Genomic DNA, 115,343 nt, shown 5'->3' on the forward strand with positions numbered 1-115,343 from the left:
GACTACGCCATATATCTTTTGCATAGTCTTCCGTTATTTCAGCGGTTTTTATCTTCTCATCTAACCACTTTCGGGCAACAGCTTGTAGCGTATGCTCCGTGGCATCTTTCAGAGCGTTAGTTTTTTCAGTGATGTGGGCTTGAGGGTCAATACCATTAGCAAGCAAAGACAGATATTCATCACGTAAAGCTCTTGCCTTTGCTAATGAGAGGTGAGGGTAGGTTCCCAAGCTCATCTTAGTGCGCTTCTTGGTCACTGGTACTGGATATCTGAGATACCAGTTCTTCTTCCCTCCTTTTGATGAAGGAGCGATTCGTAGCAGTAGCCCATCACCATCGAAGAGATTGATCTCTTTGTCTGCTGGCTTGGTGTTTTTGATTTCAGTGTCTGTGAGTTTTTTAGTCTGCCTTGCCATGTATTGGACCCTCAAATTATTGGACCCAACCGGTGGGTCCATATAAGGGTCCCATAATGCGTAGCTTCTAGCAATTCTCAGTAGACTTCGCTAGACATGAAAAAGGCCGCAACCCTTGCGAGGTGCGGCCTTGATAGTCTTTAGTAGACTTTGTTTTACTAAAAAGTGGTGGAGCTGGGGGGATTTGAACCCCCGTCCGAAATTACTACACCGTCGGCACTACATGCTTAGTCCAATCTTTACATTCGCCGGTCAGCTGCGGATGGACACGCCACTAACAAACTATCCTGATTGGGTTTAACGCTTCAGCCCCAGGCAAGGCATCCACGCGATCTCTTTTAGGTTTGACCTCTCTTGATCCCCGTCCTAAGAGCGGAGGCTAGGGAGAGAGGGCTCTGAGCAGGGTATTAAGCTGCTAAAGCGTAGTTTTCGTCGTTTGCGACTATTTTTTTGCGGCTTTTTACGAGGCCAACCGCCCCTCGGCATGCTCCTAGGGCTTCGCAAATCCCGTCGAATCCAGAATCAGCCCCAAGTAACTAATCGGCATTATATCAGAAGTCTGCGCCGTAACGCCAGTGGCTTAACGGTTTGCGTGCTTCATGATACGGGCTTTCGCCGTTTGCCATTCACGATCCTTGATGTTATCGCGCTTATCGTGTTCTTTCTTACCCTTGGCCACGCCAATCTTCAGCTTGACCCAGGCATTTTTCCAATACATTGACAGGGCGACAACGGTGTAGCCCTCGCGGTTGACGCGGCCGAGCAGTGAATCCAGTTCACGCTTGTTCAGCAACAGCTTGCGCGAACGGGTTGGATCGCATACCACATGCGACGACGCCACGTTCAGTGGCGTAATGGTGGCGCCAAACAGATAGGCTTCACCGTCGCGGAAGGTAATGTAACTGTCGCTGATGTTGGCCTTGCCTGCGCGCAGCGATTTAACTTCCCACCCTTGCAGGGACAGGCCAGCCTCGAATTCGTCTTCGATGAAGTATTCAAAGCGGGCACGCTTGTTTTGCGCAATGGTGGCTGAGCCGGGTTTGTATGCTTTTTTCTTTGTCATAGTGCGTTCATTATACTGGATGCGCCAGCGAAAGAAATCCTTTAGCGTTCAATGCCTGAGCAAATTTTCTCATTTTTGCCGGTGGCAGGGCGTAGCAGATTTTTTGTCTGAAGCCAGATAAATGTTATTATCTGTACGTTTTATGTTTCACAGGAAATGATATGCCCCAGATTAGTCGTTCTGCCTTGGTGCCTTTTAGCGCCCAGCAGATGTACCAGTTGGTTAACGATGTTCATTCTTATCCCGATTTCTTGCCTGGTTGTACCGGTAGCCGGGTGCTTGACGCTTCCGCTAACCAGATGACCGCAGCGGTTGACGTTGCCAAGGCGGGGATCAGCAAGACGTTTACCACGCGCAACACGCTGCAGGATAACCACAGCATTAATATGCAGCTGGTTGATGGTCCGTTCCGCAAACTGATGGGCGGTTGGCAGTTTACGCCGCTGAGCCCGGAGGCCTGCAAGGTTGAATTGCACCTGGACTTCGAATTCACCAATAAATTGATTGAGCTGGCGTTCGGCAAGGTATTCAAAGAGCTGGCTGGCAGCATGGTTCAGGCCTTCACGCAGCGTGCAAAAGAGGTCTACAGTGTCTGAGATACGCGTAGAGGTGGTGTATGCACTACCGGAACGGCAGTATCTGCAACAGGTTACGTTAGACGCCGGCAGCAGCGTTGAGCAGGCCATTGTGGCGTCCGGCCTGTTGGAATTACGTAAAGATATCGATTTGCACAGCAACAAGCTGGGAATTTACAGCCGGCCGGCAAAATTGGCCGATGTACTTAACGACGGCGACCGGGTTGAAATCTACCGGCCTTTGATTGCCGATCCCAAGGAACTGCGCCGGCAACGGGCAGAGAAAGCAAAAAAATAAGGCGCTCCAGGCGCCTTATTTCTTACCAAAACCCGCCAGATAGCGCATTAACCGCTGTTCCGAGTTGCAGCCTGTCACTGTCATGCAAGAGACGGCGCTTCTCGCATGGGCCGGAAAAGGATCGGACGGATTATTTGGTCAGCGCCGGCTTGTTCTGGATATCGGTCAGAACGCCTGCGCTGTCAAAGGTCAGCGTCAGCGTTTGCTGCGTAATCTTTTCATGGCCAGGCTGTTGGCGGAACACGTAGAACCAGGTCTGGGTCCCGAAAGGGTCTTGCAGCATCGGGGTTCCGAGAGTGTAAGCGACTTGCTGCTGGGTCATACCCTTGTGGATTTTTGCCACGTCCGTTGCCGTCAGGTAATTGCCCTGATTGATGTCGGGGCGGTAAACCACTTTTTCAAAAGTAGAACAGCCTGCGGTCAGCATCACAAGAGCCACAGCGGCAGCAGTCAGCATTTTACAGCGCATAGTAATCACATTCCTTTAGGGCATAGGATGCCGATGATAATAGACCTTGCAGCAGTTGGAAACCGGAAATCTACCGGTTACTCCTTCATCTTTCACGTTGTTGCATTGAAATCGTCCGGGTTGCAGCGCTAAAGTCAGACCGCAGGAATGCAAAAAAGTTGGGCTTTTTTATGCCGCAAGCAGCTCCTTGGCGTTGGCCAACGTATTTTTTGTTACCTCGCTGCCGCCAAGCAGTCGCGCCAACTCTTGCAGACGGGCGCGTTTGTCCAGCGGCGACATCTGCGTTTCGGTTTCCGTGCCGTCGGTTTGCTTGCTGACAAAGAAGTGTTGATGACCACAACCGGCCACCTGTGGCAGGTGAGTCACGCACATAACCTGGGTTGACTCGCCCAGTTGACGCAGCAAACGCCCGACGATGGCCGCCGTTGGGCCGCTGATTCCCACATCCACCTCATCGAAAATCAGCGCCGGGGTTTCCATTTTGCGCGCGGTAATCACCTGAATTGCCAGGGCGATGCGTGAAAGCTCGCCGCCGGAAGCAACTTTGGCCAGCGCCTGCATTGGTTGCCCCGGGTTGGTGGACACGCGGAACTCAACGCGGCTGGCGCCTTCGACCCCCAGATGTTCCGGTTCAAAGTGTACGTCAATGCAAAACTGGCCGTGCGGCATCGACAGCGCATGCATGCTTTCGGTAATCAGGTGAGTCAGTTCGTCGGCATACTGCTGACGCTTTTGATGCAGCTGTTGCGCCAACGCCAGCGCCTGCTGGTGATGTAGCGAAACGGCCTCGCTCAAATGCTGCTGATCGCTTTCCTGCTGTGAAAGCTGTTGCTGTTCATCCAGCAGTTGCTGATGCAACAACGGCAGTTCCTCCGGCGCGACATGGTGCTTGCGCGCCAGACTGATTTGCCGCGAAATGCGTTGTTCCAGCTCGTGCAGCCGATTGGGATCCAGATCCATCCGCTCAGCGTAATGACGCAGTTCATCGCTGGCCTCGCTGATCTGGATCGACGCCTCTTCCAGCATGTCGAGCAGGCTGGAAAGCCTGTCGTCCATGCCGATCAGCTCAACCAGCAGCTGTTTGGAACTGTATAACTGGCTGAGCATGTTGTGCTCGTCGTCATCGGCCAGTAATTGCAGCGCGTGCTGGCTGAGGGTCAAGAGTTGGCCGCTGTTCGCCAGACGTTTGTATTCTGCGTCGATCTGCTCAAATTCGCCGCTCTGCGGTGCGAACTCGTTGAGCTCTTTCAATTGGTATTGCAGCAGTTGCCGGCGCGCGTCACGTTCTATGGACTGTTGCTGATGATGCGCCAGCTCACGGCAGCTTTGGTGCCATTGCTGATAAGCATGACGCATGGCCAGCAGCAGCGTGGGTTCGCCGACGTAGGCATCAAGCAGGGATTTTTGGTGTTCGGGTTTTAGCAACAGTTGATGTGCATGCTGGCCGTGGATCTGGATAAGACGCTGGCCCAGTTCGCGCAGTTGCGACAGGGGCACCGAGATGCCGTTGATAAAGCCGCGCGAACGGCCGTCGGTACCGATAACCCGTCGCAGCAGGCATTCGTCGTTATTGTCTAGATGGTTCTGTTCTAGCCATTCACGGGCGGAGGGGGTATCCGCCAGCGAGAAGCGGGCGCACAGATCGGCGCGGGAGGCTCCCTGCCGCACGGCATTACCGTCGGCGCGACTGCCGAGGCACAGACCCAGTGCATCAATGGCAATTGACTTACCGGCACCGGTTTCACCGGTAATCGCCGTCATACCCGGTTGAAAGTCGATTTCCAACTCACGAACGATAGCAAAATTGTTGATGGTTAATTGCGCCAGCATGAGAACCTTCCTGTGCATAAACACATGACTGTAGTTCCATACAGTATAAACTGGTTTTATATACAGTAAAGTGGCTGGCGTAAATTTTAGAACAATTTTTTTGACCACCCGAGCTTGGTGCTTAAGGTATTGAAATAGCTGTAATCCTTTGGATGAATAAGATTCAGGTGATAATCACTGCGGCGTATCAGTACTTCTTCGCCTTCCTGAATCGGCAGTGCTATCTGGCTGTCGCAGCTGATTTCCAGATCGCTGCTGATATGGGAAAACTTCAGCCGAATGGTACTGTCGCCATTGATCACCAACGGGCGGGCAGACAAGGTGTGCGGGAACATCGGCACCAGGGCAATCGCTTCCAGCGAGGGCGTCAGAATCGGGCCGCCGGCAGACAGCGAATAGGCCGTCGAACCGGTCGGCGTGGCGATGATCAGGCCGTCGGAGCGCTGTGAAAAGGCAAAACTATCGTCGATATATACTTCAAATTCAATCATATGCGCGACTTTTCCGGGGTGCAGTACCACCTCGTTGATCGCCGTGCTGATGCGGCATTGCTGGTGTTGACGATGAACGATGGTTTCCAGCAGGAAACGCTTTTCGTCGATGTATTCGCCTTCCAGCACGTCAGCCAGCTGTTGCAGCGCATTGTCGGGATCCAGATCGGTCAGGAAGCCCAGATTGCCGCGATTGACGCCAATCACCTTGATGTCGTAACGCGCCAGCACGCGCGCCGCGCCGAGCATGTTGCCGTCGCCGCCTACCACCACTGCCAGATCGGCCTGCTGGCCAATCTCCGCCAGGCTGCCGGTCACCGCGTCTTTCAGGCCCAAATCCTTGGCGATCTGCTGTTCGATCAGCACCGAGTAACCACGGGCGACCAACCAGTGAAACAGCATTTCGTGGGTGGCCAACGCCGAGGGGTGACGCGGGTGGCCAACAATGCCAATACATGCGAATTTTTTATTCATTGTTGTGATTTTCCTCACCGGAGCCAGATTATGCCCCACATTGTGACCGGTTGACTTGAAACCCCGATTTTGATCCCCATAATAAGCCAAGTTGCGAGATTAATGCTAAAACGCGGAGATATTCATGAGTAGTAAAGAACACAAGACGCCAAACGAGCAAGTCTCGGAAGAAATGGAAAACGTTCAGCACGAAGAACAGCAGCCGGAAGCAGCGGAAGGTGTCGATCTGCGTGATCAACGCATTGCCGAGCTGGAAGCTCAACTGGCAGAAGCTCAGCAACGCGAGCGCGATAGCCTGCTGCGCGCCAAGGCCGAGATGGAAAACGTTCGTCGCCGCACCGAACTGGATATCGAAAAAGCGCACAAGTTCGCGTTGGAGAAGTTTTCCGCCGATCTGTTACCGGTGATCGATAACCTGGAGCGCGCGCTGGAACTGGCCGATCGCAATAACCCGGAACTGGCTGCAATGATCGAAGGCATCGAACTGACGCTGAAGTCGTTGCAGGACGCAGTACGTAAATACGGCATTGAAATCGTTGGCGATGTCGACGTGCCGTTCAACCCGGACGTGCACCAGGCGATGAGCCTGATGGAATCAGACCAACACCAGCCAAACCACGTAATGATGGTGATGCAGAAAGGCTACACGCTGAACGGCCGTTTGCTACGCCCGGCGATGGTGGCGGTATCAAAAGCCAAAGCCTGACGGTTTCTGATGAAACAAGGCACCTGCGGGTGCCTTTTTTGCGTCTGGATTAGGCCGGTTCTACACTGTCGGGCAACTGCGGCGTCCAATCGATCGGCGTCAATCCCTGCTGTTCCAGCAATTGGTTGGTCTGCGAGAAATGATGGCAGCCAAGGAAACCACGGTGGGCGGAAAGCGGCGACGGGTGCGGGGCTTTCAGTACGTGGTGACGCTGACGATCGATAAAGTTGCCTTTCTTCTGCGCGTGCGATCCCCATAGTAAAAAGATGACGCCTTGGCGATTTTCGTTCAGCGCAGCGATCACTTTATCGGTGAAGGTTTCCCAACCCAGCCTGGCGTGGGAGTGCGCCTGACCGGCCTCGACGGTGAGTACGGTATTGAGCAGCAGCACGCCTTGCTCCGCCCAGCTTTGCAGACAGCCGTGACTCGGGCGCTCAAAACCGGCAATGTCGCTGGACAACTCTTTGTAGATGTTCACCAGCGAAGGCGGCACCGCGACGCCGGGGCGCACCGAAAACGCCAGACCATGTGCCTGATTCGGGCCATGGTAGGGATCCTGGCCGAGGATGACGACTTTGACATCCGCCAGTTCGGTAAAGCGAAACGCATTGAAAACGTCTTTTTGCGGCGGGTAGACGATCTTGCCGGCCTGACGCTCTGCGGCAACAAAGGCGAGCGTTTCAATAAAATAGGGTTGCTCTTTTTCCTTTCCGATGACGTCATGCCAGGTGAGGGAGGTGGTCATTAACGCTCTCCTTTGTTTTTGTTAGCAATTAATTAGCTATAGCTTACCGTTTACGCCCCGCGAGTGAAACCGCTCTTTCTTGCCCCAAACGCGGCGTTGTCGCAGTGGCTTTCAATTTTTTTTGAATATTTACAAAACTAATTGTGTTTGGCCAAAGGGAGAATATTGATATAAAACAAAAATTTGCCGATGTCGCGATGCAGGGCGTCCGGTGAGAATTGATTTTAATCAAGGAATTGCCGCCGTCGGGCTGGTATACAGAATGATATGGCAACGGGTTTTTACCTATTGGGTGGGACCCGGTTTGGGTTTTATTCATAATAATTTTTCGCCCTTGTACGGAGGCAACAATATGATCACCGGTATTCAAATCACCAAAGCCAGCAATCAGGCGCTGGTTAACTCTTTCTGGCTGCTGGATGACGAAAAGTCAGAAGCGCGTTGCGTTTGCGCCAAAGCCGATTATGCGGAAGATCAAATCGTCCCGGTAACCGAACTGGGGCAGATCGAATACCGCGAAATCCCGATGGAACTGCAACCTACCGTGCGCGTAGAGGGCGGCCAGCATCTGAATGTTAACGTGCTGAGCCGTGAAACGCTGGAAGATGCGGTGCAAAACCCGGAAAAATACCCGCAATTGACTATTCGCGTTTCTGGCTATGCGGTGCGCTTCAACTCGTTAACCCCAGAGCAACAGCGTGACGTTATTACCCGCACCTTCACCGAAAGCCTGTAACTGGCCCTGACGTTGACGGCATTCGTTCGTTGATACGCCACTTGCCGCAGGCATAAAAAAACCGCCGTTGCTATGGCGGTTTTTTATTGCTGCGAGTTATTGATTACTTGCCGCTGTCTTCAGGCTTCGCTTTGGCCTGACGACGCTTGCCAACGTTTTTGGCGTCGCGGTGGCGCACCTTCACTTTGGCTTTTTCTTTGTTCTTTTCTTTGCTCTCAGCGCGCTTGGCCAGCACCTTCTTGGACGGTTTACCGTTGCTCTTTTCGCTTGGCGGCTTGGTGCTTGGACGCAGCTCATCAATCACCCGCGCTTTCAGCGGTTCATTGAGATAACGCCCCACCTTGCCCAGCAGCAGATGATCGTGCGCTTCCACCAGTGAAATGGCGGTGCCCTTGCGACCGGCACGTCCGGTACGACCAATGCGATGCAGATAGGTATCGGCGGTACGCGGCATGTCAAAGTTGAACACGTGGGTGATATCGAGAATATCCAGACCGCGTGCCGCAACGTCGGTGGCCACCAGCACGTTGACACGGCCGTCCATCATGCGTTTTACCGCTTCGTTGCGCTTGGCCTGGACCATTTCTCCTTCGAGATAGCAGGTGTTGATGCCAGCCTCACGCAGCCAGGTAGCCAGTTCATGTACCCGTTCACGCTTGCGCACGAAGATCACCGACTTTTGCACATCCGGCTGTTGCAGTAGATGAACCAGCAGCGCGGTTTTATGCTTGACGTCGTCGGCACGGTAGTACCATTGCAAAATCTTTTTGCGTTCGCGGCGGGAAGGATCGGCTTCTACTTCCACCGGCTCTTTCAAAATGCGCTCGGCAAATTCGCGGATGGCTTCGCCTTCCAGCGTGGCGGAAAACAGCAGCGTCTGGTTACGCCAGCGGGTTTCAGCCGAAATGGTTTCGATATCCTGCGCGAAGCCCATGTCCAGCATGCGGTCGGCTTCGTCGAGGATCAGCGTTTCTACCGCGCGGCAGTCAAAGTTTTCTTCTTTAATGTATTGCAGCAGGCGGCCGGTGGTCGCGACCACCACGTCCTGATTTTCGCTGAACACTTCCGCGTGGTTCATATACGCCACGCCGCCGGTAATGGTGGCGATGTCCAACGAGGTATGAGCAGCCAGTTCACGCGCCTGATCGGCGACCTGCATTGCCAGTTCACGCGTTGGGGTCAGGATCAGCACGCGCGGTGGGCCGGATTTTTTACGTGGAAAATCCAGCAGGTGCTGCAATACCGGCAGCAGGAATGCGGCGGTCTTACCGGTGCCGGTTGGCGCCGAACCCAATACGTCACGCCCGTCCATGGCCGGCGGAATGGCTGCGGCCTGAATGGCGGTTGGGCGGTCGTAGCCTTTATCGCGCAGGGCGCTAATCAGGCGTTCATCGAGATCGAGTTCGGAAAAATTGGTTGCTGTCATGGTCTACCTCTACTTGGGGCGCCGATTATAGACGGGTTGGCCGCCGGGTTCACCCTTTTTAAGGAAAGCATCTCTTTTACCCACTAGCAGATTGCCTTATGCTACGCCAGTTTTCTAGCCGGATGGTCAATGTGAGCAGTCAATCAAAAGCCGATTTCAAACCGCGACGCGGTGGTTTTACCTTCAAGCAATTCTTCGTTGGTCACGATCGCTGTGCGATGAAAGTCGGCACCGACGGCGTGCTGCTTGGTGCCTGGGCGCCGCTGGCGCAGACCGGCCGGGTGCTGGATATCGGCTGCGGCAGTGGGTTGATCGCCTTGATGCTGGCGCAGCGCTCGCCGGCTGAGATACATATTGATGCGGTGGAACTGGATACCGCTGCCGCCGAACAGGCGCAGGAAAACGTTCTGCTATCGCCGTGGCCGCAACGTATCAGGGTTCATGCGCAGAATATCGAGGATTTCGCCCAGCGTTACGCCGGGCGCTATGCGCTGATCGTCAGCAATCCGCCATACTTTGAGCCGTCGGTGGCCTGCCGCGATCGGGCGCGAGACACCGCACGCTATACCGAGACCTTGCCCCATGACCGGCTACTGGATTGCGCGCAGCGCTTGCTGGGCGACAACGGCCAACTGTGCGTGGTGCTGCCGTATGCCATCGGCGAGGCGTTCACCGCCGATGCACAGCGGCGCGGCTGGCATATGGCGCAGCGGGTGAACGTCAGCGATCGGCCGCAGACGCCGCGCCACCGTATGCTGCTGTCGTTGACGCGTGAACCGCAGCGCCGTGTGGAATACGATCTGGCGATCAAGCAGGCCGACGGCAGCTACAGCGACGCATTCCGCGCGCTGATTGCCGACTTTTATCTGTTCTATTAATTAACCGGGACGCCGCTGGCGCCCCGATTCGTAGATCAGGGTTGCAGGATCGTCGGGCGCGAGTCTGGCAGCAGATCCGGATAGTCCAGCGTATAATGCAGGCCACGGCTTTCCTTGCGCGCCATGGCGCTGCGCACGATCAGCTCCGCCACCTGAACCAGATTGCGCAGTTCCAGCAGGTTGTTGGAGATGCGAAAGTTGGCGTAATACTCATCGATTTCCTGTTGCAGGGTATTGATGCGGCGCAAGGCGCGCTCCAGGCGTTTGGTGGTGCGCACGATGCCGACATAATCCCACATGAACAACCGCAGCTCGTGCCAGTTGTGCTGAATCACCACGCGTTCGTCGGAGTCATCGACGCGGCTTTCATCCCAATGGGGAAGCTGCCTGGCCAGCGTAATGAACGGCAGGCGGGTAATGATGTCTTCCGCCGCCGACCAGCCGTAAACCAGACATTCCAGTAAAGAGTTCGATGCCATGCGGTTGGCGCCGTGCAGGCCGGTGTAGCTGACTTCGCCAATGGCATACAGGCCGTCCAGATCGGTGCGGCCATGTTGGTCGACCATCACTCCGCCACAGGTGTAGTGAGCGGCTGGAACGATCGGGATCGGCTGTTTTGTCAGATCAAAGCCCAACGTCAGCAATTTTTCATGGATCATCGGGAAATGCTGGGTGATGAATTCTGCCGGTTTATGGCTGATATCCAGATACATACAGTCGGCGCCGAGGCGCTTCATTTCATGATCGATGGCGCGTGCCACGATGTCGCGAGGCGCCAGCTCACCTCGTGGATCGAAGTCCGGCATGAAACGGCTGCCGTCCGGGCGCTTCAGATAGGCGCCTTCACCGCGCAGCGCTTCGGTCAGCAGAAAATTACGCGCTTGCGGGTGGAACAGGCAGGTGGGATGAAACTGGTTAAACTCCAGGTTCGCCACCCGACAGCCGGCGCGCCATGCCATGGCGATACCATCGCCGGAGGAGATATCCGGATTGGTAGTGTATTGGTAAACCTTGGCGGCGCCGCCGGTAGCCAGTACCACGGTTTTGGCGCGATAGGTTTCCACCTGCTCGCGCTCACGGTTCCAGACATACGCCCCGACGACGCGACGGGTACCCGGCAGGCCAATCTTGTTCGAGGTGATCAGGTCAACCGCGTTGCGGCGCTCCATCACGCAAATATTCGGGTGGGCGCTTGCTTTCCCTACCAGGGTAGTCTCTACTTCCTTACCGGTGGCATCGGCAGCGTGCAGGATGCGGCGATGGCTGTGACCGCCTTCGCGCGTCAGGTGATAACGTTCTTCACCCTGTGCGTTGGTTTCGGTATCGAACAGTACACCCTGGTCGATCAGCCACTGTACGCAGTGGCGAGCGTTGCCGGCGATAAATTCAACCGCGTCTTTGTCACACAATCCGGCACCGGCAATCAGCGTGTCATCAACGTGTGAGGCAATACTGTCCGTTTCATCAAATACCGCGGCGATCCCACCCTGGGCATAAAAGGTGGCGCCTTCGTTGAGTGGGCCTTTGCTCAGCACGGTAACCTTGCAATGCTGCGCCAGTCGCAGGGCCAGTGACAGGCCCGCCGCGCCGCTGCCGACGATCAGTACATCACTGACATGTTCATATGATGGTTGCATAACGTATGATGTGTGCAGAAGAAGAGTGAAAATCATGTTAGCCTACTTGTCCGGGCAAAAGCCACGGATAGGGCGACATCTACAGAAAAAACAATGGCGGTATGGAACTTCAGGTTTCATATGAACTCCAAGCGAGTGCTTGCTCAGGAAAATAACGTATGGCTGGCAGTACAATTTCACGCGTGGAGACAGATTTGGGGAGAATTTACCTCGGATGAGCGAGCAGTTAACGGATCAGGTGCTGGTTGAACGGGTCCAAAAGGGTGACCAGAAATCGTTTAACTTACTGGTAGTACGTTACCAGCATAAAGTTGCGAGTCTCGTTTCCCGCTATGTGCCGCAGGGCGATGTGCCGGATGTGGTGCAGGAATCGTTTATTAAAGCCTATCGCGCGCTGGAATCATTCCGCGGCGACAGCGCCTTTTACACCTGGTTATATCGAATCGCTGTCAATACAGCAAAAAATTATCTGGTTGCTCAGGGGCGGCGTCCACCGGCAAGTGATGTGGATGCCAACGATGCGGAAAACTTTGAAAGTGCAGGCGCACTAAAAGAAATTTCGAACCCTGAGAACTTAATGTTGTCTGAAGAGTTGAGACAGATAGTTTTCCGTACCATTGAGTCACTCCCGGAGGATCTTCGCATGGCGATTACCCTGCGTGAGCTGGATGGTCTAAGCTACGAAGAGATAGCAGCCATCATGGATTGCCCGGTCGGAACCGTACGTTCGCGTATTTTCCGCGCCCGGGAGGCTATCGATAATAAAGTTCAACCGCTGATTCAGCGTTAGCGATGGCGGGCACAGGAAGGGTACTTAGGCATGCAGAAAGAAAAGCTTTCCGCTCTGATGGATGGTGAATCACTCGACAACGAACTGCTCAGTTCGTTATCCAAAGATCGTGTGCTTCAGCAAAGCTGGCAGAGCTATCACCTGATACGTGATACGTTACGTGGTGATGTCGGACAAGTCATTCATCTCGACATCGCCGAACGCGTTGCTGCTGCATTGGAGAAAGAACCCGCGCGTCTGGTTCCTTCAGCAGTGCCTGAATCTCAGCCGCAACCACATACCTGGCAAAAAATGCCGTTCTGGCATAAGGTGCGTCCATGGGCAACCCAGTTGACCCAGGTGGGCGTTGCGGCCTGTGTGTCGCTGGCGGTGATCGTCGGCGTACAGCATTACAATCAACCTGCGGCAACCGAGCAGGGTAGCGCGGAAGCGCCGGTGTTCAACACCTTGCCAATCATGGGGCAGCCGTCACCGGTGAGCCTGGGCGTGCCGGCCGACAGTTTTTCTACCGGCAGCGGCCAACAGCAGCAGGTGCAGGAACAGCGCAAACGTATCAACGCCATGTTGCAAGACTATGAACTGCAACGCCGTTTACATTCGGATCAGTTACAACTTGAACACGGTAACCCGCAGCAAGCGGCAGTTCAGGTTCCAGGAACCCAGTCTTTAGGAATGCAACAGCAGTAATGAAGCAACTTTGGTTCTCCGTTTGTCTATTGACGGGTAGCCTGCTCTATTCAAACATCGCCCCGGCGCAGACCGCGTCCGGGGCGTTGTTACAACAAATGAGCAGCGCCAGCCGTTCACTCAATTATGAACTCGCCTATATCAGCATCAGTAAACAGGGGATTGAATCGCTACGCTATCGTCATGCGGTGATCGATCAACAACCCCTGGGTCAACTGTTGCACATGGACGGCCCGCGTCGCGAAGTGTTACAGCGCGGCGATGGCATCAGCTATTTCGAACCCGGGTTGGAGCCCTTCACGTTAACCGGCGACCATATTGTCGACGCGTTACCGGCCCTGGTGTATGCCGACTTTGACCGTCTGGCGAAATACTACGACTTTATCTCCGTCGGCCGTACGCGCATTTCCGATCGCCCGTGTGAGGTGATTCGCGTGGTGGCGCGTGACGGTTCGCGTTACAGCTATATCGTATGGATGGACGTAGATACCAAGCTGCCGCTCCGGGTCGATTTGCTCGATCGCGATGGCGAAACGCTGGAACAGTTTCGCGTCATTTCGTTCGTGGTTGGCGCCGAAGTGCAGAACATCATGCAGGGCCTGCTGAAGGTCAACCTGCCGCCTTTGCTGTCGCTGCCTGCGGCCGAAAAGGTCAATCTAAGCTGGAACACCGGCTGGCTGCCGGCTGGGGTGAGCGAAGTGGCGCGCAATCGTCGCAAGTTGCCAAACGTATCGGTACCGGTAGAATCACGTTTGTACAGCGACGGACTGTTCAGCTTCTCGGTTAATGTCAGCCCGAGTGGCGCCGGCGCTGGCCAACAGTTTTATCGGCAAGGGCGGCGTACCATACAAAGTATCGTGCGTAACGGTCACGAGATCATCATCGTCGGTGAATTGCCGCCATCTACGGCCAAGCGTATTGCTGACAGCATCACCTTCAAGGTAGCAGCACAATGATGAAAGAATGGGCCACGGTAGTGTCGTGGCAACAGGGCGTGGCACTATTGCGTTGTGAACCCAAAGCCGGCTGCGGCAGTTGTCATGCCCGTTCGGGCTGCGGCGCGCGGGCGCTGAATGAACTGGTGCCGGAAACCGAGCACCAGCTGCGGGTACACACCGATCAGCCATTGGAGCCGGGACAGCGCATTGAAGTCGGTATCGCCGAAGGCAGTCTGCTGCGCTCGGCAATGCTGGTATATCTCACGCCGTTGATCGGCATGATGCTGGGGGGCGGCTTATTGCAGCTATGGCTGGGCAGCGACGCTGCGGCGGCGATCGGCGCCTTGGTTGGCGGTATGGGCGCTTTCTTGCTGGCGCGCAGGTTGGCGCGGCGGCTGGGCGAGCAAGATGCCTATCAGCCGATCGTACTGCAAATCGGCTTGCCACCGACGGCACTGCGCCTGCAGGCCGATAACCCCCTTCCTCACTAGAACGCTTGCTGCGTCACCGCCGGATTACGGTAGGCGGGGATGCGGTTGGCAATCATATGCTCCAGCAGCGCGATGAAGAGATCGGCGCTCAGCAGCGAAAAATAACACAACGTCACCAGCGTCTGACCTTGGTCGTTCAGCAGATGGATCTTTCCTTGCTCAGAATCGGTCACCTGCGAATGTATCTGCTCAATGGCGATATTGCCCTGCGGCGTTGACAGGGTCTTGGCGCTCAAATGCAGCGTTTGGCCTTGCAGTCGCTGCAAATCGCCGCGTAGCAGCAAACTCAGCCAGCGTGCTTTGCAATTCTGGTAGCGGAAATCGATGACCTCACCTTGATACAAGGCGTTCAGTGACATTGCGCCGCGTAGCTGAATTTGCTGATTAATGATGGTATCTCGCAACGTCCAGGCATGAGATACATTGCTGAATACCGTGCACCATGGCTGATCGGCCGCGGTGCGAAAGGCCATCGCTTCGCATAATCCACCGCATAGCCCGCCGAGTAACGGTATGCCACGGAAACGATAGATATCGGTGATTTTCTCAAACGGGATAAAGCGCTCTTTATGATTATGATTATTGACCACCCGAACGCCATGTTCATATAGCCGGTAGCTGAACGCAGGCCGCAGGAAATGCCGCAGCGCCAGTAGGATACAGCCGAGTAAAATCGTCGCTGCGCCGGTTTGCAATAGGGTCAATACGCCGCTTTCTTCCATGTTGCTCATCAGCGGTAACAACAACAGAGCACCGCCGGTGGTTAACAGCAGCGCTGCCGCCGCCAGAATGCCCCAGTTGACCTTTGAAAAATCGTGCCGGCTCAGCATTTGCCCTTTATCGATCATTACGCACCTTCCAATCAACCTACAGAGATATGCTGATGAACTCCGCTGGGCATGCCGAGGTAGAGCCCTGTTTAATATTTGTTACGGAGTTCTGCCTCCTTTCTATAGGAGGCGGGGCAGGGGCGTATATGGGTTTTTTCCTAAAGCGGGAGAGACACTTATCGCGCTGCGTTAGCCAATGGCAACAGCACCGAGGTGTTAGCAATGCGCGGTATTTGTAACAAAATTGCCGGGATAAAGTGGGACGGCGCCGCGGTGTTTTGCCGCGTGGTCATTCTTTGCGTAAAGAACCGACATTAAAATAATTCAGCTCTGAGAATTGCCTGATAGCAAGGGATTTGACCTGGTTGTGAGGTGTTTTCAATTCTACGGCAAACGCTTGGGGAAAACTCAAGCAGTTTCCGTGCTGCGAAGTAGTACAGAATAATCGACAAACTGCGGAGAGGGAGCTGGATAAATATATTTTAATCCTCATTGGCTGGCAGACTCGGCAGCCGATCGCCATGGATTTGAATAAATCTAATGCCGGCATATGAATAAGATATAAAGAATTATAATAGGCGCCAATATTAACCTGCGCGGAGGGGAGCTTGAGACCATGCTCCCTAGTCAGTAAGGCGACAATTAACGTCAGGGCGAAGAAGATGTAAAAATAGAGTTCGTATCCCAGAGGCCACGAGACTAAAAGCGCACCTCAGCCATATAATAAGGTGCGATATTATTGGGATCCAACGGGAGCAACGGATAGGACTTCAGCACATTGGTTAGGGAAAACTCTGGCCCCAGTCAGGTTCCGGAAGCGCGGTTATAGCCAATCGCCATGCTCAACAGTGAAAACACCATAAAATAAACAGGATAAGCCCTAAAGACGCGTTTGATGGTGAAATCTACCATGGGATAAGGCAGTAATCTTTTGGTGAATTAGGCAATAATAAAGCCACTGATGATAAAAAGCATCTCTACGCTGAACGTGGCATTTAGCGTAAGATAATCCATAAACGCACCTCTGTTAATAACGCCAGAAAGAGAACTGTTATAGCCGAATGCTATAATCAGCGCTGCAACACCCCATAATAGCCGTATGCGCTCAATATTATTGTTGCTCATTATAGGCTTTAGCTAATAATAAAAATAATGCTCTGGCGATCGACGCAGGTGTTTATATTGTTGTTTTAAAATTTGGTTAAAATGAATTGTCGATTTGGCGTGTTTTGTAAGCCTGATTCAGATCCACTGGGTTTTTTTAATGGTTTTTACCAATATGTCCATCATTAATGCCAGACTGGCGTCAGCATTACCAATGGGAACCGTGCGTAAGGCGTATATCATATTGGCAGTAAAACATAAAAAGTAGGGTTTTTTAATGCACAATAATCGACAGGGACTTCCGTTGCCGGCCTCCTTTCGCACGGCGCTCTTACAGTGTAAGATGCGTCACATTCTATGTGGGTAGTTTGGGTTTCGTATCCATCGCTGCGTCCACCGATCAAATACTTAAGCGCTTAATTAGAGAAAACATTAATTAAATGAAGCACATAAGAAACTTTTCTATTATTGCCCACATTGACCACGGTAAGTCGACGCTGTCCGACCGTATTATCCAGATTTGCGGCGGCCTGACCGAGCGTGAAATGGCCGCGCAGGTTCTGGACTCTATGGATCTGGAACGTGAACGTGGTATCACCATCAAGGCGCAAAGCGTGACGCTGGATTACAAGGCGCTGGATGGTCAAACCTATCAGCTTAACTTTATCGATACTCCCGGTCACGTTGACTTCTCCTATGAAGTCTCCCGCTCGCTGGCGGCCTGCGAAGGCGCGCTGCTGGTGGTAGATGCCGGCCAGGGCGTAGAAGCGCAGACGCTGGCCAACTGCTATACCGCGATCGAAATGGATCTGGAAGTGGTGCCGGTGCTGAACAAAATTGACCTGCCGGCGGCCGATCCGGATCGTGCAGCGCAGGAAATCGAAGATATCGTCGGCATCGATGCCACCGACGCGGTGCGCTGCTCGGCCAAGACCGGCGTTGGCGTGCCGGAAGTCCTGGAGCGTCTGGTGCGTGATATTCCGCCGCCGGAAGGCGATCCGGAAGCGCCATTGCAGGCGCTGATCATCGACTCCTGGTTTGATAACTATCTGGGCGTGGTGTCACTGGTGCGTATCAAGAACGGCACCATGCGCAAAGGCGACAAGATCAAGGTGATGAGCACCGGGCAGGTGTACAACGCCGATCGTCTGGGGATCTTCACGCCGAAGCGCGTCGACCGCGATGTGCTGAACTGCGGCGAAGTGGGTTGGCTGGTGTGTGCCATCAAGGACATACTCGGCGCGCCGGTCGGCGATACCCTGACGCTGTCCCGCCAGCCGGCGGACAAGCCGCTGCCGGGCTTCAAAAAAGTGAAGCCGCAGGTTTACGCCGGCCTGTTCCCGATAAGCTCCGACGACTACGAAGCCTTCCGCGATGCGCTGGGCAAGCTGAGCCTGAACGATGCCTCGCTGTTCTACGAACCGGAAAGCTCCACCGCGCTGGGCTTCGGCTTCCGCTGTGGTTTCCTGGGCTTGCTGCACATGGAGATCATTCAGGAACGTCTGGAGCGCGAATACGATCTGGATCTGATCACCACCGCTCCGACGGTGGTCTATCAGGTGGAAACCACCGGCGGTGAAACGGTGTACGTCGACAGCCCATCCAAGCTGCCGCCGTTGAACAACATTGCCGAACTGCGTGAACCGATCGCCGAATGTCATATGCTGATGCCACAAGAATACCTCGGCAACGTCATCACGCTGTGTGTGGAAAAACGCGGTGTGCAGACCAACATGGTCTATCACGGCAACCAGGTGGCGCTGACCTACGAAATTCCAATGGCGGAAGTGGTGCTCGACTTCTTCGACCGTCTGAAGTCGACGTCACGTGGCTATGCGTCACTGGATTATAACTTCAAACGCTTCCAGGCCTCCGACATGGTGCGGGTCGACGTATTGATCAACGGCGAGCGTGTGGATGCACTGGCGCTGATCACTCACCGTGACAACTCGCAGTATCGCGGGCGTGACCTGGTGGAAAAAATGAAAGAGCTGATCCCGCGTCAGCAATTCGACATTGCGATTCAGGCGGCGATCGGCACGCACATTATTGCGCGTTCAACGGTCAAACAGCTGCGCAAGAACGTATTGGCGAAGTGCTACGGCGGTGACGTCAGCCGTAAGAAAAAGCTGTTGCAGAAACAGAAAGACGGTAAGAAACGTATGAAGCAGGTGGGTAACGTCGAGTTGCCGCAGGAAGCGTTCCTGGCCATTCTGCACGTTGGCAAAGACGGTAAGTAAGAGCGAAAGCTCACGTAACTAGGGAGTTTGCATGGCGAATATGTTTGCCCTGATCCTGGCAGTTGCTACGCTGGTGACCGGGATCATCTGGTGCTTTGAGCGCTTTAAATGGGCTCCGGCACGCCGGGCGAAAATCGCAGCGGTCAACGCGCAGACCGCAGGCGCGGTGGACGAAAAAACGCTGGCGAAAGTGGCCAAGCAACCGGGCTGGGTTGAAACCGGGGCATCGGTGTTCCCGGTGTTGCTGGTGGTGTTCGTGGTGCGTTCGTTTATCTACGAGCCGTTCCAGATCCCATCAGGGTCGATGATGCCGACGCTGTTGATCGGCGATTTTATTCTGGTGGAGAAATATGCCTACGGCATTAAAGATCCGATTACCCAGACTACGCTGATTGAAACCGGTCATCCGAAGCGTGGCGATATTGCGGTATTCAAATATCCGCTCGATCCGAAGCTGGACTATATCAAGCGTGTGGTCGGCTTGCCGGGCGATCGCGTGTCATACGATCCGGTGAACAAACGCGTGACGGTACAGCCGGTGTGCAATACCGATCGACCGTGTGACAAAGCGCTGGCAGTGACCTATAACGACGCACAGCCAAGCGACTTCGTGCAGATGTTCAGCCGTAGCGGCGCCGGCGAAGCCAGCAATGGTTTCTACAATATCCCGCTGAGCGACAACGTGCCGCAGGGCGGTATCCGTCTGCGCGAGCGTAATGAAACGCTGGGCAACGTCACTCATTCGGTGCTGACCGTTCCTGGCACCCAGGATCAGGTGGGTGCGTACTATCAGCAGCCAGGCCAGCAATTGGCTGAATGGGTAGTGCCGGCCGGCCATTACTTCATGATGGGCGATAACCGTGATAACAGCGCTGACAGCCGTTACTGGGGATTCGTGCCGGAGAAGAACCTGGTGGGCAAAGCCACGGCTATCTGGATGAGTTTTGAAAAACAGGAAGGTGAGTGGCCGACCGGCGTACGTTTGAGCCGTATTGGCGGAATTCATTAATCTTGCGCGTATAAACGCAGCATAATAATTTCTTCCGTTGTAGAATACCTTTCTGAGCGATAAAAGTTGGCTCCCTGTTGGGAGCCACTGCAAACGAAACAGCTTTGGATCGGCTCTCGACGAAGCAGGCCTGTTCCGTGTGCTGCAAAGTTTTTGACGCATTCTTGATCTATTGGTAACTCATGAACCCCATCGTAATAAACAGGCTGCAGCGGAAGCTGGGCTACACTTTTCAACAGCAGGAGCTCTTGCTGCAAGCGTTGACTCACCGCAGCGCCAGCAGTAAACACAATGAACGTCTTGAGTTTCTGGGTGACTCTATCCTGAGTTTCGTCATCGCCAATGCGCTTTATCACCGCTTCCCGCGCGTTGATGAAGGCGACATGAGCCGCATGCGCGCCACGCTGGTGCGCGGAAACACGCTGGCGGAAATGGCGCGTGAGTTCGATCTGGGCGAATGCCTGCGCCTTGGGCCGGGAGAACTGAAAAGTGGTGGTTTCCGCCGCGAGTCGATTCTGGCGGATACGGTGGAAGCATTGATTGGCGGCGTGTTCCTGGACAGTGATATCCAGACCGTTGAACGACTGATTCTGGACTGGTATCGCAGCCGACTGGACGAAATCAGCCCCGGTGATAAGCAGAAAGACCCAAAAACCCGTTTGCAGGAGTTTTTACAAGGTCGACATCTGCCGTTGCCTTCTTATCTGGTGGTGCAGGTTCGCGGTGAAGCGCACGATCAGGAATTTACCATCCACTGCCAGGTGAGCGGTTTGAGCGAGCCCGTTGTGGGCACTGGCTCGAGTCGCCGTAAAGCCGAGCAGGCGGCAGCGGAACAAGCGCTGAAAAAGCTGGAGCTTGAATGAGCGAAGAAACACAATACTGCGGATTTATCGCGATCGTTGGTCGTCCAAACGTGGGCAAATCCACGTTGTTGAACCAACTGCTGGGGCAAAAGGTCTCCATTACTTCGCGTAAGCCGCAAACCACGCGCCACCGCATCATGGGTATTCACACCGAAGGGCCTTATCAGGCGATTTACGTCGATACTCCCGGGCTGCATATCGAAGAAAAACGCGCCATCAACCGTTTGATGAACCGCGCCGCCAGCAGTTCGATCGGTGACGTTGAGCTGGTTATCTTCGTGGTTGAAGGCACCAACTGGACCGCCGACGACGAAATGGTGGTCAATAAGCTGCGCAGCCTGAAATGCCCGGTACTGTTGGCTATCAACAAGGTCGACAACGTGGCTGACAAAGGCAAGCTGCTGCCGCATATCGCTTTCTTGAGCCAGCAGATGAACTTCCTCGACGTGGTGCCAATTTCTGCCGAGAAAGGCATGAACGTGGACACCATCGCCGGCATCGTGCGCAAACTGTTGCCGGAAGCGGAGCATCACTTCCCGGAAGATTACATCACCGATCGTTCCCAGCGCTTTATGGCGTCGGAGATCATTCGCGAAAAGCTGATGCGTTTCCTCGGTGAAGAACTGCCGTATTCGGTCACGGTCGAAATCGAACAGTTCGTCGCCAACGATCGCGGTGGCTATGATGTCCATGGCCTGATCCTGGTTGAACGCGAAGGCCAGAAGAAAATGGTCATCGGCAATAAAGGCTCGAAGATCAAAACCATCGGCATCGAAGCCCGCCAGGATATGGAACAGATGTTTGAAGCCAAAGTGCATCTGGAACTGTGGGTGAAGGTAAAATCCGGCTGGGCGGACGACGAACGTGCGCTGCGTAGCCTGGGCTATGTCGACGATCTGAAGTAACTTCCGATGGAAGGCTGGCAGCGCGCTTTCGTCCTGCATGGGCGGCCGTACAGTGAAACCAGCCTGATGCTGGATCTGTTCACCGAAGGCCACGGACGGGTGCGCTTGCTGGCAAAAGGCGCGCGCAGCCGCCGTTCCAATCTAAAGGGGTGCCTGCAACCCTTTACTCCTCTGTTAGTCCGCTGGGGCGGGCGTGGCGACATCAAGACGCTGCGCAATGCCGAAGCGGTTTCCCTTGGCTTACCGCTCAGCGGCATGATGCTCTACAGCGGCCTGTACGTGAACGAACTGCTGTCGCGGGTTCTGGAACAGGAAGCCGACTATTCGCTGCTGTTTTTCGACTATCTGCAATGTTTGCAGGCGTTGGCGGCCGCCGAACGTTCACCGGAACAGGCCTTGCGCCAGTTCGAGCTGGCCCTGCTGCACCACCTGGGTTACGGCGTCGACTTCCTGCACTGTGCTGGCAGCGGTGAGCCGGTTGACGACGGTATGACCTACCGCTATCGCGAAGAAAAGGGCTTTATTGCCAGTCTGGTGGTGGACCATTACAGCTTTACCGGGCGTGAACTGCGCGCGCTGGCCGAGCGCCAGTTTCCCGACGCCGATACTCTGCGTGCCGCCAAGCGCTTCACCCGTATGGCATTAAAACCCTATCTGGGCGGCAAACCGCTTAAAAGCCGCGAACTGTTTCGTCAATTTGTGCGCAAGCAGCCCGATACGCCGGTCGACGACGCGTAATCCGCTTTCTGCTTTTGCGCTTTTCCTGCTGCGTGTAAACTGCTGACACTGAAATCGTAATCTAGAGGTTGTCATGGCTGATTTGCTGCTCGGCGTTAATATCGATCATATTGCCACCCTGCGTAACGCGCGCGGAACCCAGTACCCCGATCCGGTGCAGGCGGCGTTTAGCGCCGAACAGGCCGGCGCGGACGGCATTACCGTTCACCTGCGCGAAGACCGTCGTCATATTACCGATCGTGACGTACGTATTCTGCGCCAGACCATCCAGACCCGTATGAACCTGGAAATGGCGGTGACCGATGAAATGCTGGATATCGCCTGCGAACTACGGCCACATTTTTGCTGCCTGGTGCCGGAAAAGCGCGAAGAAGTGACCACCGAAGGCGGGCTGGACGTGGCGGGGCAGTTGGACAAAATGACGCTGGCGGTTGAGCGTTTGACCCAGGCCGGCATTCAGGTTTCGCTGTTTATCGACCCGGACCACCGGCAGATTGATGCTGCGGTGGCGGTAGGCGCGCCGTATATCGAAATTCATACCGGTGCCTATGCACAGGCGCAGGGCGAGCTGGCGGTGCAGGCCGAACTGAAGCGCATCGCTCAGGCGGCGCACTACGCGGCGCAAAAAGGCCTGAAGGTCAACGCCGGGCACGGTTTGACCTACCATAACGTGCAGCCGATCGCAGCGCTGCCGGAAATGCATGAGTTGAATATCGGCCATGCGATTATCGGCCAGGCGGTGATCGGCGGCCTGTCTGCCGCGGTCAGCGACATGAAGCTGCTGATGCGGGAAGCGCGTCGCTAATGGCAGTGCTGGGCCTAGGTACCGACATTGTCGAGATGGCGCGCATCGAAGCGGTGGTGGAGCGCAGCGGCGATCGTTTGGCACGGCGGGTGTTGAGCGATGCGGAATGGGCGGTGTATCAGCAGCATCAGCAGCCGGTGCGCTTTCTGGCCAAACGCTTTGCGGTCAAAGAGGCAGCCGCCAAGGCGTTTGGTACCGGCATTCGCAACGGCCTGGCCTTCAATCAGTTTGAAGTGTTCAATGATGGCCTGGGCAAGCCAAATATCCGCCTGCACGCGCGCGCAGCCGAGCTGGCGCAGGAGATGGGAGTGAGCTCAATTCACGTCTCGCTGGCTGACGAACGGCGCTATGCCTGTGCGACGGTGATTATCGAAGGTTGACTTCAGACGGGCGCGGCGAGCGGCGCCCGGTTACCGGCAAGCTTACAGCCGGTCCGCGTGGTGCAAAACCACAAACTTGTCCCACAGCTGTTCCTGACTTTCCAACCGGCCGGGATCGATAATGATGGTGTTATCGATCGGGCACACCTGCTGGCAGGTCGGCGTCTCGTAATGTCCAACGCATTCGGTGCAGCGATCGGCGTCTATCTGGTAGATATCCTCGCCCATCGAGATCGCCTGATTCGGGCACTCTGGTTCACACATGTCACAGTTGATACATTTGTGTGTGATTAACAGGGCCATAAACTATCTCTCATCATTTTTAAGGGTATTTAAGCGGAGCGCGAATTATACGCCTCATACCAGTTTTTTCATTAACTGTTCGCTGTGTTTTATCCGATCGCGTGCGTGGTCTAAATCATGCTGGATCAGCGCCATGAACAGCAGGTCGGTGAGCGCGTACTGCGCGGTACTGGACGAGATTGCGGCGCTGCGGGTATTGGGCTCTTCCGCAATGGTATACAGGCAGTGATCGGCGCGCTGTTGCAGGCCGTTGGGGGAAAAGCAGGTCAGAGCCAGTACCTGCGCACCGGCGATACGGGCTTCTTCGGCGGCCAGGTTGATTTCACGCCGTTCGCCGCTGAACGAAATGGCCACCAGTAAATCCTGTTTGTCCAGCGCCTGCACCGCCGCCAGCTGGACGTGCATATCCGATTCGGCAACTGCCATCACGCCAAGCTTGAGTAGTTTGAAGGAAAAGTCTTTCGCCACCAGCCCGGATGCGCCAATGCCCATCAGTATTACCCTGCGTGCCGCGCGCAGCATACTTAACGCCTGGTGCAGCCGTTCTTCGCTGTTGATATCCAGCGTGGCGCGCAGGGCCGCGTGCTTTTCCACCAGTAATTTTTCACCGACGGTTTTGAGCGCGTCGCTGCTGAGTATCTGGTTATGTACCGTGACTACCGGGGCGCTTTGCGGCTGGGCGAGGGTTTCACTTAGCGCCAGTTTCAACGCCGGGAAGCCTTTATAGCCCATTTTCTGGGCAAACTTGACTACGCTGGACTGGCTGACGCCAGCCACTTTAGCCAGCGTTTGCGAGCTGAGATGACGCGCCTGCTCGGCGTTGTGCAGCAGGAAATCGGCCAGCTTGCGATCGTTCTGCGCCAGTGCAGGATACATTTGGCGAATGCGAAGAAGGGTGCTCATTATTTATTCCTTGATGTCAGTCGGCATTCTGCCACGTTGAGCATGAAAACGCGCAGCGAAAATTTTTTGTGAGCTCCCCGTTAAAATAGCAAATAGTGCTCGCTTTGTTGAATAAAATATTCAAGTATTGGATCAACATTGTGAATTAAAAATTCAAAGGTGATGAAATGAACCTGGGCGCATTGGTATCTGAAACCCGTAACCCGGCAACGCTGCGGCTGGACGAAATGTCCACGCTGGAGATGGTGACCTGTTTTAATCATGAAGATCGCAAAGTGCCTTTGGCGATCGAACCGGTATTGCCACAGATCGCGCAGGCGGTGGATCTGACTGCGACGGCATTGCAGGCCGGCGGTCGGCTGATCTATCTCGGCGCCGGCACCAGCGGTCGCCTGGGGGTGCTGGATGCATCGGAATGCCCGCCGACCTTTGGCGTACCGCACGGCGTGGTGGTCGGACTGATCGCTGGCGGGCCGGGCGCGCTACTGAAGGCGGTGGAAGGGGCGGAAGACGACGCCGATCTGGGTGAGCGCGATCTGCGCGATCTGCAACTGACCGCGACCGATATGGTGATTGGGCTGGCGGCATCTGGCCGTACGCCGTACGTGATAGGCGCCTTGCGCTATGCGCGCCAGTTGGGATGCCCGACGGCGGCAATTTCCTGCAACCCGGATTCGCCGATTGCCCAAGAGGCACAGGTGGCGATTTCACCGGTGGTCGGCCCGGAAGCCCTGACCGGTTCGACCCGCATGAAGTCCGGCACGGCGCAAAAACTGGTGCTGAACATGATCTCCACCGGGGCGATGGTCAAGCTGGGCAAGGTGTATCAGAACCTGATGGTCGATGTTAAGGCGACCAACGTCAAATTGGTCGATCGCGCCTGTCGCATTGTGACCGAGGCTACCGGCGCCGACCGTAGCCAGGCGGAGGCGGCTTTGGCGCAAACCGGCTTTGAGGTCAAACCGGCGATCCTGATGATACTGGCCGAGGTCAGCGCTGACGAAGCGCAGCGGCGTTTGCAACGGCACCACGGCTTCTTGCGTGCGGCACTGGCGGGTTAATCCACTTTCGAGGCAGGCGATGGACAAGACAACGGCTCTGGCGACACAAATTCTGGCGGGCATCGGCGGCGAAGGCAATATTCTCAAGCTGGAAAACTGCATGACTCGGGTACGGGTAGAAGTCAGCGACGAGCAACGTCTCGATCTGGCGCTGCTGAAAAAGCTGGACGGGGTAAAAGGCTATATCAAGCAGGGCGATCAACATCAGTTTATCGTCGGGCCGGGCGCGGCGGCCAAAGTGGTGGACGCCATGCAGGCGCTGCTTGGCAGTGCGCCACCGGCGTCGGCGGCGGATGACATCTCACGTAACAAGGCCGTCGCCAAGGCCAGGTATGCCGCGCCGATGAGCGACGCGTTAAAGAAACTGGCCGACGTGTTTATTCCGCTGATACCGGCGTTTATCGCTTCGGGGCTGATAACCGGCATTATCAATATCTTGAAACGCCCGGATATCGCCGGCGACATTGCGTTGAGCTATCCGAATATGCTGGGGCTGTTGGCTGTCTTTGGCAGCGCGGTTTTCGCCATTATGAATATTCTGGTCGGGGTCAACGCGGCGCGGGTGTTTGGCGGTTCACAGGCTATGGGCGGCGTAATGGCCGGCATCCTCTCCAGCCCGCAGCTGGCGCAGATCACCCTGTTTGGCGAAGCACTGCAGCCGGGGCGTGGCGGGGTGATCGCGGTGCTGCTGGTGGTGGCCTTTATGTGCTGGGTGGAAAAAAGGCTGCGTAAACTGTTGCCGGAATCGCTTGAACTGATCCTCAATCCCTTATTCACCACCTTGATTACCGCATCGCTGGCGATAGTGCTGCTTCAGCCGCTCGGCGGTTATATTTCCGATGCCATCGCCCACGGTGCCAATCTGGCGATCGACAAGGGCGGTCTGCTGGTGGGGGCGGTGCTGTCGGGCGTTTTTCTGCCGCTGGTACTGTCAGGACTGCATCAGGGGCTGGTGCCGATCCACGTTGAGCTGGTGCAGGCGCACGGCGCCAACCCACTGTTGCCGATTCTGGCGATGGCCGGGGTTGGCCAGGTGGGGGCGGCGCTGGCGGTGCTGCTGAAAACCCGTAACGAACGTTTAAAGAAGGTGATTAAGGGGGCCCTGCCGGTTGGCGTGCTGGGCATTGGCGAGCCGCTGATCTTTGGCGTAACGCTGCCGCTCGGTAAGCCGTTTATTGCCGCCTGTCTCGGCGGTGCGGTGGGCGGAGCACTGATCAGCTATTGGAAAGTGGCGACGGTGATCACCTTTGGCATTTCAGGGCTGCCTTTGGCGTTGACCATCGTATCAGGTAAGGTGATGTTGTATCTGACAGGTATGCTGATTACGATTATAGCGGGCTTCATTTTTACCTGGCTTATGGGTTTCAACGATCCTGAGGAGTAGCGCTTGAGTAACAAAGCACGCCAACAGGCTGAGGAAGGCCGCCGCGTTGTGTTCTTCGATTTGGACGGTACGCTGCATCAGGAAGATATGTTTGGCAGTTTCTTGCGCTTTTTATTACGGCGTTTGCCACTGAACTTATTGCTGGTGGTGCCGTTGTTGCCGGTGGTCGGCATCAGTATGCTGGTTGCCGGTCGTGCTGCGCGCTGGCCGATGAGCGTGCTGTTGTGGTCGATTACCTTCGGTCGCTCGGAGGCCAGGCTGAAGGCGCTGGAATTGCAGTTTGTTAACTATTTCCGCCAAAAAGTCACCGCCTTCCCGGTGGTACAGCTGCGCCTGCGCCAATATCTGGATGAGCATGATGCCGAAGTGTGGCTGATTACCGGCTCGCCAGAACGCCTGGTGGAGCAGGTCTATCAGGATTCGCCTTTTCTGCCGCGGGTACGTCTGGTGGGCAGCCGTATTGCGCCTCGCTATGGCGGCTGGATATTGGCAATGCGCTGTTTGGGGGTGCAAAAGGTGATGCAGCTTGAGCAACGCATTGGCGCACCGCTGAAATTATACAGTGGTTACAGCGACAGCAAACAGGATAACCCGTTGCTGTTTTTCTGCGAGCATCGCTGGCGAGTCAGCAAAGAGGGTGAGCTGCAGCAACTGGAGTGATACATCGGGTGAGCTGGGGCTGATGCCGTTCGGGTAAACCTGAGCGGCATTTTTTTGCCTGCTGTGGCATAGGGGGAACGGCCAACGCCGTGGTGCCTGGTTTGCCCGACAGTCAATGCGCCGCATGGCTGCGTTCAGCCGCTGGCGACAAAAGAGGAGTCGAGCTGTCCTACTGTGTATAATGCCCGCCGCAACGCGCACGAGGACTTATATGATGACTGAATACAACGACGACTACTGGATGCGACAGGCGCTGACGCTGGCCCTGCGTGCGCAGGAAGAGGGTGAAGTGCCGGTGGGTGCGCTGCTGGTGCTCGACAACCAGGTTATTGGCGAAGGCTGGAATCGGCCGATTGGCCGACACGATCCGACCGCGCATGCGGAAATCATGGCGTTACGACAGGGCGGTGCGGTGTTGCAGAACTATCGGCTGTTGAACGCCACGCTGTATGTCACGCTGGAGCCATGTGTGATGTGTGCCGGAGCGATGGTGCACGGCCGTATTCGCCGTCTGGTGTACGGCGCATCGGACGAAAAGACCGGGGCAGCCGGATCGCTGGTGGATATTTTGCGCCATCCGGGCATGAACCATCAGGTAGACATTACCGCCGGGGTGCTGGCCGAGGAGTGTGCCGCTACGTTGAGCAACTTCTTTCGCCAGCGCCGCGAGCAGCAAAAAGCGCTGAAGCTGGCGCAGCGGGCGGCAAAACCGCACGATTAATCGAGATTGAGCGCCAAATCGGGCGCTACGGCAGGGTAGCCGCGGCCGAGAGCCACCTGAGCCTGCGCCGTTTGCGCCGCCTTCTTTTCTTTTTCCTGCAAATAGCCCACCAGGCTGACCTGATAGCGACGGATGTTTTCCACGTAGTTATACGCTTCGCGACCACGGGCGTAGCCATAGGTCAGCTGCGGGTAATAGCGCTTCTGGCTGAGCATTGGCAAACGCTGTTTGACGTCAACCCAGCTGTCCGGGTTGCCCTTTTGCATTTTCGTCAGTTTACGTGCATCAAGCATGTGCCCCCAGCCCATATTGTATGCTGCCAGGGCAAACCACACGCGTTCGTCTTCCGGCACCGTGTCCGGCATTTTGTCCATCAGGCGCTGCAGGTACAAGGCTCCGCCCTGAATGCTTTCTTCCGGATCGAGACGGTCATTGACCCCCAGCCCCTCGGCGGTGGCGCGGGTTAACATCATCAGGCCGCGCACGCCGGTCGGCGACGTCGCCAGCGGGTTCCAATGGGATTCCTGATAGGCAATGGCGGCCAGCAGTTTCCAGTCGATGATATTGGCATACTTTTCAAACAGCGGTTGAAAGGTCGGCAACACTGAGTCGATGGCCGACAGGAAGGTTTTGGTATCGACGTAATCGAAGCTGCCGACGTGACCAAGGTATTTTTCTTCCAGGCGCGCCAGGGTGCCGTCCTCCACCATTTGGCTGTAAAAATCGAGCAGAGCGGCGTACAGGCTGTCATCGTTGCTGCGTTTCAGATACCAGGTGACCGGCTCTTCGTCGGTAGCGTCAAAGGCCACCGCCAACTGCGGGTGAATGCGTTGCAGCAGCGCGATGGTCACCGAGTCGCCGAGGGTATAGTCCAGTTTGCCGTCGGCCACCCGTTCCAGCAGCTCTTTGGAGGTCAGATCGCTGGAGGATTGCCAGCCGAGATCGGGGAATTTGCCGTTCTTGAGCTGTTTCAGCGTGCTGACGTGGGCAGAGCCCGAGGCCACCGCCAGCGTACCTTTGAGGTCGGCGAAGTTTTTCGGCCGTGGGCTACCGAGGCGATACACCAATTGCTGGGAAACCGAGTAGTACGCCGGAGCGGTGCGGGCGCGGCTGAGGCGCTCCTGATTGTAGATCAGGCCGGCGGCGAGGATATCTGCGTTGTCATCATCCAGATCGTCGAACAGGTCATTGATGTTTTGATGCGGCAAAACCACCAGTTTCACCCCCAGATAGTTGGCAAAGCGCTTTGCCAGCTCGTAATCGAGGCCGCTCGGCCCCTGCGGGGTGGTGAAATAGGTTAGTGGCGAATTCAGGGTGCTGACGCGTAATTCGCCGCGGGACCTTATCTCTGCGAGTTGTCCATCCTGGCCGCTACGCCAAGGAATGTTCGGCCAGAGGGCAAGCGCCAGAAGCAGAGTGACGGTACCGACAAGAATGTAATTTATTTTTATTCGTTTCAAATAGTTGTCTCTCGGCGATGCATGTCTGCCGCAGGCCGGAAAGGGTTTTTTGGTATGGTTAAATCAACAGTGTCGGGGCATTTTGCGTAACAAAACGCCAGCGTGCAACTTTATTGGCATGTTATGACAATTCGACGGTGAGAGTACGATTTATCAATTATCGCCACGCAAACGGTTTCGTCGGCGGCGTGGATTCTCTATAATAGCGCGCGTTTTCCCCTGTTGCGCCCAATGAAGCACTGGAGTCAGTTGCTTCGAAGACGAGAGAACTTTGATTATGGAAATACTGCGTGGTTCGCCCGCTTTGTCGGCTTTTCGTGTTACCAAACTGCTGTCCCGCTGCCAGGACGCACAACTTCCGGTCAGTGATATCTATGCCGAGTACGTCCACTTTGCCGATGTTAGCGCACCGCTAAGTGCCGAAGAACATAGCAAGCTCACGCGTTTGCTCAAGTACGGTCCTTCTCTCGCCGAACACGCTCCGCAGGGTCGCCTGCTGTTGGTGACGCCGCGTCCGGGCACCATTTCTCCCTGGTCATCCAAAGCCACCGACATCGCCCATAACTGCGGTTTGTCGCAGGTTGAACGCCTGGAGCGCGGCCTGGCGTTTTACGTCACGGCGCCGACGCTGGACGAGGCACAATGGCAGCAACTGGCAGCGTTGCTGCACGATCGCATGATGGAAACCGTATTCAGCGATCTGCAACAGGCGGAAAAGCTGTTTGCTCACCACCAGCCGGCGCCGTATCAGGCGGTGGACATGCTGGGTGAAGGGCGCAGTGCCCTGGAAAAGGCGAACGTCAAACTGGGCCTGGCGCTGGCGCAGGACGAAATTGACTATCTGTTGAATGCCTTTACCGGTTTGGGGCGCAACCCGACGGATATCGAACTGTATATGTTTGCGCAGGCCAACTCTGAGCACTGCCGCCACAAGATTTTCAACGCCGACTGGATCATTGATGGCGAACAGCAACCTAAATCGCTGTTCAAGATGATCAAAAACACCTTTGAACATACGCCGGACTACGTACTGTCAGCGTATAAAGACAACGCCGCGGTAATGGAAGGCTCGCAGGTCGGGCGCTTCTTCGCGGCGCCGGAAAACGGTCGCTATGATTATCATCAGGAAGATACGCATATCCTGATGAAGGTAGAAACCCATAACCACCCAACGGCGATTTCCCCATGGCCCGGCGCGGCCACCGGTTCCGGCGGCGAAATCCGCGACGAAGGCGCCACCGGTCGAGGCGCCAAACCGAAGGCCGGACTGGTGGGCTTCTCGGTGTCCAACCTGCGTATTCCCGGCTTTGAACAGCCGTGGGAACAGGATTTCGGCAAGCCGGAGCGCATCGTTAGCGCATTGGATATCATGACCGAAGGACCACTGGGCGGGGCGGCATTCAATAACGAATTCGGCCGTCCGGCGCTGCTCGGTTACTTCCGTACCTATGAAGAGCAGGTCAATAGCCACAACGGCCTCGAACTGCGCGGCTATCACAAGCCGATCATGCTGGCGGGCGGTATCGGCAACATTCGCGCCGATCACGTACAGAAAGGCGAAATTACCGTTGGCGCCAAGCTGGTGGTTCTGGGAGGTCCGGCGATGAATATCGGTCTGGGCGGCGGCGCGGCGTCCTCGATGGATTCCGGCCAATCCGACGCCGATCTGGACTTTGCCTCGGTACAGCGCGACAACCCGGAAATGGAGCGTCGTTGCCAAGAGGTGATCGACCGTTGCTGGCAACTGGGCGCCGACAACCCGATTCTGTTTATCCACGACGTGGGCGCCGGTGGTCTGTCCAACGCCATGCCGGAACTGGTGAGCGACGGTGGCCGCGGTGGCCGTTTCGAACTGCGTGACATCCTCAACGATGAGCCGGGCATGAGCCCGCTGGAAGTATGGTGTAACGAATCGCAGGAACGCTATGTCATGGCGATTGCGCCAGCGCAGATGGCGCAGTTTGACGAGATTTGCCGCCGCGAGCGCGCGCCGTACGCGGTGATCGGTGAAGCAACCGAAGAACGCCACCTGACGTTGAACGATCGTCATTTTGATAACCAGCCGATCGATATGCCGCTGGACGTGCTGCTCGGCAAAACGCCGAAAATGACCCGTGACGTCACGCGTCTGCAGGCCAGGGGCGAGCCGGTGCTGCGCGACGGTATCAGCGTGGCCGACGCGGTGAAACGCGTACTGCATTTGCCGGCCGTCGCAGAGAAAACCTTCCTGATCACCATTGGCGACCGGACCGTGACCGGTATGGTGGCGCGCGATCAGATGGTAGGCCCATGGCAGATCCCGGTGGCAGATTGCGCGGTGACCACCGCCAGCCTCGACAGCTACTATGGTGAAGCGATGTCCCTCGGCGAACGTGCGCCGGTGGCGCTGCTGGACTTTGCCGCTTCGGGCCGTCTGGCGGTGGGCGAAGCGCTGACCAACCTGGCGGCGACGGACATTGGATCGCTCAAGCGCGTGAAGCTTTCTGCCAACTGGATGGCCGCAGCCGGCCACCCAGGGGAAGATGCCGGCCTGTATGAGGCGGTGAAAGCGGTGGGCGAGGAACTGTGTCCGGCGCTGGGCATCACTATTCCGGTGGGGAAAGATTCGATGTCGATGAAAACCCGCTGGCAGGAAGGCAATGAGCAACGCGAGATGACCTCTCCGCTGTCGCTGGTAATTACCGCCTTTGCCCGGGTAGAAGACGTTCGCCATACCGTGACGCCACAGCTGCGTACCGATCAGGGTGACACCGAGCTGTTGCTGATCGACCTCGGAAACGGCCACAACGCGCTGGGGGCAACCGCGCTGGCGCAGGTTTACCGCCAGTTGGGCGACCAACCGGCGGACGTGCGCAGCGCTGAACAACTGGGCGGTTTCTTCAATGCGATGCAACAGCTGGTGGCAGATCGTGAGCTGCTCGCTTACCACGACCGTTCCGACGGCGGTTTGCTGATCACGCTGGCGGAAATGGCCTTTGCCGGTCACTGCGGCGTGGAGGTGGATATTCAGGCGTTGGGTGAGGATGCGCTGGCGGCGTTGTTCAATGAAGAACTGGGGGCGGTGATTCAGGTCAGCGCCGAACGCCGCGCTGCGGTGCAACAGATTTTTGCCCGGCATGGCCTGAGCAACAATGTGCATCATATCGGCCGGGTACAGGCTGGCGATCGCTTTGTCATAACCCAGGGCGACAAACCGGTTTACAGCGAAAGCCGCAGCACGTTGCGCACCTGGTGGGCGGAAACCACCTGGCAAATGCAACGCCTGCGCGATAACCCCGACTGTGCCGATCAGGAACATCAGGCCAAACAGGATGAGCGCGACCCGGGGCTGAACGTCAAGCTGACATTTGCGCCACAAGAGGACATTGCAGCACCTTATATTGCCAAGGGCGTGCGGCCGAAAGTCGCGGTGCTGCGTGAGCAGGGCGTCAACTCCCACGTTGAAATGGCGGCGGCGTTCCACCGCGCCGGTTTTGACGCCATCGACGTGCATATGAGCGATCTGCTGGCTGGGCGTCGCGATCTGCAGGACTTCCATACGCTGGTGGCCTGTGGCGGTTTCTCATACGGTGACGTGCTGGGTGCAGGCGAAGGCTGGGCGAAGTCGATTCTGTTCAACCCGCGCGTACGTGACGAGTTCGAAGCCTTCTTCCACCGTCCGCAGACCCTGGCGCTGGGCGTGTGTAACGGCTGTCAGATGATGTCCAACCTGCGTGAGCTGATCCCCGGTGCAGAACAGTGGCCGCGCTTCGTGCGCAACCTGTCTGATCGCTTCGAAGCGCGCTTTAGCCTGGTGGAAGTGGCGGCCAGTCCGTCGCTGTTTATGCAGGGCATGACCGGTTCGCGGATGCCGATTGCGGTATCGCATGGCGAAGGGCATGTCGAAGTCCGTGATGCGGCGCATCTGGCTGCGTTGGAAAGTCAGGGGCTGGTGGCATTGCGCTTCGTGAACAATGCCGGCCAGGTCACTGAAGCCTACCCGGCCAACCCGAACGGATCGCCAAACGGCATTACTGCCGTGACCAGCGCCAGCGGACGAGCGACGGTAATGATGCCACACCCGGAGCGGGTGTTCCGTACCGTCAGCAACTCCTGGCACCCGGACGAGTGGGGCGAAGACAGCCCGTGGATGCGTATGTTCCGCAACGCGCGCCAGCAACTGGGTTAAATGCCGCAGGGGCCGTTCCCGGCCCCTGTTGCCCGATACCCTGGCCACTGGGTGCCAGGGTATCGGCTACCCCGGAAAAGTTTGCAACCAGACCCCAGACCCCAGACCCCAGATACAGTTTCCCGCTCCTGAGCCCCCGGCGCCACGAGACGCCCCCCTCGGCGTGTTTAACGATGCGGCAACGCACCGGCCAGTAAACTCGCCTGTCGCATTTAATCTGCTGATTTTCGGCGTAGTTGCAGGTTGTCGGCAATTTGCGACAAACTCCATTAAGAATGTCTCTAAAAGGTGACATCTAAGCTATTGATTTTTAAGGTAGGTAAATAAATTGACTTAGGTTGTCGTGTTTTGGCGACAGCATGGTGAATTTCCGCACAGCGCTGCCAGGCGGAAATACCACTATAGAAAATGTAATTTATTAATAAACTGCTTTAAATCAGTATGATATAAAAATAATTGAAAAGTTGGCACGCATAATGCATGATACTTGTCAGTTGCTCATTCAACTTTTTATGATGGCCGGTAAATAAACCGAATCCATGCCTCATAAGCCTCCGAATGATGCCAAAGAAATGGTGCCTATCGTCCAACCAAACCGATAACAGACGCGCAAGCGGCTTTATCAAGCATCGGGCGACACGTGGAGTGAGGCACCGCCTGTATCCAACTGTGATGAAACGTTCATCAATATCGGATACATCTGGATGCTATTCGTCCCATTCGATGCCAGCCTGCGGGCTACATCACCCTGGGGACGAGGCTTAAGGGCATCCACATATTCCTTGCGATGGGGCAGTCCTGCCCCAGCGTCAATCCGCCAGTTTTCTTCGTCAATCCGTTTGTTTGCCGTCCTGCAATCCTTCTCCTTGCTGATTTACCTGCGTGAAAGCAGCGTGGCACGTTGCCTGGCGCTGTAAAGCAGTTTGCAGCGCGTATGCAGGATTATCCGCCTACAGGCTTTTTTCTTGCCGACGACTCGGTTAGCATCAGGGCAGACAAGGGACAATGAGATGATTTCGTTGAAAAGATGGCGTTTATTCCCCCGCTCGCTGCGCCAATTGGTGCTGATGGCGTTTCTGTTGGTGTTACTGCCATTGCTGGTATTGGCATATCAAGCCTATCAAAGTCTGAATCATCTCAGTTCGCAGGCGGCCGATATCAACCGCACCACCCTGGTGGATGCCCGCCGCAGTGAGGCGATGACCAGCGTGGCGCTGGAAATGGAGCGCAGCTATCGTCAGTATTGCGTGCTGGTTGACCCGACGCTGGAACGCCTGTATCAAAATCAGCGCAAACAATATTCACAAATGCTTGATGCCCATGCCCCGATCCTGCCGGATGAGCGCTATTATCAAACGTTGCGCGATCTGCTAACGCAGCTGGCGACCATCAAATGCCAAAGCAGCGGCCCCGATAAGGAAACGTCGACCCTGCTGGAGTCGTTTTCGCGCTCCAATGCCGAAATGGTACAGGCGACGCGCGCGGTGGTGTTCTCGCGCGGTCAGCAACTGCAGCAGGCGATTGCCGAGCGCGGGCAGTTTTTTGGCTGGCAGGCTCTGTTGCTGTTTCTGGTCAGCGTGCTGCTGGTGGTGCTGTTTACCCGCATGATTATCGGGCCGGTGAAGGCGGTGGAGCAGATGATTAACCGCCTGGGCGAAGGACGTGCGCTGGGTTCGGCGGCATCGTTCAAAGGGCCGCGCGAACTGCGCTCGTTGGCACAGCGGATCATCTGGCTGAGCGAGCGCCTGGCATGGCTGGAATCGCAGCGTCATGAGTTTCTGCGCCATATTTCCCATGAACTGAAAACGCCATTGGCCAGCATGCGTGAAGGCACCGAATTATTGGCGGACGAAGTGGCGGGGCCGTTGACCTCCGACCAAAAAGAAGTGGTGACCATCCTCGATCACAGCAGCCGTCATTTGCAGCAGCTGATCGAGCAATTGCTCGACTACAATCGTAAGCTGGCGGATGGGCCGGCAGAGCATGAAAACGTCGAACTGAGCGAGATGATCGAGATGGTGGTTGCGGCACATAGCCTGCCGGCTCGAGCCAAGATGATCCGAACCGACATTCAGCTTGATGCCGAAATTTGCTGGGCAGAGCCTACGCTATTAATGCGCGTGCTGGATAATCTCTATTCCAATGCGGTGCACTACGGCAAGGAATCCGGTAACATTTGGATTCGTAGCCGCCAAATTGGGCAACGGGTGCAGATTGATGTCGCCAATACCGGCACGCCAATCCCCGAAACGGAACAAACCATGATTTTCGAGCCTTTTTTCCAGGGCAGTCAGCAACGGAAAGGGGCGGTAAAAGGAAGCGGGCTCGGCCTGAGCATCGCACAAGATTGTATCCGCCGGATGCGCGGTGAATTGCAGTTGGTCAACGTCGATGACGCTGATGTCTGCTTCCGAATTGAATTGCCATTAACCGCCGAGAATGAATAAATAATGTACATATGGCCACAACGCGCTCGTCTGACCAAGATCGAACGTTCCACGCGTGCTAGTGCGCGCGCACCGCTCGGCAAGCGTCCACTCTCTTTTCTGGGCACGCTTCTTTTTGCCCCGTTTTTGTTAGCCGGCTGTGCCGATCGCGCCGTCAGCAGCGGTCTTGAGCCGCAGCAGCAGGAAGCGATTCCTGATAGCAAGGTTGTCGATTACCGTATCGCGCCGTGCGATACCCTGTGGCAACTCAACGAAAAGGATGCGTTGGACAACTCCCTGTATTGGCTGCGTGCCATGGACTGCGCCGACCGGATCGGTTCTACCCAGGCGCGCACGCTGGCAAAAACCATTCCTGGTACCGCATGGGATGGCATGTTCAAGCAAAGCATCCTGTTGGGCAGCGCCGAACCGACGTCGGCGGAGCGCCGGCAGATGATCGATCGTCTGAACCACTACCGGCTGGCTTTCCCAAGTACGCTGCGGCCGCTGCTGCAACTGTGGCGTCAACAGCAGGTGCTGCAAATTGCGCTGTTCGATGAGCGTGCCCGCTATCAACATCTGCAAGAGTCAACCGACAGCCAGATTGATACGCTGCGCCAAAGCCAGGCTCGGCTGCAAAGCCAGTTGCAGGATACCTCACGCAAATTGGAAAACCTGACGGATATCGAGCGTCAACTTTCTTCCCGCAAGCAAATGCAGGGTGAGATCCCCGATAATGCCGCCAGCCAGGCCAAGCCGAGTGCGGCAGCCAAACCTGCCGAGCCGGCAAAGAGCGCCGAGCCGGAAGGCACAACGGAAAAGGGCACCGCGCTGCCGGTTGAACCGGAAGACACTTACGCGCCGCCATCTGCCAATAAGGAGCCTAACGCGCAATGACAGCCCGCAAACCGGCCAATTTGTTATTGGTTGACGACGATCCCAGCCTGCTGAAGCTGCTGGGGATGCGCCTCACCAGTGAAGGTTTTCATGTCACAACGGCTGAAAGCGGTCAGGAAGCGCTGCGCCTATTAGCGCGTGAAAAAATCGATATGGTCATCAGCGACCTGCGTATGGATGAAATGGACGGTATGGCACTGTTTGCCGAAATCCAGAAGCATCAGCCAGGCATGCCGGTGATCATCCTTACCGCCCATGGTTCTATCCCTGACGCCGTCGCGGCAACCCAGCAGGGGGTGTTCAGTTTCCTGACCAAACCGGTCGATCGTGATGCGCTGTATAAAGCCATCGACGACGCACTGTCGCTGTCGATACCGGCAGGCGACGATAGCTGGCGTGAAGCCATCGTCACCCGTAGCCCAATCATGCTCCGTTTGTTGGAGCAGGCGAAAATGGTGGCGCAGTCAGATGTCAGCGTGTTGATCAATGGCCAGAGCGGCACCGGCAAGGAAGTGCTGGCACAGGCGATTCACGGCGCCAGTCCGCGCGCCAAGAAAGCCTTTATCGCCATCAACTGCGGCGCGCTGCCGGAACAGCTGCTGGAATCGGAGCTGTTTGGTCATGCCAAAGGGGCATTTACCGGCGCGGTCAGCAGCAGAGAAGGGCTATTCCAGGCGGCGGCCGGCGGCACGCTGTTCCTCGACGAAATTGGCGATATGCCATTGTCACTTCAGGTTAAACTGCTGCGGGTGTTGCAGGAGCGCAAGGTGCGGCCGCTGGGCAGCAACCGCGACCTGGATATCGACGTACGTATTATTTCCGCCACCCATCGTGATTTACAGAAAGCGATGGCGAAGAATGAATTTCGTGAAGATTTGTACTACCGTCTGAACGTAGTGAACCTGAAAATTCCGGCGTTGAACGAACGTGCCGAGGATATCCCGCTGCTGGCCAACCACCTGCTGAGAGAGTCGGCCAAACGGCACAAGCCGTTCGTGCGCAGTTTCTCTACCGATGCGATGAAACGCCTGATGACCGCCAGTTGGCCGGGCAATGTACGGCAACTGGTCAACGTGATTGAACAGTGTGTGGCATTAACCTCGGCGCCGGTGATCAGCGAAGCGTTGGTGGAACAGGCGCTGGAAGGCGAGAACACCGCGTTGCCGACCTTTGTCGAGGCGCGCAACCAGTTTGAATTGCATTACCTGCGCAAGCTACTGCAAATTACCAAGGGCAACGTGACTCAGGCTGCACGCATGGCTGGCCGCAATCGCACCGAGTTTTATAAATTGTTATCGCGTCATGAACTTGATGCCAACGATTTTAAAGAATGATGTTTTTTCCTGAACGTGCTTCGGCAGGTTCGCAACACATGACCTGGAAACAGACCATAGAAATATGAGCAGATCACTTTCCATTGCGTTAGCCCAGCTGAATTTGCTGGTGGGCGATATTGAAGGCAACAGCGAGCGCATGTTGCAAATCGTGCAGGAACAGCAGAAGGCGGGAGCCGATCTGGTTATGTTCACCGAACTGGCGCTGTCCGGTTATCCTCCGGAAGACCTGCTGTATCGTGACGATTTCTATCAGCGCTGCGACCGGCAGCTCAACCGCCTGCAACAGGCGTCAGGCGAGGTCGCGATCCTGGTCGGTCATCCATGGCGGGAAGGCGACAGGTTATACAATGCGTTGTCGCTGTTTGCCGAAGGCGAGCTGCGGGCGCGCTACTTCAAGCAGCAGTTGCCGAACTATGGCGTGTTTGACGAAAAACGCTATTTCCACGCCGGGCAGGAAAGCTGCGTGGTGGAGCTGAAAGGCTACCGTCTTGGCCTGCTGATTTGTGAAGACCTGTGGTTCCCCGAGCCGATTGACGCGGCGAAAGCCGCCGGCGCAGAAATTGTTCTGTCGATTAACGCCTCGCCGTATAACCGGGAGAAGCCGTATATCCGCAAGACGCTGATGGCTGGCCACTGCCGGCGCACCAATTTGCCGCTGGTATACCTGAACCAGATCGGTGGGCAGGACGAATTGATTTTCGACGGTTGTTCAAAGGTGTTTGATGCCGCAGGCAATATGACCCACCGCCTGGCAGCGTTTGCCGAACAGGTGACGTTGTTGCAGTTCAACGAGCGTGAAGTGGTGCCAATGACCGCGCCTGCCGCCGAATTGCCGCAGCTGGCGCAAATCTACGAAGCGCTGGTGCTGGCGGTGCGCGACTATGTAAACAAGAACGGTTTCAAAGGCGCGGTACTGGGCCTGTCGGGGGGCATCGATTCGGCGTTGACGCTGGCGATTGCGGTGGATGCGCTGGGTAAGGAAAAAGTGCAGGCGTTGATGATGCCGTTCCGTTATACCGCCGATATCAGCATTGCCGACGCCAAAGAAGAAGCCGAGATACTTGGCGTCGAGTTTGACGTTGTTTCCATCGAGCCGATGTTTGACGCCTTTATGGGGCAATTGGCGCCGATGTTTGCCGGCACCGAACGCGATACCACCGAAGAAAACCTCCAGGCGCGCTGCCGCGGCGTGGTGCTGATGGCATTGTCGAACAAGCGGCGCAGCATCGTGCTGACCACCGGCAACAAGAGCGAAATGGCGGTGGGTTACGCCACGCTGTACGGCGATATGGCCGGCGGCTTTGATGTGTTGAAAGATGTACCGAAAACCCTGGTGTTCAAGCTGTCGGAATACCGCAATACCGTGTCGTACGTGATCCCGCAGCGGGTGATCGATCGTCCGCCGTCCGCCGAACTGGCGCCGGATCAGGTCGATCAGGACAGCCTGCCGCCTTATGATATTTTAGATGCCATTCTGGAAGGGTACGTCGAACGCGATATGTCGGTGGCCGATCTGGTCGCCGCCGGTTTCGATGAGGCGATCGTGCGTAAAGTGATCCGCCTGGTGGATATCAACGAATACAAGCGTCGTCAGGCCGCCGTCGGGCCGCGCATCACTGCCCGCAACTTCGGCAAGGATCGTCGCTACCCGATCACATCCGGCTTTGGCCGCAAAAATTGGTAATTGAAGCGCCTATTCAATAGGCGTCATTGTCGCCGTCAGTTTGGGCGCGGACAGCGCGCAGGGCCGCAGCGTACAGGCAGTACGTGAGTCGTCCGAGCACTGCCCTGGCGCAAAATGACCAGAAAATAGCCTAGTGGATAGGCGCGAGGAAACTAGATGAAAAAGATCGACGCTATTATCAAGCCGTTCAAACTGGATGACGTGCGTGAAGCGCTGGCTGAAGTCGGCATTACCGGCATGACCGTGACCGAAGTTAAAGGCTTTGGCCGGCAGAAGGGGCATACCGAACTGTATCGCGGTGCGGAATACATGGTCGATTTCCTGCCCAAGGTGAAAATCGAGATCGTGGTGGCCGACGATATCGTTGATACCTGCGTTGAAACCATCATGCAAACTGCCCAGACTGGCAAAATTGGTGACGGCAAGATCTTCGTGTTTGACGTGGCGCGCGTGGTGCGTATCCGCACCGGTGAGCAGGACGAAGAAGCTATTTAAGCCATCGCTTCCGGCATAAAAAAACGGGCGACGCTGGCCCGTTTTTTTATTGTGTCGCGCCAGGGCGCGGCAGTTACAGCACCTTATGCGGGCCGAAGCATTCATAATGAATGCGCTCGACGTTAACACCCATAGCCAGTAACTGCTGCGCGACAAATTGCATAAACGCCACCGGGCCGCAGAAGTAATAATGCATCAAGGGGTTATCCAGCGAAGCGCGAACGGTGCCGAGATCCATCAGCCCGCGTGATTGGTAATCACGGCCTTCAACGTCGTTCTCGCTCGGTTGGCGATACCACACATGGCGGCTCAGGTTTGGCATGCGTGTTGCAATGTCGGCAACCTCGTCAGCAAAAGCGTGGACGCGGCCGTTTTCTGCAGCGTGCAGCCAATGCACCTCAGCCTGGTGCTGATTGTTGTACAGTGCGTTAAGCATGCCAAGCATCGGCGTTTGGCCAACGCCGCCGGAAATCAGCGCCACCGGCGTCGACGGCGAGATATCGAGGAAAAAGTCGCCGTGTGGCGGTGCGATCTCAATCACGTCGCCTTCTTTTGCCTGCTGATGCAGGTAGTTGGACACGATGCCGTGCTCTTCACGTTTTACCGCGATGCGATAAAATTCGCCGTTCGGGGCGGCAGTCAGTGAATACTGGCGGATCTCCTGGTGTTCAATGCTGTGGTGGTTGATATACACCGCCAGGTACTGGCCTGGCTTGAAATCAACCACGCGGCCACCGTCGACCGGCGCCAGAATAAAGCTGCTGATTGCCTCGCTCTGCGGCTGCTTTTTCACGATGCGGAAAGCGCGGCGATCGCGCCAGCCGCCGTCTCCGGTAGCACTTTCCTGATAAATCTGGCCTTCACGCTGGATAAATACGTTGGCCAATACGCCGTAAGCCTTGCCCCATGCGTCCAGCACTTCCTGCCCCGGGCTGAACATTTCGTCCAGCGTTGCCAACAGATGCGTACCGACAATCTGGTACTGCTCCGGCTGAATATTGAAACTGGCGTGTTTTTGCGCAATACGCTCGACCGCAGGCAGCAGCGCCGCCAGGTTTTCAATATTACTGGCGTAGGCGCAAATGGCATCAAACAGCGCCTGGCGCTGATCGCCGTTACGCTGGTTGCTCATATTGAAGATATCCTTCAGCTCAGGATTATGAGCGAACATGCGATCGTAGAAATGCGCAGTCAGCTTTGGCCCGGTGGCGGCAAGCAGGGGGATGGTGGACTTTACGGTGGCGATGGTTTGGCTATCCAGCATGGTGGCACTCCTTTGTGCAATGTTCCGATCTTATATAATGATGCATTTTAAATGCATCTTATAAGGTTGCGTCCGTCTTGTAAATACCCACTTTTTTGTTAAGTGTTTGTTAATCGCCGATCCGCTTCACAGAACATGAAAAAAGCCCATTGGCAACATGAGGAAATGTCCGTTGAATAACGCACGTGTTTGATGGATCAAAGCCTTGTCGCAGCTAAAGCCAATCGTTTGCGTAAAAACCTCTGTCAAGACCTATCTTCGACGGGTGAAAACAGTTTACACTGTTGCCCAGAACCCAAACGGGTAGTTATTTGGTGATTTTTTAGTTAGCGGGATTCAAGTCAGGAGAAGCCGGATGTTAAAGCGTGAAATGAACATTGCCGATTACGATGCCGAACTGTGGCGCGCAATGGAGCAAGAAGTGGTGCGTCAGGAAGAGCACATCGAGCTGATTGCCTCTGAGAACTACACCAGCCCGCGTGTCATGCAGGCTCAGGGTTCCCAGTTGACCAACAAATACGCTGAAGGCTACCCGGGCAAGCGTTACTACGGCGGTTGCGAATACGTCGATATCGTTGAGCAACTGGCTATCGATCGCGCCAAAGAGCTGTTCGGCGCGGATTATGCCAACGTTCAGCCACACTCCGGCTCTCAGGCCAACTTTGCTGTCTACACCGCGCTGTTGCAGCCGGGAGACACCATTCTGGGCATGAACCTGGCGCACGGCGGCCACCTGACCCACGGCTCTCCGGTCAACCTGTCCGGCAAACTGTATAACGTGGTGCCTTACGGCATCGACGAAAAAGGCCAAATCGACTATGACGATCTGGCAAGGCAGGCACAGACGCACAAACCGAAGATGATCATCGGCGGTTTCTCAGCCTATTCTGGCGTGGTCGACTGGGCCAAAATGCGTGAAATTGCCGACAGCATCGGCGCGTACCTGTTCGTTGACATGGCGCACGTGGCCGGTCTGATCGCCGCTGGCGTCTACCCGAACCCGGTGCCGCACGCGCATATCGTTACCACCACCACCCACAAGACGCTGGCCGGCCCGCGTGGCGGCCTGATCCTGGCAAAAGGCGGCGACGAAGACCTGTACAAGAAACTGAACTCCGCGGTGTTCCCTGGTGGGCAGGGCGGCCCGCTGATGCACGTGATCGCCGGCAAGGCCGTCGCGCTGAAAGAAGCCATGGAGCCAGAGTTCAAGGTTTACCAGCAGCAAGTGGCCAACAACGCCAAGGCGATGGTAGAAGTGTTCCTGGATCGCGGCTACAAAGTGGTTTCTGGCGGCACTCACAACCATCTGTTCCTGCTGGATCTGGTAGAGAAAAACCTGACCGGTAAAGAAGCGGATGCAGCCCTCGGTCGTGCCAACATTACCGTTAACAAAAACAGCGTGCCAAACGATCCGAAGAGCCCGTTCGTGACCTCCGGTATTCGTATCGGTACGCCGGCGGTAACCCGTCGCGGCTTCAAGGAAGCGGAAGTTCGCGAGCTGGCCGGTTGGATGTGCGACGTGTTGGACAATATCAACGACGAAGCCACCATCGAACGCACCAAACAGAAAGTACTGGATATTTGCGCTCGCCTGCCGGTTTACGCCTAAGTCCGATTGGTATCAATAAAACCCGCTGCGGCGGGTTTTTTTACGCCGATAACCGGCAAAGTGTGAACTGCTCTACACTATGGTTCGGTGGATATGAATCATGATTGCTAGCTGATGTGAGCTCTGTCAAAGTATTGCCCACACACCGGAGGGAACATGGTTCTGCAATCAACGCGTTGGCTGTCTCTCAGCTATTTCACCTATTTCTTTTCTTATGGCATTTTCCTCCCGTTCTGGGGCGTTTGGTTAAAAGGCGAAGGGCTGGAAGCCGATACCATCGGCATGTTGCTGGGAGCCGGGCTGGTGGCGCGTTTTCTCGGCAGTTTACTGATCGCCCCACGGGTTAAAGATCCTTCGAATCTGGTTACTGCATTACGCATTCTGGCGTTGTTGACGCTGGCCTTTGCCGTTGGCTTCTGTTTTGGCAATGGCTGGGGTTGGCTAATGCTGGTGATTGCCGGCTTTAACCTGTTTTTTTCGCCGCTGGTGCCGCTGACTGACGCATTAGCCGCCACCTGGCAAAAACAGATCTCCATGGACTATGGGCGCGTGCGCCTATGGGGCTCGCTGGCGTTTGTCATTGGTTCGGCGCTCACCGGGCAACTGGTGTCGGTCTGGGGCCACAATGCCATCCTGTTCAGCCTGATTTTCAGCCTGATGGCGATGCTGCTTGGCATGTTGCTCAAACCCAGTGTCATGCCGCAAGGCGAGGCTCGCGCGCATGATGTGTCCAACCGCTCATGGCGTGAATTACTCAGCGAAGGGCCGGTCTGGCGTTTTTTGCTGTGCGTCACCCTGTTACAGGGTGCCCATGCCGGTTATTACAGTTTTGCCTCCATATACTGGCAGGAAGCCGGTTATTCGGCTTCTGCCATCGGCTACTTCTGGTCGTTGGGGGTGGTGGCGGAGGTGATTATTTTTGCCAGCAGCAATGTTTTGTTTCGCCGTTGGAACGCCCGCAATCTGCTGTTGCTGTCAGCCTGCTGCGGCATATTGCGCTGGGGGTTGATGGCCTCGACCACCGAGCTGAGCTGGCTGCTGCTGGTACAGGTCTTGCACTGTGGCACCTTTACCGTCTGCCACCTGGCGGCGATGCGCTTCATTGCCGCGCGCCAGGGAGCGGAGGTGATCCGGCTGCAAGCGGTTTATTCCGCGTTGGCGATGGGCGGTGGTATTGCCGTAATGACGGTGATTGCCGGTTTCCTGTTCGAACATCTGCAAGCCGGCGTGTTCTGGGTGATGGCAGCGATAGTGGTGCCGGCGTTGTTTGTCCGCCCGCCGGCCGCCGCGGTCAGCCATTCGCTAAGGTGATTCCAGCAGCGCGCGGATAGTTTTACGTTGTCCGCGCTCCAGCGGTAATACGGTGTGGATCAGCGGTGGCTGTGCCGCGTGTGGCGGGGTGGCGTAGGGGGTTATGACCAGCGCCACGCCCTGCGGCGCGCCGGAATCGTGAAATTCGCTGAGCGACAGATACTTGATATTTAACGGCAGTAGTGTCAACTCCCGGATCTGGTACTCCAGCTCTTCTTCCAGTTGCGGATCGTCCAGCGTCAGCAGCAACACCTGTTTCTCCTGCAATGCGTTGCCTTGCATCAGCCATGCGCCGAAGCTAATGGCTATCAGGCCGGCTTCCTCGCGCGAAAAATGAATGTCGTATTCCTGCTCGAGCGGTGCCATCGCCTCCAGCGTAGTGCGCATCAGGCGTGGGTATTTACGCATCACCTCTTCCAGCAGCATATTGTCGATGCCGATAGCAAACTGACAGCGTTCGACGGCAGGCGCCAGATGGGCAAACAGATGGGTGATCAGATCTTTTTTGCTGCTGAAGCTCATGCCGGAAATCTGCTGAAAGCGCTCCACCATCTGCTCAATGGCAGTCATCAGGCGTAAATCTTCTGCGGAATCGCTGCTTTCGTAACTGTGGTTCTTCAACATGGTAAACAGCAGCACCAGAAAATCCTGCTCGCTGTCATTCGGTGGAGCGGCAGACAGCGCCATCAGCGTCTGTGATAATACGCTTGCGGCCTGACATTCTGCTTTCTGATGCAGCCAGGCGCGTTGGCGATCGTTGAACTGCGGGTGGCGCTGACAGGCGCTTTCCCATAAGCAGTAGCAAAGATAATGCTGCAAGAATTGCCGGTCGCGGGCGTCGAGTTCACGGGCAAGCCACTGGGTGCAGTCATCAATGCCGCGCAGTAAACGTGCGAGCAGTTGGGCATCGGCTCCCAGCGCCTGCAGCAACCGCGGGCTGAATGCGCTATCGACAAACTGCGGACAGCAACGAAGCGCACGCCGCAACCAGTGAATCAGGCACAGGCGCTTATTCAGCGTGCTTCCCATAATCTGGTAGCCATCGTCGGGATTGCCAGCGATGTCCAAATGGTGGAAACGCTGGATTTCGCTGGCGACCTCGGCTATATCTTGCCGGGTAATGGGGAGCTCGACGCCGTTGATTTGGCTGATGGTCTCCAGTTGTACCGTGGGCAGCGGTGCGTACAGCATCAAGAGCAGTTGGCAGCGCCGTTGTTGACCGGAGAGCTCAGGCACAGGAGAGGTGTCCAGGCTCATATCACCTTCTAGCAGGTAACGTTGAAATTATGCCTAAGCATAGCAAAAGGCATTACCGTGACACGGACAGTGCGCCTGCTTTTACTTCGGCTTACAACTTTCGTCACAGTTATTATGCCGTTGAGCGGAGATTTCGCTCCAGGTTATGTTACTTTATAACAATAATGAGTGTCGCTTAATGCTAAAACTACGAAATCTGCTGGCCGGTTTGACGGTGCTGTACAGCGTGGCAGCCACCGCCCATCCGCACAGCTTTATAGATATGACCACCACCTTTATTGCCAAGGATCGTCAATTGGTCGGTTTGAGAATGGTGTGGGTTATGGATGAGATCACCTCGGCAGATCTGCTGTACGACGCGGGCAATGCCAAAAGCGATTCGGAGATCTGGAAGAAGCTGGCGGCGGAAGTGATGGCCAACGTGCTCGGGCAGCATTATTTCACCGACATCTATCGTGACGGCAAGCCGGTAAAATACGTGAATTTGCCAACGGAATATCACCTTTCGCGCCGTGGCCACAATGCGGTGCTGGAGTTTGTACTGCCGTTGGCGCACGCGCAGCCGCTGGCGGGCAAGCCGTTTGACATCGCCACCTACGATCCGACCTTCTTTGTTGATATGAGTTATAAAAATCAATCTGCTATTCATCTGTCGCCGGATATGGCGCAGCAATGCCAGTTCAAACTGATGACACCGAAGCCGGATGCGTCGCTGCAGGCGTATGCGCTGTCGCTCGATAAAAATGACTCTCCCGGAGAAGACATGCAGCTCGGTCAGCAGTTCGCACAACGGATTATTCTGCAATGTCAATGAATCTCGGCAGCGCCGCTGGCCGCCGGCGTCACTGGGCCTTCAGCCTGTGGCCGTTACTGTTGTTTACCGTCTTGTTTGCGCTCGGCGCGCGGCTGGTGTGGCATTATTGGCCGCAAATCCAGCTGCAAAGCGTGGTGTGGCAAAAAGCACTCAATCAGCACATGGCTGGTCTGTTACAGCAGGTTGATGCCGCGCCGCAGCAGGCCGGCATGGCGCTGGTACTGTTCAGCCTCGGTTACGGCGTGCTGCACGCCCTTGGCCCCGGTCATGGCAAAGTGGTGATCGCTACCTATCTGGCGACGCACCCGGCGCGACTGAAAAGCAGCCTGCGGTTAACCTTTGCCGCTTCGCTGGTACAGGGGCTGGTGGCGATTGGCCTGGTCACGCTGATGCTGGGAGTGCTGGCGTTGTCGTCACGCCAGTTGCACCAAAGCAGTTTCTGGCTGGAACAGGGCAGCTATCTGCTGGTAGTGCTGCTTGGCGTCCTGTTGAGCTGGCGCGCGCTGCGGCGTCTGTTCACCGCGATCCGCGCGTTGCGCCCAGCGCCGGCGATGCGTATTCGCGCGGTGCAGCCGTTGCCCGCCGATCACGTGCATAGCGCCGAATGCGGTTGCGGCCATCGTCATTTGCCAACCGACCGTGAATTGCAGGCCGGCGGCGGCTGGCGTACCCAGTTGGCGATCGTGCTGGCGATGGGCATGCGGCCATGCTCCGGCGCGATATTGGTGCTGCTGTTTGCCAAAGTGATCGGGGTATTTTTCTGGGGCGTGGTTTCCGCGCTGGCGATGGCGCTGGGCACCTCGATAACCATTTCGCTGCTGGCGCTGCTGGTACATTACAGTCGTCGTCTGGCGGTGCGCATCAGCGGCACTCGCACGCCGGCCGCCTGGAGCGCGGTGGCCTGGGGAACCCTGGCACTGGCCGGTGGAGTGATTCTGCTGTTTGCCGGCATCCTGTTGTACACCAGCGCGGTGCCGGAATTCGGCAGCGGCGTGCGGCCCTTCTCCCGCTAACGGGCATAAAAAAAGCGCTGCAACAGCAGCGCTTCAATAGTCAAGCAGCTTCGGACGTGATAAGCCCACCGGCGTTTTTAACGCTTCAGCGCTTCGCTCAGTTCTTCACGCATGCTGGACAGCATGGCCTTCACTACGCGCGGATTGCCTGCAACAACGTTGCCGGAGCTGAAGTGGTTATGGCCGCCAACGAAGTCGGTGACCAAACCGCCGGATTCACGCACCAGCAGTTCGCCGGCGGCAAAGTCCCACGGCTTCAGGCCGATTTCGAAGAAACCGTCAACGCGGCCGGCGGCCACGTAAGCCAGATCCAGTGCGGCAGAGCCGGTACGACGGAAATCCGCACACTGGGTAAACAGTTTGCCGACGACGTTGATGTAAGGGGTCGCATGTTGCTTGAGCTTGAACGGGAAACCGGTCGCCAGGATAGTGCCATTAAGGTCTTTGGCATTGGTGCCACGCAGGCGGAAACCGTTGAGCTGAGCTCCCTGGCCGCGAGTCGCGGTGAACAGTTCGTTGCGCATTGGATCGTAAACTACCGCCACTTCGGTGCGGCCTTTGATGCGCACGGCAATGGAAACGGAGAAATGCGGGAAACGTTTGATGAAGTTTGAAGTGCCATCCAGTGGATCGATCACCCATTGTACATCCTGATCTTCGCCGACCAGCTCACCGCGTTCTTCGCTGATGATAGTGTGTTGCGGATAAGACTTGCGAATAACGTCAATGATCAGATGCTCTGCATCGCGATCGACGTTGGTGACGAAATCGTTAGTCCCTTTCTGGCTCGCTTCAACGGCGTCCGGGGTCTCGTAGTTTTTGGCAATCAGGTTACCGGCCTTGCGCGCAGCGCGCACGGCGATAGTCAGCATCGGATGCATGGGTATCTTCCAACTAGGATGTTAAAGAACAGGAAACGGCGCGAAGTATAGCAGGTGTTCGGCAAAATACCTAATGTCCTTCATCCTGTGTTAAGATGCTACGATTTTCCGCTACGCTCAGAGTTTGTATGCTGCACAATATTCGCATTGTTCTGGTAGAAACCTCTCATACCGGCAACATGGGCTCGACCGCCCGGGCCATGAAAACCATGGGCCTGACCAACCTTTATCTGGTCAATCCGCTGGTAAAACCCGATTCGCAAGCCATTGCGCTGGCCGCCGGCGCCAGTGACGTCATCGGTAACGCCACCATCGTCGATACCTTTGATGAAGCCATTGCCGGCTGCAGTCTGGTGGTTGGCACCAGCGCGCGTTCGCGCACGCTACCCTGGCCGATGCTTGAACCGCGTGAATGCGGCGTGCGTGCGGTTCAGGAAGGCGAGCAGGCGCCGGTGGCTCTGGTCTTCGGCCGCGAGCGCGTGGGCCTGACCAACGACGAACTGCAAAAATGTCATTATCACGTTGCCATCCCGGCCAACCCGGATTACAGCTCGCTGAACCTGGCGATGGCGGTCCAGATCCTGGCGTATGACGTGCGCGTGGCATATCTCGAACGTCAGCAGGCAGACGCGCCGCCGACGCCGCAAGAAGCACCTTATCCTCTGGTCGACGACCTTGAACGTTTCTATCAGCATCTGGAACAGACGCTGTCGACCACCGGGTTTATCCGCCCAACGCATCCAGGGCAGGTGATGAGCCGCCTGCGCCGCCTGTTTACCCGTGCGCGCCCGGAAGCGCAGGAGCTGAATATACTGCGCGGCATGCTGACGTCGATCGATAAGCAGATTAAGTAGCAGGGTTATTATTACGACGCTGCCGACAGGCAATACGGCAATAGCATTATGAATCCGTGAGATATAACATGCATCCAAGATGCATTTGTTATAAATCGGTACAAATAATGCTAATACTTGAGTGAATTACTCGGTTAAATAGTTGACTGATTTACTCGGGAATGTCAGACTTTCGGCCATGTTTCACCAACAGGTAACCATTTAGCTATGAGACTGACATCCAAAGGCCGTTATGCCGTAACCGCTATGCTCGACGTGGCATTGCATTCTCAGGAAGGGCCCGTTCCTCTGGCGGATATTTCAGAACGTCAGGGTATTTCGCTCTCTTATCTGGAACAATTGTTCTCGCGTCTGCGCAAGAATGGCCTGGTGGCCAGCGTGCGTGGTCCGGGCGGCGGTTATCTGCTGGGTAAAGACGCGGCTGAAATCGCCGTTGGCGCGGTGATTACTGCCGTCGATGAATCGGTAGATGCAACCCGTTGTCAGGGCAAGGAAGGCTGTCAGGGCGGCGATCGCTGTCTGACACATACCCTGTGGCGCGATCTGAGCGAGCGCATCAGCGGGTTCTTGAACAATATTACGCTGGCCGAACTGGTGAACAACCAGGAAGTGCTGGATGTAGCAGACCGTCAGAATAACGATACACGCCGCACGGCCAACGGTCGTCTGCAAGAAACCATTAACGTTAATCTGCGCGCATAAGCAGCTGGCGATACGTATTTTTGTTTTTGGAAGTGATGTACGGAGCACAAGAGCAATGAAATTACCGATTTATCTGGATTACTCAGCAACTACGCCGGTCGATCCGCGCGTTGCCGAGAAAATGATGCAGTTTTTGACCCTGGACGGCACTTTCGGTAACCCGGCTTCCCGTTCCCACCGTTTCGGGTGGCAGGCGGAAGAAGCTGTAGATATCGCCCGTAACCAAATTGCTGAACTGGTTGGCGCCGACCCGCGCGAAATCGTGTTCACTTCAGGGGCGACCGAATCCGACAACCTGGCGATTAAAGGCGCGGCCAACTTCTATCAAAAGAAAGGCAAGCACGTCATCACCAGCAAAACCGAACATAAAGCCGTGCTGGACACCTGTCGCCAGCTGGAGCGCGAAGGGTTTGAAGTCACCTACCTGGCACCTCAGAGCAACGGCATCATCGATCTGAAAGAGCTTGAAGCCGCCATGCGCGACGACACCATTCTGGTGTCCATCATGCACGTGAACAACGAAATCGGCGTGGTACAGGATATCGCCACTATCGGCGAAATGTGCCGTGCACGCGGTATCATCTACCACGTTGATGCCACCCAGAGCGTGGGCAAACTGCCTATCGATCTGAGCCAGCTGAAAGTTGATCTGATGTCCTTCTCCGGTCACAAAATCTACGGGCCGAAAGGCATTGGTGCGCTGTATGTGCGCCGTAAGCCACGTATCCGTATCGAAGCGCAAATCCATGGTGGCGGTCACGAGCGCGGCATGCGTTCCGGTACGCTGCCAGTGCACCAGATCGTCGGCATGGGCGAAGCCTACCGCATCGCCAAAGAAGAAATGGACAGCGAAATGGCGCGTCTGCGCGTATTGCGCGACCGTCTGTGGAACGGCGTGAAGGATATGGAAGAAGTCTATCTGAATGGTTCGCTGGAGCAGGGTGCACCTAACATCCTGAACGTCAGCTTCAACTATGTTGAAGGCGAATCGCTGATCATGGCATTGAAAGACCTGGCCGTTTCCTCCGGCTCCGCCTGTACCTCTGCCAGCCTGGAACCCTCCTATGTGCTGCGTGCGTTGGGCATGAGCGATGAATTGGCGCACAGCTCGATCCGCTTCTCTCTGGGGCGTTTTACCACCGAAGAAGAGATCGACTACACCATTGAGCTCGTTCGCAAGTCTATCGGCCGTTTGCGCGATCTTTCCCCACTGTGGGAAATGTTCAAGCAGGGCGTGGACATCAACAGCATCGAATGGTCACACCATTAATTCATTGGATTCAGGAGCAAAGTCATGGCTTACAGCGAAAAAGTAATCGATCACTACGAAAACCCGCGTAACGTGGGATCCTTTGACAACGAAGATCCTAGCGTTGGCAGCGGCATGGTGGGTGCACCGGCCTGTGGTGACGTAATGAAACTGCAAATCAAGGTTAACGACGCCGGCATTATTGAAGACGCGCGCTTCAAAACCTACGGTTGTGGATCCGCCATCGCGTCCAGCTCGCTGGTCACCGAATGGATGAAGGGCAAGTCCCTGGAGCAGGCCGAGTCGATCAAAAATACCCAGATTGCCGAAGAGCTGGAGTTGCCACCGGTCAAAATCCACTGCTCGATCCTGGCTGAAGACGCCATCAAAGCAGCGATTGCCGACTATAAGAGCAAGCACGGCGCCAAGTGATTATCTTTGAGTTATCTATCCGTTGAACCTCGGGCCGTGGCCAAACCGGCGGCGGCCTGAAGAAAGGCGGGTAATTGAGTGTGAGGTTGTTATGTCGATTACTATGAGCGACAGCGCTGCGCAACGCGTCCAGGCATTTTTGGATCACCGCGGTAAAGGTCTCGGCCTGCGCCTTGGGGTGCGTACCTCTGGTTGTTCCGGGATGGCGTACGTGCTGGAATTTGTTGACGAAACCAATGACGACGACGTCATTTTCGAAGACAAAGGCGTTAAGGTGATCATTGACGGCAAAAGCCTGGTCTACCTTGACGGCACCGAGCTTGACTTCGTTAAGGAAGGCTTGAACGAAGGCTTCAAGTTCAACAACCCGAATGTCTCAAACGAGTGCGGCTGCGGCGAAAGTTTCAACGTCTGACAGTCCATCGTGTTCCTCCGCTACTCACTTGCGGTTTGATGAGATGCTCCCCCGCTTGCGTTGCGGGGGAACCTAAACCATCACGATAACGCCCAGAGCACGCTATGGATTACTTTACTTTATTCGGGCTGCCAGTTCGCTATCCCGTGGACGGCAGCCTGCTTGCATCCCGCTATCAGGATCTGCAACGCCAATTCCATCCTGACCGTTTTGCCAGCCAGCCAGAGCGTGAACGCCTGATGGCGTTGCAGCAGGCGGCGACCATCAATGAAGCCTACCAAACGCTGAAGCACCCGTTAAAACGCGCGGAGTATATGCTATCTTTGCACGGTTTTGACTTGGGCAACGAGCAGAATACCCTGCGCGACACCGCTTTCCTGATGGAACAGCTGGAGCTGCGTGAAGAGCTCGATGCGATAGAACGCAAGGCGGACGAAAACGCACTGGCGGCGTTTGCCGGACGACTGAACGTCGCTAACCAGCAGCGCAGCGCGCAGATGGTACAGCAGTTGGATGCTCAACGGTGGACCGACGCCGCCGATACGGTACGCAAACTGCGTTTCTTGGACAAACTCCAGCAACAGGTTGAACAACTCGAAGAAAAACTGCTGGGTTTTGAGTAATTCTTTTCATTTTGGAAGCTCAATATGGCCTTATTACAAATCAGTGAGCCCGGCCTCAGCGCCGCGCCACACCAGCGGCGCCTGGCTGCCGGCATCGATCTGGGCACCACCAACTCGCTGGTTGCCACGGTGCGCAGCGGGCAGGCGGAAACGCTGCCCGATGCCGACAACCGCCATCTGTTGCCTTCCGTGGTGCATTACGCTGCCGCTGGCCACAGCGTAGGCTGGGCGGCGCGCGCCCAGGCGGCGCAGGATCCGGCCAACACCATCAGTTCGGTCAAACGCATGATGGGCCGCTCTCTGGCCGACGTGCAGCAGCGTTACCCGAACCTGCCGTACCAGTTCCAGGCCAGCGACAATGGCCTGCCGATGATGATCACCGCAGGCGGTTTGCTCAACCCGGTTGGCGTCTCTGCCGATATCCTCAAGGCGCTTGGCGCGCGCGCGCAGCAGGCGCTTGACGGCGAGCTGGACGGCGTGGTGATCACCGTTCCCGCCTATTTCGACGACGCACAGCGCCAGGGTACCAAAGACGCCGCGCGTCTGGCCGGGCTGCACGTGCTGCGTCTGTTGAACGAACCGACGGCGGCAGCGATTGCCTACGGCCTGGACTCCGGGCAGGAAGGGGTGATCGCGGTTTACGATCTGGGCGGCGGTACTTTTGATATTTCCATTCTACGCCTGAGTCGCGGGGTGTTCGAAGTGTTGGCCACCGGCGGTGACTCCGCGCTCGGCGGCGATGATTTCGACCACCTGCTGGCCGACTGGCTGCGCGAGCAGGCCGGCGTTGCCGATCGCAGTGACCACGGTGTGCAGCGTCAATTGCTGGATGCCGCCATCAACGCCAAGATTGCCCTCAGCGAGGCCGATTCGGTGTCCGTCGAGGTAGCCGGGTGGCGCGGTGAGGTGAGTCGTCAGCAGTTCGAAGCGCTGATCGCCACGTTGGTGAAGCGCACGCTGATGGCCTGCCGTCGGGCATTGAAAGACGCTGGCGTAACGGCCGATCAGGTACTGGAAGTGGTGATGGTGGGTGGCTCGACCCGCGTGCCGCTGGTACGCGAACAGGTAGGCACCTTCTTCGGCCGTACGCCGCTGACTTCGATCGACCCGGATAAAGTGGTGGCGATCGGCGCGGCGATTCAGGCAGATATTCTGGTCGGCAACAAGCCGGACAGCGAAATGCTGCTGCTGGACGTGATCCCACTGTCGCTGGGGCTGGAAACCATGGGCGGTCTGGTAGAGAAGGTGATCCCGCGCAACACCACCATTCCGGTGGCGCGAGCGCAGGAGTTCACCACCTTTAAAGACGGCCAGAGCGCAATGATGATCCATGTGCTGCAAGGCGAACGCGAACTGGTGCAGGACTGTCGCTCGCTGGCTCGCTTTACGCTGCGTGGCCTGCCGCCATTACCGGCCGGTGGTGCGCATATCCGCGTCACTTTCCAGGTGGATGCCGACGGGCTGCTGAGCGTCACCGCGATGGAAAAATCCACCGGCGTCGAGGCATCGATTCAGGTCAAGCCGTCCTACGGGCTGTCAGACGCCGAAATTGCCGGCATGATCAAGGACTCGATGACCCATGCGCACAGTGATGTCAGCGCGCGCATGCTGGCTGAACAACGGGTTGAAGCGTCAAGGGTGCTGGAAAGCCTGCAAGGCGCGTTGGCGACCGATGCGGCGCTGCTTGGCGCGGAAGAACGCCAGGCAATCGACAGCGCCGTGGCGGCTTTGCAACAGGCGGTGCAGGGCACCGATCCCGCTGCTATCGAAGCGGCAATCAAGACATTAGATGCAACTACGCAAGATTTTGCCGCGCGCCGCATGGATGCTTCCATTCGCCGGGCGCTGGCTGGCCATTCTGTGGATGAGGTTTAACCATGCCTAAAATTGTTTTCCTGCCCCATCAAGATTTATGCCCGGAGGGGGCAGTGTTGGAAGCCCGTGCAGGGGAGTCGATCCTTGACGTCGCGCTGCGCAACGGCATCGATATCGAGCACGCCTGCGAGAAATCCTGTGCCTGCACCACCTGCCACTGCATCGTGCGTGAAGGGTTCGATTCGCTGGAAGAAAGCAGCGAGCTGGAAGACGACATGCTGGACAAAGCCTGGGGGCTGGAGCCGGAAAGCCGTCTAAGCTGTCAGGCGCTGGTTGCCGATGAGGATCTGGTGGTCGAAATGCCGCGTTATACCGTCAACCATGCACGCGAACATTGATACCCGTTGTCTTTCAGGCATTGGCGTCATTGGCCACCGCTTGAAATCCAGAGGATAGCGTTGAGTAAGAGGAAGGAAATAATGGCTCTGAAGTGGACCGATAGCCGGGAAATCGGCGAAGCCCTGTATGATGCATATCCGGACACCGATCCGAAAACCGTGCGCTTTACCGACCTGCACCAGTGGATTTGCGATCTCGAAGAGTTCGACGACGATCCGCAGGCTTCCAACGAAAAAATACTGGAAGCGATTCTGCTGGTCTGGTTAGATGAAGCAGACTAGCGACTAATAGCGTAACGGGCTGCCATGGGCGGCCCGTTTATTTTGTATCCGACCGATAAGAATGCATATACCGTAAATAATTCGAGTGACAGGAAGGCGGCAAGGGAAGGAATCCCGAATTACTTACATCGGTAAGTGATTCGGGTGACTGAGCGCCGCCAACACCCCCTCATTTGAAGTATGACGGATATAAAGCATATACGGAGTAGGCGATGACGACTGAAACTATGCACATTATCCTGTCCCATGCCCCCGCTGACGCACGCTGGGGAGAAAAGGCGCTGCTGAGTACCAATGGCGAAGGCATGACCATCCATCTGAGCGGCGCAGCTGAACTGAACGCCATCCAGCGCGCAGCGCGTAAAATTGATGGCCAGGGCGTGAAGCGCGTCAAACTGGCCGGCGAGGGCTGGGGGCTGGAGCAAAGCTGGGCGTTCTGGCAAGGATTCCGCGCTCCGAAAGGTCAGCGCAGCGTAGAGTGGGCGGAACTGACGCCGGCCGATCGCAACGAACTGGATCTGCGGCTGAAAATCATCGACTGGGTACGCGACACTATCAACATGCCGGCAGAAAATCTGGGGCCGGAGCAATTGGCGACTCGTGCCGTCGATCTGCTGTGCGACGTCGGCTGCGATGCCGTCAGCTATCGCATCACCAAAGGCGAAGATCTGCGTGAGCAGAACTATAGCGGTATTCACACCGTCGGCCGCGGTTCCGAACGTCCGCCGGTGCTGTTGGCGCTGGACTACAACCCGACCGGCAATCCGGATGCACCGGTATTCGCCTGTCTGGTAGGCAAGGGCATCACCTTTGATACTGGCGGTTACAGCCTGAAGCAAAGCGCGTTTATGGATTCGATGAAATCCGATATGGGCGGCGCCGCCACGGTGGCCGGCGCGCTGGCGCTGGCGGTGGCGCGCGGGCTTGATAAGCGGGTGAAACTGTATCTGTGCTGTGCCGACAATATGGTGAGCGGTAATGCCTTCAAACTGGGCGATATCATTCATTATCGCAATGGCAAAACCGTTGAAGTGATGAATACCGATGCCGAAGGGCGTCTGGTGCTGGCTGACGGCCTGATCGATGCTTCGCAACAGAATCCGACGCTGATCGTCGATTGCGCGACGCTGACCGGTGCGGCGAAGACCGCGCTGGGCAATGACTACCATGCGCTGTTCAGCTTTGACGACGCGTTGGCGCAAGAACTGCTGACCAGCGCCGAGGCCGAACACGAGCCGTTCTGGCGTCTGCCGCTGGCCGAATTCCACCGCAGCCAGTTGCCGTCGAACTTCGCCGAACTGAACAACGTGGCCGGCGCGGCGTATAGCGCCGGTGCCAGCACTGCCGCGGCCTTCCTGTCGCACTTCGTCAAACAGTATCAACAGGGCTGGCTGCACATTGACTGTTCTGCCACCTATCGTAAAGGTGCGGTGGATCAGTGGTCGGCCGGTGCTACCGGGCTGGGCGTGCGCACCGTCGCCAACCTGTTGTTGAGTAAAGCCAAATAACGTTGGTTCAGAATCAATACGTCAAGGGTTCAGCATGCTGAGCCCTTTATCATTGGAGTAGACAATGAGTTCCCATCATCACGATGCCATTGCCGGCGAAAACGAACTCGAGCGCCTGCTGAAACTGGCGGTAAGCGAACCGGCGCACCGGCCGTCCTTTTTCCGCGAACTGCTGGATTCGACGGTCTATATACTTGGTGACAGCGAGCAGGTGCAGCAGGAAGGCGAGATTGCCTTGAATGCCGACACGCCGGTGAATATCCAGCATTGGGAAAAGCAGGATGGCAGCAGTATTGTGCCGTTCTTCTCTTCGCTTGCCACGCTGCAAAAGGCGGTAGAAGGCCAGCAGCCGTTTATCGCCATGCCGGCGCGCGTGCTGTTCGAAATTACCCAGGGGGCCGAGCTGTTCCTGAATCCGAAGGCGGAGTACGGCAAAGAGTTCTACCCGGAAGAAGTGGCGACGCTGTTGGCAACCGGTGGCGTGGTCAAACCGGTGGAACACTATGTCGATAAAGACGGCCAGATCCTGCTTGGACAACCGGACGACTATCCGGCGGCGATGGTGGATGCGTTAACCACGTTGTTCAGCCAACGTAAACCGGTGCGACGGGCGTTTCTGGCGTTGATGCACGACCGCGCCGTCGATGAAAAACCCAATCTGCTGGTGGGGCTGGAGGTTGATGGCGAACCTGCGGCGATTGAGGCATTGATCCAGGAGGCTGGCAGCGTCGCCAGCGAAACCCTGTCGGAAGATGAACCGGTGGATTTTTGCCTGGTGTCGGAGCAGGAGCGCGGCGTCAGCCATTATCTGATGACTCACACTCAGCCGTTCTATCAGCGGCGCTGGGGGAGCTGGCTGCGTAATATCATCCCTTCTACCGATAAGACACCATAGTCGTGCCTTATCGCCGTCGACGGTGTCAGAGCTGCCGTGCGGCGAGAATGCGAGGGTTTCTTGCGCAATAGGTCATATTTTTTTAATAAAATGTTGATTTTCCCGTAGGCAAGCGTTAACAGCGCACATATAATCTGCGCCACTTGAGAAAGCCGGCACGCTATATTTTAGTCCGGCTTATATTGGAAGTTAGACAGAGGCCATCATGACCGTAGAACGTACCTTTTCCATCGTTAAACCAAACTCCGTAGCAAACAACGACATCGGCGCTATCTACGCGCGTTTCGAGCGTGCGGGCTTCAAGATCATCGCCGCAAAAATGCTGAAACTGACTCGCGAGCAAGCTGAAGGCTTCTACGCTGAGCACAAAGGCCGCCCATTCTTTGACGGACTGGTGGAGTTTATGACTTCTGGTCCAATCATGGTTCAGGTTCTGGAAGCGGAAAACGCCATCCAGCGCAACCGTGACATCATGGGTGCAACCAACCCAGACAACGCACTGGCCGGTACTCTGCGTGCCGACTACGCTGACAGCTTCACCGCCAACGCGGTGCACGGTTCTGATTCTGCAGAATCTGCTGCGCGTGAAATCGCTTATTTCTTCAACGAAAGCGAAATCTGCGCTCGCTAATCCCGGTGGTCTTTCACGCAGCCGCAGCTTGGCCAGCGCGTGAAAATATTGGGTATTATGCGTTCAGGTTTGCATGGCGCAGGCACGCATTCACCGGCTGAAACAATAAAAATGCCCTGATTGCCTTCCAGCCATGGAAACCCGCTACTAAAATTTGTACAATGCCGCGCCCCTGATGAGACGACTTGTCAGGGGCGCGCTTTTACCCTGTGCTTCTCGCCGCCGCTTCGTTGGCCGCCGCGCGAAACCCTGTAGGCACCGTGCCTTCAGCCGGAATTTTAGCGGGCCGAAAGCACAACTTACTTTCCATTCTTTAGCGCCATAACGTGTAATAACGAGGCCAGAGATCATTATGTTAGAACCCATCACGTCCGAGCACATCGTGTCTGAAAATAATTCGCTGACTACTCAATCCGTTAAAACGGATCACCCGGCTACGGCCAAAATTAACCTGCTGGATTTGAACCGTCAGCAATTACGCGAGTTTTTTGCCGAACTGGGTGAGAAACCGTTCCGCGCCGATCAGGTGATGAAGTGGATGTACCACTATTGCTGCGACGATTTTGAGCAGATGACCGATATCAACAAGGTCCTGCGCAACAAGTTGCAGAGCATTGCCGAAATTCGCGCGCCGGAAGTAGCCGAAGAGCAGCGTTCAGCCGATGGCACCATCAAATGGGCGATCAAGGTGGGCGATCAGCAGGTCGAAACCGTGTATATCCCGGAAGCCGACCGCGCTACCCTGTGCGTATCCTCGCAGGTAGGCTGCGCGCTGGAATGCAAATTCTGTTCGACGGCGCAGCAGGGCTTCAACCGCAACCTGCGGGTGTCTGAAATCATCGGTCAGGTCTGGCGTGCGGCAAAAATCATTGGCGCACAGAAGGTGACCGGCCAGCGCCCGATCACCAACGTGGTGATGATGGGCATGGGCGAGCCTCTGCTCAATCTGAACAACGTAGTGCCGGCGATGGAAATCATGCTGGACGACTTCGGTTTCGGTCTGTCGAAGCGTCGCGTCACGCTGTCTACCTCCGGCGTGGTGCCGGCGCTGGACAAGCTGGGCGACATGATCGACGTCGCGCTGGCTATTTCGCTGCACGCGCCGAACGACACCATCCGTGACGAGATAGTGCCGATCAACCGCAAGTATAACATCGAAACCTTCCTGTCCTCGGTGCGCCGCTATCTGGAAAAGTCCAACGCCAATCAGGGGCGGGTGACGGTAGAATATGTCATGCTTGATCATATCAACGACAGCACCGATGACGCGCACCAGCTGGCGGAAGTGCTGAAGGACACGCCGTGCAAGATCAACCTGATCCCATGGAACCCGTTCCCGGGGGCGCCATACGGCCGCAGCTCCAACAGCCGCGTCGATCGTTTTTCCAAAGTGTTGATGGAATACGGCTTTACGACTATTGTTCGTAAAACCCGTGGCGATGATATCGATGCCGCCTGCGGGCAGTTGGCGGGAGAAGTGATCGACCGTACCAAGCGTACCCTGAAAAAGAAAATGGCCGGGGAACCTATCAACGTACGGGCGGTCTGAACCCCATAGGGTGATTTCCGTTAACTAACAGCCTGTTATGTGAGCGTCATTTCCTCAGACCGTCGGCTAACGCCGGATAAGGACATACCGTTGAGCATGAAGCTAACCGCGTGGGGATTATTGCTGGCAGCAGGGCTGTTGGCTGGCTGTGCCGGGTCGGCGCCGGAAAAGGGTGCGGCAACGGCAGCGGGGCAGACGCGTTTGCAACTGGGGCTCGCCTATCTGCAGCAGGGCGATTTGGACGCCGCGCAGCAGAATCTGCAAAAAGCGGCCAATGCAGCACCGCAGGATTACCGCACGCAGTTGGCCATGGCGTTGTATGAACAACGTGTGGGCGACAACGGCGCCGCCGAGCAGCGCTATCAGCGGGCGCTGCAGCTGGCGCCCGGCAACGGTAGCGTGTTGAATAATTACGGTGCGTTTCTTTGCAGTTTAGGGCAGTATGTACCAGCACAACAGCGGTTTAGCGCAGCAGCGTTGGCACCTGACTACGGCCAGGTTGCCGACAGTCTGGAAAACGCCGGTTACTGTTTCCTGAAAGCGGGTCAGAACGATGAAGCACGCAGGTTGTTAACGCGTGCGCTGAAGGCCGATCCGGATAAGGGCACGCCGCTGTTGGTTGAGGCAGAAAAGCAATTTGGAGCAGGGAAACGTGCGCAGTCGCAGCTTTTGTTAGATGTTTATCAGCACGTTCTGCCGGCCAGTGCCGACAGTTTATGGTTACAGATTCGTTTCGCCGCGTTAGCCGGCCGTCAGGATAGCGTCCAACGCTATGGCAGGCAGCTAGCGCGAAGTTTTCCACAATCCAAACAGCACCAGCAGTTCTTAGCTAATGAATACTGAAGCCTCCCAAGATAAAACCGTATCCATGACGACAGGCGAGCGCCTGCGTCAAGCCCGCGAACAACTCGGGCTGAGCCAGCAGGCGGTGGCAGAACGCCTGTGTCTCAAAATGTCTACCGTGCGCGATATCGAAGAAGACAACCTTGCGGCCGATCTGGCTTCGACCTTCGCCCGTGGTTATATTCGCTCCTACGCCAAGCTGGTGCATTTGCCAGAGGATGAGCTGCTGCCGATACTGGCCAAGCAGGCGCCAATCAAGGCGGCCAAAGTGGCGCCGATGCAAAGTTTCTCGCTGGGCAAGCGTCGTAAAAAGCGCGATGGCTGGTTGATGAGCTTTACCTGGCTGATTCTGTTTGTGGTGATCGGCCTGACCGGTGCCTGGTGGTGGCAAAACCACAAGGCGCAGCAGGACGAAATCGCCACCATGGCCGATCAGTCCTCTGCCCAGCTGTCTCAAAACAATGAAGGCCAATCGGTACCGTTGAGCGACAATAATGCCGATAGCGGCAGCGTGCCGGCGGACGGCAATTCCGTTCCGCTGGCGATCGATCCCGCTCCGGCGGTGCCAGCAACGCCAACGGCGCCAGCGGCAACCGGTACCGATAGCGCGCAGCAACCGGCGGTGGTTTCCCCAAGCCAGGCGAGTATTCCTGATGCGGCGCCGGCAGCCAACGCACCGGCGGCTAACGCACCGTTGCCAACCGCAGATGCCGGCGTGGCGGCACCAGCAGCCGATCCTAACGCGCTGGTCATGGACTTTTCTGCCGATTGCTGGCTGCAAGTGACCGACGCCAGTGGCAAAACGCTGTTCAGCGGCACGCAAAAAAGCGGTGGCAAGCTGAACCTGACCGGCACAGCGCCTTACAAACTGACCATTGGCGCGCCGGCCGCAGTACAGATTCAATATCAAGGTAAACCGGTCGATCTAAGCCGGTTTGTTAAGTCAAACCGTGTTGCTCGTCTGACCGTTGCCGCGCAGTAATTGCGCGGCTGACGTCTTTGCGCATGAGCAGCAATGGAGAGTAAGTGATGCATAACCAAGCACCCATAACCCGTCGCAAATCTACACGCATTTACGTCGGCAAGGTGCCAATTGGCGATGGCGCACCGATTGCCGTGCAATCGATGACCAACACCCGTACCACCGACGTAGAAGCCACGGTTAATCAGATCAGGGCGCTGGAACGCGTCGGCGTTGATATCGTGCGAGTTTCCGTCCCTACCATGGATGCCGCCGAGGCGTTCAAGCTGATTAAGCAGCAGGTCAATGTACCGCTGGTTGCCGATATCCATTTTGATTACCGCATCGCCTTGCAGGTCGCCGAATACGGCGTTGACTGTCTGCGCATCAACCCTGGCAATATCGGCAACGAATCGCGAATCCGATCGGTAGTGGATTGCGCGCGTGATAAAAATATCCCGATCCGCATTGGCGTCAACGGCGGTTCGCTGGAAAAAGACCTGCAAGAGAAATACGGTGAGCCGACGCCGGAAGCATTGCTCGAATCGGCAATGCGCCACGTGGATATCCTCGACCGGCTGAACTTTGACCAGTTCAAGGTGAGCGTCAAGGCCTCCGACGTGTTTCTGGCGGTACAATCCTACCGTTTGCTGGCATCGCGTATCGACCAGCCGCTGCACCTCGGCATTACCGAAGCCGGCGGCGCGCGTAGCGGATCGGTCAAGTCGGCGATCGGCCTCGGTCTGCTGCTGTCGGAAGGCATCGGCGATACGTTGCGCATTTCGTTGGCGGCGGATCCGGTCGAAGAAGTGAAGGTCGGCTTCGATATTCTGAAGTCGCTGCGCATTCGCGCTCGCGGTATCAACTTTATTGCCTGCCCGACCTGCTCACGTCAGGAATTTGACGTGATCGGTACGGTGAACGCATTGGAACAGCGGCTCGAAGACATCATCACCCCGATGGACGTGTCCATTATCGGCTGCGTGGTGAATGGCCCGGGTGAAGCGCTGGTTTCGACCATGGGCGTTACCGGCGGCCATAAGAAAAGCGGCTTCTATGAAGACGGCGTGCGCCAGAAAGAGCGCTTTGATAACGAACAGATGATCGACCAGCTGGAGGCGAAGATTCGCGCCAAGGCGGCGATGATGGATCAAGGCAATCGCATCAGCGTCAATCTGCTGGAAAAATAAGCATTATAGGTAGGGCGGGCCTGCTTGGCCCGCTCACTCATGAACCCGGGGGCGCTTCCACGTTGAACAGCGTAGGGTAAAGTCCCTATAATCGGGTTCATTTTTATATAAAACGGATAGAGAACTCACGTGGCAAAGAACATTCAAGCCATTCGCGGCATGAACGACTACCTGCCGGAAGATACGGCATTATGGCAGCGTATTGAAGGCACCCTGAAACAGGTGCTGGGCAGCTACGGTTACAGCGAAATCCGGTTGCCGATTGTAGAGCAGACCCCGTTATTCAAACGCGCGATCGGTGAAGTTACCGACGTCGTGGAAAAAGAGATGTATACCTTCGATGACCGCAACGGCGAAAGCCTGACGCTGCGCCCGGAAGGCACCGCGGGCTGCGTGCGCGCCGGCATCGAACACGGTCTGCTGTACAATCAGGAACAGCGTCTGTGGTACATCGGCCCGATGTTCCGTTACGAGCGCCCGCAAAAGGGCCGCTATCGCCAGTTCCATCAGTTGGGGGCCGAGGTGTTCGGCCTGCAGGGCCCGGACGTCGACGCCGAGCTGATCCTGCTTACCGCCCGCTGGTGGAAAGCGCTGGGTATCGCCGAGCACGTCAAGCTTGAACTGAACTCCATCGGTTCGCTGGAGGCGCGTGCCAACTACCGTGATGCGCTGGTGGCGTTTCTCGAACAGCACGTCGAGCTGCTGGACGACGATTGCAAGCGCCGCATGTACAGCAATCCGCTACGGGTGCTGGATTCGAAGAATCCGCAGGTGCAGGCGTTGTTGAACGACGCACCGCGCCTGTCCGAATACCTGGATACCGATTCCAAAGCCCACTTTGACGGCCTGTGTGAACTTTTAACGCTGGCGGGTATCCCATATACCATCAATGAGCGACTGGTGCGCGGCCTGGATTATTACAATCGCACGGTGTTTGAGTGGGTCACTTCCAGCCTGGGTGCGCAGGGTACCGTCTGTGCCGGCGGTCGTTACGACGGCCTGGTGGAACAGCTGGGCGGCCGCGCTACGCCAGCGGTGGGCTTTGCGATGGGCCTGGAGCGTCTGGTACTGCTGGTGCAGGCGGTTAACCCGGACTTCAAGGCTCCGGCGACCATTGATATTTACGTGATTTCTTCTGGTGCCGGCACGCAGAGCGCGGCGATGCGCCTGGCTGAAGAGGTGCGCGACGCCGCGCCACAGCTGAAATTGATGACTAACTACGGCGGCGGCAACTTTAAAAAGCAGATCACCCGGGCGGACAAGTGGGGCGCGCGCGTCGCCTTGATCCTGGGCGAAAACGAAGTCGCAGCGCAGCAGGTGGTGGTGAAGGACCTGCGCAGTGGTGAACAAGAAACGCTGGCGCAAAGCGAACTCGCGGCGCGTCTGGCTTTGATGTTAGGTTAAGGAGAAGGACACCGTGGAAGTCTATACCACTGAAAACGAACAGGTCGACGCCGTACGTCGCTTCTTTGCTGAAAACGGCAAAGCGCTGGCGGTGGGCGTGGTGCTCGGTATTGGTGCCCTGGTTGGCTGGCGTGTCTGGCAAAGCAACCAAAACTCCAACATGATGGCTGCGTCGCAAAGCTACCAGCAGACAAGCGAAGCGCTTGCCGCCGGCAAGGCCGCTGACGTCGCCGCTGCGGAGAAGTTTATCCAGGCCAATGGCAATAATTACGGCGTGATGGCCGCGCTGGAGCTGGCGAAGCATTATGTTGGGCAAAACGACGTAGCGAAAGCGGAGCAACAGCTGATATTGGCGCAGGGGCAGGCAAAAGATGACAATCTGCTGTCGGTGATCAACCTGCGTCTGGCACGCGTTCAGCTGCAGGAAAAAAAGCTGGATGAAGCGCTGAAAACCCTGGACGGCGTGAAAGGCGATGGCTGGGCGGCGTTACAGGCGGATCTGCGCGGTGACGTTCTGCTGGCGAAAGGCGATGCCAAAGGCGCACGCGAAGCCTACAGCAAAGGTATTGAATCCAACGCTTCTCAGACGCTACAGCTGCTGCTGCGTATGAAGCTGAATAACTTGTCCAGCTAAGGGGATTTCCCATGCAATTGCGTAAAACACTCTTGGTCGGGCTGGTTTCTGTCGCCTTGCTGAGTGGCTGTTCGCTGTTTAGCAGCGAAGAAGACGTGGTCACCATGTCACCGCTGCCAAAAGTTGAAAACCAGTTCACGCCGAACAGCGCGTGGAGCACCTCCGTCGGCGACGGCGTTGGTGACTATTACTCCCACCTGCGTCCGGCCTATCAGGACAACACGGTGTATGCCGCCGATCGTCACGGCATCGTGAAAGCGATGGACGCCGACAGCGGCAACGAAAAGTGGAAGGTCGATCTGTCCGAAAAGACCGGCTTCCTGTCACGTAACCGTTCGGCGCTGCTGTCCGGCGGTCTGACCGTGACCGGCGACAAAGTGTACGTTGGTAGTGAAAAAGCGCAGGTTTACGCGCTGAATACCGCCGACGGTACCGTTGCCTGGCAGACCAAAGTGGCTGGCGAAGCAATTTCCCGCCCGGTGGTCAGCGACGGTATGGTGCTGGTGCATACCAGTAACGGCCAGTTGCAGGCATTGAACGAGGCTGACGGCGCGGTAAAATGGACCGTGAACCTGGATATGCCGGCGCTGTCGCTGCGCGGTGAGTCTGCGCCTGCGACCGCATTTGGCGCTGCCATTGTCGGCGGTGACAACGGCCGCGTCAGCGCGGTGCTGATGCAGCAAGGCCAGCTGATTTGGCAACAGCGTATTTCCCAGCCGAGCGGCGCGACGGAAATCGATCGTCTGAACGACGTCGACACCACCCCAGTGATTGTTGACGGTGTTATCTACGCGTTGGGTTACAATGGCAACCTGACGGCGCTGGATCTGCGTTCCGGCCAAATCATGTGGAAGCGTGAACTGGGCTCGGTGAATGATTTCATTGTCGATGCGGGTCGCATTTATCTGGTTGATCAAAATGACCGCGTCGTGGCATTGAGCACCGAAGGCGGCGTGACCGTCTGGACGCAAAGCGAACTGCTGCACCGCAACCTGACGCCACCGGTGATGTATAATGGCTATCTGGTGGTCGGCGATTCCGAAGGTTATCTGCATTGGGTGAACACCACCGATGGCCGCTTCGTCGCCCAGCAGGAAGTGGACAGCTCCGGTTTCCTGTCTGCACCGCTTGTGGCCGGCGACAAACTGCTGATCCAGGCGAAGGGCGGCAAGGTTTACGCCTTCACCCGCTAACGCCGCTCGTCGCGACCCTACTTGTACCCGAACGCTTTCGGGTTGGGGAAAACGGCTCCTGACTGTTCAGGGGCCGTTTCGTATTTTTATAAGCTGCGCTGTCGGTGTCTATCCGCTGTGTGGTAACGCATTGATAATTAAGTAATGAGGCTTCAACAATGATACCTGTCGTCGCGCTGGTCGGGCGCCCGAATGTGGGTAAATCCACCTTGTTCAACCGTTTAACACATACGCGCGATGCGCTGGTGGCGGATTTCCCCGGGCTAACGCGAGACCGCAAGTATGGTCGTGCTGAAGTTGAGGGTAATGAATTTATCATCATCGATACCGGCGGTATCGACGGTACCGAAGACGGCGTCGAAACCCGTATGGCCGGGCAGTCGCTGCTGGCGATCGAAGAAGCCGACATCGTGCTGTTCATGGTGGATGCACGCGCCGGGCTGATGCCGGCGGATCAGGGCATTGCGCAGCACCTGCGCAGCCGTCGCAAGGCCACATTCCTGGTTGCCAACAAAACCGATGGTATGGATCCGGATCTGGCAACCGCAGATTTCTTCTCGCTGGGTCTGGGTGACGTGCACCCGATCGCCGCTTCCCATGGCCGCGGCGTAGCTCAGTTGATCGAACACGTGCTGGTGCCATTCCTGCCTGAAAAAGAGCAGGAAGTCGAACTGACCGAAGAAGAAGCAAATGCCGCTTACTGGGCGGAACAGGAAGGCGAACTGACGGACGAACAGCTGGCTGAAGAGCCTGAAGACGATTTCAATCCGCAGGATCTGCCGATCAAACTGGCTATCGTCGGGCGCCCGAACGTTGGCAAATCGACGCTGACCAACCGCATTCTTGGTGAAGAACGCGTGGTGGTGTATGACATGCCGGGTACCACCCGCGACAGCATTTACATCCCGATGGTACGCGATGAGCGCGAATACGTGCTGATTGACACCGCCGGGGTGCGCAAGCGCGGCAAGGTAACGGAAACCGTAGAAAAATTCTCGGTCATCAAAACGTTGCAGGCGATTGAAGACGCCAACGTGGTGCTGCTGGTGGTTGACGCGCGCGAAGGCATTTCGGATCAGGATCTCTCGCTGCTTGGCTTTATCCTCAATAGTGGGCGCTCACTGGTGATTGCGGTCAACAAATGGGACGGCATGAGCGAGGAAGACCGCGACCACGTGAAAGAGATGCTCGATCTGCGCCTTGGCTTCGTCGATTTTGCCCGCGTGCACTTCATTTCGGCACTGCACGGCAGCGGCGTCGGTAACCTGTTCGAATCGGTACAGGAAGCCTATGAGTGCGCGACCCGTCGCGTCAATACCTCGATGCTGACCAAGATCATGAACATGGCGGCGGAAGATCACCAGCCGCCGTTGGTACGCGGCCGTCGCGTCAAGCTGAAGTACGCCCATGCGGGTGGCTATAACCCGCCAATCGTGGTGATCCACGGCAACCAGGTGGCCGACCTGTCCGACTCCTACAAACGCTATTTGATGAACTACTTCCGTCGTTCATTGAACGTGATGGGCACGCCGATCCGCATTCAGTTCAAAGAGGGTGAGAATCCGTTTGCCGGCAAGCGTAACACCCTTACGCCGAACCAGATGCGCAAGCGTAAACGCTTGCTGAGCCATCTGAAGAAAGGCAAAAAATAAGCGGCAGTTGGCCAGATAACAGGGCGCGGTACACACCGCGCCCTTTTTAATTACGACAAAATCGTTTTATTATCCGAGTATTATTGCGTCAGTTTGAAGGAACACCATGTCCTGGGAAACCTGGAGTTTTGCGTTTAACGTCACCGTACCCAATTTATTGATGATGTTGCTGGGCGTTTTGCTACGTCAGTGGCGCCTGATGGACGATCGCCTGATTGACGGCGCCAGCAAGCTGGTATTTAACCTGGCGCTGCCGTGCCTGCTGTTCTTCAGTATCGCAACCAATCATCCGCAAATTCTGGCCAATCTGTCGTTGGTGTTGTACGGCGCGATCGGCACCGTTGCCACCTTCCTGCTGTTGGAGATTGCCGCCATCTGGCTGGTGAAGGAGCCACGCGAGCGTGGCGTGTTCGTGCAGGGCGGTTTTCGCGCCAATACCGCGATTGTCGGACTGGCCTATGCGATGACCGCCTACGGAGACGAAGGGATTGCGCTTGGATCGCTGTATCTTACGGTGACGGTGATCCTGTTCAACGTGCTGTCGGTGGTGACCCTGACGCGCAGTTTGCAAGGTGGGCCAGACAAGAAAATCAGTCATTTCGCCCTGCTGCGCGGCATCGTCACCAACCCGTTGATTATCGGTCTGCTGTGCGGCCTGGCCTATGCGCAAACCGGCCTTGGCATTCCCCATGTGATTACCCAGACTGGCAGTTACATCTCCGGGCTGTCGTTGCCGCTGGCATTGCTGTGCACCGGCGCCAGCCTCGATCTGCGCGCCATGTTCCGTTCTTCCAACGTTGCGGCGCTGGCGTCATCGGCCAAACTGTTTGTCGTGCCGATGCTGATGACCTTCGGCGGCTGGTTGTGCGGTTTCCAGGGCGCGGCGCTGGGGATCATCTTTCTGTTTTCCGCCACCCCGACCGCATCCGGCAGTTATGTCATGACGCGCGCCATGGGTGGCAACGCCACGCTGGCGGCGAACATCATTGCCATTACCACCGTCGGCTCCTTCTTCACCACCGCGCTTGGGATCTATTTTTTACGCTCATGGGGCGTGATTTAATCGGGAGAGCACCATGGAAGCATACTGTCCACAATGCAGTCAGCCAATGAGTTGGGTGAATGGTCACTTTCATTGCGATGCCTGCAACAGCGATTATCAGCGGCTGGCCAGTTGTCCGGATTGCGGTCAGCCGCTACAAACCCTGCAGGCGTGTGGCGCGGTGGATTACTTCTGCCAGCACGGCCACGGGTTGATATCCAAACAGCGGGTGCGGTTCAGCTATATCCCGCAGGTCTGAAGCCACCGCCGTGTTGCCTGCCCGGAGCGCGTTCACCGATCCACCTGACCGGTCTTCCACAGATCGATCAGCGCCTGTGGTGCGCTGCCTTCCGGGATCAGCAGCACGATTTCGCTGCTGCTATTCTGGCTGTAGTAATTGATTTGCAGACGAAAATAGCGTTGGTCGCCACAGCCGGGCGAGTCTGGCTGGCCGGCTTCCTGCGCATAGGGCAGCGTCTGCTTGAGCAGTTGATCCAGACGCTGGCGCTGCGCCGGCGGAATATCTGCCAGCGCGATGCGCCGCGGCCCCGCCAGCTTCGGAATGAAGGCGAAACCGCCTTCGCGCGCCAGCTCAATGACGCTGTCCTGATCGAGGGTCGGCAGCGGTCGCATCATTCCACCCCGACCTGTTGCCAGGCCTGTCGTATCTTATCCGCAACCTGCTGACTGAAGCGTTGCCGGGCGTGTTTGACGGTGATGGCGGCAAAGGTGGCAAAGTCGGCATTTTGCGGCAGCGTCTTATCACACAATGTGTCGTACCAGATAACGCCAGCCTGTTCCCAGGAATGGCCACCCAGCGCGGTCGCCGCCAGGTAGAACGCGCGGTTGGGAATGCCGGAATTCAGGTGAACGCCGCCGTTATCCTCTTTGGTTTGAATGTAGTCGCGCATGCTGGCTGGCTGGGGATCCTTGCCGAGCAATGGATCGTCATAGGCGCTGCCGGGCGCTGACATCGATCGCAGGCCTTTGCCGTTGATGCCCTTGGCCAGCAGCCCTTCGCCGATCAGCCAGTCGGCCCGATCGGCGGTCTGTTGCAGCCGGAACTGCTTGACCATGGCGCCGAACACGTCGGACAGGGATTCATTTAACGCTCCCGCCTGTTGGAAATAGATTAACCCGGCTTCGCTTTCGGTGATGCCGTGCGCCAACTCATGGGCAACCACGTCAATGGCGATGGTGAAACGGTTAAAGATCTCGCCGTCGCCGTCACCAAATACCATCTGCTGGCCATTCCAGAAGGCATTCTGATATTCATTACCGTAATGTACGCTGCCCGTCAGCACCATGCCCTGGTTATCCAGCGAGTTGCGCTTGAAGGCCTGCCAGAAGAAATCATAGGTTACCCCCAGATAATCGTAGGCCTCATCCACTGCCACGTCGTGGTTGGATGGCTGCCCCTCTTTGCGCACCGCTTTACCGGGTAGCTGGCTGCCGTTCTGGGCATCATAAATGTCACGAATCACTTCGCCACCGGTGGCGGTCTTAGCGCTGGGGGCGCGCAGCGGCATATTGCCGAGCAGGCTCTGTACGTGATGCAGGGTATGCAGCGCGCAGTCACGCTGCGGGGGACTGCCATGCTCTACGATGCGTTTCAGGATATACGGCGGAATAACCGTGCGAGCAGATCGGGTAAACGGCATAGTGGCTCTCCTTGGGCAAAACTACCCTCATGCATAGAGACTCTCGTTTCAAGTGTAGCTTACTGGTCATAAAGTCGATGATTGTGGGTGCTTACTGCCGGCGTTACCCTGTGTGAACTCAGCCGTTTGACCGACTCGCGCACCGCCAACCGGCCGTGCAGCAACAGATTGCACGGCGGCGCGTCCGGCCGCAGCATGCGCCGTTGCAGTAGTTGAATCGCCTCGCTGCCCAACTCGTCGCGCGGTACGTGCACCGAGGTTAACGGCACGTCATGAATTTCGGCCAGGTTAAAACCGTCGGTGCTCATCACGGATACATCCCCCGGCACGCTGAAACGCAATTTTTGCAAGGCGTTGACGGCACCAACCGCCATATAATCGCCGCCGGCCAGAATGGCGGTTGGTAACTGACTGCGGTCGCTGAGCCGCGAGATAAAGGTAGTGAGCGCCTGCTCCGCTTCTTCGCTGCCAAAGCCGGAGGTAGCGATCAGATGACGTTGGTCGTCGAACGGCAGATGATGTCGTGCATAGGCTTGGCGGATGCCGGCCAGACGCAGCTCCATGGTATGACGACGCAGGCACTGCATATTGAGGATCTGGCCATGGCCCTGCTGGAACAGATAATTGGCAGAGAATTCGCCGATCAGCTGATGATCGGGGGAAACGCTGTCGAGCCGCATGGTACGGTCGGTACAGTTGATCAATACGCAGGGCTTGTGCAGATCGGCGGCCAGCGAATGGATATGCTCATCGTCGATGCCGATAAGCAGCGCCGCCTGGGTATGGCCATCGCTCATTTTTTCCAGAAACAGTGCGCCGTCACTGTGGTTTTCTTCCAGCCCGCAGTAGCGAATGCGCACTTCATGCTCAGTTAGCGCCGCGATAATTCCCTGAATGACCTTGTAATAAAAAATGTCGGTGCGCACGTCGAACGCGCGCTGTGGTGCAAACACCATCACGTTGTTGAGCATCAGCCGCCCACTGGAAATGCCTTGCAGTATGCCGTTGCGTTGTGCGCAGGCCAGAACCTGCTCGCGCGCTGCCGCGCTGGTGTTGGCTTTTCCTGCCAGTACCCGTGACACCGTACTGATTGAAAGTCCGGTTTGACGGGCAATTTCCTGTACTTTCAATTTTCCGTTCATTTTGTGATCTCGTTCAAATCTCGTTATGAAAAAGTTTTCACAGCGTTGGATTGCTGCTGTCAGTAGGTTAATTAAGTCCGGCGGCGTATTTTTTCCACTGTATGGGAATTTTTGCAAAAAACCACGTTTCTCTCTGCCTAGTCGCTCGCTAGTCTGTTTTGGTACACCAATTTAACTGAGTTATCAGTCCAATTGGCAGGAAAAGTTAACAATAACACAGGCTTTATTCCCAGGATTGTTGTAGCAGCGCGGCGGGCGTCACAGCGACTGTTAATCCCTCCGAAAAACAAATGTACCCACTATAAGGCGCTTGTTTTCACGGCAATCGCCACGGAGCAGAGAGATGAGTGTTGAAATTAACCACAACGTCGCGCATAGCGCACGACGCAAATTCAAAGCATTGCGCTGGTGGATGCTGGCGCTGTTCCTGCTGGGCGTTACGGTAAACTACATTACCCGTAATTCGCTTGGCATTTTGGCACCAGAGCTGAAAACCAGTCTGAACATGACCACCGAGCAGTATTCCTGGGTGGTGGCGTCGTTCCAATTGGCCTATACGGTGTTCCAGCCGATCTGCGGCTGGCTGATTGACGTGATTGGGCTGAAGATGGGCTTCCTGATTTGCGCCAGCGTCTGGGCGGTGGTGTGCATGTTGCACGCTGGCGCTGGCAGTTGGTTGCAACTGGCAATCCTGCGCTTCTTCATGGGCAGCGCCGAAGCCGCCGCTACCCCGGCCAATGCCAAGGCGATTTCCGAATGGTTCCCAAAAAAGGAACGTCCGATTGCCGCCGGTTGGGCTGGGGTCGGCTTTTCCATTGGCGCCATGCTGGCACCGCCAATCATCGTTATTGCCCACGTTTCGTTTGGCTGGCAGGGGGCATTCCTGTTTTCCGGCATCCTGGCGATGGCCTGGGTGGTGCTGTGGTGGCTGTTCTATCATGAGCCGCAGCGGCACCCGAACCTGAGCCAGCAGGAACTGGCGCTGATCCGCGAAGACAATGAGCCGGAGCTGCCCAAGCTGCCATTCTTTAAATCCCTCGCCATCCTGTGCAAAAACAAGAAGTTTTACGGCATTGCCATTCCAGCGTTTCTGGCTGAACCGGCCTGGGCGGTATTCAGCTTCTGGGTTCCGCTGTATCTGGCGACCGAACGAGGCATGGATCTCAAGCAGATCGCGATGTTCGCCTGGCTGCCGTTCCTGGCGGCAGACATCGGCAGCGTGGCCAGCGGTTATCTCACCACCCTGTATCGTAAATGGTTTGGCTGCACGCGCGTTAACTCGGTAGTGGCCAGTTCGGTTACCGGAGCCTTCATGATGTTGTCGCTGGCGTTTGTGGCGATCACCAAAGATCCCTATCTGGCGATCCTGCTGATTTCGATCGGCGGTTTCGGCCATCAGGTGATCTCCTGCATGTTGAGCGCGCTGGTAGTGGAATCGTTCGACAAAAACCAGATGGCGACGGTCAACGGCATGCGCGGTTCCAGCGCCTGGATCGCCAGCTTCCTGTTCACGCTGTTGATTGGTGCGGTGTCCGACACCGTAGGCTTTAGCCCGCTGTTTGTGGCGATGGGCTTTTTTGATCTGATCGGCGCGGTGTTCCTGGTGGCGTTGATCGCCGAACGCGGTAAGAAAAAAACTCTTAATCAGTAATACGGATGCTTATGAAAACGTTAAAAAACTGGGTACTGGCAGGACAATACGCTGACCGCATCGAACTGCGGGTGGATGAACGTCATCTGTTTTGCCTGTACGTACTGGAGAATGGCCTGTTCCGGGTATTGGTGAAACGTAACGGTGAACTGGCGCTCGACCGTACCTGGAGCATCGCGCCGGAAAACGACGTGCCGTGGCAGGGGCGCGATCGGCAGAGCGTGGAAGGCTTTAGCCTGCCGGGTTATCAATTGCAGCAGCAGGACGATCGGCTGACGCTGTCGACCGGTTCGCTGCGCGTGACCGTGCATCAACCGCTGTGGCTGGAATGGGAGTATTGCGATGCCGCAGGGCAATGGCAGCCGTTGGCGGCGGATCGCCCAACCAGCGCCTATATGCTCAATCCACAGGGTGACGGCGTGGCGCACTATCAGCGGCGTTTGACCGGCGACCGTTATTATGGACTGGGTGAAAAGGCCGGCGATCTGGAACGCAGCGGCCGCCGTTTCGAAATGCGCAATCTCGATGCCATGGGCTATAACGCCGCCAGTACCGATCCGCTGTATAAGCACATTCCGTTTACCATTACCCGGCGGCAAGAGGTCAGCTTTGGCCTGTTTTACGACAATCTGAGCAGTTGCTGGCTGGATCTGGGCAATGAGATCGATAACTATCACCTGGCCTACCGCCGCTATCAGGCCGAAGCGGGGGATCTGGATTATTACCTGTTCCTCGGGCCGCAGGTGTTGGACGTCACCAAGGCATTTGTGCGGCTGACCGGCAAGACGCTGTTCGGGCCCAAATGGAGCCTGGGTTACAGCGGCTCGACCATGCATTACACCGATGCGCCGGATGCGCAAGTGCAACTGCAACAGTTTATTCAGCTGTGCCAACAGCATGATATTGCATGCGATTCGTTCCAGCTCTCCTCCGGCTATACCTCGATTGGCAATAAACGTTATGTTTTTAACTGGAACTACGACAAGGTGCCGCAGCCGCAACAGCTGAGCCAGGCGTTTCACCACGCCGGTCTGAAGCTGGCGGCCAATATCAAGCCGTGTCTGTTGCAGGACCATCCGCAGTATGCGGCGGTGGCGGAGCAGGGGCTGTTCATTCGCGACTCGCAAAGCGATGCGCCGGAGCGTTCGAGTTTTTGGGACGACGAAGGATCGCACCTTGATTTCACCAACCCGGCGACGGTGCGCTGGTGGCAGCAGGGCGTGACGCAGCAACTGCTGGAAATGGGCATTGACTCGACCTGGAACGACAACAACGAGTATGAAGTATGGGATGGCGAGGCGCGCTGCCATGGCTTTGGCCGGCCGATTGCCATCAAGCATATCCGGCCGGTGATGCCGTTGCTGATGATGCGCGCGTCAATGGAAGCCCAGCAGCAGTTTGCGCCAGGGATGCGGCCGTATCTGATTTCCCGCTCCGGTTGTGCCGGTATGCAGCGCTACGTGCAGACCTGGAGCGGCGACAATCGCACCAACTGGCAGACTCTGCGTTATAACACCCGGATGGGGCTGGGCATGAGCCTGTCGGGTTTGTACAACGTCGGTCATGACGTCGGCGGCTTCTCCGGCGACAAGCCGGACGCCGAGCTGTTTGTGCGTTGGGTACAAAACGGCGTAATGCATCCGCGCTTTACCATTCATTCGTGGAATGATGACGCCACGGTAAACGAACCGTGGATGTACCCGGCGGTGACACCGATGATCCGCGACGCCATTAACCTGCGTTACCGCCTGATGCCTTATTTTTACACCCTGCTATGGCAGGCCAGCGTCGATGATGAACCGATGCTGCGGCCGACGTTTCTCGATCATGAACACGATGCGCATACCTGGCGCGAAACCGACGACTTCCTGATCGGCCGGGATCTGCTGGTGGCCAGCGTGGTAGAGCCGGGGCAGCGGCAACGCACGGTGTATCTGCCAGACAACGGCGAAGGCTGGTACTGCTACTACAGCGGCCAATGGTACGGCGGCGGGCAGAGTATCGTGCTGGAAGCGCCGCTGGAGCGCCTGCCGTTGCTGGCGCGCGCCGGGAGCGCCATTCCGCTGTCGCAGCGTCTGGCGCACGTGGACGTGGCGGCCGACGATCGGCGTGAACTGAAGCTGTTCCCGCTGATGCGTGGCGAATGTTCGGGTCTGCTGTTTGAAGACGACGGTGTGAGCGATGCATGGCAGCAGGGTAACGCGCTGTGGCTGCGTTGGCAGATGCACTGCACTACTAGCCGTATCGATCTTGCCATCAGCACCGAGGGGCGTTTCCGGCCGGCATGGCAGCAACTGGCGGTGACGTTGCCGGCAGGCGAACAGCGCCAACTGTGGATCAACGGCGAGCCGGCAGCGGTATTCAAGCTGAGGTGAGGGCAGAGGGCGCGCCAGGCGCCCAAACAGACTAGTCGGCCGCGCGTTTTTTGCGCGGCTTTTTCGCTTTGGTGACGGTTTTCACTTCGCTTTCGATCCAGCCGTCCTGCAAACGGGTTTTCAGCATTTCGCCGACCTGCGTCTGTTGGGTGGTTTTCAGCACCTCGCCGCGCGGGGTTTGCGTCACGCTGTAGCCGCGTGCCAGCGTCGCCAGTGGGCTGACCGCTTCCAGCTGGCTGCAGGCGACGCCAAAACGCTGACGATAGGCATTGAGCTGGCGTTCCAGCGCCTGCTGCAGGCGGTATTCCTGCTGCTGCACCCGCTGCTGATAACGATGGATGCGGCCCAGCGGCTGCGTTTGCGCCAGCCGTTGCTGGGCGCGTTCGCTGCGGCGCGACGAGAGTCGCAGCTGATGTTGCATGCCATCTTCCAACCGGCGTTGCAGTTTCAGCAGCAGCGTTTGCTGCCGCGCCAGGCGCAGATGCGGATGCTGCTGCTGCAAACGGTGGTTGATACGGCTAAACTGCTGCTGACGCTGTGCCAGATAGTAATCCATCGCCATTTCCAGCCGCTGCTGCTGTGATTGCAACTGACGCAACAGCTCCAGCTGATTGCGGCTGACCAGCTCCGCCGCTGCTGAGGGAGTCGGGGCGCGCAGGTCGGCAACAAAATCGGCGATGGTGACGTCGGTTTCATGGCCGACGGCGCTGACAATCGGAATGCGGCTGGCGAAAATTGCCCGCGCCACCCGTTCATCGTTAAAGCTCCACAGATCTTCCAGTGAACCGCCGCCACGGCCGACGATCAACACGTCACATTCGTCGCGGCGGTTGGCGGTTTCTATCGCACGCACGATGTTCAACGGCGCTTCCGCTCCCTGTACCGGGGTCGGGTAGATGACAATCGGCAAAGACGGATCGCGCCGCTGTAATACCTGCAGAATATCGTGCAGTGCGGCGCCGCTGGAGGAGGTGATCACCCCGACGCGGCGTGCCGGGCTTGGCAACGGCTGTTTGAACTGCTGATCGAACAGCCCTTCGGCAGACAAACGCTGTTTAAGCTGATCGAACTGCTGTTGCAGCAGACCATCACCGGCCGGCTGCATGCTTTCGGCTATCAGCTGGTAATCGCCGCGCGGTTCATACAGCGTGATGCTGGCGCGAACCAATACCTGCTGGCCGTTCTGTGGGCGAAAGGTGGTGCGGCGATTGGCGTTACGGAACATCGCGCAGCGAACCTGAGCGCGATCGTCCTTCAAGGTAAAATACCAGTGGCCGGAAGCCGGTTGGGAGAGGTTCGAGATCTCGGCCGAGAGCCAAATATGCCCCATTTCCATTTCCAGCAGTTGTCGAACCGTCTGGTTCAGGCGGCTTACGGTAAAAATGGACGGAGAGGTAGGTAGTGACATGTGACCCAGATCAAATTCCAAAACAACCACTTAATTGGTCGATACTACATGCCTCAAACAGGTAATCAAGAGTTTTTGTAAGAAAGTGCTGGAGGCAACCGATTACGCTCTGTATAATGCCGCGGCAATATTTTATCTTTTCCGCATCCACCCTGGTGAGATATTGCCCATGCTACGTATCGCTAAAGAAGCTCTGACGTTTGACGACGTTCTCCTGGTTCCAGCCCACTCCACGGTTCTGCCTAACACTGCAGAATTAGGCACTCAGCTGACCAAAACTATCCGCCTGAATATCCCTATGCTGTCCGCAGCGATGGATACCGTCACCGAATCCGGCCTGGCCATCGCGCTGGCGCAGGAAGGCGGCCTCGGCTTCATTCACAAAAACATGTCCATTGAGCGTCAGGCTGAAGAAGTCAGCCGCGTGAAGAAACATGAAAGCGGCGTAGTCACCGACCCGCAGACCGTTACCCCATCCACCACGCTGCAAGAAGTCAAAGAGCTGACTGCTCGTAACGGCTTTGCCGGCTATCCGGTAGTCACTGAAGACAACGAACTGGTCGGCATCATTACCGGCCGCGACGTTCGCTTCGTGACCGACCTCAACCAGCCGGTCACCGCCGTGATGACGCCGAAAGACCGTCTGGTAACGGTCAAGGAAGGCGAAGCGCGTGAAGTCGTGCTGCAAAAAATGCACGAAAAACGCGTTGAGAAAGCGCTGGTGGTGGATGACAGTTTCCATCTGCTCGGCATGATCACCGTCAAGGATTTCCAAAAGGCAGAGCGCAAGCCCAACGCCTGTAAAGACGAACACGGCCGTCTGCGCGTAGGCGCTGCGGTCGGCGCCGGTGCCGGCAATGAAGCGCGTATCGATGCGCTGGTGGCCGCAGGCGTTGATGTGTTGCTGATCGACTCCTCCCATGGCCATTCCGAAGGCGTGTTACAGCGTATTCGTGAAACCCGCGCCAAATACCCGGATCTGCAAATCGTCGGCGGCAACGTGGCGACCGCAGCCGGCGCCAAAGCGCTGGTGGAAGCCGGCGTCAGCGCGGTGAAAGTGGGTATTGGCCCTGGCTCAATCTGTACTACCCGTATCGTCACCGGCGTGGGCGTACCGCAGATCACCGCAATTTCTGACGCGGTAGAAGCGCTGGAAGGCACCGGTATCCCGGTTATCGCCGATGGCGGTATCCGTTTCTCTGGCGATATCGCCAAGGCCATCGCCGCGGGTGCTTCCTGCGTCATGGTGGGTTCGATGCTGGCCGGTACCGAAGAATCGCCGGGCGAAATCGAACTGTATCAGGGGCGTTCGTTCAAGTCCTATCGCGGCATGGGCTCGCTGGGTGCGATGTCCAAAGGCTCTTCGGATCGTTACTTCCAGACCGACAACGCGGCGGACAAACTGGTGCCGGAAGGCATCGAAGGCCGCGTGGCCTACAAGGGCATGCTGAAAGCCATCGTACACCAGCAAATGGGCGGCCTGCGCTCCTGCATGGGGTTGACCGGCTGCGCCACCATCGACGAACTGCGTACCAAAGCGGAGTTCGTGCGCATCAGCGGTGCCGGTATTCAGGAAAGCCATGTGCATGACGTGACCATTACCAAAGAGTCACCAAACTACCGTATGGGTTGATTTCAGAGGCTGGCCCGGCATCACGCCGGGCCTCGCCGACGGGGATCGCCCTGACGATTTAGATTTTCTCCTTTTTCTCTGTTGCTGGAATTCGCCTCACATGACACAAAATATCCATAAGCATCGCATTCTTATTCTGGACTTCGGTTCGCAGTACACCCAATTGGTGGCTCGCCGCGTACGTGAAATCGGCGTTTACTGTGAGCTGTGGGCCTGGGACGTGACGGAAGAGCAGATCCGCGAATTCAATCCAAGCGGCATCATTCTGTCCGGTGGCCCGGAAAGCACCACCGAGCTCAACAGCCCGCGCGCACCAGAATACGTGTTCACCGCCGGTGTACCGGTGCTGGGCGTGTGCTACGGCATGCAAACCATGGCGATGCAGCTGGGCGGCCACGTGCAAGGCTCCAGCGAGCGCGAGTTCGGTTATGCGCAGGTGGAAGTGACCACCCAGAGCGCCCTGATCCGTGATATCGAAGATGCCGTTAGCGCCAGCGGCAAGCCGCTGCTGGACGTATGGATGAGCCACGGCGACAAAGTGACTGCCATTCCGGCCGATTTTGTTACCGTTGCCAGCACCGACACCTGTCCGTTCGCCATTATGGCCAACGAAGAAAAACGTTTCTACGGCGTGCAGTTCCACCCGGAAGTGACGCACACCCGTCAGGGCCAGCGCATGCTGGAGCGCTTCGTGCTGGACATCTGTGGTTGTGAAGCGTTGTGGACGCCGGCCACCATCATCGAAGACGCGGTAGAGCGCATCCGTGAGCAGGTAGGCGAAGATCATGTGATCCTCGGCCTGTCCGGCGGCGTAGACTCCTCGGTGACCGCGATGCTGCTGCACCGCGCCATCGGCAAGCGCCTGACCTGCGTGTTCGTTGATAACGGCCTGCTGCGCCTGAACGAAGCCGATCAGGTACTGGAAATGTTCGGCGATCATTTTGGTCTGAACATCGTGCATGTTCCTGCCGAAGAGCGCTTCCTGAGCGCGCTGGCCGGCGTGGATGAGCCGGAAGCCAAGCGCAAGATCATTGGCCGGGTATTCGTCGAAGTGTTCGACGAAGAAGCCTGCAAGCAGAGCGAAGTCAAATGGCTGGCGCAAGGCACCATTTACCCGGATGTGATCGAATCCGCCGCCTCAGCCACCGGCAAGGCGCACGTGATCAAATCGCACCACAACGTGGGTGGCCTGCCGAAAGAGATGAAGCTGGGCCTGGTCGAGCCGCTGAAAGAGCTGTTCAAGGACGAAGTGCGCAAGATCGGCCTGGAACTGGGCCTGCCGTACGACATGCTGTATCGTCACCCATTCCCGGGGCCGGGTCTGGGCGTGCGCGTGCTGGGCGAAGTGAAGAAAGAGTACTGCGACCTGCTGCGCCGTGCCGACGCGATCTTCATCGAAGAGCTGCACAAAGCCGATCTGTACAACAAGGTCAGCCAGGCGTTCACCGTGTTCCTGCCGGTGCGTTCCGTTGGCGTGATGGGCGACGGCCGCAAATATGACTGGGTGGTGTCGCTGCGTGCGGTAGAAACCATCGACTTTATGACCGCGCATTGGGCACACCTGCCGTACGAGTTCCTCGGCCGCGTTTCCAACCGCATCATCAACGAAGTCGACGGCATTTCTCGCGTGGTGTACGACATCAGCGGCAAACCACCGGCGACCATCGAGTGGGAGTAGGGTTTCTCCCAATCTTTTGTTCTGATTAAATAAAATAATGCCATTAATGATGTGATTACGTTATTAATGGCATTTTTCATGGTGCATGAAGATTTTTGCCTAGCCTAAGTAATCCAATACCATAATTTGAAGCCCTTTCAACAGTATGTCCGTGGGTACGTTGAACCGGGAGGCCCTGAAGATTTCGCCTCAGGCGCGCCAGAAGGCGCTATGCCAACTCGATAATGGCATGGGTTTAGACTGATGCCGTGGAAACCGCTGCTCGAGCAGCGGCTGGGACAGCGGCTTTCCGCGTCGGTGCACGGCGGGTGGACGATTGGGAGACGGTGAAGGATCACGATCGCTTAACCGTCAAACTGCCCCCATTTGTTGAAAACCGGTTAATCTCTGCCCTCGACAATATATCTCGATCCCAAAACGGCTCATCCCCCAAATTGGCGAGCAAAAAATCAATAAATGCGCGGATTTTCGCAGGTATCTGTTTAGATGAAGGAAAAACTGCATACATGCCTATGGGAGGGCGCATATGCTCACGCAGTACAATTTCGAGTTCGCCTCTGCGGATCGCGTCATGAGCGATGAATGTCGGCAACATGGCTACGCCTAGACCGGCGATAGCAGCTTCGCGAATAGCATCACCGTTGGAGAAACAGAGCTGTGACTTCATTATTGGTGCGCGATCGTTAGAGAAGCTCCAATAGCGACTTTCCTCGACATTGCTGTAACGGATACCGGGCATTGCCGCCAAATCATCTACCTGATTCGGGCGACCGTAGCGTTCGAGCAACGATGGGCTTGCGCAACATACGTGGCGAACGGTGGTAATTCGTCGCGCAATCAAGGAGGAGTCCCGCAAGTTAGCGATTCTGATCGCAAGGTCAAAGCCATCGCGAATGATGTCAGTCATCTTATCGTCTGTATCGAATTCCAGTGACAGTCTTGGATTAGCCGTAACAAACCGATCAATTACCCGGATAAGGCAGTGCGCTGTAAGCGAGACAGGAGCAGAAATCCGTAACCGTCCCTGCAAGTCCGTATGCTTTTCGCTAACGGCATTTTCCGCATCATTCAGCTCGGCAAGTATGCGCCTGGCTTGTTCATAGAACTCCTGTCCTGCATCTGTCAGGTGGATCTGCCGGGTGCTTCGATTCATGAGCGGAGATCCAAGCCGCGTCTCCAGATCGCGTACGCGACGGCTGATCGCAGATTTGGCCAGGGTGAGGCGTCTTGAAGCGGCAGCAAAACCCCCTGCCTCTACGACAGCAACATACGTTTTCAATTCCTCGAAGCGATCGGTCATTGCACTTCAATCCTCTGCTATCCCAAGCATGCCTTTTCGTTGACTATTTAATTGATTAATGCCAAACGGGGAACCATGTCAATGGTTACTGCACCGAAATTGAGAGCAAATAGCGAATGCTCTCAAATGGCGGGACTGAGAAACATACCTGTTCGCTGTAATTGTCTGCTGGGCTCTGCGCCACACCTATATCGATGCCTAATTGAGAACAATGAATTCTCCAGAATTGGGATTGTCGCAATCGAAATATCGCCTGAGAATAAAATCTAACACTCTCATGAAACGTTGCCTGGGGGCACGCAATAATGACAAGCACTACGATGGCATCACAGCAAGCTGCGCTGGCCACTTTGCTCGCTAGGGCGGGGGCGCTCGCGTACTTTATCTGGGCTCTTCTCCACTTCCAGGCGGCGTGGTTGGTATACAAGCTGGGGCTATCCATGCCGCCAGGCATGGCAAGCGGGCGTGTTCAGCAGGACGCTTGGAATCTGCTCTGCTTCGCGACGATAGCAAGCGTCGCTACCGTCTTCAACTGGCGCAACGATGTTCGCGCCTGGTGGACCAATCTCGTTGTTGTGAGCGCAACAGATATTGGTTTTATCGCCTTTGTTCTGGTGCCGGGTTATATGCCCTGGTGGCCAGGAGCACTTGGCCCGATATTTTGGATAGTAGGGGTGCTGTTTTCCACCGTCGCAGTCTTGGTCAATCGCCGTAAGAATACGCGCTTCGATACGACAGGTTAGGTAGTTCAAATTCAGCAGCGCCAGGGGCGCGGCGGTTGTTGATTAGGCCACATTGGCCGGAGCATCGCCAATCGACGCCAAAGGAGGCGGGTGTGTCAATTGCGCTCATAGCAGGCCAGGCCAAGACGTGATGGTGATTGGTATGCGAGCCATTCTGTCAGGCGCGTCGGGCGTCGACCTTTTAAGCAATTACTGAAATCGTGTTTGGTGGATTTCAGCCAGGGGCCGTAGTCGTTGAATCCAACGAAACGTCCTATCCGTCGGCTGGTCGCGACCACGGCCAGTCAAAATTTGTCTGCAACGAGAAAGAGAGAGAGCTAATGGCCAGCGAACCTATTCGTGATCCCAATTCTGACCACCTACTGACCCCGGAAAATTGCGCGTTCCTTCTGATCGACTATCAGCCAGTCCAGGTCAGCTCGATCCGTTCGATGCCGCAGGAAGAGTTGGTCTTCAATATCGTCCACAGTGTCAAGGCGGCGCTCAACTACAATGTGCCGATCGTCCATACGGCTGTGAACATTGCTACCGGCAAGAACAAGCCGCCTATCCAGCCCTTGATGGACCTGCTGCCAAAGACTCCGGTGATTGACCGTACTTCGATCAACGCCTGGGAAGACCGGGACTTTAAGAAAGCTGTCGAAGCGACCGGTCGCAAGAAGCTGATCATGACCGCGCTCTGGACGGAAGTATGCCTTACCTTCCCTGCGCTCGACGCTCTGAAGGAGGGGTACGAGGTTTATGTTGTCGCGGACGCCGTCGGCGGCACCTCGACGACCGCCCATGAAATGGGCCTTCGCCGCGTTGAGCAGGCCGGCGCCAAGATGATCAGCAGGACGATGCTCTGGTGCGAGCTACAGCGCGACTGGAACCGTGAGAAGACGGTTCCGGGATTCATGGACGTGTTCGAGAACTGGGACGGTTTTAATCCGGAGAAAAATTCCAAGAACTGAACCTCGCTCTAGCGGCTGGAAGTCGGAGTCTCGCCTTTTGAGGGGCTCGCAACTTCTCCCGGCCTAATCCTACCCCCTGGCTCGGGTGCTGCAACTCAAATTTACAGCATCCGGGCCAGTTTCTGGCTTCGATATTGACCACGTTCGCGTGTCGGCGGTGTCGTTAGCGTCTCACTAGACCAGTGAAGTAGGCCAGACGGTTCAACGTAATCGTCGTTGCCTATGCTTATCACTGGGATCTTTTCGGCTGCGAGCATCGATATTTTATCGCTGCGACATGGCCGATATATCAATGCCAATATGCCTTGCCACGAGGTCTCGCGCTCAACGATGCTACCCTTTAGCGGGCACGGCGTTGAGGTGAATGGCATCGGATACCAATATGCAAGCAGACAAATCGACTCTGATCGATAGTCCTTATACCCCGTTTCCTGGCGAGCGCCCGGTTGTTCATACACTGCTTGTACAGGATTTTAATTTTCATAACTTTCTCAAAAGAGACCATAAGCTATCCCGAATCAGGGGAGTAGATTCATCCCTGGATCTGATTACAGGCCTCGGATATGGACCACTTTCACCCCGTTAGCTACAAAAAACGTGCATGACGTTGGGGAAAACTACCCCGTGCCTGCTGCTGAAGCGCGACTTCAGCAAGGTGTTTTCACCCTTTGCAATCGGCACGGCCAGGCTGCCGAAGCTGCAAAACTTACGTGCTCAGGTTGAAGGACAAGGGGTTGCATAATGAACTCCGTAATTTGGCAGCGGAAAATAAAAAATGCGACATCATCCTGTATTTTTCCGGCTGGTTGCTCAATTACGTTATTTCACTCTGTGATTAAGAGAATACTCAAATGTGAACCATATCTCAAAAAATACGTTAATCTATTTAGCACATTAATAACCAGTCGGATCGTTTGCTTTTACCGCGCTAGGTGACCAGGGATTAAAAATTCCGGTTTGTCAGGTGCGTTAAACCACTGGGAATATTGCTAGTTAGTCGCCAGCCAGCACAGTGGATAGATGACCTATACAAGACCTTTGTCACAATGCTCACGGAAATAAAAAAACATAATTAATAAATATAAAAACGTAATAGATCCCCTGATGTAATCTGTGTCAGAAAGTATTCCGCATTCACAAAATAGGCAGGAGATGTGATTAAAATGAGTGGAAACATAATGCAAAGTCGGCATGATGAGTACCATAAACTAACGCGTGGCGAACGCATTGGTTATGGCATGGGTGACTTTGCCCAAAACCTGGTTTTTGGCACCATCGGCGGTTTTCTTGCTCTTCACATGCTGACTGTAAATACCATCAGCACCGCCGCTGCCGGTTTTATATTTCTTTTTGTCAGAATCATCAATGTCTTTTGGGATCCCATGGTGGGGACTTTTGTTGACAAAAGGATTTCAGCCGCCGGAAAGTATCGTCCTTGGCTGTTAAGAGCAGGAATCCCACTCGTTATTCTTTCTGCCTTGCTTTTTGCTCCTATTCCTGAAGTCAGAGGCTCGGTTCCTTTTGCCTTTATCGTGTATCTGGCACTGGATTTGGTTTATTCGGTTGTGAATATTCCTTATGGTTCGCTTAATGCGTCATTAACCAGAGATCCTGAATCTATTGATAAACTGACCAGCACGCGAATGATGTTGGCCAATAGTGCCAATCTTCTGGTCTATACGCTATTTCCAATGTTTGTACAAATGGCTGCGCCAAAAGATCGGAGCCTCAAAGATACCGGATTTTTTGGGCTTGAACTCAATCTGGGTAATTATACCGATCCATCAGCGAGTTATGCCTGGTTTGGCGTTTACTCGGTTTATATGATTATCGGGGCCGTGGCACTTTTACTCTGCTATAAATTAACAAAAGAACGCGTGGTCGCGACAGTAGAACAATCTGCCAACGTAAAAGCGACAGATTTGTTCCTTGAACTCAAAAATAATCGACCGCTTGTCGTTCTTGGACTTTTTTTCATGCTGGCTTTTACCTTCATGTTTTTCATGAACACGGTTAATGGCTTTTTCAATCAGTACGTGGTCGGCCATTCAGAATGGATGGGTGCCGTTGGCCTGGTTGCCTCAATTCCAGGTATCGTATTCCCCGTTTTCTGGCCACGACTCAAGAAAGTATTTGGTAAAAAAGGTTTCTTCCATCTTTTCCTTGGCATGTTTATTGTGGGTGAGTTTTTGACGTACATTTGGTCACTTGATGGAATGCATGATGAGCTCTGGCTGGCTTATATCGCGACATTTATTAAGCAATGGGGCTTAACGTCGGCTACCGGCTTTATGTGGGCACTGGTGCCAGAAGTGATTGCCTATGGTGAATTAACATCAGGCAAGCGCAATGCCGCAATAATCAATGCCATTATGGGACTGTTTTTCAAGATTGGTTTTACCATTGGTGGTGCCGTGCCACTTTGGCTGCTGGCCGCGTATGGCTTTAACGAAACCGGTGTACAGCAACATGCAAATGCTATTGCCGGCATAAATATGACAGCCATTTGGATCCCGATAGTTTTAGCCTTTGTGTCGATGATCGTCATTCAGTTATATCCAATCACCGATAAAAACATCACGGATATCAACCGTCGTCTTGATGAGATTCGTATATAGTTATAAATTATTTTTTTGATAAATACGCAAAAAGAAATTAATTAAAAAAGGTAAACGCCATGTCCCTTATTCAAAACCCTATACTGCCTGGCTTCAACGCCGATCCAAGTATTATCCGTGTAGAGGATACTTACTATATCGCAAACTCGACATTTGAGTGGTTCCCTGGTGTCCGTTTACATGAGTCAAAAGACCTGGAGCACTGGAATCTTCTTCCCGCTCCATTGTCGACAACCGCTCTTTTAGATATGAAGGGCAACCCTTCGTCAGGGGGGATTTGGGCCCCGGCGCTCTCTTATGCCGATGGTAAATTCTGGTTGGTTTATACGGATGTGAAAATCACCGAAGGTGCCTTTAAAGACATGACAAACTACCTGACCACCGCAACGGATATTCGCGGTCCATGGAGCGATCCCATCAAACTTAATGGCGTCGGTTTTGATGCTTCACTGTTTCATGACGATGATGGCCGTAAATATTTGGTCCAGCAAACCTGGGACCATCGCGAGTACCATCACCCGTTTAATGGCATTACGTTAACCGAGTTTGATCCAAAGACGCTGAAGTTGAAACCAGAAACAGCGCGTACCATTTATCGCGGTACTGCCGTTGCACTGGTTGAGGGGCCCCATCTCTACAAACTGAACGGGTATTACTATCTTTTTGCCGCTCAGGGGGGAACGGTATTTACCCACCAGGAGGTGGTTGCTCGTTCCCAAACCCTGGATGCCAACAGCTTTGAAACAGCGCCAGGGGAGGTTTTCCTGACTAACGTAGATACCCCAGACAGCTACATCCAAAAACAGGGGCATGGCAGCTTGGTTTCAACCCCCGAAGGGGAATGGTATTACGCCTCACTCTGCGCTCGTCCCTGGAATCATGCTGGTGAGTCTGTCTACGATCCTCGTGGTTGGTCAACCCTTGGCAGAGAAACGTCTATTCAGAAAGTTTTTTGGGATGAAGACGGCTGGCCACGCATTGTGGGAGGCCACGGCGGAAAAACCTTTGTCGAAGGGCCAAAGGGCGCTGTTTATACCCAAAGTGCAAAAGATCATAGTCAGCAAGATGAGTTTACAACTGCGACACTCGATCTTAACTGGAATACGCTTCGTGTCCCGTTCAGCGAAAAAATGGGAACAACTGGCGATGGAAAATTGATGTTAATTGGTCAAGGTTCTTTAGCGAATACGCACGACCTCTCGCTTATTGCCCGGCGCTGGCAAGCCTTTTATTTTAATGCTCAAGTCAAAGTGAAGTTCAATCCATTTAATTACCAACAAATGGCGGGCTTGACGAATTATTATAACGATCGTCACTGGAGCTTTGTTTTCATTACCTGGAATGAAATTAATGGTTCGGTCATCGAAGTAGGCGAGAATAATCGAGGGAAATACACCTCATACCTGAAGGATAAAGCAATCAATATCCCGGAAGGCACCGAGTATGTCTGGTTTCGCACCAAGGTTAGAAAGCAAAGCTATTCTTATGAGTACAGTTTTGACGGAATGAGCTTCACTGAAATTCCTGTCCAATTGGATGCCGCAATTCTCTCAGACGATTACGTACTACAAAGTTATGGTGGGTTCTTCACCGGGGCATTCGTTGGCCTTGCGGTAGTCGACTACTCTGGTTATGCAGCCAGCGCAGAGTTTTATAATTTCGATTATCAGGAACTGGGTGACACGTTAATGGCCAATGACACCTATAGCTGGGAAGCCGGTGAATCACGATTTAATTAAAGACTAAAGCGTGAACTCAGGTAATAGCTGCAACGCCCGGCCATCAAAATAAGGAAGGGGGTTGCTACCGTTCGGCGCTCATGGGCTGCCTAAAGGCGAGGGGGCGCCTGAAACCTGCTGCGGAAAGCCGATGGCTACCCCGCCAGGCGCACCGGGCGCAAACTCCACTGCTTGGGCAGGCTGCGGGCGAGACGCGCCAGCCTGTGATATTGATTATGCCATACCCACGGAATTATCTGACGAACGCCTTGCTGACGCGTGAATTGGCAGAATAGAGCATTCACCATTATCAATACTCATATTTCATTACTCTGACTATGGAGATACGCATCACGCCAATCATTTAACTGTACCTCTGCGAAATAAAAATAAAATCAGCTTGTTTTGGTGGCGTTATTGCTATTTACACCAGAACTGGATGGTTATTTTTTCTGAGAAAATAATTAATTTGAGATAGCCATGAAAACTGTAAAAAAAATTCATTTAGCTATGGCGGTTATCACCGCGCTGAGCCCTATTTCCGTACTGGCTCAAGAATTCACTCAGGAACAGATTGACGCCATCGTCGCTAAAGCGGTTGATAAAGCATTGGCCGAACGGCAGGCGAAAATCACCGCCGCCGCCGATAAAAAGGTCGATGTGATTACCGACCCGCAAACTACTGCGGGTTCGCCGGATTTAGCGATTCCATTTGGCCTCAAGTTCAGCGGCTACGCCCGTTATGGCGCTCACATCCAGACCGGCGACCAGAAATATGTCGGCGTCGACGGTTCCTATAACGGCGCCTCGGCGATCGGTCGTCTGGGTAATGAAAGCAACGGCGGCGAATTCCAGCTCAGCAAGGCCTTCAAAAGCAGCCAAGGGGCCATCTGGGATCTTAACGTCATGTTTGATCACTGGAGCGACGAAGTGAACCTGAAAAAGGCTTACGTCGGCGTTACCAATGTCCTCGAATCGAACCCGAATGCCTATATCTGGGCAGGGCGAGACTTCCACCAACGTCCGCAACAGGGCATCAACGACTACTTCTGGATGAACCACGACGGCCAGGGAGCCGGGGTGAAGAATTTTGATATTGGTGGCGTACTGTTTGACGTGGCGACGGTGTCGCAGGTGAAATCCTGTAGCCCGGAAGTGATGGCTGACGAAACCAACCCATCACGCATCACCTGTACCGGCAGCTCCGACACCGGCGACAACGGCCACTACGCGCTGACCACCAAAACCCACGGCATCAAGGCCGGGCCGATCGACGTCGAAGTGTATGCCAACTACGGCTTTGACTCGAAAGCGGTGGATAGTGACGAGCGACTCGATGCCTGGCAGGGCGGGCTGGTATTAAGTCACACCAACGACAGCGGGGTGAACAAGATCATTCTGCGCTACTCCGACAATTCGGATAACAGCGTCTACAACAAAACCGACGACCTGACCACGGTTTACGCCAGCTTTGAGGGCAGTCATAAATTCACCCGGCAGGCGCAGGTAGAATATCTGCTGGCCTTCCACGACTATGATAACGGCAGGGACAACGCCGATAACCGTAAAAACTACGGTGCCATAGTGCGGCCGATGTACTTTTGGAACGACGTGCACTCCACCTGGCTGGAAGCGGGCTACCAGCGGGTGGACTACGATCGGGGTGGGGATAACAAGGGCTGGAAGCTGACGCTGTCGCAAAATATTTCCATAGGTATGGGGCCAGAATTCCGCCCGATGCTACGCTTCTATGCCACCGGTGGCCAGGTGGATAACCGGCATACTGCCAAGATAGACGGCACCAGCGACCAGCGGCTGGATTCGCTGAATATCGGTGGCATGTTTGAGGCCTGGTTCTAAGTTGGCTTGGTAATTCCTCACTTTCTCCTAATGGGGGAGTGAGGCTTTTACATCGAAGCAACGCTCACCCTTTGCCCTTACTTGCTGCCAAAAGGATTGAGGGATCCCTAGAGAAATGAAAGCGAACCTCCGTAGCAAGACAGCCTGGCCCCTGTATGACGAATCAGCATTGCGGATGAAAATATGTCCTCGGCGGATATCCACATTATCTATCGTTGATACCTCGCTGAATAACGCAGATTTTCTCCCATGCGTATCGCGTGCTTACCCCAGATATCTTTGGAAACGGCAGTGGCTTAACATCCTGGAACCGGGCAACGGCGGTTGATTGGTAATGGGAAACGCCTGTCGAGGTTAAACCGGGGCATAGTATCCCGATGCTGAACGCTCAACGTTGGTAGCAATAATCAAGCCCGCGTCATTGCGGGCTTTTTTAGATGACCGTAGCCGCATCGCGGGAGCGGTCAGGGGGTTCCGCTGACCAGCACCGGTTGCACGCTGGGTTGTGATATCACGCCAAATCGCTCGATGACCTCGGCCAGTTCAACATGACCGGTGCAGGCGCCGTTACCGCGTGGTATTTCACCACTTTCCAGCGCCGTCGCGTAGATAACCGCAGGGTCGGCTTCAATGCGGCTTCTCAGCGCGGCGAGCTTCGGCCAGCGCGTTTTATTGGCCACTTGATGAATATCGAGCCAGCGGGCGACGCCGATCAGCAGACCGTCGGCCAGGGTGGGGTGGTCGGTTAGCAGGAAAGGCGTATCGCCGATCATCTCCTCGAACCGGTCGTGACGCTTGATGACATACTCGCTGCCCCATGCCTGCAACGCTTGCTGCATCGTCGGGTTTGGTGTCTGCATTTCCATCGCCACCCACAGTGGAGTGAATGCACCGGTAAAGCCGGTATTGATAAACGCCATGAGCTGATGCATGCGGTCGGCGTTGTGTGACAATGGATCAAAGCTGATTTTGCGGGCTGTGTCCCGTGCTTCCAGCCATGCCGCGATCGCCATGGTTTCGGTGAGCACCTCGCCCCGGTCGGTGATCAGCACCGGCGTTTCGACCCGTGGATTGAGCCGTTGATAGGAGGGTTCACGCATCTCGCCGAGCATGTCGACGCGACAAAGCCGGTAGGGGCGCCCTAACCATTCGAGAGCAGCAACCAGCCCCATGGAGCTTCCTGCCGGGAAGCCGTATAACAAAATAGGTTCCATACTTTGGGTTCTCCAGGATTTATGTTGAAGTCACTGTGCAGCGATGTGTACTGTAACAGTCGATATCAGTAAGTAAATTACGCACTTTTTTGTTACCACGAGAGCGCTATGAAAAACCTGATTTCCCGTTGCCCAATCGAAGAAGTGATGCAGATCCTCAGTGGCCGCTGGCCGACCTTACTGATCTACTATCTGCAGGATGGAACAAAACGCTTTAACCAATTGCGTCGGGATAATCCGACGATTTCACATAAAATGCTGACGCTTGAACTGCGCAAGCTGGAGGAGGCGGGAATTGTCCGCCGCACCGAGTTCGACGGTTATCCGCTGCGCGTCGAATATGATCTGACGCCTGCGGGAGAACGGCTGATACCGCTGATCGATGCGCTAGGTGCGTGGTGGGAGAAAACAGACGGCAATGAGGAAGGCGTGGCCGAGTTCGGTGCGACCCACTAGCGCCAGCATGGTCGATGCGCGTTTCTGAGCGCCATCCATGGCGCGCCAAGGGTGCCCGCGCTGGTCTTTGCCGCTAGCGGCCAGCCGACGCTCGTGAGCAAAGCGTCAATTTTTTGCCGGGTCGGCCGCTAATCAGCGGCGTTTTGCCGCGTAACCATGAAGAGGAAACATCGCGGGTTGGAGCGGGAGCCATCAACCACCTGCCGTGGGCGGTACATAAAGCATCCATTAACCTGTCCAGCTTCACACTGACTCTTCCCGCCAGCTTTATCCGAATATCGACACTCGCTAGCTCGCTAATGGTGCAACCCCGTTGCCCACTGCGACAGCAACGCATACAGAGCCGTAGGTTCCAACGGTTTGCGTAATACCAGATAGCCTTCCTGCTCGGCCTGTAGCAGAATGGGAGAATTGAACTCGCCGCTGACCATGGCACCGCTGACGTTCGGCAGGCGTTCAAACAGCGCTTGCAGAATATCGAAACCGCTTTCGCCGGAACGGAGCCGTTGATCGCACAGTACGGCAAACGGCGCGAAGCCTTCGTCGATAATCGCAAATGCCTCCTCTGCGGAGACGGCGCAGCGTACCGTAATACCCCAGGTGCTCATCAAGCTCGACCAGGCGGACGTCACCAGCGGATCATCGTCCACCACCAGGCAGTTGCCAGACAATGACGCATAGCGCGTCGGCGAGGGCAGGTTAGCGTAGTTGCCGGCACTGTCCGCCAGCATGTCTTCGCCGCTGTACAGGGCAAAGCGCATCCAGAAACGCGATCCTTTGCCTTCGACGGAGCGCATACCGTATTCGACCTTCATCAATTTGGCACAGCGTGCCACTACTGCCAGCCCCAAGCCATGGCCAGCGCTATCGATTTTCCACGCCAGTTCGGGGCGGTAATAGGGGGAAAAAATCTTACCTTTTTCTTCGTCAGCGATGCCGACACCGGTATCCCACACTTCGATCAAACACTGCTCTCCACGCGGTCGGATGGCGATCAGCACACCGCCGTGCTGCGTGTAACGCAGGGCATTCTGTATCAGATTAATCAGCGATTGCCTGATGAGCATGTGATCCCCCATCACGGCGATACGCCGCTTGGGCCGCCAGGTGCGCAACGACAATGACCGGCTGTTTGCTTCTTCGCGGAACAGGGTAATCACTGAATCAAGCAGCGATCCGATGTCCACCCGAATAGCGGCGGTGCTGAGATTGCCGGCCTCGATCTTGCTGAGATCGAGTAAGGAATTGAACATCAGGTGCACGGAACGCACGCTTTGCTGCAAATCCAACAGCTGTGGGGTAAGTGTGTCATCGCGATTTTTATGAATGATGGCTTCAATCAAGAATCCCATGGCATGCACCGGCTGGCGTAAATCATGGCTGGCAGTGGTGAGAAACTGGTTCTTATCCAGCAACGCCTGCTCCGCTTGCTCCTTGGCCTGGCGAAACTGTTCCGCCAGACGCGAACTTTTTTCTTCAAGGTGGGCTTGCTGAATAAAGAAGGCGTGCGAGGTCAAAGCGTGGCGGTAAATGGCGAAACCATAAAGCAGATTCAGCATCAGCACGATGGGCATAATATCGTCCAACCGCCAGACAATGCCCAGATTCAATACCCCCCAGGAGGCAAAGAAAAAACGCGTAAAGGTGCTTATGACCGGTGTCAGGTGGGTTGCATTGGCTGCGACGATAGCCGCAATACTGATATTTAATAACAGAAAAAAGTCGAAGCTGTTTTTTTCTGGAGTGATTAAATATAAGGATGAAATACCCACACCATGTGCGAAGGCCAGCTTGTTGATGCGCGGCAGCCAACGGTTTATTACGACGCTGGCATTATCGTCCTCGGATTCATGGCGATAGCGGCGATGCCATAATCGGATGGCCACTGCGCAAAAAATATATATAACTATCCAGGTGATAATTGGCGTAAGTTCCTTGCCCATTAAATAAAGCCAAATGGCGAAAGGAATACCCACAAAGGGCACGGCGGTAAAGCTAAAGACCAGGCGCATAAAGGTATTGTTCAATAAGCGGATTTGTGCGCGTGCGGAAATCCCATCCTGTTGTAAAGATTGACGTAATGTCATTGTGATGGCCCTTGCCGGCCATGCAATAGCGTAATGGCTTCGACGCGGCTATTGACGCCGATCTTTTTCAGAATATTGCTAATGTGTTCCTTGACCGTGGGTTCGGAAATAGCAAGCTGTAACGCTATCTTTTTATTGGGGAAGCCACGCATCATCATGGTTAATACTTCCAGCTGCCGTGAGGTTAAATTAAACTGTTGCAGTGGGTTTTTGCTATTGTCGGCAACGGTGGCATTATCTTCCGGGAACCATGTCCGGTTTTCCAGTAGTGCGAAAACGGCTTGGGAAAATAATTCAGGTGGCTGATTTTTCAGCACAAATCCGTGCCCGCCGGCATGACGTACCTTTTGACCTATTTCGTTGTTTTCATCGCCACTGACCACCAGGAAACGAATTTTTGGATAGAGCTGCTTTATTTCTTTTAATAATTTTAATGCCGTTCCATCGGATAACCAGAAATCGATGACCATTAAGCGTGGAGCGCCGTTTTCCAGAATGTGGCGATAACAGCTTTCCTCGCTTGTTACCACGTAGGCACGCTTAAAACGACAATGCGTATTCAGGAAGTTGGCAATGCCGCTTGCCACCAAAGGATGGTCATCAATGACCAGCGCATAATCCTGCCCCAAGGGTATCTCCTTTCGCTTAAATGTATCAGATTGGTCTGGTAAGTTTTTATTATCACTGCTCCCTACTTTAGGAGGGTTTTTTCGGTTAGGAAAGCGAAATATATTATTCAGGGATTTTGATAAGGTAAAACATAAAACCATACAGAATTTGGATCTGTTTGGTTACAAAGGACAATTTATGAGAAAACCACTTATCGCTATAAGCATTACACTACTGGTAGCCGGTTGTTCAACCTTGAAAACCGATCAGGCAATACCGCTGTTGCAGGCGGAAACGGCTAAAATGCTCGGCCTGGGTTCATCGGATGAAATTACCGTGACCAATGTTAACGGCGCCCAGCCGGATGCCCTGGGGGGGCAAAAACTGTCTTACCGCGCCACCACCGAAAAAGGGCGGATTTTTGACTGCTCGTCGCTGATGATGCCGGGTATTTTAGGCTCGGCGCCGACGCTAAGCACGCCAAGCTGCACCCCGGTCGTCACGCATAAATAACCCTCTGTGGGCGCGGGTTGAGGGGCAGAGCCTCCACACGTTTGGCATCGAGACATTAGCGCTGGGGGGCATTAGCTAATTTCTTGATAAATCGCCGTCGGTGCTCGCGACTACGTATCCTCTTATGCATTACGTTTTTCATATAAATAATAACTTTGATGGCATCAAGATAATTGTGCCGGAGATAGAACATGAAAGATCGGCTATCGCATAATTTAGCGGTAAACAAACCGCTTTCCAAAATTTACCTCACACTATTCTCAGCGCCATTGATATTGCTGGCATCGGCCGATATTGCTCGTGCCGATGATGTTATTTTTGATGGCGAATCCCGTATTACCCAACCCTTGAGCTACGCTGGCACGGCTTATGTCGGGCGTAATCAAAGCGCAAACCTGTTGATCGATAATGGTGAGATTAATGCCTATAACATCAATATCGGTAGCCGCCATGATGGCCAGATTTATCAAAGTCAGGTCACCGTCAGAGGGCCGAACGCGGTATTAAGCGCCATCAACGATCAATATATTCTGCGCGGCAGCCTAGATCTGGGCCTGGGAACATTACGGGTCGAGCAGGGAGCGCTGGCCAGCGCCAAAGAAATCATCGTCGGTACCACCGGTGGATATGACAGCCAGCTTATCGTTACAGGCGCCGGCTCCAGAGTGGTCAGTGACCGGCTCGGTCTCGGTTTTGGTCAGGGCGCGCGTTCCACGCTGCTGATTGAAGACGGCGGCGTGGTCACCACCGCGGGCGCTGCGCGTATCGACAGCGGCTTTATCCCGGACGAAGCTGACAAGCTTAATCCCAAAGCCACGGTGACCAGCAATAACTCGCTGTGGAATATCACGCAAACGCTCACCGCCAATGGCGATCTGGACGTGCTGAACGGCGGTGCGGTCAATGTCGGCAGTGCGCAGATTGCCGGTGTTTCCGGCTCGAACAAAACCGCCGAGCTGTACATTGCCGGTGACGGCTCCCATTTTAGCAGTGCCAACAGCGTTAACGTCGGCGACTATGGCAATGGCGTGCTGTCGGTGGTGGATGGCGGCACATTTTCCGCCGGCGCCAACGAATTGCGCCTGGGTGATACCGGCTCCGGTTCGAACCGAGGCGCGCTGATCGTCGGCAGTCGTGGCAATATGGATACCGGCACCGGCCTGACCGAACCGACGCTCGGTGTGGCGGGGGCCGCTGGCAGCGTCGATGCTCAGACGGTGATCAATCTGCGCGGCGGATTGTTCGGCAGTTACGTGTATTTTAACCACACGGACGAAAACTACGACTTCGGCAATAAAATGGTCGGTGAAGGTGAGGTTATCAATACCGCCGGGCGAACGACGCTGAGTGGCGATCTGACCCAGCTCCAGGCCAACGTGACCGCCCGTGGCGGTAAAATCATTATTGCCAGCGATATCAACACCCAGCCGGAAGACAATCAGTTCGATGTTCAAACGCTGAGTGCCGAGAACGGCGGTACGCTGATCCTCAACGCCACGGCTGGCTCTGAGGTTAACGATGGGCTGGGGTACAGCAGTGCGGCATCGATAAAATCCGGCGGTACGCTGGGCGGTAACGGCACGCTTGGCCAGACCGAAATTCAGTCGGGCGGCCATATTTCTCCCGGCGACGGCAATATCGCTACCCTGACGCTGAAGCGCTATCTGAATTTCCTGGGGGAATCGTTCTACGATGTTGATATTGCCGGTGATGGTAGCAGTGACCAACTGCGGGTGGTGGGCAAAACCACCATCAGCGAGCAGGCCAGGGTACAGGTCAACGCACTGGATCCGCAAACCAGCTACCAGACTGGCCAACGTTACCGCATCTTAACCTCAGAGGGGGGGATCGACGGTCGTTTTGCCGAGGCGATTTCAAAATCTGCATTCTTGGACGTCGCACTCGATCAGAGTGCTAACGCTGTCGATCTGACCATCGCGCAAAAAGGCGGTGAAGGCGGCAATCCGGGCGAAGGCGGCAATCCGGGTGAAGGCGGCAATCCGGGCGAAGGCGGCAATCCGGGCGAAGGCGGTAATCCGGGCGGAGGTGGTAATCCGGGCGAAGGCGGTAATCCGGGCGAAGGCGGTAATCCGGGCGAAGGCGGCAATCCGGGTGAAGGCGGCAATCCGGGTGAAGGCGGCAATCCGGGCGGAGGCGGTAAACCCGGTATTTTCCAAACGGTGGCGCAAACCAGCAACCAATGGAATACCGCTGGCGCGTTGTCGACCTTGACGCAGCAGGGCCCGTCACTGGCGCTGTATAATGGTTTGCTGTTATTGAATACGCAGCAAGCGCGTGAGGCGTTCAATCAACTGTCAGGCGAGATCTATCCCTCCGTTCAGTCTAACCTGATCGCTGGCAGCACCCAGTTGTTCAATGTGCTGAACCAGCGCATGCTTCAGGCATTTGAGGGGGATGCCTTACCTGTTCCCCCGTTGGCGATGACGCTGGTGCAGCCAGCCAGGGCTGACAATAACGGCGTTTGGGGGCAGGCGTTTGGCTCCTGGGCCAGGAACAGCAGTAACGGCAACGTAGGTAAACTGGAGGGCAATACCAGCGGTTTCCTGCTGGGGGCCGATCGTAAACTGGCCGATCACAGTATCCGCATTGGTGGATATATGGGCTACAGCCGTGGCAATTATGATGTCGATAGCCGCAGTGCCAAGTCCGACAGTGACAATTATCACCTTGGCCTGTATGCGGCAGGGCAGCAACAGGCCTTCTCGCTGCGCGGTGCGCTCGGTTACACCTGGCACCGGCTCGAAGGCGAACGCAACGTTAACTTCGGCAGTTTCTCGGATCGGCTGAGCTCGGATTATGACGCGGATTCACTGCTGGCGTTTACTGAAGCAGCCTATCGTTTTGGCCTGCCGGACGCCAATCTTGAGCCGTTTGTCAATCTGAGTTATATCCGCCTGCATACCGATAATTTCCAGGAAAAAGGCGGCGCCGCCGCGCTGAGCGTCAACAATGAAACGATGAATACCTTCTATTCAACGTTGGGTCTGCGCGCCATGACCGAGTTGCCGAAAAACGTCAGTCTTTACGGCTCCTTGGGTTGGCAGCATGCCTACGGCGATAAAAATAGCGCATCACGTATGGCATTTGCCGGTAGTGACGCGTTTATCACGCAGGGGCAGGCGGTTGATGACGATGTGATGGTGGCGGATGTCGGCGTGAGCGTGAAGCTGTCGCCTGCCAGCAGGTTGGATCTGGGTTATCAAGGACAATACGGTTCTGATACGCAGGTTAATGCAGTCAATGCCACGATTAGATGGTCATTCTGACCGTTGAGACACTGCGTATTTCCAGCGTCAAAGTATGCCGCACAGCACCTTGGCTATGCTGCTGTGCGGCAACCTATGCAACACCGCAACTGAAGAGAGAAAAAACTGCCGTACCGGTTAGGTGGCGGGAGGCATGCCTGCAGCAGCAGGGCTGGACGCTTCGGTCGACGAATGCTCAATCAGGCGGAATAATTCGAGCCGTTCCTCCGAGGTAAAATCTCGCCATTCGCCCAGCGCCAATCCGTGCAGACTGATATTCATAATGCGCACGCGTTCCAACTTGGTAACCTGATAACCAAAGTGTTTGCACATGCGGCGAATCTGGCGGTTAAGCCCCTGCACCAGCGTAATGCGGAACACCTGTGTGGCGGTTTTCTCTACCAGACAGGTTTTGGTCATGGTGCCCAGTATCGGCACGCCTGCGCCCATTCCCTGAATAAATTCATCGGTTATCGGCCGGTCAACGGTGACCAGATACTCTTTTTGATGATTATTGCCGGCGTGCAGGATTGTGTTGACCAGTTCACCGTGGTTGGTAAGAAATATCAGTCCCTGAGAGTCTTTATCCAGACGGCCAATGGGAAAGATGCGTTTGCTGTGATTAACCCAATCGCCGATGTTGCTGCGCACCTGCTTGCTCATGCTGGTGATGATGCCAACCGGTTTGTTCAGCGCGATAAGTATCAGATCTTCCGCCTTGCGCGGTGCGAGGGGCTGGCCGTTAACGCTCACGCTGTCGCCGACAAATACCTGTTCACCCACGCAGGCCATTCTACCATTGATAAAAACCTGGCCCTGCTTGATATGGCGATCGGCATGGCGTCGAGAGCAAAAGCCGCTGTCGCTAATATATTTGTTCAGGCGAATGGATGAGTGAGTCACATGGTTTCCCGGTAAAACGCGGACTATACCTTAGCTGACGGGAATTAAATACCGGTGTGGCGTGGCGACCGGTAGTTCGAGTTTTCCGTGCAGGGTGGAAAAATGGACTATTCTAGCCAGGCGGCTAATCTGTTCGATCAATCTGCCGGGGTGTGGCCGGCGTAAACGCGTTTTCTCTCTTATGCAAGGCGATTTCCCGCCGCCAGCTAATGCTCTAGCGGCGATTAACTGATTACAACGAGGAAAGTATGAAAATAGCGATGGTTTCATTGTCACTTTCATTGTTTCTGCTGGCGAGCCCTGTGTTCTCCGCTGAGCGCTGCGAGCCTTTCAACAAACCGGTGAATGCGGGAAATACCCCGGCTTATCAACGGCTGATACAAAAAAGCCTTACGGAAAAAATCCCATTAAAGACCATTGATATCACACAGGTACAAGGTGAAAAAGAGTGGCTGGTGGTTTATGCCTCAACCGAAGTGGCCGATCCTGGCGCGTTTTTCTTCAGGAATAATCAGTTTGTCGACGTCTGGGGAGGCCAGCCAGCCTTATCAGAAAAAGAGCAGGTCATGAAATGGACGCGTGACCACCACGTCCCTGACTCGCTGGCGCAATGCTTTTTTGCCACCGTAGCCATCGACGAATAACCACGTCAACGGCGGTGGCACGCGCTTATCGGCAGTACCCGAGCGGATAAGCGCTATTTTTTTGACTTGGCTTCCCTATCCAGCATTTTCTGCTCATCGGCATCTTCCATTTCTGCCAGACGCATCAAGCAATTAGCGTAAGCATCGCTACCCCGTTGAAAGCCATAATCATCGCATTTCTTCTTATGTTGCTCCAGGAGCATTGAATCGAGTTCTTCATTGATTCCACAGCCGGATAATATGATTACTGATAATGCAAGTAATAGGATCCGCATGATTTCGCTCCCGAGGTTGATAATAAATAGTGGGTGATTTTAATTAAATAAAAGCGCGTTATTCATTGAGGTTTTATAACGCTGACCGTCAATAATCGGTCATAGGAAAAGCACCCAATACAGTCTTGTTTCCAACAGGTTGGCTGTCAAGTTATGGCATAGCGCTTGATGATAATAACGACGGGTCAATGCCGATAGCGGATTGGCGCCTTGGTGCGTGCAGTTCTGAACAAGGCGGAGCAAGGCGAATAACGCGACGAAACGGGCGGCATTATTGCCAGCCCTCTGAGAGTCACCCGTGCAGCATGGCTAACAGTCCTCCAGCTTCAGTACCCGGGTATTCAGCGGCGTCAGCGTTTGGCCCCGCGAGCCTAACGGCGTCATGCGGGGGAGTCTTTGGCCGCTGTCGCTCTCTACCAGCAGTGAATGCGCTTCGTTGGCAGCAAACAGATAATCCTCTCCCCATTGGCGTAGCGCAACGACGATCGGAAACAGCGCACGGCCTTTTTCCGTCAGCAGATATTGCTGATAGGTGCCGTCCGCCGCCGGCACAATTTCCAAAATACCGTGCGCCACCAGGGTTCGTAGGCGCAGCGAAAGAATGTTTTTCGCCATGCCAAGGTTTTTTTGGAATTCATTGAAGCGGCTAACGCCGTCAAAGGCATCGCGAATGATCAATAACGACCACCAATCGCCAATGACATCCAGCGCGCGTGCCACTGGGCAAGGTGCGTCTTCCAGGCTCTTACGTTTCATGATCCGCTCCTTTTCGCCGATGAGGTTGCATTATAAAACCTCATTGCGTAATCTGCATTAGGTTTAATTATGAAACCTAACTGCCGAGGCCACCATGAGCACCGATTTGCTTGCTGACATCTGTCCTGATGCCCAAACGCACCGTTTACCCACCTCGCTGGTTCTGTTATTGGCGGCTGCCAGCGCATTCAGCGTGGCGAACGTTTACTACGCACAGCCGTTGCTGGATGCCATTGCCTCAGAGTTCGCCATCAGCGTGGCGACGGTAGGGATGGTGATCACCGCGACGCAGCTGGGTTGTGCGTTGGCATTAGTCCTGCTGGTACCGCTGGGGGATTTGCTTGATCGCCGACGTTTGCTGGCGGTGCAACAGCTGCTATTGATCGCGGCGCTGCTGGCGGTGGGCTGTTCGAACAGTAGTGTGCTGTTGCTGACCAGCATGTTGCTGGTGGGATTATTGGGCACCGCCATGACGCAGGGACTGATCGCCTTTGCCGCTAGCCTGGCTGGGCCGCACGAACGCGGGCGCGTGGTGGGAGCCGCGCAGGGTGGGGTGGTACTGGGGCTGTTACTGGCCCGCACCCTGTCCGGCACGTTGGCGGACATGGGCGGTTGGCGCACGGTTTACTTTTTCTCTGCCGGCGTGACGTTATTGCTGTTACCGATTTTGGCGCGTTGGCTACCTCAGCCGCGTACCCTGGCTTCAACGCTCCGCTATCCTGCCTTGCTGCGCTCGATGTTGACGCTGCTGCTGCACGATCGTACCTTGCAAATCCGTGGCATGCTGGCGTTGTTGATGTTCGCCGCGTTCAGCATTTTCTGGAGCGCCGTGGTGCTGCCGCTCAGTCAACCGCCACATAATTTTAGCCATTCACTGATTGGCGCATTTGGTCTGGTGGGAGCCGTCGGGGCGTTGGCGGCGGTGCGTGCCGGCCATTGGGCCGATCGTGGCCGAGGGCAACTGGCGACCGGGTGGTGCCTGGTACTGCTGGTGCTTGCCTGGCTGCCGCTTGGCCTGCTGAATAGCGGCATACTGTGGTTGATTGTCGGTATTGTGGTGCTTGATCTGGCCGGACAGGCGATTCACGTGCTCAACCAAAGCATGATTTTTCGTAGTGATGCGCAGTCGCACAGCCGGCTGGTGGGCTGTTATATGCTGTTTTATGCCCTGGGTAGTGGCCTGGGGGCGTTTGCCAGCACACATGTCTTTGCATTGGCCGGTTGGTCTGGGGTCTGTGGATTGGGCGCCGGCGTTAGCGTGCTCGCCCTGTTATTCTGGTGGTTGACGCTAGGATTGATGCCAAATAAAGCCTGAACGGCGCGGTTAACCGTTGGGCGAGTGCAGCAGGTAATATTCTTCGTGGCCGTTGCAACCGGTTGCAACGACGTGCCAGCCGTGTTTGTCATAGAAACGCAGCGCGGCCTGGTTCTTTACCAGACATTTTAGCGAACCGGTGCCGCTGAACGTCTGTTCTGCCTGATGCAACAACGCGCTGCCGACGCCTTGCGGCGGCAGATGCGGATCGACGTACAGGTTATGAATAAAATTCTCTGCGCGATATATCGAGACAAATCCCAGCAGTTTGCCATCCTGTTCTGCGACCCAAATATCCTCTCCGAGCGTGGCGCGATCAAAATCTTCCAGACGATAGCCTTGCGTATCGCGCCAGGTAAAGGCGGCCTTGCGTGCGGCCAGGTAGAGCGTGCGTAGAAAAGGGCGATCGGTTTCCCGATAGGGTCTGATGTGCATGGCGGCTCCTGGTAACTTTCAACATCGTCAGGCTAGCCATTTTCTGATGGGGAAGTCCACCACTATTCGTCGCGTGGGCAAGCTTGCTTCAGCAGGCCAGTTCCCCTAAGCTGGCACGCAGTAAAAGATACAATTTAAATGACTCGGGGTGCCCTTCTTTGTGAAGGCTGAGAAATACCCGTATTACCTGATCTGGATAATGCCAGCGTAGGGAAGTCTCGATACCCAGCCGGTATCCGCCTTCTTGAACGCCGGTTGGGAGGATTATGATCGCTCGACCTGATGTATTACCCGGCGCCCGCGCCGCGGCCAGCTTTAACCTGTTCAAACAGCACTCCCCATTGATTCATTGCCTCACCAACGAGGTGGTGCAAGCGCTGACTGCCAACGTATTGCTGGCGTTGGGCGCTTCGCCGGCGATGGTGGTCGAACCGGAGGAAGCCGCGCAGTTCAGCCGTATTGCCAATGGATTATTGGTCAATATCGGCACCCTGACCGCCGCGCGCGCGCAGTCGATGCTGGCAGCGATCGAGGCAGCCAATCAGGCCGGTACCCCATGGGTACTGGATCCGGTGGCGGTCGGCGGTTTGCATTATCGTAGCGAATTTGCCCAGCGTCTGCTGGCTCTGCGGCCGGCGGCGATCCGTGGCAACGCGTCGGAAATTCTGGCGCTTGGCGGCGTGCAGGGCGGCGGGCGCGGTGTCGATAGCACCGCCGATTCGTTAACCGCGCTGCCGGCGGCGCGTCAACTGGCGCAAACCAGCGGGGCGATAGTTGCGGTGACCGGCCCGGTGGATTATGTCACCAACGGCGAAGCTGACTGGGCAATCCCCGGTGGTGATGTCCTGATGACGCGGGTGGTCGGCACCGGCTGCTCCCTGTCGGCGGTGGCGGCGGCGTTCTGCGCCCTGCCAGGCGAGCGGCTGGATCACGTTGCTACCGCCTGTCGGGTAATGTCTCTGTGCGGCGAACGCGCCAGCGCGCAGGCTCAGGGGCCCGGCAGTTTTACCCCGGCATTTCTTGACGCGCTGTATCAACTGAACGCGGAGGCGCTGTGATGAAACGCATTAATGCCCTCACCATCGCCGGCACCGATCCCAGTGGCGGAGCCGGCATACAGGCCGATCTGAAGACGTTTTCGGCGCTGGGCGCCTATGGCACCAGCGTGATCACCGCGCTGGTGGCGCAGAATACCCGTGGCGTGCAGTCGGTTTACAACATCGAGCCGGAGTTTGTCGCCGCGCAGCTGGATTCGGTGCTGAGCGATGTACGTATCGACAGCGCCAAAATTGGCATGCTGGCCAATGCCGATATCGTACGAGCGGTGGCGGAGCGTCTGCGACATTATTCATTGCCGTTTGTGGTGCTGGATACGGTGATGCTGGCAAAAAGCGGCGACCCGCTACTGGCTCCGGAAGCGGTCGACTCTCTGCGTCGCGAACTGTTGCCGCAGGTGTCATTAATCACCCCCAATCTGCCGGAAGCGGCGGCGCTGCTGGGCTTGCCACCGGCGCAGGACGAGCGGCAGATGCGTGAGCAAGGCCGTGCGCTGCTGGCGATGGGCTGCCAGGCGGTGTTGATGAAAGGGGGTCACCTGAGCGAACGGGAAAGCCCGGACTGGTTATTTACCGCAGAGGGCGAGCTGCGCTTCACCGCGACGCGGGTAGCCACGCGCCACACGCACGGTACCGGTTGCACGCTGTCGGCGGCGTTGGCGGCATTGCGCCCACGTCATGCAAACTGGGCGCACACGGTCAGCGCCGCCAAGGATTATCTGCAACGGGCGCTGCAACAGGCGGACAGTCTGGAAGTCGGACAGGGGATTGGCCCGGTGCATCATTTTCACGCCTGGTGGTAACTCAACTTTTTCCGTCGATTGTGGTCTGACGTGATGCAGACTACGCTTTGGATTTAACCAGGGAGAATGACCATGACAGGAAAATATCAGCTTCGCTGCGCGCTGTTTGCAGCGTTGATCGGCATCAGCGCCGGCAGCGTTGCCCAGCAGATAGTCACCACGTCGGATCTGATCCAGCAGCCGGGTTACCAGGCCAGCTGGCAGAAAATAGTAAAGGGGCAGGCCGGGCTGCCGGACTGGGCGCGCAAGGGCGTCGGGACCTCAACGCCGGCGGAAACTCTCCGTTGGCAAGGCCAGACCTATGAGCTCGGCACTCTGTGTAAACCGCATGACTGCGCCAACAACTTTTTGATTGTGGCATTCAAGGCGGATAAATCGCAGGCATGGGGCGTGCGGGTGTCAGTGGCGGATACGCCAGACGCGGTGGACCATCCAAAGCAATACGCCAAATATCAATGGCTGGGCAAACCGGACAGCGGTATGCAGGCACTGCTGCGTAAACAGTTCGAAAGCAACCCTGACTGGAAGTAAAGCACAAACTATCATGGTGGGGCGCGGCGTGCGCCCCCAGGGTAGTCGCGACCATCGGCAGATTAGCCGATGCCGGCCTGATGCAGATCGTGCAGGTTGATCGCCCCGACCAATATGCCATCAATATCCACCACCGGCGCGGCGCTGATATGCTGCTCATGCAGCGCTTCCAACGCTTCGCCTGCGCGCCACTGTTCCGGCAAACGGTAGCCGGGGCGGGTGATCGCCGGGCTTAATGCATCGTTCAGGCTATTGCCTTTCACCAACCAGCGGCGCAGGTCGCCGTCGGTAAATACCCCCACCACTTTTTGCTGTGCATCACACACCGCGACCAGTCCTAAACCGGTGCGACTCAGTTCCAGCATTGCCTCCATCACGTTAGCGCTCTCTTTCACGCTTGGCAGACGCTCGCCGGTACGCATCAGATGATGAACCCGATTCAGTAAGCGTGCGCCGAGGCTGCCGCCCGGGTGCGAGCGGGCAAAATCTTCGGCGTTGAAACCACGCTGGCGCATCAACGCCATCGCCAGCGCATCGCCGATCATCAGGGTATTGACCGCACTGGAGGTCGGCGCCAGCCCCATCGGGCAGGCTTCACGTTCAATGCTGATATCCAGCATGCAGGCGGCGGCCGTCGCCAATGGCGACTCCTTGCCACCGGTAATGGCTATCAGCGGAATGTGGTTTTCCGCCAGCAGCGGCAGGATCAGATCCAGCTCTTTGGCGCGGCCAGAATAGGAAATGAAGATCACCACATCGTCTTTGCCGATCATGCCGAGATCGCCATGCAGCGCTTCTGCCGGATGCACAAAAAACGCCGGCGTTCCGGTACTGGCCAGCGTCGCGGCAATTTTCTTGCCGATGTGGCCGGATTTGCCGATGCCGGAGACCACCGCCTTGCCCCGGCAATTGAGCAGCAGCTCGCAGGCGCAGACCATATTGTCGTCCAGCCGTGCCAGCAGGCGTGTGGCTTCAGCCAGTTCGATTTCCAACGTTTCACGGGCAAAGTTAAGCAGGGCCGTGGCGTTACTCATCGGTGTCTCCTACCAGAATGATATTGATGCCTTTATCTTGCAGCGCGGCGAGATAATGTGGATTGATGTCTTTATCGGTGATCAGCGTATCGACGGCAGCCAGTTCGCACACCACGTTGGGACTTTTACGGCCGAATTTGCTGGAGTCAACCAGTAAAACGATGCGCCCGGCGGCTTCGCACATGGCCTTGCTGACGTTGTGCACCTCGTTAAAGGTGGTGACGCCGGCGTTGAGATCGACGCCGTCCGCACCGATAAACAGGGTATCGAAGCTGAACTGCTGGAAGGCCGACTCTGCCAGGCTACCGTGAAACGAGGCGGATTTTTTGCGGTAGGTGCCGCCGGGCATCAGAATGGTTTGATCGTTATCCAGTTCAACCAGCGCGTTAACGATATGCAGGCTATTGGTCATCACCGTGATGTTATTGAACTGCGCCAGGTGTGGCACCATCTGTAATACGGTGCTGCCGGCGTCGAAAATCAGCGAATCGCCGTCGTTGATCAGCGCGACGGCGGCATAGGCGATCTGGCGTTTTTTCTCGGTGTTGATATGGGTTTTGCGATCGATCGGCTGGTCACCGTCATCGCGACTCAACACCACGCCGCCGTAAGTGCGGATCACTTCGCCTTCTTCTTCCAGCAGGGTCAGATCCTTGCGGATGGTGGTGCCGGTGGTTGAAAAGTGTTCCGCCAGGGCATCCACTGCCGTTTTGCCATGCCGTTGCAGATATTCAAGAATAGCGGCTTGCCGCTGTTTTGGTTTCATAGCGATTCCCGTCACAAGCGATGAGCATCCTTTCCAATGAATAATTCAATATGAAAGGTAATGCCTTTTAATCTGAAAATATCATGATTTCGCCTTAATCGCTAACGATAGTGCAGTTTGGCATGCCCGATCCTCGGGGAAGATCACATCCGGCAGCAAATCGCGCCGATGCAAACCATGCAGGTGAACCAGAGGTTTTGGCTGGGCGAAAACGGTCAGCCCACGCATCATCATGCTGCCGCATACCCGTTGCCGGGCGTCGAACGCCAGCGCCAGCACCACGCGCGGCTTGAAGCGTCCGCCGGAGCGACCAACGCCGACCGCCCCCAGTTGGCACAATCGGTCAAAGGCATGATTGAAGCGCTGGATCTGCCACCAGCCGAGGGCTATCTGCCCCAGCCAGGCGATGGCGGCCAGGATAATCAGAGAAGCGGTCATTATGTTATCTCGCAGGTTAATGCGGCACGGCGCAGCAGAGGAGCGCGCCGTGCCGGCGGGTTAGAACATCACCTGACCACCGGTGATGTTGATTGATTGACCGGTACAGTACGAGGCCTTGTCGCTGGCATAAAACAGCAGGGTGTTCAGGACGTCCTGATATTCGCAGCCGCGCTTGAGCGGCACTTTATCGATATAGTACTGTTCCACTTCGTCGGCCCTGATGCCCAGCTTTTCGGCATATTGCGGCAGCAGCGACTGGAACATCGGCGACTTCAGCAGATTGCCCAGCATCAGCGAATGGACGGTAATGCCGTACTCTGCCAGATCGAGCGCCAGCGACTGCGTCAACCCTACGCCGCCGAACTTGGCGGCGCTGTAACCGGAATTATGCTTGCTGCCAACCTTGCCGGATTTGGAGTTGATTTGGATGATGCGGCCGGCTACGCCGTCACGGATCATCAAACGCGAAAACTCTCTGGCGCAGAGGAAATAGCCCACCAGATTGACCTGCAACGATTGGTCAAAATCCCCCAGCAGAAAGTCGGTGATCGGCGCCGCCTTGGCGATACCGGCGCTGTATACCAGCAGATTGATGCTGCCAAATGCCGTATCCACCGCGTTGGCCAAGGCGATCACGCTGTCCTCTCGGGTGGCGTCGACCTGCAGGCCGATCGCGCGCCCGGCGCCGTGCAGGCGGTTGATCTCCTGCGCCACCCGCTGCGCATTGTCGAGGTTCAGGTCGGCTACCGCGACGCGATAGCCTTCTGTCGCCAGCCCCTGGCTTAAAAATGCCCCCAACGTTTGGCCTCCGCCAATCACTACGGCTACTTCAGACATGGTCTACTCCTTATGCGATAAATTTCAGCGTACTGCCCAACGGGATATCTTCCGGCACCGGGCCGGAAACGTGAATTGAACCGGGAAACTCTGCCAGCGCCTCGCCGTCGAAGCGCACGGTGACGTGGCCTAACTCACGCAGATTTTGCGTAGCGACGCTGCCGACCGCGGTGATTGGATAGCGTCGTTCAGCCAATTCCATCATGCCGCCTGCCCGCAGCTCGCCGGCGGTATCGCCGTGCCGATGGATAAAGCAAAATGCTTCGATGTCGGCCGGCGCCCCTTCGCGAAAGGTGATCAGCATGTCATCCTGCAATGCATCACGTGCGCAGTCGCCGATACGGGTAATGGTGGTTTGAAAAATAATCTGCATTACTAGCCCCTGGAATCTTCATGCCCTACGGCATGGGTTACTGATAAATAAAGGCGGAAGCCGCCCAGGCGATTAACACCGTCGGCGCTCCGGTCAGGAAGCGGCCGACCAGCACCGATGGCACGCCGACGCGTACCGTGTCCTGTTTGGCTTCCGCCAGCGACAGCCCGACCGGAATAAAATCGCACGCGGCCTGAGCGTTAATGGCAAACAGCGCCGGTAGTGCCAGCTGCGGGGGAATATGGCCCAGACCTATCTGTACGCCGACCAGTACGCCGATCACCTGAGCGATCACCGCGCCAGGGCCAAGAAACGGTGACAGCAGTGGGAACGAGCAGATCAACGCCAGCGTTACCAGGCCGAACGGGCTGTTGGCTAACGGTGTCAGGCCGTGCGCAATGAAGTCACCGAGCCCGGAGGCCATGATGATGCCGATCAGCGCCGACACGAACGCCATAAACGGCAGAATGGTTTTTAATACCGTGTCTATGGTGTCGCGCCCGGCCTGAAAGAACACTGCCACCACCGACCCCATGCCCATACCGACCTTTGCCAGCAGGCCGTCGCTTTGTTCGGTAATTTTCTTGCTGGTGTCGTAATCGCGGGGTTGCGTTGCCGCAGAGGGCGGAGGCGCTGACGGCTGCGCAAGCGCAGCGGTGTCATCGAGCAGCGTGATATTGTTTTCGCGCACCCCGGAAACATAAATATCCTCGAGGATAAACTGCGCCAGCGGGCCGGATTGACCGGTGGCATGAATATTCACCGTCGGAATTCGTCGTTTTGGGTATAAGCCGCAGCGCAACGTACCGCCGCAGTCAATCACCGCCACGGCGATCTCGTCTGCTGGCGGTTCGCCGTCCTTGAAACCGTCTACCGCCTGCCAGCCGGTCAGTTGGCTGATGCGATCGACGATCGCCGGCCGGGTACCGGCGGTGATGTAAACGATTTTCTTGCCGGCGACTACCGGCAGTTTCAGTGGGCCGCCCCAGCCGCTGGCGCCTTTTTCAATACAAAGATAAGCACTCATGGTGAACTCCACGGATTAAAGTTGGACCTGACGATCCAGACGGATCCCCATTTTTCGTTCGAACAGGCTGGTAGTCAGATCGGTTAGCCAGCCGCGGAAGAAGTTGGTAAACAAACCCACCAGGAAGTAGCTCACTGCCAATGGTCCCAATGGCAGCCCCAGCGTGGTCAGGCCGCTGGCGATGCCGAGATAGACGAACAGTTCGCCTGGATTGATATGCGGGAACAGACCATTCATCGAATGGCAACTGTAGGACGCGGCGGCGTAATAGCTTGGCTTGTATTTTTCTGGCATAAAACGGCCGAGGCTCAGCGTCATCGGATTGCAGAAGACGAAGGTGCCAATCAGCGGCAGTAGCAGATAGCGTGCCAGCGGGTTACCGGCGCAGCGTTGTGCCAGCCGTTCTATGCGTTGTTGACCAACAAACTTAATCAGCGCATTCATGATAACCAGCAGGCTGATAAGTAAAGGCAAAATCCCGGTGACCATGCCGACGAACACTTCGCCGCCTTTCTGAAACAGGCCGATAAACCATTCGGCTCCATGGGTAATCAACGTAATCATTATTTTTCTCCTGTTTGGGAAGTTATGGCCTGGAGCTGTCGGCAGCTCGTTTGCCATTGCCTTACGTTAATCACTTTAATCGTCTTTTTGTTTTAAATGGATCACAATTTGAAAGATAAATATTTTATTTTAAAAGTTATGTCGAAAGAAAAGAAGTTAATGAGCGGAAGTTGCGGGCGTAACCGGGGTGGGGCCGCTAAGCGGGTACAAAAAAGCCCGGCCGAAGCCGGGCTGAAACTGCGTTGCAAGCATGGCGCGTTAGGCGATGGTGACTTTCTGATCGAGGTAAGTGTCCTGTACGGCATTGATTAATGCCACGCCGTCTTTCATGGATTTTTTGAATGCCTTACGACCAAGTATCAGTCCCATACCGCCGGCGCGTTTGTTGATTACTGCCGTGCGCACCGATTCTTGCAGGTCGTTCTCGCCGGCGGCGCCGCCGGAGTTGATCAGGCCTGCGCGTCCCATATAGCAGTTTGCCAACTGGTATCGCACCAGATCGATGGGATGGTCGGTGGTCAGACGGTCATAAACGCCGTCATCGGTGTAGCCGAATTTCACCGCCCGATAACCGCCGTTGTTTTCTGCCATTTTCTGCTTGACGATATCTGCGCCAATGGTGGCGGCAATGTGGTTGGCCTGGCCGGTCAGATCGGCGCTGGAGTGGTAATCCACGCCATCCTTTTTAAATGAGGCGTTGCGCAGATAAGCCCACAGCACGGTGACCATGCCCAGTTCATGCGCCCGTTCAAAGGCAATGGAAATCTCTTCGATCTGGCGGCGGGATTGCTCGGAGCCGAAATAAATCGTGGCGCCAACCGCCACCGCACCCATGTTAAAGGCCTGCTCTACGCTGGCGTACAGCGTTTGGTCGTACTGCGTTGGATAGCTCAGGGTTTCGTTGTGATTGAGTTTGACCAGGAACGGTATCTTGTGGGCATAGCGGCGCGAAACCGCTGCCAGCACGCCATAGGTGGAAGCGACGCAGTTGCAGCCGGCCTCGATTGCCAGCTCAACGATATTCTTTGGATCAAAATAGAGTGGGTTGGCAGCAAACGATGCGCCGGCCGAGTGTTCAATCCCCTGATCGACCGGCAGTATCGACAGGTAGCCGGTACCGGCCAGACGTCCATGGTTGAACAGCGTTTGCATGGAACGTAATACGCTATTGGGGCGATTGTTATCGATCATCACCCGATCGACAAAATCGGCTCCGGGCAGATAGAGATTGTCAGCAGGGATGGTGGTACAGCGGTGTTGCAACAGGTCTTCCGCTTCCTTACCTAACAACTGTGCAATATCAGTCATGATTAACTCCCGTTAAAGCTTCCTCATACGCCGGTAAAGCGAGGTTCCGAGCACCGGCAGGGTGAAGAAGCGGTGATTGAAGCTGTCATACCCGGACGCATTGAGGTTGCATCGAGACGGCAAGCCGGACGCTTGGCGCCAGCCGGGTAACGGAAGTGAGCAACACAGCAGCCGCACATGGGCGCGGTTTACTGTGGCTCCTCGGAGTGAGGCTCACCAATGTGCTGAGTCACCAGGCAACGACGATGCAGCTCCAACAATGACGGGTATTGAACGATATTAATGAAATCCCATGGGCAAGGAGAAACAATAGATGCGATTGAGAAGAAATGCCATTTACGCGGTCAAAATTCGCCTGATAGGGTGTTTATCTGTGATAACGTCGTTTTTCTTCAACGGGTTATTCAGCTTCGAACCAGTCGGTGTTTTGCAGGGCGATCGGTGTAATCGAGTAGATCATTTCTTGTAGATGATCGTGAATCGCTCGCTCGGCGGCGTCCGGGTCATGGGCTTTTAGCGCGTCAAAAATACGATAATGTTGCTGGATCAGGCTTTCCGGCGGCGAGACTTCGCTCAGGCTGAGAAAACGCACCCGATCCATGGTGGCCTTGATGGTTTCGATGGTTTCCCAGGCCAGCGGGCAGTTGGCGAGCTGCGTGAGCAACTGGTGAAATTCGTCGTCCAGCGTCAGAAACTCCCGGATCTGATGGTTCTGCGCCGCCAGCTCCTGACGATGCAGGTTATGCTCCAGCAGCACGAGCTGTTGTGGCGTGACGCTGACCGCCACACGACGCACGATCGCACACTCCACCGCCTGGCGAATAAAGCGGCCATCGGCTACGCGCTTGGCGGAGATTTTCATCACAAAGGTGCCGCGTTGCGGCAATATCTGAACCAAACCGGCCTCGGCCAGCTTAATGAAGGCTTCACGTACCGGCTGGCGCGAAACGCTAAAGCGGGTTGAAATCTCTTTTTCCGAAAGCAGCGTTCCGGGCGGTATGGTGCAATCAACGATATCCTTGCGCAGATAGCGATAGATCTGTTGATTTACCGGCACGTTATTTGTCAGGCTGTAGGTATCAGACATCGCAACAATCAATAACCAAGGCTCGGTGTGGGTGGCACCATACTAGCAGATTCTCGAATATATTCATGCGGATTAATCGGCTCGATTAATCTTTAAAAGCGGATCGCAGCGTCCCCGCCGCGATCCGCTTTCCCTGCGCTTACTGCCAGTCTTGATATTCCTGTTCACGCCGCGACGGCGCCGTTTCCGGCAATAGACTCAAACCGATGGCCGAAACCACCCCAAGCACAATCATGTAAATCGCCAGGCCGTAGTAGTGCCCGCCGGTGGCCTGCAAGATTTTCACCGCGATCAGGCCAAGGATCCCGCTGCCGATCAATGAGCCAGTCTGCCAGATTAAGGCGATGCCACTACAGCGAATGCGGGTTGGGAACAGCTCCGGGAAATAGCTGGCCTGCGGGGCATAGCACATGCTGTGGCCGAAGGTTAAGGCCAGGATCATGGCAATCTGGGTAACGATGTAATTGTCCAGACCAATTGCCAGGAAGAAGGGGACGATACCGATTGCCAATAGCAGGGCGCCGGTGATGTAGACCGGTTTTCTCCCCAGGCGATCAGACAGATGACCCATGAACGGGATGGCAATAATTTCCAGCATGACCGCCACGATCATCGTTTCCAACAAAATGCTTTCGCTAAGCTGGTTGGCTTTGCCATAGGCCAGCACGATGACGGTAAACATGGCGAACGCGCAGGCTTCGATCAGCTTGGCGCATACGCCCTTGACGATCAGGCCAGGGTAAAGGCGGATGACCTCGACCACCGGCCGGGACTCCACGGCCTTGGTCTGCCTGATTTGGTCAAATACCGGTGATTCGTCGATCTTCAGCCGAATAAACAGGCCGACGATAACCAACAGCAGGCTGAGGAGAAACGGAATGCGCCATCCCCACTCCAGCATTTGTTCCGATGACAGGGTAGCGGTCAGCAACGCAAATAAACCGGAGGGGAGCAGGAAGCCGGCCGGGGCACCGATTTGCACCCAACTGGCATAGAAACCACGGCGTGGCGGCGGCGAATATTCAGCGGTCATCAATACGGCTCCCGCCTGTTCGCCACCCACGCCAAAGCCCTGCAAGATGCGGATGAATATCAGCGTAATCGGTGCCCAGATGCCGATGGTTTCGTAGGTTGGCAGCAAACCGATGCAAAACGTCCCGAGGCCGACAATCAGGATGGTGATCACCAGCGCCTTTTTGCGGCCAACCTTGTCACCGATATGGCCAAAGACGATGCCTCCCAGCGGCCGGGCCAAAAAGCCGACGGCATAGGTGGCAAATGCGGCGAGCGTGCTGATTAACGGGTCGGCATTGGGGAAAAACAGTTGGCCAAAGAATAATACTGCCGCGGTGCCGTAGGCAAAAAAGTCGTAATATTCTGCTGCGGTGCCGATGGCAGACGCGCTGGCCACTCTTTTTAGCGCGGCGGTATCGCCTTTGGCAACGGTGCCGGTGGAAACGTGGGTCATAGTCACCTCCTGACTACCTGTGATATCGCGTCTGGTTCAGACTGATAGCGGTAGCGGGTTTAGTTGTTTAATAAACGGCTCACGGTCTCTTTGGCGCCATGCGCCAACAGTGCCAGATAGGCGTGGGTAACCGCCTCGACAAAGGTGGCGTTAGCTGGCAGATCCTGGCCAAATACCGTTTCGATTTGCAGTAATGACAGCACGCGCTCGTTACCTTCGGCGCTGGTGGCGACCCGGCTGGCAAGTTCATCGCTCAGCGGATCGCTGATCTCGATGGGTTGCCCTTGTTCATCCTTGCCGCCGACGTAGCGCATCCAGGCGGCAACGCCCAGCGCCAGGCAGTCAAAACGGCTGCCGTGTGCCAGATGCCAGCGGATGGAATCCAACATGCGTTGCGGCAGTTTTTGCGTTCCGTCCATGGCGATTTGCCAGGTGCGATGTTTTAGCGTGCCGTTGCCGTAACGCAGCAATAGCGAGTCGGCGTACAGTGCAAGATCCACACCCCGTACTTGCAGCGTAGGTGCCTGTTCTGTCAGCATCAGACGGCGCGCGGCAACAACGAAATGCGGATCTTGCATACAGTCGCCGATGTGCGCATAGCCGGCCAGATAACCCAGATACGCAAGGAAGGAGTGGCTGCCGTTGAGCATCCGCAGTTTCATTTCCTCGTACGGCACCACGTCGTCAACCAGCTCGGCGCCGGCCTTTTCCCACGCCGGGCGGCCCTGAGGGAAACGGTCTTCAATTACCCATTGGTGAAACGGTTCGCAGGTGACCCCGAGCGGATCGCTGACGCCGCCAAGCAGGGTCTGGATCTGCCGTAATGCGTCCGGCGTTACCGCCGGCACGATGCGATCGACCATGGTTGACGGGAACGCCACCTGCTGCTCGACCCACGCGGCCAGTTCGGCGTCCTGCAAGCGCGCCAACTGCGTCACCACATTGCGGACCACGCGGCCGTTCTCCGGCATGTTGTCGCACGACATCACGGTGAACGGCGCCAGTCCATGGCTGCGGCGCAGGCGCAGGGCGGCCAGCAGCAGGCCAGGGACCGAGCGCGGTTCCAGCGGATGCGCAATGTCGTGTGTAATGTCAGGATGATCGATCATCAGGGATCCGCTGGCGGGGTGGTGGCTGTAGCCCTTTTCGGTAACGGTCATCGAGACGATGGCGACGTCCGGCTGAGCCATGGCAGTCAGCACCGCGGGTAACCCGTCTGATTTAAGATAAAGCGCCTGCCGCACGATGCCGACCACCCGGCCGTGCCAGCCGGTGTCGTCCATTTCTGCCACCGAATACAGCAGGTCCTGCCGTTTAAGATCGGCGATCTTCTGTTCGCCGCTGCGCAGGTTGATCTCGCAATATCCCCAATCGCTGCCATGTTCGTTGGCTA

The 115,343-nt window shown here is 56.0% G+C and carries 108 protein-coding genes, 1 other RNA gene and 1 riboswitch (1 of these 110 running past the window's edge); of the genes, 69 read left to right on the top strand and 40 right to left on the bottom strand.

What is annotated here, in order from left to right; translation table 11 throughout:
- The 3 genes from NYE85_RS09905 to smpB all read right to left on the bottom strand — a co-directional run.
- The coding region (locus NYE85_RS09905; RefSeq protein ID WP_259004546.1) for an integrase arm-type DNA-binding domain-containing protein at positions 1-415 on the bottom strand (415 nt) is incomplete at its 3' end.
- A 166-nt stretch (positions 416-581) separates the two neighbouring features.
- Positions 582-945: a transfer-messenger RNA gene (gene ssrA, locus NYE85_RS09910) on the bottom strand.
- Between the two features lie 50 nt (positions 946-995).
- On the bottom strand, positions 996-1,478 hold the full coding sequence (gene smpB / locus NYE85_RS09915) for an SsrA-binding protein SmpB (RefSeq protein WP_004959495.1): 483 nt from the start codon (positions 1,476-1,478) through the stop codon (positions 996-998).
- 161 nt (positions 1,479-1,639) lie between these two features.
- Here smpB and NYE85_RS09920 point away from each other — a divergent pair, with 161 nt between their 5' ends.
- Together NYE85_RS09920 and NYE85_RS09925 are read left to right on the top strand one after the other, a co-directional pair.
- The gene (locus tag NYE85_RS09920; RefSeq protein WP_004959498.1) at positions 1,640-2,074 is read left to right on the top strand and encodes a type II toxin-antitoxin system RatA family toxin; all 435 of its coding nucleotides are present in this window, start codon (positions 1,640-1,642) and stop codon (positions 2,072-2,074) included.
- Positions 2,067-2,351 (top strand): RnfH family protein, encoded by a 285-nt coding sequence (locus tag NYE85_RS09925; RefSeq protein ID WP_259004548.1) that lies wholly within the window; start codon positions 2,067-2,069, stop codon positions 2,349-2,351. The genes NYE85_RS09920 and NYE85_RS09925 overlap by 8 nt, the downstream gene beginning before the upstream one ends.
- 130 nt (positions 2,352-2,481) lie before the next feature.
- On the opposite strand, the gene bamE is transcribed toward NYE85_RS09925, so the two are convergent.
- The 3 genes from bamE to nadK all read right to left on the bottom strand — a co-directional run bounded on the left by bamE (position 2,482) and on the right by nadK (position 5,615).
- Complete coding sequence (bamE, locus tag NYE85_RS09930) at positions 2,482-2,820, bottom strand: outer membrane protein assembly factor BamE (protein WP_039991831.1); 339 nt, start codon at positions 2,818-2,820, stop codon at positions 2,482-2,484.
- A 168-nt stretch (positions 2,821-2,988) separates the two neighbouring features.
- The gene (gene recN / locus NYE85_RS09935) at positions 2,989-4,650 is read right to left on the bottom strand and encodes a DNA repair protein RecN (RefSeq protein WP_259004549.1); all 1,662 of its coding nucleotides are present in this window, start codon (positions 4,648-4,650) and stop codon (positions 2,989-2,991) included.
- 86 nt (positions 4,651-4,736) lie between these two features.
- Entirely contained in the window at positions 4,737-5,615 is an 879-nt protein-coding gene (gene nadK, locus NYE85_RS09940; RefSeq protein ID WP_088499764.1) for an NAD(+) kinase, read from the bottom strand.
- Between the two features lie 124 nt (positions 5,616-5,739).
- On the opposite strand from nadK, the gene grpE reads away from it, so the two are divergent.
- The gene (gene grpE / locus NYE85_RS09945; protein WP_259004551.1) at positions 5,740-6,321 is read left to right on the top strand and encodes a nucleotide exchange factor GrpE; all 582 of its coding nucleotides are present in this window, start codon (positions 5,740-5,742) and stop codon (positions 6,319-6,321) included.
- Positions 6,322-6,370: 49 nt separating this feature from the next.
- Here grpE and ung read toward each other — a convergent pair whose 3' ends face one another.
- On the bottom strand, positions 6,371-7,066 hold the full coding sequence (ung, locus tag NYE85_RS09950; protein ID WP_259004553.1) for a uracil-DNA glycosylase: 696 nt from the start codon (positions 7,064-7,066) through the stop codon (positions 6,371-6,373).
- A gap of 352 nt (positions 7,067-7,418) precedes the next feature.
- On the opposite strand from ung, the gene grcA reads away from it, so the two are divergent.
- Positions 7,419-7,802 (top strand): autonomous glycyl radical cofactor GrcA, encoded by a 384-nt coding sequence (gene grcA, locus NYE85_RS09955; RefSeq protein ID WP_039991834.1) that lies wholly within the window; start codon positions 7,419-7,421, stop codon positions 7,800-7,802.
- Positions 7,803-7,905: 103 nt separating this feature from the next.
- Here grcA and srmB read toward each other — a convergent pair whose 3' ends face one another.
- Positions 7,906-9,228 (bottom strand): ATP-dependent RNA helicase SrmB, encoded by a 1,323-nt coding sequence (gene srmB, locus NYE85_RS09960; protein ID WP_259004554.1) that lies wholly within the window; start codon positions 9,226-9,228, stop codon positions 7,906-7,908.
- A 131-nt stretch (positions 9,229-9,359) separates the two neighbouring features.
- Between srmB and NYE85_RS09965 the strand changes: the two genes are divergently transcribed.
- Positions 9,360-10,106: a tRNA(1)(Val) (adenine(37)-N(6))-methyltransferase TrmN gene (locus NYE85_RS09965; protein WP_405050660.1), complete on the top strand. Its 747-nt coding sequence runs from the start codon at positions 9,360-9,362 to the stop codon at positions 10,104-10,106.
- Positions 10,107-10,141: 35 nt separating this feature from the next.
- Here the strand turns inward: NYE85_RS09965 and nadB are convergent, their stop codons facing one another.
- A complete protein-coding gene (gene nadB / locus NYE85_RS09970; RefSeq protein WP_259004555.1) occupies positions 10,142-11,743 on the bottom strand; it encodes an L-aspartate oxidase in 1,602 nt (533 codons plus the stop codon).
- Between the two features lie 214 nt (positions 11,744-11,957).
- On the opposite strand from nadB, the gene rpoE reads away from it, so the two are divergent.
- From rpoE to rseC, 4 genes are read left to right on the top strand one after another with little or no spacing between them, the layout of a single operon-like run.
- Positions 11,958-12,533: an RNA polymerase sigma factor RpoE gene (gene rpoE, locus NYE85_RS09975; protein WP_004959528.1), complete on the top strand. Its 576-nt coding sequence runs from the start codon at positions 11,958-11,960 to the stop codon at positions 12,531-12,533.
- Between the two features lie 30 nt (positions 12,534-12,563).
- A complete protein-coding gene (gene rseA / locus NYE85_RS09980) occupies positions 12,564-13,220 on the top strand; it encodes an anti-sigma-E factor RseA (protein ID WP_259004556.1) in 657 nt (218 codons plus the stop codon).
- Positions 13,220-14,176 (top strand): sigma-E factor regulatory protein RseB, encoded by a 957-nt coding sequence (gene rseB / locus NYE85_RS09985; protein WP_259004557.1) that lies wholly within the window; start codon positions 13,220-13,222, stop codon positions 14,174-14,176. The genes rseA and rseB overlap by 1 nt, the downstream gene beginning before the upstream one ends.
- Positions 14,173-14,649 carry a SoxR-reducing system protein RseC gene (rseC, locus tag NYE85_RS09990; protein WP_259004558.1) on the top strand — a complete coding sequence of 159 codons (477 nt, stop codon included), beginning with the start codon at positions 14,173-14,175 and terminating at the stop codon, positions 14,647-14,649. The genes rseB and rseC overlap by 4 nt, the downstream gene beginning before the upstream one ends.
- Here rseC and NYE85_RS09995 read toward each other — a convergent pair.
- On the bottom strand, positions 14,646-15,497 hold the full coding sequence (locus NYE85_RS09995; RefSeq protein ID WP_259004559.1) for a hypothetical protein: 852 nt from the start codon (positions 15,495-15,497) through the stop codon (positions 14,646-14,648). The two genes, rseC and NYE85_RS09995, sit on opposite strands and share 4 nt — an antisense overlap.
- Before the next feature lie 921 nt (positions 15,498-16,418).
- On the bottom strand, positions 16,419-16,604 hold the full coding sequence (locus NYE85_RS10000) for a hypothetical protein (protein WP_259004560.1): 186 nt from the start codon (positions 16,602-16,604) through the stop codon (positions 16,419-16,421).
- A gap of 419 nt (positions 16,605-17,023) precedes the next feature.
- Between NYE85_RS10000 and lepA the strand changes: the two genes are divergently transcribed.
- The 7 genes from lepA to acpS all read left to right on the top strand — a co-directional run bounded on the left by lepA (position 17,024) and on the right by acpS (position 23,523).
- A complete protein-coding gene (gene lepA / locus NYE85_RS10005; RefSeq protein ID WP_004959545.1) occupies positions 17,024-18,823 on the top strand; it encodes a translation elongation factor 4 in 1,800 nt (599 codons plus the stop codon).
- A gap of 31 nt (positions 18,824-18,854) precedes the next feature.
- Positions 18,855-19,832 carry a signal peptidase I gene (lepB, locus tag NYE85_RS10010; protein ID WP_259004563.1) on the top strand — a complete coding sequence of 326 codons (978 nt, stop codon included), beginning with the start codon at positions 18,855-18,857 and terminating at the stop codon, positions 19,830-19,832.
- Between the two features lie 182 nt (positions 19,833-20,014).
- Complete coding sequence (rnc, locus tag NYE85_RS10015; protein ID WP_004929158.1) at positions 20,015-20,695, top strand: ribonuclease III; 681 nt, start codon at positions 20,015-20,017, stop codon at positions 20,693-20,695.
- The gene (era, locus tag NYE85_RS10020) at positions 20,692-21,600 is read left to right on the top strand and encodes a GTPase Era (protein WP_004959552.1); all 909 of its coding nucleotides are present in this window, start codon (positions 20,692-20,694) and stop codon (positions 21,598-21,600) included. Before rnc ends, era begins: the two co-directional genes overlap by 4 nt.
- Before the next feature lie 6 nt (positions 21,601-21,606).
- Positions 21,607-22,338, top strand: coding sequence for a DNA repair protein RecO (gene recO, locus NYE85_RS10025; RefSeq protein WP_259004572.1), 732 nt, complete (start codon positions 21,607-21,609; stop codon positions 22,336-22,338).
- 73 nt (positions 22,339-22,411) lie between these two features.
- The gene (pdxJ, locus tag NYE85_RS10030) at positions 22,412-23,143 is read left to right on the top strand and encodes a pyridoxine 5'-phosphate synthase (protein WP_259004574.1); all 732 of its coding nucleotides are present in this window, start codon (positions 22,412-22,414) and stop codon (positions 23,141-23,143) included.
- On the top strand, positions 23,143-23,523 hold the full coding sequence (gene acpS / locus NYE85_RS10035) for a holo-ACP synthase (protein ID WP_259004575.1): 381 nt from the start codon (positions 23,143-23,145) through the stop codon (positions 23,521-23,523). Before pdxJ ends, acpS begins: the two co-directional genes overlap by 1 nt.
- A gap of 42 nt (positions 23,524-23,565) precedes the next feature.
- On the opposite strand, the gene NYE85_RS10040 is transcribed toward acpS, so the two are convergent.
- Complete coding sequence (locus NYE85_RS10040) at positions 23,566-23,826, bottom strand: YfhL family 4Fe-4S dicluster ferredoxin (protein ID WP_259004577.1); 261 nt, start codon at positions 23,824-23,826, stop codon at positions 23,566-23,568.
- A gap of 54 nt (positions 23,827-23,880) precedes the next feature.
- Complete coding sequence (locus NYE85_RS10045) at positions 23,881-24,729, bottom strand: MurR/RpiR family transcriptional regulator (RefSeq protein ID WP_259004578.1); 849 nt, start codon at positions 24,727-24,729, stop codon at positions 23,881-23,883.
- 167 nt (positions 24,730-24,896) lie between these two features.
- On the opposite strand from NYE85_RS10045, the gene murQ reads away from it, so the two are divergent.
- The 4 genes from murQ to tadA all read left to right on the top strand — a co-directional run bounded on the left by murQ (position 24,897) and on the right by tadA (position 28,555).
- Positions 24,897-25,790 carry an N-acetylmuramic acid 6-phosphate etherase gene (murQ, locus tag NYE85_RS10050; RefSeq protein ID WP_259004579.1) on the top strand — a complete coding sequence of 298 codons (894 nt, stop codon included), beginning with the start codon at positions 24,897-24,899 and terminating at the stop codon, positions 25,788-25,790.
- A gap of 19 nt (positions 25,791-25,809) precedes the next feature.
- On the top strand, positions 25,810-27,174 hold the full coding sequence (locus NYE85_RS10055; RefSeq protein WP_259004580.1) for a PTS transporter subunit EIIC: 1,365 nt from the start codon (positions 25,810-25,812) through the stop codon (positions 27,172-27,174).
- Between the two features lie 3 nt (positions 27,175-27,177).
- Positions 27,178-27,834, top strand: coding sequence for a phosphatidylglycerophosphatase C (gene yfhb, locus NYE85_RS10060; protein WP_259004581.1), 657 nt, complete (start codon positions 27,178-27,180; stop codon positions 27,832-27,834).
- Positions 27,835-28,048: 214 nt separating this feature from the next.
- A complete protein-coding gene (gene tadA, locus NYE85_RS10065; protein ID WP_259006297.1) occupies positions 28,049-28,555 on the top strand; it encodes a tRNA adenosine(34) deaminase TadA in 507 nt (168 codons plus the stop codon).
- On the opposite strand, the gene mltF is transcribed toward tadA, so the two are convergent.
- Positions 28,552-30,015, bottom strand: coding sequence for a membrane-bound lytic murein transglycosylase MltF (gene mltF, locus NYE85_RS10070; protein ID WP_259004582.1), 1,464 nt, complete (start codon positions 30,013-30,015; stop codon positions 28,552-28,554). The two genes, tadA and mltF, sit on opposite strands and share 4 nt — an antisense overlap.
- A 277-nt stretch (positions 30,016-30,292) precedes the next feature.
- Between mltF and purL the strand changes: the two genes are divergently transcribed.
- The 6 genes from purL to glnB all read left to right on the top strand — a co-directional run bounded on the left by purL (position 30,293) and on the right by glnB (position 41,022).
- On the top strand, positions 30,293-34,183 hold the full coding sequence (gene purL, locus NYE85_RS10075; RefSeq protein ID WP_259004583.1) for a phosphoribosylformylglycinamidine synthase: 3,891 nt from the start codon (positions 30,293-30,295) through the stop codon (positions 34,181-34,183).
- 1,010 nt (positions 34,184-35,193) lie between these two features.
- Positions 35,194-36,630: a HAMP domain-containing sensor histidine kinase gene (locus NYE85_RS10080; RefSeq protein WP_259004584.1), complete on the top strand. Its 1,437-nt coding sequence runs from the start codon at positions 35,194-35,196 to the stop codon at positions 36,628-36,630.
- A 3-nt stretch (positions 36,631-36,633) separates the two neighbouring features.
- On the top strand, positions 36,634-37,506 hold the full coding sequence (gene qseG / locus NYE85_RS10085) for a two-component system QseEF-associated lipoprotein QseG (RefSeq protein ID WP_259004585.1): 873 nt from the start codon (positions 36,634-36,636) through the stop codon (positions 37,504-37,506).
- Positions 37,503-38,840 carry a two-component system response regulator GlrR gene (glrR, locus tag NYE85_RS10090; protein ID WP_259004586.1) on the top strand — a complete coding sequence of 446 codons (1,338 nt, stop codon included), beginning with the start codon at positions 37,503-37,505 and terminating at the stop codon, positions 38,838-38,840. Before qseG ends, glrR begins: the two co-directional genes overlap by 4 nt.
- A 64-nt stretch (positions 38,841-38,904) precedes the next feature.
- Complete coding sequence (locus NYE85_RS10095; RefSeq protein WP_259004587.1) at positions 38,905-40,527, top strand: NAD+ synthase; 1,623 nt, start codon at positions 38,905-38,907, stop codon at positions 40,525-40,527.
- A 156-nt stretch (positions 40,528-40,683) separates the two neighbouring features.
- A complete protein-coding gene (glnB, locus tag NYE85_RS10100) occupies positions 40,684-41,022 on the top strand; it encodes a nitrogen regulatory protein P-II (protein WP_004847623.1) in 339 nt (112 codons plus the stop codon).
- Positions 41,023-41,095: 73 nt separating this feature from the next.
- On the opposite strand, the gene hmpA is transcribed toward glnB, so the two are convergent.
- Positions 41,096-42,286: an NO-inducible flavohemoprotein gene (hmpA, locus tag NYE85_RS10105; RefSeq protein WP_259004597.1), complete on the bottom strand. Its 1,191-nt coding sequence runs from the start codon at positions 42,284-42,286 to the stop codon at positions 41,096-41,098.
- A gap of 355 nt (positions 42,287-42,641) precedes the next feature.
- On the opposite strand from hmpA, the gene glyA reads away from it, so the two are divergent.
- Together glyA and NYE85_RS10115 are read left to right on the top strand one after the other, a co-directional pair.
- Positions 42,642-43,895 carry a serine hydroxymethyltransferase gene (gene glyA, locus NYE85_RS10110; protein WP_259004598.1) on the top strand — a complete coding sequence of 418 codons (1,254 nt, stop codon included), beginning with the start codon at positions 42,642-42,644 and terminating at the stop codon, positions 43,893-43,895.
- 156 nt (positions 43,896-44,051) lie between these two features.
- Positions 44,052-45,206, top strand: a complete 1,155-nt coding sequence (locus NYE85_RS10115) for a 3-phenylpropionate MFS transporter (protein ID WP_259004599.1) — start codon at positions 44,052-44,054, stop codon at positions 45,204-45,206.
- Here NYE85_RS10115 and csiE read toward each other — a convergent pair.
- A complete protein-coding gene (gene csiE / locus NYE85_RS10120; RefSeq protein WP_259004601.1) occupies positions 45,198-46,463 on the bottom strand; it encodes a stationary phase inducible protein CsiE in 1,266 nt (421 codons plus the stop codon). The two genes, NYE85_RS10115 and csiE, sit on opposite strands and share 9 nt — an antisense overlap.
- Before the next feature lie 145 nt (positions 46,464-46,608).
- On the opposite strand from csiE, the gene NYE85_RS10125 reads away from it, so the two are divergent.
- The gene (locus tag NYE85_RS10125; RefSeq protein WP_259004602.1) at positions 46,609-47,277 is read left to right on the top strand and encodes a DUF1007 family protein; all 669 of its coding nucleotides are present in this window, start codon (positions 46,609-46,611) and stop codon (positions 47,275-47,277) included.
- Entirely contained in the window at positions 47,268-48,290 is a 1,023-nt protein-coding gene (locus NYE85_RS10130; RefSeq protein ID WP_259004603.1) for a nickel/cobalt transporter, read from the top strand. The genes NYE85_RS10125 and NYE85_RS10130 overlap by 10 nt, the downstream gene beginning before the upstream one ends.
- A 77-nt stretch (positions 48,291-48,367) precedes the next feature.
- Here NYE85_RS10130 and suhB read toward each other — a convergent pair whose 3' ends face one another.
- Positions 48,368-49,171 (bottom strand): inositol-1-monophosphatase, encoded by an 804-nt coding sequence (suhB, locus tag NYE85_RS10135; RefSeq protein ID WP_039991838.1) that lies wholly within the window; start codon positions 49,169-49,171, stop codon positions 48,368-48,370.
- A 128-nt stretch (positions 49,172-49,299) separates the two neighbouring features.
- On the opposite strand from suhB, the gene trmJ reads away from it, so the two are divergent.
- The 22 genes from trmJ (at position 49,300) to NYE85_RS10245 (ending at position 69,702) form a co-directional block, all read left to right on the top strand.
- The gene (gene trmJ / locus NYE85_RS10140) at positions 49,300-50,025 is read left to right on the top strand and encodes a tRNA (cytosine(32)/uridine(32)-2'-O)-methyltransferase TrmJ (RefSeq protein WP_259004604.1); all 726 of its coding nucleotides are present in this window, start codon (positions 49,300-49,302) and stop codon (positions 50,023-50,025) included.
- A 207-nt stretch (positions 50,026-50,232) separates the two neighbouring features.
- On the top strand, positions 50,233-50,727 hold the full coding sequence (gene iscR / locus NYE85_RS10145) for a Fe-S cluster assembly transcriptional regulator IscR (RefSeq protein WP_039991839.1): 495 nt from the start codon (positions 50,233-50,235) through the stop codon (positions 50,725-50,727).
- Positions 50,728-50,782: 55 nt separating this feature from the next.
- Positions 50,783-51,997, top strand: coding sequence for a cysteine desulfurase (gene iscS / locus NYE85_RS10150; RefSeq protein WP_259004605.1), 1,215 nt, complete (start codon positions 50,783-50,785; stop codon positions 51,995-51,997).
- A gap of 24 nt (positions 51,998-52,021) precedes the next feature.
- Positions 52,022-52,408 carry a Fe-S cluster assembly scaffold IscU gene (gene iscU, locus NYE85_RS10155; RefSeq protein WP_004959632.1) on the top strand — a complete coding sequence of 129 codons (387 nt, stop codon included), beginning with the start codon at positions 52,022-52,024 and terminating at the stop codon, positions 52,406-52,408.
- A gap of 91 nt (positions 52,409-52,499) precedes the next feature.
- Complete coding sequence (iscA, locus tag NYE85_RS10160) at positions 52,500-52,823, top strand: iron-sulfur cluster assembly protein IscA (RefSeq protein WP_004959636.1); 324 nt, start codon at positions 52,500-52,502, stop codon at positions 52,821-52,823.
- Positions 52,824-52,927: 104 nt separating this feature from the next.
- Entirely contained in the window at positions 52,928-53,446 is a 519-nt protein-coding gene (hscB, locus tag NYE85_RS10165; protein WP_259004606.1) for a co-chaperone HscB, read from the top strand.
- 24 nt (positions 53,447-53,470) lie between these two features.
- Positions 53,471-55,321 carry a Fe-S protein assembly chaperone HscA gene (gene hscA / locus NYE85_RS10170; RefSeq protein WP_259004608.1) on the top strand — a complete coding sequence of 617 codons (1,851 nt, stop codon included), beginning with the start codon at positions 53,471-53,473 and terminating at the stop codon, positions 55,319-55,321.
- 2 nt (positions 55,322-55,323) lie between these two features.
- Positions 55,324-55,659 (top strand): ISC system 2Fe-2S type ferredoxin, encoded by a 336-nt coding sequence (gene fdx / locus NYE85_RS10175; protein ID WP_259004610.1) that lies wholly within the window; start codon positions 55,324-55,326, stop codon positions 55,657-55,659.
- A gap of 81 nt (positions 55,660-55,740) precedes the next feature.
- On the top strand, positions 55,741-55,941 hold the full coding sequence (gene iscX, locus NYE85_RS10180) for a Fe-S cluster assembly protein IscX (protein ID WP_004959645.1): 201 nt from the start codon (positions 55,741-55,743) through the stop codon (positions 55,939-55,941).
- A gap of 212 nt (positions 55,942-56,153) precedes the next feature.
- Entirely contained in the window at positions 56,154-57,449 is a 1,296-nt protein-coding gene (gene pepB, locus NYE85_RS10185; protein ID WP_259004611.1) for an aminopeptidase PepB, read from the top strand.
- Between the two features lie 64 nt (positions 57,450-57,513).
- Complete coding sequence (gene sseB, locus NYE85_RS10190; RefSeq protein WP_259004612.1) at positions 57,514-58,344, top strand: enhanced serine sensitivity protein SseB; 831 nt, start codon at positions 57,514-57,516, stop codon at positions 58,342-58,344.
- A gap of 205 nt (positions 58,345-58,549) precedes the next feature.
- Entirely contained in the window at positions 58,550-58,975 is a 426-nt protein-coding gene (gene ndk / locus NYE85_RS10195; protein ID WP_004959658.1) for a nucleoside-diphosphate kinase, read from the top strand.
- A gap of 352 nt (positions 58,976-59,327) precedes the next feature.
- Complete coding sequence (locus NYE85_RS10200) at positions 59,328-60,524, top strand: bifunctional tRNA (adenosine(37)-C2)-methyltransferase TrmG/ribosomal RNA large subunit methyltransferase RlmN (protein WP_259004614.1); 1,197 nt, start codon at positions 59,328-59,330, stop codon at positions 60,522-60,524.
- Between the two features lie 96 nt (positions 60,525-60,620).
- Complete coding sequence (gene pilW, locus NYE85_RS10205; protein WP_259004615.1) at positions 60,621-61,367, top strand: type IV pilus biogenesis/stability protein PilW; 747 nt, start codon at positions 60,621-60,623, stop codon at positions 61,365-61,367.
- Positions 61,357-62,349 carry a cytoskeleton protein RodZ gene (rodZ, locus tag NYE85_RS10210; protein WP_259004616.1) on the top strand — a complete coding sequence of 331 codons (993 nt, stop codon included), beginning with the start codon at positions 61,357-61,359 and terminating at the stop codon, positions 62,347-62,349. The genes pilW and rodZ overlap by 11 nt, the downstream gene beginning before the upstream one ends.
- A gap of 47 nt (positions 62,350-62,396) precedes the next feature.
- Positions 62,397-63,518: a flavodoxin-dependent (E)-4-hydroxy-3-methylbut-2-enyl-diphosphate synthase gene (ispG, locus tag NYE85_RS10215; RefSeq protein ID WP_004959672.1), complete on the top strand. Its 1,122-nt coding sequence runs from the start codon at positions 62,397-62,399 to the stop codon at positions 63,516-63,518.
- A gap of 129 nt (positions 63,519-63,647) precedes the next feature.
- Positions 63,648-64,922, top strand: a complete 1,275-nt coding sequence (hisS, locus tag NYE85_RS10220) for a histidine--tRNA ligase (RefSeq protein WP_259004617.1) — start codon at positions 63,648-63,650, stop codon at positions 64,920-64,922.
- Positions 64,923-64,935: 13 nt separating this feature from the next.
- Entirely contained in the window at positions 64,936-65,556 is a 621-nt protein-coding gene (locus tag NYE85_RS10225) for a YfgM family protein (RefSeq protein WP_259004618.1), read from the top strand.
- A gap of 11 nt (positions 65,557-65,567) precedes the next feature.
- Positions 65,568-66,749 carry an outer membrane protein assembly factor BamB gene (bamB, locus tag NYE85_RS10230; protein WP_259004619.1) on the top strand — a complete coding sequence of 394 codons (1,182 nt, stop codon included), beginning with the start codon at positions 65,568-65,570 and terminating at the stop codon, positions 66,747-66,749.
- 158 nt (positions 66,750-66,907) lie between these two features.
- Entirely contained in the window at positions 66,908-68,401 is a 1,494-nt protein-coding gene (gene der, locus NYE85_RS10235; protein WP_259004620.1) for a ribosome biogenesis GTPase Der, read from the top strand.
- Between the two features lie 106 nt (positions 68,402-68,507).
- Entirely contained in the window at positions 68,508-69,464 is a 957-nt protein-coding gene (locus NYE85_RS10240; RefSeq protein ID WP_259004621.1) for an AEC family transporter, read from the top strand.
- A 13-nt stretch (positions 69,465-69,477) separates the two neighbouring features.
- Positions 69,478-69,702 (top strand): zinc ribbon domain-containing protein, encoded by a 225-nt coding sequence (locus NYE85_RS10245; protein WP_259004622.1) that lies wholly within the window; start codon positions 69,478-69,480, stop codon positions 69,700-69,702.
- A gap of 32 nt (positions 69,703-69,734) precedes the next feature.
- Here NYE85_RS10245 and NYE85_RS10250 read toward each other — a convergent pair whose 3' ends face one another.
- Genes NYE85_RS10250 through NYE85_RS10260 form a run of 3 tightly spaced genes read right to left on the bottom strand, consistent with a single transcriptional unit; the run spans position 69,735 to position 72,246 of the window.
- Positions 69,735-70,076, bottom strand: coding sequence for a protealysin inhibitor emfourin (locus tag NYE85_RS10250; protein WP_259006298.1), 342 nt, complete (start codon positions 70,074-70,076; stop codon positions 69,735-69,737).
- The gene (locus tag NYE85_RS10255) at positions 70,076-71,104 is read right to left on the bottom strand and encodes a M4 family metallopeptidase (RefSeq protein WP_259004623.1); all 1,029 of its coding nucleotides are present in this window, start codon (positions 71,102-71,104) and stop codon (positions 70,076-70,078) included. Before NYE85_RS10255 ends, NYE85_RS10250 begins: the two co-directional genes overlap by 1 nt.
- 59 nt (positions 71,105-71,163) lie before the next feature.
- Positions 71,164-72,246: a LacI family DNA-binding transcriptional regulator gene (locus tag NYE85_RS10260; protein WP_259004624.1), complete on the bottom strand. Its 1,083-nt coding sequence runs from the start codon at positions 72,244-72,246 to the stop codon at positions 71,164-71,166.
- A gap of 343 nt (positions 72,247-72,589) precedes the next feature.
- Here NYE85_RS10260 and NYE85_RS10265 point away from each other — a divergent pair, with 343 nt between their 5' ends.
- Both NYE85_RS10265 and NYE85_RS10270 read left to right on the top strand, forming a co-directional pair.
- Positions 72,590-73,897, top strand: a complete 1,308-nt coding sequence (locus NYE85_RS10265; protein ID WP_259004625.1) for an MFS transporter — start codon at positions 72,590-72,592, stop codon at positions 73,895-73,897.
- Between the two features lie 11 nt (positions 73,898-73,908).
- Entirely contained in the window at positions 73,909-76,272 is a 2,364-nt protein-coding gene (locus NYE85_RS10270) for a glycoside hydrolase family 31 protein (protein WP_259004626.1), read from the top strand.
- 31 nt (positions 76,273-76,303) lie between these two features.
- Here the strand turns inward: NYE85_RS10270 and xseA are convergent, their stop codons facing one another.
- A complete protein-coding gene (gene xseA / locus NYE85_RS10275) occupies positions 76,304-77,680 on the bottom strand; it encodes an exodeoxyribonuclease VII large subunit (RefSeq protein WP_259004627.1) in 1,377 nt (458 codons plus the stop codon).
- Positions 77,681-77,849: 169 nt separating this feature from the next.
- Here xseA and guaB point away from each other — a divergent pair, with 169 nt between their 5' ends.
- Together guaB and guaA are read left to right on the top strand one after the other, a co-directional pair.
- Entirely contained in the window at positions 77,850-79,313 is a 1,464-nt protein-coding gene (guaB, locus tag NYE85_RS10280) for an IMP dehydrogenase (RefSeq protein ID WP_039991841.1), read from the top strand.
- A gap of 100 nt (positions 79,314-79,413) precedes the next feature.
- The gene (guaA, locus tag NYE85_RS10285; RefSeq protein ID WP_259004628.1) at positions 79,414-80,991 is read left to right on the top strand and encodes a glutamine-hydrolyzing GMP synthase; all 1,578 of its coding nucleotides are present in this window, start codon (positions 79,414-79,416) and stop codon (positions 80,989-80,991) included.
- A 334-nt stretch (positions 80,992-81,325) separates the two neighbouring features.
- Here guaA and NYE85_RS10290 read toward each other — a convergent pair whose 3' ends face one another.
- Positions 81,326-82,291 (bottom strand): LysR family transcriptional regulator, encoded by a 966-nt coding sequence (locus NYE85_RS10290; protein ID WP_259004629.1) that lies wholly within the window; start codon positions 82,289-82,291, stop codon positions 81,326-81,328.
- Between the two features lie 305 nt (positions 82,292-82,596).
- On the opposite strand from NYE85_RS10290, the gene NYE85_RS10295 reads away from it, so the two are divergent.
- The 5 genes from NYE85_RS10295 (at position 82,597) to NYE85_RS10315 (ending at position 90,183) form a co-directional block, all read left to right on the top strand.
- A complete protein-coding gene (locus tag NYE85_RS10295; RefSeq protein WP_259004630.1) occupies positions 82,597-83,034 on the top strand; it encodes a hypothetical protein in 438 nt (145 codons plus the stop codon).
- Between the two features lie 320 nt (positions 83,035-83,354).
- Positions 83,355-83,987 carry a hydrolase gene (locus NYE85_RS10300; protein WP_259004631.1) on the top strand — a complete coding sequence of 211 codons (633 nt, stop codon included), beginning with the start codon at positions 83,355-83,357 and terminating at the stop codon, positions 83,985-83,987.
- A 1,178-nt stretch (positions 83,988-85,165) separates the two neighbouring features.
- Positions 85,166-86,605: an MFS transporter gene (locus NYE85_RS10305; protein WP_259006299.1), complete on the top strand. Its 1,440-nt coding sequence runs from the start codon at positions 85,166-85,168 to the stop codon at positions 86,603-86,605.
- 59 nt (positions 86,606-86,664) lie between these two features.
- A complete protein-coding gene (locus NYE85_RS10310) occupies positions 86,665-88,344 on the top strand; it encodes a glycoside hydrolase family 43 protein (RefSeq protein ID WP_259004632.1) in 1,680 nt (559 codons plus the stop codon).
- A gap of 459 nt (positions 88,345-88,803) precedes the next feature.
- Complete coding sequence (locus tag NYE85_RS10315; protein WP_259004634.1) at positions 88,804-90,183, top strand: carbohydrate porin; 1,380 nt, start codon at positions 88,804-88,806, stop codon at positions 90,181-90,183.
- Between the two features lie 464 nt (positions 90,184-90,647).
- On the opposite strand, the gene NYE85_RS10320 is transcribed toward NYE85_RS10315, so the two are convergent.
- A complete protein-coding gene (locus NYE85_RS10320) occupies positions 90,648-91,397 on the bottom strand; it encodes a glutathione S-transferase family protein (RefSeq protein ID WP_259004636.1) in 750 nt (249 codons plus the stop codon).
- Between the two features lie 108 nt (positions 91,398-91,505).
- Between NYE85_RS10320 and NYE85_RS10325 the strand changes: the two genes are divergently transcribed.
- The gene (locus NYE85_RS10325) at positions 91,506-91,853 is read left to right on the top strand and encodes a helix-turn-helix domain-containing protein (protein ID WP_259004637.1); all 348 of its coding nucleotides are present in this window, start codon (positions 91,506-91,508) and stop codon (positions 91,851-91,853) included.
- 296 nt (positions 91,854-92,149) lie between these two features.
- Here the strand turns inward: NYE85_RS10325 and NYE85_RS10330 are convergent, their stop codons facing one another.
- Positions 92,150-93,940, bottom strand: a complete 1,791-nt coding sequence (locus NYE85_RS10330) for a hybrid sensor histidine kinase/response regulator (protein WP_198774089.1) — start codon at positions 93,938-93,940, stop codon at positions 92,150-92,152.
- Positions 93,937-94,569: a response regulator transcription factor gene (locus NYE85_RS10335; RefSeq protein WP_004959765.1), complete on the bottom strand. Its 633-nt coding sequence runs from the start codon at positions 94,567-94,569 to the stop codon at positions 93,937-93,939. Before NYE85_RS10335 ends, NYE85_RS10330 begins: the two co-directional genes overlap by 4 nt.
- 178 nt (positions 94,570-94,747) lie before the next feature.
- On the opposite strand from NYE85_RS10335, the gene NYE85_RS10340 reads away from it, so the two are divergent.
- Together NYE85_RS10340 and NYE85_RS10345 are read left to right on the top strand one after the other, a co-directional pair.
- On the top strand, positions 94,748-95,062 hold the full coding sequence (locus NYE85_RS10340; RefSeq protein WP_004959768.1) for a lipoprotein: 315 nt from the start codon (positions 94,748-94,750) through the stop codon (positions 95,060-95,062).
- A gap of 191 nt (positions 95,063-95,253) precedes the next feature.
- Complete coding sequence (locus NYE85_RS10345) at positions 95,254-98,349, top strand: autotransporter domain-containing protein (RefSeq protein WP_259004640.1); 3,096 nt, start codon at positions 95,254-95,256, stop codon at positions 98,347-98,349.
- A 117-nt stretch (positions 98,350-98,466) separates the two neighbouring features.
- Here NYE85_RS10345 and rluF read toward each other — a convergent pair whose 3' ends face one another.
- Entirely contained in the window at positions 98,467-99,231 is a 765-nt protein-coding gene (gene rluF / locus NYE85_RS10350) for a 23S rRNA pseudouridine(2604) synthase RluF (protein ID WP_259004641.1), read from the bottom strand.
- Between the two features lie 248 nt (positions 99,232-99,479).
- On the opposite strand from rluF, the gene NYE85_RS10355 reads away from it, so the two are divergent.
- Complete coding sequence (locus tag NYE85_RS10355; RefSeq protein ID WP_259004642.1) at positions 99,480-99,875, top strand: hypothetical protein; 396 nt, start codon at positions 99,480-99,482, stop codon at positions 99,873-99,875.
- Between the two features lie 53 nt (positions 99,876-99,928).
- Here the strand turns inward: NYE85_RS10355 and NYE85_RS10360 are convergent, their stop codons facing one another.
- Both NYE85_RS10360 and NYE85_RS10365 read right to left on the bottom strand, forming a co-directional pair.
- A complete protein-coding gene (locus NYE85_RS10360; protein WP_259004643.1) occupies positions 99,929-100,150 on the bottom strand; it encodes a hypothetical protein in 222 nt (73 codons plus the stop codon).
- A 309-nt stretch (positions 100,151-100,459) separates the two neighbouring features.
- On the bottom strand, positions 100,460-100,906 hold the full coding sequence (locus tag NYE85_RS10365) for a helix-turn-helix domain-containing protein (protein ID WP_259004644.1): 447 nt from the start codon (positions 100,904-100,906) through the stop codon (positions 100,460-100,462).
- Positions 100,907-101,000: 94 nt separating this feature from the next.
- On the opposite strand from NYE85_RS10365, the gene NYE85_RS10370 reads away from it, so the two are divergent.
- Positions 101,001-102,221: an MFS transporter gene (locus NYE85_RS10370; protein WP_259004645.1), complete on the top strand. Its 1,221-nt coding sequence runs from the start codon at positions 101,001-101,003 to the stop codon at positions 102,219-102,221.
- 9 nt (positions 102,222-102,230) lie between these two features.
- Here the strand turns inward: NYE85_RS10370 and NYE85_RS10375 are convergent, their stop codons facing one another.
- Positions 102,231-102,656 (bottom strand): GNAT family N-acetyltransferase, encoded by a 426-nt coding sequence (locus NYE85_RS10375; protein WP_259004646.1) that lies wholly within the window; start codon positions 102,654-102,656, stop codon positions 102,231-102,233.
- A gap of 134 nt (positions 102,657-102,790) precedes the next feature.
- Positions 102,791-102,887, top strand: a riboswitch (TPP riboswitch).
- Positions 102,888-102,922: 35 nt separating this feature from the next.
- On the opposite strand from NYE85_RS10375, the gene thiM reads away from it, so the two are divergent.
- The 3 genes from thiM to NYE85_RS10390 all read left to right on the top strand — a co-directional run bounded on the left by thiM (position 102,923) and on the right by NYE85_RS10390 (position 105,045).
- A complete protein-coding gene (gene thiM, locus NYE85_RS10380) occupies positions 102,923-103,714 on the top strand; it encodes a hydroxyethylthiazole kinase (RefSeq protein ID WP_259004647.1) in 792 nt (263 codons plus the stop codon).
- Entirely contained in the window at positions 103,714-104,514 is an 801-nt protein-coding gene (gene thiD, locus NYE85_RS10385; RefSeq protein ID WP_259004648.1) for a bifunctional hydroxymethylpyrimidine kinase/phosphomethylpyrimidine kinase, read from the top strand. The genes thiM and thiD overlap by 1 nt, the downstream gene beginning before the upstream one ends.
- Positions 104,515-104,586: 72 nt before the next feature.
- Positions 104,587-105,045 carry an inhibitor of vertebrate lysozyme family protein gene (locus NYE85_RS10390; RefSeq protein ID WP_259004649.1) on the top strand — a complete coding sequence of 153 codons (459 nt, stop codon included), beginning with the start codon at positions 104,587-104,589 and terminating at the stop codon, positions 105,043-105,045.
- 62 nt (positions 105,046-105,107) lie between these two features.
- Here NYE85_RS10390 and gutQ read toward each other — a convergent pair whose 3' ends face one another.
- The 11 genes from gutQ to NYE85_RS10445 all read right to left on the bottom strand — a co-directional run.
- A complete protein-coding gene (gene gutQ / locus NYE85_RS10395) occupies positions 105,108-106,079 on the bottom strand; it encodes an arabinose-5-phosphate isomerase GutQ (RefSeq protein ID WP_259004651.1) in 972 nt (323 codons plus the stop codon).
- The gene (locus NYE85_RS10400; RefSeq protein ID WP_259004653.1) at positions 106,072-106,845 is read right to left on the bottom strand and encodes a DNA-binding transcriptional repressor; all 774 of its coding nucleotides are present in this window, start codon (positions 106,843-106,845) and stop codon (positions 106,072-106,074) included. Before NYE85_RS10400 ends, gutQ begins: the two co-directional genes overlap by 8 nt.
- Positions 106,846-106,926: 81 nt before the next feature.
- A complete protein-coding gene (gene gutM / locus NYE85_RS10405) occupies positions 106,927-107,283 on the bottom strand; it encodes a transcriptional regulator GutM (RefSeq protein WP_259004655.1) in 357 nt (118 codons plus the stop codon).
- A gap of 60 nt (positions 107,284-107,343) precedes the next feature.
- Positions 107,344-108,123, bottom strand: a complete 780-nt coding sequence (gene srlD / locus NYE85_RS10410; RefSeq protein WP_259004656.1) for a sorbitol-6-phosphate dehydrogenase — start codon at positions 108,121-108,123, stop codon at positions 107,344-107,346.
- 10 nt (positions 108,124-108,133) lie between these two features.
- Complete coding sequence (srlB, locus tag NYE85_RS10415; RefSeq protein WP_259004657.1) at positions 108,134-108,496, bottom strand: PTS glucitol/sorbitol transporter subunit IIA; 363 nt, start codon at positions 108,494-108,496, stop codon at positions 108,134-108,136.
- A gap of 37 nt (positions 108,497-108,533) precedes the next feature.
- Positions 108,534-109,523 carry a PTS glucitol/sorbitol transporter subunit IIB gene (locus NYE85_RS10420; protein WP_259004658.1) on the bottom strand — a complete coding sequence of 330 codons (990 nt, stop codon included), beginning with the start codon at positions 109,521-109,523 and terminating at the stop codon, positions 108,534-108,536.
- 15 nt (positions 109,524-109,538) lie between these two features.
- On the bottom strand, positions 109,539-110,087 hold the full coding sequence (locus NYE85_RS10425) for a PTS glucitol/sorbitol transporter subunit IIC (protein WP_259004659.1): 549 nt from the start codon (positions 110,085-110,087) through the stop codon (positions 109,539-109,541).
- Positions 110,088-110,345: 258 nt separating this feature from the next.
- The gene (gene fbaB, locus NYE85_RS10430; protein WP_259004660.1) at positions 110,346-111,395 is read right to left on the bottom strand and encodes a class I fructose-bisphosphate aldolase; all 1,050 of its coding nucleotides are present in this window, start codon (positions 111,393-111,395) and stop codon (positions 110,346-110,348) included.
- A gap of 400 nt (positions 111,396-111,795) precedes the next feature.
- Positions 111,796-112,482 (bottom strand): GntR family transcriptional regulator, encoded by a 687-nt coding sequence (locus NYE85_RS10435; protein ID WP_259004661.1) that lies wholly within the window; start codon positions 112,480-112,482, stop codon positions 111,796-111,798.
- Positions 112,483-112,621: 139 nt separating this feature from the next.
- Entirely contained in the window at positions 112,622-113,950 is a 1,329-nt protein-coding gene (locus NYE85_RS10440; RefSeq protein WP_259004662.1) for an MFS transporter, read from the bottom strand.
- 59 nt (positions 113,951-114,009) lie between these two features.
- On the bottom strand, positions 114,010-115,343 hold the 3' portion of the coding sequence (locus NYE85_RS10445) for a mannitol dehydrogenase family protein (RefSeq protein WP_259004663.1). 139 nt of this gene lie beyond the right edge of the window; only the last 1,334 of its 1,473 coding nucleotides appear in the window; its start codon lies beyond the right edge, outside the window; the stop codon is at positions 114,010-114,012.

Origin of the sequence: Serratia sp. AKBS12 (assembly GCF_024793895.1) — a bacterium.
Classification (GTDB): Bacteria; Pseudomonadota; Gammaproteobacteria; order Enterobacterales; family Enterobacteriaceae; genus Serratia_F.

Bases quoted from the DNA above. Each gene is read 5' to 3' on its own strand.
- qseG (WP_259004585.1), top strand. From the start codon at position 36,634: ATGTACATATGGCCACAACGCGCTCGTCTGACCAAGATCGAACGTTCC.
- guaA (WP_259004628.1), top strand. From the start codon at position 79,414: ATGACACAAAATATCCATAAGCATCGCATTCTTATTCTGGACTTCGGT.
- NYE85_RS09995 (WP_259004559.1), bottom strand. From the start codon at position 15,497: ATGATCGATAAAGGGCAAATGCTGAGCCGGCACGATTTTTCAAAGGTC.
- iscS (WP_259004605.1), top strand. From the start codon at position 50,783: ATGAAATTACCGATTTATCTGGATTACTCAGCAACTACGCCGGTCGAT.
- NYE85_RS10340 (WP_004959768.1), top strand. From the start codon at position 94,748: ATGAGAAAACCACTTATCGCTATAAGCATTACACTACTGGTAGCCGGT.
- srmB (WP_259004554.1), bottom strand. From the start codon at position 9,228: ATGACAGCAACCAATTTTTCCGAACTCGATCTCGATGAACGCCTGATT.
- rseA (WP_259004556.1), top strand. From the start codon at position 12,564: ATGCAGAAAGAAAAGCTTTCCGCTCTGATGGATGGTGAATCACTCGAC.
- NYE85_RS10420 (WP_259004658.1), bottom strand. From the start codon at position 109,523: ATGAGTGCTTATCTTTGTATTGAAAAAGGCGCCAGCGGCTGGGGCGGC.
- iscR (WP_039991839.1), top strand. From the start codon at position 50,233: ATGAGACTGACATCCAAAGGCCGTTATGCCGTAACCGCTATGCTCGAC.
- NYE85_RS10315 (WP_259004634.1), top strand. From the start codon at position 88,804: ATGAAAACTGTAAAAAAAATTCATTTAGCTATGGCGGTTATCACCGCG.
- NYE85_RS10130 (WP_259004603.1), top strand. From the start codon at position 47,268: ATGTCAATGAATCTCGGCAGCGCCGCTGGCCGCCGGCGTCACTGGGCC.
- NYE85_RS10310 (WP_259004632.1), top strand. From the start codon at position 86,665: ATGTCCCTTATTCAAAACCCTATACTGCCTGGCTTCAACGCCGATCCA.
- NYE85_RS10370 (WP_259004645.1), top strand. From the start codon at position 101,001: ATGAGCACCGATTTGCTTGCTGACATCTGTCCTGATGCCCAAACGCAC.
- pepB (WP_259004611.1), top strand. From the start codon at position 56,154: ATGACGACTGAAACTATGCACATTATCCTGTCCCATGCCCCCGCTGAC.
- grcA (WP_039991834.1), top strand. From the start codon at position 7,419: ATGATCACCGGTATTCAAATCACCAAAGCCAGCAATCAGGCGCTGGTT.
- nadB (WP_259004555.1), bottom strand. From the start codon at position 11,743: ATGCAACCATCATATGAACATGTCAGTGATGTACTGATCGTCGGCAGC.
- tadA (WP_259006297.1), top strand. From the start codon at position 28,049: ATGACTGAATACAACGACGACTACTGGATGCGACAGGCGCTGACGCTG.
- thiD (WP_259004648.1), top strand. From the start codon at position 103,714: ATGAAACGCATTAATGCCCTCACCATCGCCGGCACCGATCCCAGTGGC.
- era (WP_004959552.1), top strand. From the start codon at position 20,692: ATGAGCGAAGAAACACAATACTGCGGATTTATCGCGATCGTTGGTCGT.
- NYE85_RS10000 (WP_259004560.1), bottom strand. From the start codon at position 16,604: ATGAGCAACAATAATATTGAGCGCATACGGCTATTATGGGGTGTTGCA.
- NYE85_RS10375 (WP_259004646.1), bottom strand. From the start codon at position 102,656: ATGCACATCAGACCCTATCGGGAAACCGATCGCCCTTTTCTACGCACG.
- NYE85_RS10255 (WP_259004623.1), bottom strand. From the start codon at position 71,104: ATGCCGTTTACCCGATCTGCTCGCACGGTTATTCCGCCGTATATCCTG.
- rseC (WP_259004558.1), top strand. From the start codon at position 14,173: ATGATGAAAGAATGGGCCACGGTAGTGTCGTGGCAACAGGGCGTGGCA.
- NYE85_RS10390 (WP_259004649.1), top strand. From the start codon at position 104,587: ATGACAGGAAAATATCAGCTTCGCTGCGCGCTGTTTGCAGCGTTGATC.
- rpoE (WP_004959528.1), top strand. From the start codon at position 11,958: ATGAGCGAGCAGTTAACGGATCAGGTGCTGGTTGAACGGGTCCAAAAG.
- srlB (WP_259004657.1), bottom strand. From the start codon at position 108,496: ATGCAGATTATTTTTCAAACCACCATTACCCGTATCGGCGACTGCGCA.
- xseA (WP_259004627.1), bottom strand. From the start codon at position 77,680: ATGTCACTACCTACCTCTCCGTCCATTTTTACCGTAAGCCGCCTGAAC.
- ispG (WP_004959672.1), top strand. From the start codon at position 62,397: ATGCATAACCAAGCACCCATAACCCGTCGCAAATCTACACGCATTTAC.
- NYE85_RS10095 (WP_259004587.1), top strand. From the start codon at position 38,905: ATGAGCAGATCACTTTCCATTGCGTTAGCCCAGCTGAATTTGCTGGTG.
- glyA (WP_259004598.1), top strand. From the start codon at position 42,642: ATGTTAAAGCGTGAAATGAACATTGCCGATTACGATGCCGAACTGTGG.
- NYE85_RS10305 (WP_259006299.1), top strand. From the start codon at position 85,166: ATGCAAAGTCGGCATGATGAGTACCATAAACTAACGCGTGGCGAACGC.
- grpE (WP_259004551.1), top strand. From the start codon at position 5,740: ATGAGTAGTAAAGAACACAAGACGCCAAACGAGCAAGTCTCGGAAGAA.
- NYE85_RS10115 (WP_259004599.1), top strand. From the start codon at position 44,052: ATGGTTCTGCAATCAACGCGTTGGCTGTCTCTCAGCTATTTCACCTAT.
- rodZ (WP_259004616.1), top strand. From the start codon at position 61,357: ATGAATACTGAAGCCTCCCAAGATAAAACCGTATCCATGACGACAGGC.
- purL (WP_259004583.1), top strand. From the start codon at position 30,293: ATGGAAATACTGCGTGGTTCGCCCGCTTTGTCGGCTTTTCGTGTTACC.
- gutQ (WP_259004651.1), bottom strand. From the start codon at position 106,079: ATGAGTAACGCCACGGCCCTGCTTAACTTTGCCCGTGAAACGTTGGAA.
- recO (WP_259004572.1), top strand. From the start codon at position 21,607: ATGGAAGGCTGGCAGCGCGCTTTCGTCCTGCATGGGCGGCCGTACAGT.
- bamB (WP_259004619.1), top strand. From the start codon at position 65,568: ATGCAATTGCGTAAAACACTCTTGGTCGGGCTGGTTTCTGTCGCCTTG.
- thiM (WP_259004647.1), top strand. From the start codon at position 102,923: ATGATCGCTCGACCTGATGTATTACCCGGCGCCCGCGCCGCGGCCAGC.
- suhB (WP_039991838.1), bottom strand. From the start codon at position 49,171: ATGCATCCGATGCTGACTATCGCCGTGCGCGCTGCGCGCAAGGCCGGT.
- rseB (WP_259004557.1), top strand. From the start codon at position 13,220: ATGAAGCAACTTTGGTTCTCCGTTTGTCTATTGACGGGTAGCCTGCTC.
- fdx (WP_259004610.1), top strand. From the start codon at position 55,324: ATGCCTAAAATTGTTTTCCTGCCCCATCAAGATTTATGCCCGGAGGGG.
- NYE85_RS10270 (WP_259004626.1), top strand. From the start codon at position 73,909: ATGAAAACGTTAAAAAACTGGGTACTGGCAGGACAATACGCTGACCGC.
- hscA (WP_259004608.1), top strand. From the start codon at position 53,471: ATGGCCTTATTACAAATCAGTGAGCCCGGCCTCAGCGCCGCGCCACAC.
- NYE85_RS10295 (WP_259004630.1), top strand. From the start codon at position 82,597: ATGACAAGCACTACGATGGCATCACAGCAAGCTGCGCTGGCCACTTTG.
- NYE85_RS10040 (WP_259004577.1), bottom strand. From the start codon at position 23,826: ATGGCCCTGTTAATCACACACAAATGTATCAACTGTGACATGTGTGAA.
- hscB (WP_259004606.1), top strand. From the start codon at position 52,928: ATGGATTACTTTACTTTATTCGGGCTGCCAGTTCGCTATCCCGTGGAC.
- NYE85_RS10240 (WP_259004621.1), top strand. From the start codon at position 68,508: ATGTCCTGGGAAACCTGGAGTTTTGCGTTTAACGTCACCGTACCCAAT.
- lepA (WP_004959545.1), top strand. From the start codon at position 17,024: ATGAAGCACATAAGAAACTTTTCTATTATTGCCCACATTGACCACGGT.
- gutM (WP_259004655.1), bottom strand. From the start codon at position 107,283: ATGACCGCTTCTCTGATTATCCTGGCCGCCATCGCCTGGCTGGGGCAG.
- recN (WP_259004549.1), bottom strand. From the start codon at position 4,650: ATGCTGGCGCAATTAACCATCAACAATTTTGCTATCGTTCGTGAGTTG.
- acpS (WP_259004575.1), top strand. From the start codon at position 23,143: ATGGCAGTGCTGGGCCTAGGTACCGACATTGTCGAGATGGCGCGCATC.
- fbaB (WP_259004660.1), bottom strand. From the start codon at position 111,395: ATGACTGATATTGCACAGTTGTTAGGTAAGGAAGCGGAAGACCTGTTG.
- iscX (WP_004959645.1), top strand. From the start codon at position 55,741: ATGGCTCTGAAGTGGACCGATAGCCGGGAAATCGGCGAAGCCCTGTAT.
- lepB (WP_259004563.1), top strand. From the start codon at position 18,855: ATGGCGAATATGTTTGCCCTGATCCTGGCAGTTGCTACGCTGGTGACC.
- NYE85_RS10045 (WP_259004578.1), bottom strand. From the start codon at position 24,729: ATGAGCACCCTTCTTCGCATTCGCCAAATGTATCCTGCACTGGCGCAG.
- NYE85_RS10245 (WP_259004622.1), top strand. From the start codon at position 69,478: ATGGAAGCATACTGTCCACAATGCAGTCAGCCAATGAGTTGGGTGAAT.
- NYE85_RS10265 (WP_259004625.1), top strand. From the start codon at position 72,590: ATGAGTGTTGAAATTAACCACAACGTCGCGCATAGCGCACGACGCAAA.
- NYE85_RS09920 (WP_004959498.1), top strand. From the start codon at position 1,640: ATGCCCCAGATTAGTCGTTCTGCCTTGGTGCCTTTTAGCGCCCAGCAG.
- NYE85_RS10055 (WP_259004580.1), top strand. From the start codon at position 25,810: ATGGACAAGACAACGGCTCTGGCGACACAAATTCTGGCGGGCATCGGC.
- glrR (WP_259004586.1), top strand. From the start codon at position 37,503: ATGACAGCCCGCAAACCGGCCAATTTGTTATTGGTTGACGACGATCCC.
- NYE85_RS10290 (WP_259004629.1), bottom strand. From the start codon at position 82,291: ATGACCGATCGCTTCGAGGAATTGAAAACGTATGTTGCTGTCGTAGAG.
- NYE85_RS10320 (WP_259004636.1), bottom strand. From the start codon at position 91,397: ATGGAACCTATTTTGTTATACGGCTTCCCGGCAGGAAGCTCCATGGGG.
- NYE85_RS10330 (WP_198774089.1), bottom strand. From the start codon at position 93,940: ATGACATTACGTCAATCTTTACAACAGGATGGGATTTCCGCACGCGCA.
- NYE85_RS10345 (WP_259004640.1), top strand. From the start codon at position 95,254: ATGAAAGATCGGCTATCGCATAATTTAGCGGTAAACAAACCGCTTTCC.
- murQ (WP_259004579.1), top strand. From the start codon at position 24,897: ATGAACCTGGGCGCATTGGTATCTGAAACCCGTAACCCGGCAACGCTG.
- NYE85_RS10250 (WP_259006298.1), bottom strand. From the start codon at position 70,076: ATGCGACCGCTGCCGACCCTCGATCAGGACAGCGTCATTGAGCTGGCG.
- NYE85_RS10260 (WP_259004624.1), bottom strand. From the start codon at position 72,246: ATGAACGGAAAATTGAAAGTACAGGAAATTGCCCGTCAAACCGGACTT.
- rnc (WP_004929158.1), top strand. From the start codon at position 20,015: ATGAACCCCATCGTAATAAACAGGCTGCAGCGGAAGCTGGGCTACACT.
- NYE85_RS10200 (WP_259004614.1), top strand. From the start codon at position 59,328: ATGTTAGAACCCATCACGTCCGAGCACATCGTGTCTGAAAATAATTCG.
- srlD (WP_259004656.1), bottom strand. From the start codon at position 108,123: ATGTCTGAAGTAGCCGTAGTGATTGGCGGAGGCCAAACGTTGGGGGCA.
- iscA (WP_004959636.1), top strand. From the start codon at position 52,500: ATGTCGATTACTATGAGCGACAGCGCTGCGCAACGCGTCCAGGCATTT.
- nadK (WP_088499764.1), bottom strand. From the start codon at position 5,615: ATGAATAAAAAATTCGCATGTATTGGCATTGTTGGCCACCCGCGTCAC.
- bamE (WP_039991831.1), bottom strand. From the start codon at position 2,820: ATGCGCTGTAAAATGCTGACTGCTGCCGCTGTGGCTCTTGTGATGCTG.
- hmpA (WP_259004597.1), bottom strand. From the start codon at position 42,286: ATGCTGGATAGCCAAACCATCGCCACCGTAAAGTCCACCATCCCCCTG.
- pdxJ (WP_259004574.1), top strand. From the start codon at position 22,412: ATGGCTGATTTGCTGCTCGGCGTTAATATCGATCATATTGCCACCCTG.
- NYE85_RS10425 (WP_259004659.1), bottom strand. From the start codon at position 110,087: ATGATTACGTTGATTACCCATGGAGCCGAATGGTTTATCGGCCTGTTT.
- NYE85_RS10435 (WP_259004661.1), bottom strand. From the start codon at position 112,482: ATGTCTGATACCTACAGCCTGACAAATAACGTGCCGGTAAATCAACAG.
- iscU (WP_004959632.1), top strand. From the start codon at position 52,022: ATGGCTTACAGCGAAAAAGTAATCGATCACTACGAAAACCCGCGTAAC.
- NYE85_RS10360 (WP_259004643.1), bottom strand. From the start codon at position 100,150: ATGCGGATCCTATTACTTGCATTATCAGTAATCATATTATCCGGCTGT.
- csiE (WP_259004601.1), bottom strand. From the start codon at position 46,463: ATGAGCCTGGACACCTCTCCTGTGCCTGAGCTCTCCGGTCAACAACGG.
- NYE85_RS10355 (WP_259004642.1), top strand. From the start codon at position 99,480: ATGAAAATAGCGATGGTTTCATTGTCACTTTCATTGTTTCTGCTGGCG.
- trmJ (WP_259004604.1), top strand. From the start codon at position 49,300: ATGCTGCACAATATTCGCATTGTTCTGGTAGAAACCTCTCATACCGGC.
- sseB (WP_259004612.1), top strand. From the start codon at position 57,514: ATGAGTTCCCATCATCACGATGCCATTGCCGGCGAAAACGAACTCGAG.
- NYE85_RS10400 (WP_259004653.1), bottom strand. From the start codon at position 106,845: ATGAAACCAAAACAGCGGCAAGCCGCTATTCTTGAATATCTGCAACGG.
- NYE85_RS10080 (WP_259004584.1), top strand. From the start codon at position 35,194: ATGATTTCGTTGAAAAGATGGCGTTTATTCCCCCGCTCGCTGCGCCAA.
- ung (WP_259004553.1), bottom strand. From the start codon at position 7,066: ATGACCACCTCCCTCACCTGGCATGACGTCATCGGAAAGGAAAAAGAG.
- glnB (WP_004847623.1), top strand. From the start codon at position 40,684: ATGAAAAAGATCGACGCTATTATCAAGCCGTTCAAACTGGATGACGTG.
- smpB (WP_004959495.1), bottom strand. From the start codon at position 1,478: ATGACAAAGAAAAAAGCATACAAACCCGGCTCAGCCACCATTGCGCAA.
- guaB (WP_039991841.1), top strand. From the start codon at position 77,850: ATGCTACGTATCGCTAAAGAAGCTCTGACGTTTGACGACGTTCTCCTG.
- NYE85_RS10440 (WP_259004662.1), bottom strand. From the start codon at position 113,950: ATGACCCACGTTTCCACCGGCACCGTTGCCAAAGGCGATACCGCCGCG.
- pilW (WP_259004615.1), top strand. From the start codon at position 60,621: ATGAAGCTAACCGCGTGGGGATTATTGCTGGCAGCAGGGCTGTTGGCT.
- NYE85_RS10325 (WP_259004637.1), top strand. From the start codon at position 91,506: ATGAAAAACCTGATTTCCCGTTGCCCAATCGAAGAAGTGATGCAGATC.
- NYE85_RS10365 (WP_259004644.1), bottom strand. From the start codon at position 100,906: ATGAAACGTAAGAGCCTGGAAGACGCACCTTGCCCAGTGGCACGCGCG.
- NYE85_RS10125 (WP_259004602.1), top strand. From the start codon at position 46,609: ATGTTACTTTATAACAATAATGAGTGTCGCTTAATGCTAAAACTACGA.
- NYE85_RS10300 (WP_259004631.1), top strand. From the start codon at position 83,355: ATGGCCAGCGAACCTATTCGTGATCCCAATTCTGACCACCTACTGACC.
- ndk (WP_004959658.1), top strand. From the start codon at position 58,550: ATGACCGTAGAACGTACCTTTTCCATCGTTAAACCAAACTCCGTAGCA.
- der (WP_259004620.1), top strand. From the start codon at position 66,908: ATGATACCTGTCGTCGCGCTGGTCGGGCGCCCGAATGTGGGTAAATCC.